This window comes from Microbacterium cucumeris, assembly GCF_058349845.2.
The window spans coordinates 304,408-416,287 of the sequence record NZ_JBYRIZ020000004.1; the positions used below are offsets into that span (position 1 = coordinate 304,408).

104 protein-coding genes and 1 pseudogene (2 of these 105 running past the window's edge) are annotated in these 111,880 nt (G+C 70.2%); 59 read left to right on the forward strand and 46 right to left on the reverse strand.

What is annotated here, in order from left to right:
• Together AC3RXZ_RS13065 and AC3RXZ_RS13070 are read right to left on the reverse strand one after the other, a co-directional pair.
• Positions 1–47 carry the 5' portion of an alpha-galactosidase gene (locus AC3RXZ_RS13065; protein ID WP_491494289.1) on the reverse strand. The gene continues 2,095 nt to the left of window position 1, outside the view, so only the first 47 of its 2,142 coding nucleotides appear in the window; the start codon lies at positions 45–47; the stop codon falls past the left edge of the window.
• Positions 44–1,114: a LacI family DNA-binding transcriptional regulator gene (locus AC3RXZ_RS13070; RefSeq protein ID WP_491494290.1), complete on the reverse strand. Its 1,071-nt coding sequence runs from the start codon at positions 1,112–1,114 to the stop codon at positions 44–46. The genes AC3RXZ_RS13065 and AC3RXZ_RS13070 overlap by 4 nt, the downstream gene beginning before the upstream one ends.
• Before the next feature lie 219 nt (positions 1,115–1,333).
• Between AC3RXZ_RS13070 and AC3RXZ_RS13075 the strand changes: the two genes are divergently transcribed.
• The 6 genes from AC3RXZ_RS13075 to AC3RXZ_RS13100 are packed head-to-tail and all read left to right on the forward strand — an operon-like array spanning position 1,334 to position 9,506.
• Positions 1,334–2,656 carry an ABC transporter substrate-binding protein gene (locus AC3RXZ_RS13075; protein WP_491494291.1) on the forward strand — a complete coding sequence of 441 codons (1,323 nt, stop codon included), beginning with the start codon at positions 1,334–1,336 and terminating at the stop codon, positions 2,654–2,656.
• Positions 2,657–2,676: 20 nt separating this feature from the next.
• Positions 2,677–3,669 (forward strand): carbohydrate ABC transporter permease, encoded by a 993-nt coding sequence (locus AC3RXZ_RS13080; RefSeq protein WP_243229521.1) that lies wholly within the window; start codon positions 2,677–2,679, stop codon positions 3,667–3,669.
• Positions 3,666–4,571 (forward strand): carbohydrate ABC transporter permease, encoded by a 906-nt coding sequence (locus tag AC3RXZ_RS13085; RefSeq protein ID WP_491494292.1) that lies wholly within the window; start codon positions 3,666–3,668, stop codon positions 4,569–4,571. Before AC3RXZ_RS13080 ends, AC3RXZ_RS13085 begins: the two co-directional genes overlap by 4 nt.
• Entirely contained in the window at positions 4,568–7,027 is a 2,460-nt protein-coding gene (locus AC3RXZ_RS13090) for a glycoside hydrolase family 2 protein (RefSeq protein ID WP_491494293.1), read from the forward strand. Before AC3RXZ_RS13085 ends, AC3RXZ_RS13090 begins: the two co-directional genes overlap by 4 nt.
• Before the next feature lie 13 nt (positions 7,028–7,040).
• The gene (locus tag AC3RXZ_RS13095; RefSeq protein ID WP_491494294.1) at positions 7,041–8,009 is read left to right on the forward strand and encodes a glycoside hydrolase family 113; all 969 of its coding nucleotides are present in this window, start codon (positions 7,041–7,043) and stop codon (positions 8,007–8,009) included.
• A gap of 15 nt (positions 8,010–8,024) precedes the next feature.
• Positions 8,025–9,506, forward strand: a complete 1,482-nt coding sequence (locus AC3RXZ_RS13100; protein WP_491494295.1) for a hypothetical protein — start codon at positions 8,025–8,027, stop codon at positions 9,504–9,506.
• A gap of 13 nt (positions 9,507–9,519) precedes the next feature.
• Here the strand turns inward: AC3RXZ_RS13100 and AC3RXZ_RS13105 are convergent, their stop codons facing one another.
• Positions 9,520–10,185, reverse strand: a complete 666-nt coding sequence (locus AC3RXZ_RS13105; RefSeq protein WP_491494296.1) for a type 1 glutamine amidotransferase domain-containing protein — start codon at positions 10,183–10,185, stop codon at positions 9,520–9,522.
• Positions 10,186–10,277: 92 nt separating this feature from the next.
• Between AC3RXZ_RS13105 and AC3RXZ_RS13110 the strand changes: the two are divergent.
• Positions 10,278–10,475 (forward strand): annotated as a pseudogene (locus AC3RXZ_RS13110) (helix-turn-helix domain-containing protein); the annotation flags it as partial.
• A 30-nt stretch (positions 10,476–10,505) separates the two neighbouring features.
• Complete coding sequence (locus AC3RXZ_RS13115) at positions 10,506–11,189, forward strand: substrate-binding domain-containing protein (RefSeq protein WP_491494366.1); 684 nt, start codon at positions 10,506–10,508, stop codon at positions 11,187–11,189.
• 34 nt (positions 11,190–11,223) lie between these two features.
• On the opposite strand, the gene AC3RXZ_RS13120 is transcribed toward AC3RXZ_RS13115, so the two are convergent.
• A complete protein-coding gene (locus tag AC3RXZ_RS13120; RefSeq protein ID WP_243229525.1) occupies positions 11,224–11,790 on the reverse strand; it encodes an antibiotic biosynthesis monooxygenase in 567 nt (188 codons plus the stop codon).
• A 375-nt stretch (positions 11,791–12,165) separates the two neighbouring features.
• Here AC3RXZ_RS13120 and AC3RXZ_RS13125 point away from each other — a divergent pair, with 375 nt between their 5' ends.
• Together AC3RXZ_RS13125 and AC3RXZ_RS13130 are read left to right on the forward strand one after the other, a co-directional pair.
• Positions 12,166–12,612, forward strand: coding sequence for a hypothetical protein (locus AC3RXZ_RS13125; RefSeq protein ID WP_491494297.1), 447 nt, complete (start codon positions 12,166–12,168; stop codon positions 12,610–12,612).
• A 106-nt stretch (positions 12,613–12,718) separates the two neighbouring features.
• Positions 12,719–13,972 carry an HNH endonuclease signature motif containing protein gene (locus AC3RXZ_RS13130; RefSeq protein ID WP_491494298.1) on the forward strand — a complete coding sequence of 418 codons (1,254 nt, stop codon included), beginning with the start codon at positions 12,719–12,721 and terminating at the stop codon, positions 13,970–13,972.
• Between the two features lie 76 nt (positions 13,973–14,048).
• Here AC3RXZ_RS13130 and AC3RXZ_RS13135 read toward each other — a convergent pair whose 3' ends face one another.
• Together AC3RXZ_RS13135 and AC3RXZ_RS13140 are read right to left on the reverse strand one after the other, a co-directional pair.
• The gene (locus AC3RXZ_RS13135) at positions 14,049–15,626 is read right to left on the reverse strand and encodes an enoyl-CoA hydratase-related protein (protein ID WP_491494299.1); all 1,578 of its coding nucleotides are present in this window, start codon (positions 15,624–15,626) and stop codon (positions 14,049–14,051) included.
• A gap of 7 nt (positions 15,627–15,633) precedes the next feature.
• Entirely contained in the window at positions 15,634–16,842 is a 1,209-nt protein-coding gene (locus AC3RXZ_RS13140; RefSeq protein ID WP_491494300.1) for an acetyl-CoA C-acetyltransferase, read from the reverse strand.
• 128 nt (positions 16,843–16,970) lie between these two features.
• Between AC3RXZ_RS13140 and AC3RXZ_RS13145 the strand changes: the two genes are divergently transcribed.
• The 4 genes from AC3RXZ_RS13145 to AC3RXZ_RS13160 are packed head-to-tail and all read left to right on the forward strand — an operon-like array spanning position 16,971 to position 21,373.
• Positions 16,971–18,473, forward strand: coding sequence for a CoA-acylating methylmalonate-semialdehyde dehydrogenase (locus AC3RXZ_RS13145; protein ID WP_491494301.1), 1,503 nt, complete (start codon positions 16,971–16,973; stop codon positions 18,471–18,473).
• A 56-nt stretch (positions 18,474–18,529) separates the two neighbouring features.
• Positions 18,530–19,684, forward strand: coding sequence for an acyl-CoA dehydrogenase family protein (locus AC3RXZ_RS13150; protein WP_491494302.1), 1,155 nt, complete (start codon positions 18,530–18,532; stop codon positions 19,682–19,684).
• Complete coding sequence (gene mmsB / locus AC3RXZ_RS13155; protein WP_491494303.1) at positions 19,681–20,562, forward strand: 3-hydroxyisobutyrate dehydrogenase; 882 nt, start codon at positions 19,681–19,683, stop codon at positions 20,560–20,562. Before AC3RXZ_RS13150 ends, mmsB begins: the two co-directional genes overlap by 4 nt.
• 34 nt (positions 20,563–20,596) lie before the next feature.
• A complete protein-coding gene (locus AC3RXZ_RS13160) occupies positions 20,597–21,373 on the forward strand; it encodes an enoyl-CoA hydratase-related protein (protein WP_243229533.1) in 777 nt (258 codons plus the stop codon).
• Between the two features lie 41 nt (positions 21,374–21,414).
• Here AC3RXZ_RS13160 and AC3RXZ_RS13165 read toward each other — a convergent pair whose 3' ends face one another.
• Genes AC3RXZ_RS13165 through AC3RXZ_RS13175 form a run of 3 tightly spaced genes read right to left on the reverse strand, consistent with a single transcriptional unit; the run spans position 21,415 to position 22,863 of the window.
• A complete protein-coding gene (locus AC3RXZ_RS13165; protein ID WP_243229534.1) occupies positions 21,415–21,858 on the reverse strand; it encodes a DUF1905 domain-containing protein in 444 nt (147 codons plus the stop codon).
• Entirely contained in the window at positions 21,855–22,325 is a 471-nt protein-coding gene (locus tag AC3RXZ_RS13170) for an SRPBCC family protein (protein ID WP_243229535.1), read from the reverse strand. Before AC3RXZ_RS13170 ends, AC3RXZ_RS13165 begins: the two co-directional genes overlap by 4 nt.
• Before the next feature lies 1 nt (position 22,326).
• Positions 22,327–22,863, reverse strand: a complete 537-nt coding sequence (locus AC3RXZ_RS13175) for a MarR family winged helix-turn-helix transcriptional regulator (protein ID WP_243229536.1) — start codon at positions 22,861–22,863, stop codon at positions 22,327–22,329.
• Positions 22,864–22,999: 136 nt separating this feature from the next.
• On the opposite strand from AC3RXZ_RS13175, the gene AC3RXZ_RS13180 reads away from it, so the two are divergent.
• Genes AC3RXZ_RS13180 through AC3RXZ_RS13190 form a run of 3 tightly spaced genes read left to right on the forward strand, consistent with a single transcriptional unit; the run spans position 23,000 to position 26,533 of the window.
• Positions 23,000–23,776, forward strand: coding sequence for an electron transfer flavoprotein subunit beta/FixA family protein (locus AC3RXZ_RS13180; RefSeq protein WP_243229537.1), 777 nt, complete (start codon positions 23,000–23,002; stop codon positions 23,774–23,776).
• Positions 23,777–23,778: 2 nt separating this feature from the next.
• Entirely contained in the window at positions 23,779–24,750 is a 972-nt protein-coding gene (locus AC3RXZ_RS13185) for an electron transfer flavoprotein subunit alpha/FixB family protein (RefSeq protein ID WP_243229538.1), read from the forward strand.
• 4 nt (positions 24,751–24,754) lie between these two features.
• Positions 24,755–26,533: a cytochrome b/b6 domain-containing protein gene (locus tag AC3RXZ_RS13190; protein WP_498265589.1), complete on the forward strand. Its 1,779-nt coding sequence runs from the start codon at positions 24,755–24,757 to the stop codon at positions 26,531–26,533.
• A 117-nt stretch (positions 26,534–26,650) separates the two neighbouring features.
• Here AC3RXZ_RS13190 and AC3RXZ_RS13195 read toward each other — a convergent pair whose 3' ends face one another.
• Positions 26,651–27,157 (reverse strand): GNAT family N-acetyltransferase, encoded by a 507-nt coding sequence (locus tag AC3RXZ_RS13195; protein WP_243229540.1) that lies wholly within the window; start codon positions 27,155–27,157, stop codon positions 26,651–26,653.
• Positions 27,158–27,299: 142 nt separating this feature from the next.
• Here AC3RXZ_RS13195 and AC3RXZ_RS13200 point away from each other — a divergent pair, with 142 nt between their 5' ends.
• Positions 27,300–27,860, forward strand: coding sequence for a thioesterase family protein (locus AC3RXZ_RS13200; RefSeq protein ID WP_491494305.1), 561 nt, complete (start codon positions 27,300–27,302; stop codon positions 27,858–27,860).
• A 33-nt stretch (positions 27,861–27,893) separates the two neighbouring features.
• Positions 27,894–29,345, forward strand: a complete 1,452-nt coding sequence (locus AC3RXZ_RS13205) for a hypothetical protein (RefSeq protein WP_491494306.1) — start codon at positions 27,894–27,896, stop codon at positions 29,343–29,345.
• A gap of 337 nt (positions 29,346–29,682) precedes the next feature.
• Here AC3RXZ_RS13205 and AC3RXZ_RS13210 read toward each other — a convergent pair whose 3' ends face one another.
• Entirely contained in the window at positions 29,683–30,231 is a 549-nt protein-coding gene (locus AC3RXZ_RS13210; RefSeq protein ID WP_491494307.1) for a hypothetical protein, read from the reverse strand.
• Positions 30,228–30,920, reverse strand: coding sequence for a hypothetical protein (locus tag AC3RXZ_RS13215; protein ID WP_243229544.1), 693 nt, complete (start codon positions 30,918–30,920; stop codon positions 30,228–30,230). Before AC3RXZ_RS13215 ends, AC3RXZ_RS13210 begins: the two co-directional genes overlap by 4 nt.
• Positions 30,921–31,026: 106 nt before the next feature.
• On the opposite strand from AC3RXZ_RS13215, the gene AC3RXZ_RS13220 reads away from it, so the two are divergent.
• From AC3RXZ_RS13220 to rocD, 7 genes are all read left to right on the forward strand, one after another.
• The gene (locus AC3RXZ_RS13220; RefSeq protein ID WP_243229545.1) at positions 31,027–31,455 is read left to right on the forward strand and encodes a DUF4190 domain-containing protein; all 429 of its coding nucleotides are present in this window, start codon (positions 31,027–31,029) and stop codon (positions 31,453–31,455) included.
• A 98-nt stretch (positions 31,456–31,553) separates the two neighbouring features.
• Complete coding sequence (locus AC3RXZ_RS13225; RefSeq protein ID WP_491494308.1) at positions 31,554–35,201, forward strand: proline dehydrogenase family protein; 3,648 nt, start codon at positions 31,554–31,556, stop codon at positions 35,199–35,201.
• Positions 35,202–35,285: 84 nt separating this feature from the next.
• Positions 35,286–35,732: a hypothetical protein gene (locus tag AC3RXZ_RS13230; RefSeq protein ID WP_491494309.1), complete on the forward strand. Its 447-nt coding sequence runs from the start codon at positions 35,286–35,288 to the stop codon at positions 35,730–35,732.
• Positions 35,732–35,947: a helix-turn-helix transcriptional regulator gene (locus AC3RXZ_RS13235; RefSeq protein ID WP_243229548.1), complete on the forward strand. Its 216-nt coding sequence runs from the start codon at positions 35,732–35,734 to the stop codon at positions 35,945–35,947. Before AC3RXZ_RS13230 ends, AC3RXZ_RS13235 begins: the two co-directional genes overlap by 1 nt.
• Before the next feature lies 1 nt (position 35,948).
• Positions 35,949–36,947: an NAD(P)-dependent alcohol dehydrogenase gene (locus AC3RXZ_RS13240; protein ID WP_491494310.1), complete on the forward strand. Its 999-nt coding sequence runs from the start codon at positions 35,949–35,951 to the stop codon at positions 36,945–36,947.
• Between the two features lie 166 nt (positions 36,948–37,113).
• Entirely contained in the window at positions 37,114–37,995 is an 882-nt protein-coding gene (ddaH, locus tag AC3RXZ_RS13245) for a dimethylargininase (RefSeq protein ID WP_491494311.1), read from the forward strand.
• The gene (gene rocD, locus AC3RXZ_RS13250; RefSeq protein WP_243229551.1) at positions 37,992–39,194 is read left to right on the forward strand and encodes an ornithine--oxo-acid transaminase; all 1,203 of its coding nucleotides are present in this window, start codon (positions 37,992–37,994) and stop codon (positions 39,192–39,194) included. The genes ddaH and rocD overlap by 4 nt, the downstream gene beginning before the upstream one ends.
• A 25-nt stretch (positions 39,195–39,219) precedes the next feature.
• On the opposite strand, the gene AC3RXZ_RS13255 is transcribed toward rocD, so the two are convergent.
• The 5 genes from AC3RXZ_RS13255 to AC3RXZ_RS13275 form a co-directional block, all read right to left on the reverse strand.
• Positions 39,220–40,551, reverse strand: coding sequence for an MFS transporter (locus tag AC3RXZ_RS13255; protein ID WP_243229552.1), 1,332 nt, complete (start codon positions 40,549–40,551; stop codon positions 39,220–39,222).
• A 171-nt stretch (positions 40,552–40,722) separates the two neighbouring features.
• Entirely contained in the window at positions 40,723–40,899 is a 177-nt protein-coding gene (locus tag AC3RXZ_RS13260; RefSeq protein ID WP_243229553.1) for a hypothetical protein, read from the reverse strand.
• A 59-nt stretch (positions 40,900–40,958) separates the two neighbouring features.
• Positions 40,959–42,857: a BCCT family transporter gene (locus tag AC3RXZ_RS13265; RefSeq protein WP_491494312.1), complete on the reverse strand. Its 1,899-nt coding sequence runs from the start codon at positions 42,855–42,857 to the stop codon at positions 40,959–40,961.
• 59 nt (positions 42,858–42,916) lie between these two features.
• Positions 42,917–44,251 carry an MFS transporter gene (locus tag AC3RXZ_RS13270; protein WP_491494367.1) on the reverse strand — a complete coding sequence of 445 codons (1,335 nt, stop codon included), beginning with the start codon at positions 44,249–44,251 and terminating at the stop codon, positions 42,917–42,919.
• A 62-nt stretch (positions 44,252–44,313) separates the two neighbouring features.
• A complete protein-coding gene (locus tag AC3RXZ_RS13275; RefSeq protein WP_243229555.1) occupies positions 44,314–44,754 on the reverse strand; it encodes a MarR family winged helix-turn-helix transcriptional regulator in 441 nt (146 codons plus the stop codon).
• Positions 44,755–44,836: 82 nt separating this feature from the next.
• Between AC3RXZ_RS13275 and AC3RXZ_RS13280 the strand changes: the two genes are divergently transcribed.
• Genes AC3RXZ_RS13280 through AC3RXZ_RS13295 form a run of 4 tightly spaced genes read left to right on the forward strand, consistent with a single transcriptional unit; the run spans position 44,837 to position 49,534 of the window.
• Positions 44,837–46,360, forward strand: a complete 1,524-nt coding sequence (locus AC3RXZ_RS13280; protein ID WP_491494313.1) for a glycoside hydrolase family 43 protein — start codon at positions 44,837–44,839, stop codon at positions 46,358–46,360.
• 2 nt (positions 46,361–46,362) lie between these two features.
• Positions 46,363–47,379, forward strand: a complete 1,017-nt coding sequence (locus AC3RXZ_RS13285) for a LacI family DNA-binding transcriptional regulator (protein ID WP_491494314.1) — start codon at positions 46,363–46,365, stop codon at positions 47,377–47,379.
• Complete coding sequence (locus AC3RXZ_RS13290) at positions 47,376–48,191, forward strand: DUF6807 domain-containing protein (RefSeq protein ID WP_243229558.1); 816 nt, start codon at positions 47,376–47,378, stop codon at positions 48,189–48,191. Before AC3RXZ_RS13285 ends, AC3RXZ_RS13290 begins: the two co-directional genes overlap by 4 nt.
• A complete protein-coding gene (locus tag AC3RXZ_RS13295; protein ID WP_491494315.1) occupies positions 48,188–49,534 on the forward strand; it encodes a serine hydrolase domain-containing protein in 1,347 nt (448 codons plus the stop codon). Before AC3RXZ_RS13290 ends, AC3RXZ_RS13295 begins: the two co-directional genes overlap by 4 nt.
• 35 nt (positions 49,535–49,569) lie before the next feature.
• Here the strand turns inward: AC3RXZ_RS13295 and AC3RXZ_RS13300 are convergent, their stop codons facing one another.
• Positions 49,570–50,439 (reverse strand): sigma-70 family RNA polymerase sigma factor, encoded by an 870-nt coding sequence (locus tag AC3RXZ_RS13300; protein WP_491494316.1) that lies wholly within the window; start codon positions 50,437–50,439, stop codon positions 49,570–49,572.
• 73 nt (positions 50,440–50,512) lie between these two features.
• On the opposite strand from AC3RXZ_RS13300, the gene AC3RXZ_RS13305 reads away from it, so the two are divergent.
• Entirely contained in the window at positions 50,513–51,019 is a 507-nt protein-coding gene (locus AC3RXZ_RS13305) for a carboxymuconolactone decarboxylase family protein (protein ID WP_491494317.1), read from the forward strand.
• A 71-nt stretch (positions 51,020–51,090) separates the two neighbouring features.
• Here AC3RXZ_RS13305 and AC3RXZ_RS13310 read toward each other — a convergent pair whose 3' ends face one another.
• From AC3RXZ_RS13310 to AC3RXZ_RS13340, 7 genes are read right to left on the reverse strand one after another with little or no spacing between them, the layout of a single operon-like run.
• Positions 51,091–52,557, reverse strand: a complete 1,467-nt coding sequence (locus tag AC3RXZ_RS13310; protein WP_491494318.1) for a deoxyguanosinetriphosphate triphosphohydrolase family protein — start codon at positions 52,555–52,557, stop codon at positions 51,091–51,093.
• 28 nt (positions 52,558–52,585) lie between these two features.
• Entirely contained in the window at positions 52,586–53,524 is a 939-nt protein-coding gene (locus AC3RXZ_RS13315; protein ID WP_243229561.1) for a carbohydrate ABC transporter permease, read from the reverse strand.
• Positions 53,521–53,997 (reverse strand): hypothetical protein, encoded by a 477-nt coding sequence (locus AC3RXZ_RS13320; protein ID WP_243229562.1) that lies wholly within the window; start codon positions 53,995–53,997, stop codon positions 53,521–53,523. The genes AC3RXZ_RS13315 and AC3RXZ_RS13320 overlap by 4 nt, the downstream gene beginning before the upstream one ends.
• Complete coding sequence (locus AC3RXZ_RS13325) at positions 53,994–55,286, reverse strand: glycoside hydrolase family 28 protein (protein WP_491494319.1); 1,293 nt, start codon at positions 55,284–55,286, stop codon at positions 53,994–53,996. Before AC3RXZ_RS13325 ends, AC3RXZ_RS13320 begins: the two co-directional genes overlap by 4 nt.
• Position 55,287: 1 nt before the next feature.
• Entirely contained in the window at positions 55,288–56,802 is a 1,515-nt protein-coding gene (locus tag AC3RXZ_RS13330) for an extracellular solute-binding protein (RefSeq protein WP_243229564.1), read from the reverse strand.
• Positions 56,799–57,488, reverse strand: coding sequence for a YesL family protein (locus tag AC3RXZ_RS13335; protein WP_491494320.1), 690 nt, complete (start codon positions 57,486–57,488; stop codon positions 56,799–56,801). The genes AC3RXZ_RS13330 and AC3RXZ_RS13335 overlap by 4 nt, the downstream gene beginning before the upstream one ends.
• On the reverse strand, positions 57,488–58,471 hold the full coding sequence (locus tag AC3RXZ_RS13340; RefSeq protein ID WP_283818205.1) for an ABC transporter permease: 984 nt from the start codon (positions 58,469–58,471) through the stop codon (positions 57,488–57,490). The genes AC3RXZ_RS13335 and AC3RXZ_RS13340 overlap by 1 nt, the downstream gene beginning before the upstream one ends.
• Positions 58,472–58,696: 225 nt before the next feature.
• Between AC3RXZ_RS13340 and AC3RXZ_RS13345 the strand changes: the two genes are divergently transcribed.
• The 4 genes from AC3RXZ_RS13345 to AC3RXZ_RS13360 all read left to right on the forward strand — a co-directional run bounded on the left by AC3RXZ_RS13345 (position 58,697) and on the right by AC3RXZ_RS13360 (position 62,460).
• Positions 58,697–59,437: a copper homeostasis protein CutC gene (locus AC3RXZ_RS13345; RefSeq protein WP_243229566.1), complete on the forward strand. Its 741-nt coding sequence runs from the start codon at positions 58,697–58,699 to the stop codon at positions 59,435–59,437.
• A 53-nt stretch (positions 59,438–59,490) separates the two neighbouring features.
• Positions 59,491–60,369 (forward strand): alpha/beta fold hydrolase, encoded by an 879-nt coding sequence (locus AC3RXZ_RS13350; protein ID WP_243229567.1) that lies wholly within the window; start codon positions 59,491–59,493, stop codon positions 60,367–60,369.
• A gap of 103 nt (positions 60,370–60,472) precedes the next feature.
• A complete protein-coding gene (gene lplAB / locus AC3RXZ_RS13355) occupies positions 60,473–61,522 on the forward strand; it encodes a lipoate-protein ligase LplAB (protein WP_243229568.1) in 1,050 nt (349 codons plus the stop codon).
• Positions 61,501–62,460, forward strand: a complete 960-nt coding sequence (locus tag AC3RXZ_RS13360) for a DNA-methyltransferase (protein WP_243229569.1) — start codon at positions 61,501–61,503, stop codon at positions 62,458–62,460. The genes lplAB and AC3RXZ_RS13360 overlap by 22 nt, the downstream gene beginning before the upstream one ends.
• Here AC3RXZ_RS13360 and aztA read toward each other — a convergent pair.
• Positions 62,443–63,114 carry a zinc ABC transporter ATP-binding protein AztA gene (gene aztA / locus AC3RXZ_RS13365; RefSeq protein WP_243229570.1) on the reverse strand — a complete coding sequence of 224 codons (672 nt, stop codon included), beginning with the start codon at positions 63,112–63,114 and terminating at the stop codon, positions 62,443–62,445. The genes AC3RXZ_RS13360 and aztA overlap by 18 nt on opposite strands.
• A gap of 55 nt (positions 63,115–63,169) precedes the next feature.
• On the opposite strand from aztA, the gene aztB reads away from it, so the two are divergent.
• Genes aztB through aztD form a run of 4 tightly spaced genes read left to right on the forward strand, consistent with a single transcriptional unit; the run spans position 63,170 to position 67,349 of the window.
• The gene (gene aztB / locus AC3RXZ_RS13370) at positions 63,170–64,024 is read left to right on the forward strand and encodes a zinc ABC transporter permease AztB (protein WP_491494321.1); all 855 of its coding nucleotides are present in this window, start codon (positions 63,170–63,172) and stop codon (positions 64,022–64,024) included.
• Entirely contained in the window at positions 64,021–65,220 is a 1,200-nt protein-coding gene (locus tag AC3RXZ_RS13375; protein ID WP_243229572.1) for a hypothetical protein, read from the forward strand. Before aztB ends, AC3RXZ_RS13375 begins: the two co-directional genes overlap by 4 nt.
• Positions 65,217–66,125, forward strand: coding sequence for a metal ABC transporter substrate-binding protein (locus AC3RXZ_RS13380; RefSeq protein ID WP_243229573.1), 909 nt, complete (start codon positions 65,217–65,219; stop codon positions 66,123–66,125). Before AC3RXZ_RS13375 ends, AC3RXZ_RS13380 begins: the two co-directional genes overlap by 4 nt.
• Before the next feature lie 33 nt (positions 66,126–66,158).
• Positions 66,159–67,349: a zinc metallochaperone AztD gene (gene aztD / locus AC3RXZ_RS13385; RefSeq protein WP_243229574.1), complete on the forward strand. Its 1,191-nt coding sequence runs from the start codon at positions 66,159–66,161 to the stop codon at positions 67,347–67,349.
• Positions 67,350–67,375: 26 nt separating this feature from the next.
• On the opposite strand, the gene AC3RXZ_RS13390 is transcribed toward aztD, so the two are convergent.
• Together AC3RXZ_RS13390 and AC3RXZ_RS13395 are read right to left on the reverse strand one after the other, a co-directional pair.
• Complete coding sequence (locus AC3RXZ_RS13390) at positions 67,376–68,848, reverse strand: carboxylesterase/lipase family protein (protein WP_491494322.1); 1,473 nt, start codon at positions 68,846–68,848, stop codon at positions 67,376–67,378.
• Positions 68,845–69,432, reverse strand: a complete 588-nt coding sequence (locus AC3RXZ_RS13395; protein ID WP_491494323.1) for a TetR/AcrR family transcriptional regulator — start codon at positions 69,430–69,432, stop codon at positions 68,845–68,847. The genes AC3RXZ_RS13390 and AC3RXZ_RS13395 overlap by 4 nt, the downstream gene beginning before the upstream one ends.
• 125 nt (positions 69,433–69,557) lie before the next feature.
• Between AC3RXZ_RS13395 and AC3RXZ_RS13400 the strand changes: the two genes are divergently transcribed.
• The 4 genes from AC3RXZ_RS13400 (at position 69,558) to AC3RXZ_RS13415 (ending at position 75,404) form a co-directional block, all read left to right on the forward strand.
• A complete protein-coding gene (locus AC3RXZ_RS13400; RefSeq protein WP_491494324.1) occupies positions 69,558–71,798 on the forward strand; it encodes a glycoside hydrolase family 3 C-terminal domain-containing protein in 2,241 nt (746 codons plus the stop codon).
• Positions 71,799–71,981: 183 nt separating this feature from the next.
• Positions 71,982–73,130 carry an ROK family transcriptional regulator gene (locus tag AC3RXZ_RS13405; RefSeq protein WP_491494325.1) on the forward strand — a complete coding sequence of 383 codons (1,149 nt, stop codon included), beginning with the start codon at positions 71,982–71,984 and terminating at the stop codon, positions 73,128–73,130.
• Positions 73,127–74,056, forward strand: a complete 930-nt coding sequence (locus AC3RXZ_RS13410; RefSeq protein WP_491494326.1) for a polysaccharide deacetylase family protein — start codon at positions 73,127–73,129, stop codon at positions 74,054–74,056. Before AC3RXZ_RS13405 ends, AC3RXZ_RS13410 begins: the two co-directional genes overlap by 4 nt.
• Before the next feature lie 13 nt (positions 74,057–74,069).
• Positions 74,070–75,404, forward strand: a complete 1,335-nt coding sequence (locus AC3RXZ_RS13415; protein WP_491494327.1) for an MFS transporter — start codon at positions 74,070–74,072, stop codon at positions 75,402–75,404.
• A 160-nt stretch (positions 75,405–75,564) separates the two neighbouring features.
• Here the strand turns inward: AC3RXZ_RS13415 and galE are convergent, their stop codons facing one another.
• The 3 genes from galE to galT all read right to left on the reverse strand — a co-directional run bounded on the left by galE (position 75,565) and on the right by galT (position 79,083).
• Positions 75,565–76,539 (reverse strand): UDP-glucose 4-epimerase GalE, encoded by a 975-nt coding sequence (gene galE, locus AC3RXZ_RS13420; protein WP_243229581.1) that lies wholly within the window; start codon positions 76,537–76,539, stop codon positions 75,565–75,567.
• Between the two features lie 79 nt (positions 76,540–76,618).
• Positions 76,619–77,800: a galactokinase gene (gene galK / locus AC3RXZ_RS13425; RefSeq protein ID WP_491494328.1), complete on the reverse strand. Its 1,182-nt coding sequence runs from the start codon at positions 77,798–77,800 to the stop codon at positions 76,619–76,621.
• A 107-nt stretch (positions 77,801–77,907) separates the two neighbouring features.
• Positions 77,908–79,083 carry a galactose-1-phosphate uridylyltransferase gene (gene galT, locus AC3RXZ_RS13430; RefSeq protein ID WP_491494368.1) on the reverse strand — a complete coding sequence of 392 codons (1,176 nt, stop codon included), beginning with the start codon at positions 79,081–79,083 and terminating at the stop codon, positions 77,908–77,910.
• A gap of 72 nt (positions 79,084–79,155) precedes the next feature.
• Here galT and AC3RXZ_RS13435 point away from each other — a divergent pair, with 72 nt between their 5' ends.
• On the forward strand, positions 79,156–80,139 hold the full coding sequence (locus AC3RXZ_RS13435; protein WP_491494329.1) for a LacI family DNA-binding transcriptional regulator: 984 nt from the start codon (positions 79,156–79,158) through the stop codon (positions 80,137–80,139).
• Between the two features lie 60 nt (positions 80,140–80,199).
• Here the strand turns inward: AC3RXZ_RS13435 and AC3RXZ_RS13440 are convergent, their stop codons facing one another.
• The 6 genes from AC3RXZ_RS13440 to AC3RXZ_RS13465 form a co-directional block, all read right to left on the reverse strand.
• Positions 80,200–82,275 (reverse strand): beta-galactosidase, encoded by a 2,076-nt coding sequence (locus AC3RXZ_RS13440; protein ID WP_491494330.1) that lies wholly within the window; start codon positions 82,273–82,275, stop codon positions 80,200–80,202.
• A gap of 34 nt (positions 82,276–82,309) precedes the next feature.
• Positions 82,310–82,963 carry a DUF624 domain-containing protein gene (locus tag AC3RXZ_RS13445; protein ID WP_491494331.1) on the reverse strand — a complete coding sequence of 218 codons (654 nt, stop codon included), beginning with the start codon at positions 82,961–82,963 and terminating at the stop codon, positions 82,310–82,312.
• 1 nt (position 82,964) lies between these two features.
• Positions 82,965–83,903 (reverse strand): carbohydrate ABC transporter permease, encoded by a 939-nt coding sequence (locus AC3RXZ_RS13450; protein WP_243229586.1) that lies wholly within the window; start codon positions 83,901–83,903, stop codon positions 82,965–82,967.
• Complete coding sequence (locus AC3RXZ_RS13455) at positions 83,900–84,895, reverse strand: carbohydrate ABC transporter permease (RefSeq protein WP_243229587.1); 996 nt, start codon at positions 84,893–84,895, stop codon at positions 83,900–83,902. The genes AC3RXZ_RS13450 and AC3RXZ_RS13455 overlap by 4 nt, the downstream gene beginning before the upstream one ends.
• 71 nt (positions 84,896–84,966) lie before the next feature.
• On the reverse strand, positions 84,967–86,259 hold the full coding sequence (locus tag AC3RXZ_RS13460) for an ABC transporter substrate-binding protein (RefSeq protein ID WP_243229588.1): 1,293 nt from the start codon (positions 86,257–86,259) through the stop codon (positions 84,967–84,969).
• Positions 86,260–86,422: 163 nt separating this feature from the next.
• The gene (locus tag AC3RXZ_RS13465; RefSeq protein WP_243229589.1) at positions 86,423–87,424 is read right to left on the reverse strand and encodes a LacI family DNA-binding transcriptional regulator; all 1,002 of its coding nucleotides are present in this window, start codon (positions 87,422–87,424) and stop codon (positions 86,423–86,425) included.
• Between the two features lie 82 nt (positions 87,425–87,506).
• Between AC3RXZ_RS13465 and AC3RXZ_RS13470 the strand changes: the two genes are divergently transcribed.
• Entirely contained in the window at positions 87,507–89,027 is a 1,521-nt protein-coding gene (locus tag AC3RXZ_RS13470; RefSeq protein WP_243229590.1) for an alpha-N-arabinofuranosidase, read from the forward strand.
• 58 nt (positions 89,028–89,085) lie between these two features.
• Here the strand turns inward: AC3RXZ_RS13470 and AC3RXZ_RS13475 are convergent, their stop codons facing one another.
• Entirely contained in the window at positions 89,086–90,090 is a 1,005-nt protein-coding gene (locus tag AC3RXZ_RS13475; RefSeq protein ID WP_491494332.1) for a LacI family DNA-binding transcriptional regulator, read from the reverse strand.
• A 179-nt stretch (positions 90,091–90,269) separates the two neighbouring features.
• Between AC3RXZ_RS13475 and AC3RXZ_RS13480 the strand changes: the two genes are divergently transcribed.
• The 8 genes from AC3RXZ_RS13480 (at position 90,270) to AC3RXZ_RS13515 (ending at position 98,052) form a co-directional block, all read left to right on the forward strand.
• Positions 90,270–90,689, forward strand: a complete 420-nt coding sequence (locus tag AC3RXZ_RS13480; protein ID WP_243229592.1) for a DUF4383 domain-containing protein — start codon at positions 90,270–90,272, stop codon at positions 90,687–90,689.
• Between the two features lie 11 nt (positions 90,690–90,700).
• Positions 90,701–91,270 carry a hypothetical protein gene (locus AC3RXZ_RS13485; protein WP_243229593.1) on the forward strand — a complete coding sequence of 190 codons (570 nt, stop codon included), beginning with the start codon at positions 90,701–90,703 and terminating at the stop codon, positions 91,268–91,270.
• Positions 91,271–91,424: 154 nt separating this feature from the next.
• Positions 91,425–92,585, forward strand: a complete 1,161-nt coding sequence (locus tag AC3RXZ_RS13490; protein ID WP_491494333.1) for a Gfo/Idh/MocA family protein — start codon at positions 91,425–91,427, stop codon at positions 92,583–92,585.
• Entirely contained in the window at positions 92,585–93,745 is a 1,161-nt protein-coding gene (locus tag AC3RXZ_RS13495) for a dihydrodipicolinate synthase family protein (protein ID WP_491494334.1), read from the forward strand. The genes AC3RXZ_RS13490 and AC3RXZ_RS13495 overlap by 1 nt, the downstream gene beginning before the upstream one ends.
• A 76-nt stretch (positions 93,746–93,821) precedes the next feature.
• Complete coding sequence (locus AC3RXZ_RS13500) at positions 93,822–94,673, forward strand: sugar phosphate isomerase/epimerase family protein (protein ID WP_491494335.1); 852 nt, start codon at positions 93,822–93,824, stop codon at positions 94,671–94,673.
• 89 nt (positions 94,674–94,762) lie between these two features.
• Positions 94,763–95,518, forward strand: a complete 756-nt coding sequence (locus AC3RXZ_RS13505) for a sugar phosphate isomerase/epimerase family protein (RefSeq protein ID WP_491494336.1) — start codon at positions 94,763–94,765, stop codon at positions 95,516–95,518.
• Between the two features lie 132 nt (positions 95,519–95,650).
• The gene (locus tag AC3RXZ_RS13510) at positions 95,651–96,682 is read left to right on the forward strand and encodes a LacI family DNA-binding transcriptional regulator (RefSeq protein WP_491494337.1); all 1,032 of its coding nucleotides are present in this window, start codon (positions 95,651–95,653) and stop codon (positions 96,680–96,682) included.
• A gap of 278 nt (positions 96,683–96,960) precedes the next feature.
• On the forward strand, positions 96,961–98,052 hold the full coding sequence (locus AC3RXZ_RS13515) for a glycerate kinase (RefSeq protein ID WP_491494369.1): 1,092 nt from the start codon (positions 96,961–96,963) through the stop codon (positions 98,050–98,052).
• Positions 98,053–98,371: 319 nt separating this feature from the next.
• On the opposite strand, the gene pgm is transcribed toward AC3RXZ_RS13515, so the two are convergent.
• A complete protein-coding gene (pgm, locus tag AC3RXZ_RS13520; RefSeq protein WP_491494338.1) occupies positions 98,372–100,015 on the reverse strand; it encodes a phosphoglucomutase (alpha-D-glucose-1,6-bisphosphate-dependent) in 1,644 nt (547 codons plus the stop codon).
• A gap of 62 nt (positions 100,016–100,077) precedes the next feature.
• On the opposite strand from pgm, the gene pheA reads away from it, so the two are divergent.
• Positions 100,078–101,028 (forward strand): prephenate dehydratase, encoded by a 951-nt coding sequence (gene pheA, locus AC3RXZ_RS13525; protein WP_491494339.1) that lies wholly within the window; start codon positions 100,078–100,080, stop codon positions 101,026–101,028.
• A gap of 72 nt (positions 101,029–101,100) precedes the next feature.
• Here pheA and AC3RXZ_RS13530 read toward each other — a convergent pair whose 3' ends face one another.
• The 4 genes from AC3RXZ_RS13530 to AC3RXZ_RS13545 form a co-directional block, all read right to left on the reverse strand.
• Complete coding sequence (locus AC3RXZ_RS13530) at positions 101,101–101,310, reverse strand: methyltransferase (protein ID WP_243229601.1); 210 nt, start codon at positions 101,308–101,310, stop codon at positions 101,101–101,103.
• A 91-nt stretch (positions 101,311–101,401) separates the two neighbouring features.
• Positions 101,402–102,448 carry an LLM class flavin-dependent oxidoreductase gene (locus tag AC3RXZ_RS13535; protein ID WP_491494340.1) on the reverse strand — a complete coding sequence of 349 codons (1,047 nt, stop codon included), beginning with the start codon at positions 102,446–102,448 and terminating at the stop codon, positions 101,402–101,404.
• 41 nt (positions 102,449–102,489) lie between these two features.
• Positions 102,490–103,122 carry a phosphoribosyltransferase gene (locus tag AC3RXZ_RS13540; protein ID WP_491494341.1) on the reverse strand — a complete coding sequence of 211 codons (633 nt, stop codon included), beginning with the start codon at positions 103,120–103,122 and terminating at the stop codon, positions 102,490–102,492.
• 42 nt (positions 103,123–103,164) lie between these two features.
• On the reverse strand, positions 103,165–103,455 hold the full coding sequence (locus AC3RXZ_RS13545) for a MerR family transcriptional regulator (protein ID WP_243229604.1): 291 nt from the start codon (positions 103,453–103,455) through the stop codon (positions 103,165–103,167).
• Between the two features lie 121 nt (positions 103,456–103,576).
• Between AC3RXZ_RS13545 and AC3RXZ_RS13550 the strand changes: the two genes are divergently transcribed.
• The 3 genes from AC3RXZ_RS13550 (at position 103,577) to AC3RXZ_RS13560 (ending at position 106,173) form a co-directional block, all read left to right on the forward strand.
• Positions 103,577–103,999: an Hsp20/alpha crystallin family protein gene (locus AC3RXZ_RS13550; RefSeq protein WP_243229605.1), complete on the forward strand. Its 423-nt coding sequence runs from the start codon at positions 103,577–103,579 to the stop codon at positions 103,997–103,999.
• Between the two features lie 130 nt (positions 104,000–104,129).
• Positions 104,130–104,354, forward strand: a complete 225-nt coding sequence (locus AC3RXZ_RS13555) for a DUF2795 domain-containing protein (RefSeq protein WP_491494342.1) — start codon at positions 104,130–104,132, stop codon at positions 104,352–104,354.
• Between the two features lie 49 nt (positions 104,355–104,403).
• Positions 104,404–106,173: a cation:proton antiporter gene (locus AC3RXZ_RS13560; RefSeq protein ID WP_491494343.1), complete on the forward strand. Its 1,770-nt coding sequence runs from the start codon at positions 104,404–104,406 to the stop codon at positions 106,171–106,173.
• A gap of 606 nt (positions 106,174–106,779) precedes the next feature.
• Here AC3RXZ_RS13560 and AC3RXZ_RS13565 read toward each other — a convergent pair.
• The 3 genes from AC3RXZ_RS13565 to AC3RXZ_RS13575 all read right to left on the reverse strand — a co-directional run bounded on the left by AC3RXZ_RS13565 (position 106,780) and on the right by AC3RXZ_RS13575 (position 109,040).
• The gene (locus AC3RXZ_RS13565; protein WP_243229608.1) at positions 106,780–108,204 is read right to left on the reverse strand and encodes a dicarboxylate/amino acid:cation symporter; all 1,425 of its coding nucleotides are present in this window, start codon (positions 108,202–108,204) and stop codon (positions 106,780–106,782) included.
• A gap of 128 nt (positions 108,205–108,332) precedes the next feature.
• Complete coding sequence (locus AC3RXZ_RS13570) at positions 108,333–108,695, reverse strand: hypothetical protein (RefSeq protein ID WP_243229609.1); 363 nt, start codon at positions 108,693–108,695, stop codon at positions 108,333–108,335.
• Between the two features lie 72 nt (positions 108,696–108,767).
• Positions 108,768–109,040, reverse strand: a complete 273-nt coding sequence (locus AC3RXZ_RS13575) for a helix-turn-helix domain-containing protein (RefSeq protein ID WP_491494344.1) — start codon at positions 109,038–109,040, stop codon at positions 108,768–108,770.
• A gap of 238 nt (positions 109,041–109,278) precedes the next feature.
• Between AC3RXZ_RS13575 and AC3RXZ_RS13580 the strand changes: the two genes are divergently transcribed.
• Both AC3RXZ_RS13580 and AC3RXZ_RS13585 read left to right on the forward strand, forming a co-directional pair.
• Complete coding sequence (locus AC3RXZ_RS13580) at positions 109,279–109,926, forward strand: DNA methyltransferase family protein (RefSeq protein WP_491494345.1); 648 nt, start codon at positions 109,279–109,281, stop codon at positions 109,924–109,926.
• Positions 109,919–111,880 carry the 5' portion of a DEAD/DEAH box helicase gene (locus AC3RXZ_RS13585; RefSeq protein ID WP_491494346.1) on the forward strand. 1,350 nt of this gene lie beyond the right edge of the window, so 1,962 of the gene's 3,312 nt are visible here — the first part of the coding sequence; its start codon is at positions 109,919–109,921; its stop codon lies beyond the right edge, outside the window. Before AC3RXZ_RS13580 ends, AC3RXZ_RS13585 begins: the two co-directional genes overlap by 8 nt.

The following is a 111,880-nucleotide window of genomic DNA, read 5'->3' on the forward strand; positions in this document are numbered from 1 at the left end:
ACGAGGACGCCGACGCCGTCGCGCTCGAGCAGGAACAGTGCCGTCATGTCGCTCTCCTCTCGCGGGGGCGACGTTCGCCCGTGCCGCGCTCGACGATCCAGGTGGGAAGGACCACGCGGCGCGGCGGTCCCGTGGGGTCGCTCATTCGCTCGATGGCGAGCCGCCCGGCCTGCCGCCCCATCTCGATCGGGTCGTAGGTGATCACGGAGACGCCGATCACGTCGGCGGTGTCGAAGTCGTCGAAGCCGATGAGGGCGGTGGACTCGTCTCCGCGGGCGCGCAGTGCGCGCAGCGCGCCGATCGTCATCCGGTTGTTCCCGGTGATGATCGCGGTCGGCGCATCGGCGGAATCCAGCAGCCCGCCCACGGCGGCCTCGGGGGTCTCGTCGCGGTCGTCGCTCAGGCGGCACCACGCGGACGGGTCCGCGATGCCCGCCTCGGCCATCGCGGCGCGGAACCCGGCGATCCGATCCGCCTGGGTCGACACGCCGGCAGGGTTGCAGACGTATCCGATGCGGCGGTGTCCTCGCGCGAGCAGTCGCGTGGTCGCCTCGTGCACGATCCGATGGTTCTCCAGCACGACCGCATCGGCCAGGACGTTGACGGCATCGCGGTCGATCGAGATCACGGGTGTGCCGAGCTGTCGCTCTCCCTCCAGGTACGCCTGGTCCTCGGCGACGGGGATGATCAACAGGGCGCCGACCCGCTGTCCGAGCACGGCGTCGACCACGCGGGCCTCGCCCTCCGCGCTGTCGTCCGTGGTGGCCAGCAGAAGGTGATGACCGTGCGGGGCGATCTCGGCCTCGATTCCCGAGGCGAGCTTGTAGTAGAACGGGTTGCCGAACTCGCCCATCACGAATCCGATCGTGTGCGTGCCCCCGCCGCGGCGCAGCCCCTGGGCGAGCGTGTTCGGACGGAATCGGAGGCGTGTGGCGGCGGCCTGCACCCGCTGCGCCGTGACGGCGCCGACCAGATCCGGCTGATTGAACACGCGCGACACGGTCTTCGCGCTGACCCCGGCCAGGCGCGCGACATCGTCCAGGGTGGCTCGAGGCTGCACGGTCGTCATCGGAAGGGCTCTCGTCAGGGGCAGATCGCGGTCCATCGTAGCCATGAATCGCGTTCTGACAACGACGGACATCGGTCCGGGACGCGGGAGCGCTCCCAGCCGATCGCGGTCAATTCCCTGTTCAAAAGTGATATCTGCCTTGCTCATCGAGCATCCCGACTCGATCAAATTGGACTAAAGCGCTTTACATACGACGCGCGCTGTCCTACGCTGACATCCGCACCGACGGCGCACGTCGGCGGCCAGACATCAAGGGAGATTCACATGGCATCACGCAAGGCAATGACCGGCCTTGTCGCAGTCGCTGCGACCACGGCGCTCCTGCTCACCTCGTGCTCGAGCGGCGGAGGAGGCTCGGACGCGGACAACGCGATCGACGGCGAGGTCAAGGGCGACATCAAGGTCGTCACCTGGCGCACCGACCTCGTCGAGGACGGCACGCTCGAGGCGTACGCGGAGGAGTTCACCGAGAAGTACCCGGACGTGACCGTCACGTTCGAGGGCATCACGGACTACGCCGGCGAGATGCTCACCCGCATGAGCACCGACAACTACGGCGACGTCATCGGCATCCCGGCGATCCAGCCCGACCAGTACGAGCAGTTCCTCGAGCCGCTCGGCGAGACGGCGGACTTCGAGGACACGTACCGGTTCCTCCCGGCCGCGAGCTACGAGGGCACGCAGTACGGCATCGCGTTCGGCGGGAACGCCAACGGCGTCGTCTACAACAAGAAGGTCTTCGAGGAGGCCGGTGTCACCGACCTGCCCACCAGCGAGAGCGAGTGGCTGGACGCCCTGCAGAGGGTGAAGGACAACACCGACGCCATCCCGATGTACACGAACTACAAGGACGGCTGGCCGCTCACGCAGAGCTTCGGCAACCTCGGTGCCGTCACGAACGATCCGGATGCACCCATCACGCTCGCCGAGGACCCGGCGCCGTGGACGGAGGGCACCGACATGTACGCGATCGACAGCCTTCTCTACGAGACGGTCGCGGCGGGACTCACGGAGGATGACCCGCTCACCACGAACTGGGAGCAGTCCAAGGTCGACCTGGGCACGGGCAAGATCGCGACGATGCCGCTGGGATCCTGGGCCATCTCGCAGATCGAACAGGCTGCCGAGGACAACGGCGCCTCCGCCGACGACATCGGCTTCATGGCCTTCCCCGCGAACGTCGACGGCACGCAGCTGGCCGTGATCGGCGGCGACTACAACCTCGCGGTCAGCAGGCACTCCGAGTCGAAGGCCGCGGCCTGGGCGTGGATCCAGTGGGTCGTCGCCGAATCCGGGTACACCGAGACGCAGGGGATGGTCTCGCCGCTCAAGGACGCTCCCCTTCCGGAGTCGCTCTCCGACTTCGAGGCGGCCGGCGTCGAACTCATGGAGATCAACGCGGCGCCCGCCGGCAAGGAGGGACTGCTGAACGAGGTCTCCAGCGACTCGCAGATCGACCTGTACGGACCGATCTACCGTCAGAAGCTCATCGACGTCGCGCGCGGCGCCGCCGACGGCGACAAGGACAGCTACTTCGCCGAACTGAACGAGCGCTGGGGCGCCTCGGTCGAGAAGCTGGCGGGCTGAGGGCGGAGGGCGGCGCAGACATGGCCATCGCGACACCAGGTGCGGCACCGGCGGATGCCCCGGCCGCCCTCTCGGCGCCCGCTCGGGCGCGTCGAATCGGCGGGTTCCCCCGCCGGTCCGGCGCGCCCCGGGGCGGCACGGCGGGCAAGGGCCCGCTGCAGAAGCTCACCCCGTGGTTCTTCCTCGCCGCGGCGCTGGGACTGCTGCTGCTGTTCACCTACTGGCCCGCGCTGAACCTCTTCTACTTCAGCGTCACGGACTGGGACGGCATCGATCTCGAGAAGAACTTCGTCGGACTCGAGAACTACGTCGAGGTGTTCACCGACCCCCGGGTGTTCTCGGTGTTCGGCGTCAGCCTGTACTACTTCTTCGCGTCCTTCGCCCAGATGGCCATCGCGCTGTACTTCGCGACTCTGCTGAGCTTCTCCACACGCTTCTCGAACCTCTTCCGCGGCATCCTGTTCTTCCCGTACCTCATCAACGGCGTCGCGATCGGGTTCGTCTTCCTGTACCTGTTCCAGCCCGGCGGGACGCTCGACACGGTGCTCGGATGGTTCGGCGTGGTCGATCCGCCGCAGTGGCTGGGTGACCCCGACATCGTGAACTGGTCCCTGGCAGGCACGTCGGTGTGGCGCTACACGGGGATGAACTTCGTCCTGTTCCTCGGGGCGATCCAGTCGATCCCGCACGAGCTGTACGAGGCCGCCGATCTGGACGGTGCCAACCGCTGGCAGCAGTTCTGGGCGATCATCTTCCCGGGCATCCGTCGTGTGATCGGACTGAGCTTCATCCTGGCGATCTCGGGCAGCCTCAGCGTCTTCGAGATCCCGTTCATCATGACCGGGGGCGCGAACGGGTCCGCGACCTTCGTGATCCAGACGCTGCAGACCGCCTTCACCTTCCGCAACGTCGGCCTCGCCTCGGCGATGGCGGTCGTGCTCCTGCTCATCGTGCTGGTCGTGACCTGGATCCAGCGCCGAGTGTTCCCCGACGAGAAGGTGGATCTGACATGACCGGCGCCACCGGACCCCTGCGCACGATGCCGTTGCGCACCACCCCTCCTCGCCCGACCCGCGGGCGCTCGCTCGGCGAGCGGCTGCGCGGGGTGAGCGCGACGACCGCGAAGTACCTCAGCCTCGTGATCGCGGCGGTCGTCACGCTGCTCCCGCTGTCGGTCCTCCTGTTCGCGAGCCTCAAGACCGCGCAGGAGTACGCGCAGACCGGCCCCTTCGATCCGCCCGCGAACTGGCTCAACGTCGAGAACTTCGTCACGGCCTTCACGAGCGGGCGCATGCTCGAGGGATTCGTCAACACCGCGATCGTGCTCGTCGTGTCGCTGGCGGGAACGATCTTCATCGGCACGATGGCCGCGTACGCCCTGGACCGGTTCCACTTCCGCGGGAAGAAGCTGGTGTTCGGCCTGTTCCTCGTCGCCACGCTGATCCCGAGCGTCACGAGCCAGGTCGCGACGTTCCAGCTCATCAACGGCCTCGGACTCTACGACACCAAGGCTGCGCTGATCCTGCTGTTCATGGGCACCGACATCATCGCGATCTACCTGTTCATCCAGTTCATGCAGTCGATCCCGGTGTCCCTGGACGAGGCTGCGATGATCGATGGAGCAAATCGATGGACGATCTACTGGAGGATCGTCCTGCCGCTGCTGAAACCCGCCATCGCCACCGTCGTCATCATCAAGGGGATCGCCGTCTACAACGAGTTCTACACGCCCTTCCTCTATCTCCCGTCCGAGGGCCTGATCTCCACCTCGCTGTTCCGGTTCAAGGGACCGTTCGGCGCTCAGTGGGAGGTCATCGCCGCCGGCACCGTCCTCGTCATCATCCCCACCCTCATCGCGTTCCTGCTGCTTCAGCGCTGGATCTACAAGGGCCTCACCTCAGGAGCCGTCAAGTGACCCTCACCCCCGTCCGCACCGACCTGCACACCGGCTGGACCGTCCGCGCCGCCCACGGCCCCGCGCCGGAGCACATCGAGGGTCGCGTGATCCCGGCGGCCGTGCCGGGCTGCGTGCACACCGACCTGCTCGGCGCGTCGCTGATCCCCGACCCGTACCTCGACGACAACGAGGCGCTCCTGTCCTGGGTCGGGTTGGTCGACTGGACCTATGAGACGACGTTCGAATGGGCCGATGACGGCCACGCCCGTCACGACCTGGTGTTCGACGGGCTCGACACCGTCGCCACGGTCCGGCTGAACGGGCACGTCGTCCTCAGCACCGCCAATCAGCACCGCTCGTACCGCGCGGACGTGCGCGAAGCGCTGGTCGAGGGGACGAACCGTCTCGAGGTCGCCTTCCGCTCACCGGTGCGGTACGCGAACGCGCAAAGCCAGCAGCTCGCGCCGCGCCCGCGCGCCTATCCGACACCGTACGAGGCGATCCGCAAGTCGGCGTGCAGCTTCGGCTGGGACTGGGGGATCTCGACGGCCACGAGCGGCATCTGGCGTCCGGTCCGGCTGGAGTCCTGGTCGGTCGCCCGCATCGCCGAGGTGCGGCTTGCCGCGCTTCCTGCCGAGACCGGGGGGAGGCTCACAGCCCGCGTCCTCGTCGAACGAGCGGATGCCGCCGAAACCGCACCCCTGACCGTCGACGTCGAGGTCGCCGGACGCACCTCGAACGCGACGGTCGCCGGAGGAGCCGCCGATCTCGAGGTGGCGGTCCCGGATGCCGAACTGTGGTGGCCGATCGGCTACGGCGAGCAGCCGCTGTACCCGGCATCCTTCACCCTGTCGGATGACGAGGGCGTGCGAGACGAGACGCAGCGCCGCGTCGGCTTCCGCTCGGTGCGCTGGGACATGGAGCCGGATGCCGAGGGCACCCCGTTCACCCTGATCGTGAACGACCAGCCGGTGTACGTGAAGGGCGTCAACTGGATTCCCGACGACGCGCTGTTCGTGCGGGTGGACCGGGCTCGCTACGAGCGGCGCCTGCGACAGGCCGCGGCGGCGAACCTCAATCTGGTGCGCGTCTGGGGCGGCGGCATGTACGAGTCGGAGGACTTCTTCGAGCTGTGCGACGAGCTCGGCCTGCTCAGCTGGCAGGACTTCCTCTTCGCGTGCGCTGCCTATCCCGAGGAGGAGCCGATCCGCAGCGAGGTCGAGGCCGAGGCCAGAGAGCAGATCGTGCGGCTGTCGGCGCATCCGTCCCTCGTGCTGTTGACCGGCAACAACGAGAACCTCATGGGCTACGCCGACTGGGGCTGGCAGCAGGAGCTGGACGGGCGCACCTGGGGGGCGTTCTACTACTTCGAGCTGTTCCCCGAGCTCGTCGCCGAGCTCGCCCCGCACGTGCCCTACACGCCGGGGAGCCCGTTCAGCCCCGGTGGCCAGCACCCGAGCGCGGACGAGCACGGCAGCGTGCACCTGTGGGAGCAGTGGAACCGTCGCGACTGGACGACGTATCGCGACCACCGGCCGCGCTTCGTGGCCGAGTTCGGCTGGCAGGGACCGCCGGCGTGGTCGACCATGACCCGGGCGATCTCGGATGAGCCGCTGACCCCGGAGTCGCCAGGCATGATCGTGCACCAGAAGGCGGCGGAGGGCAACGTCAAGCTCACGCGCGGATTGCTTCTGCACTTCCGTGTGCCGACCGACACCGACACCTGGCACTGGGCGATGCAGCTGAACCAGGCGAACGCTGTGCGCTTCGCCCTCGACCACTTCCGCTCGCTCGCTCCGCACAACACGGGTGCGGTGGTGTGGCAGCTGAACGACTGCTGGCCGGTGACGAGCTGGGCCGCGATCGACGGCGACGAACGTCCGAAGCCGCTGTGGCACGCGCTCAAGCACGCCTTCGCACCGCGGGTGGTCACGATCCAGCCGCGCGAGGACGGCCTGACGGCCGTGCTCGGCAACGACACCGCCGAGGACTGGTCCGGCGAGATCGTCGTTCGCCGGCTTCGGTTCGACGGCACGGTGCTGGCCGAGCAGACGGAGTCGTTCTCGGCATCCGCTCGGGGCGGCGCCGCGATCGTGATCGCCTCCGACGTCGCTTCCGCGCAGGATGGCGCGAGCGAGCTGATCGTGGCGAGCACGACGGATGCCCGCGGGTTCTGGTTCTTCGCCGAGCCGCGGGACTCGCAGCTGTCCGCCGCGGATCTCGCCGTCGAGACCGTCGCGGTCGACGGCGGAACCGAGGTGCGCGTGACGGCGAGGAACCTGGTGCGCGATCTGGCGCTGCAGCCCGACAAGGTGGACCCGGATGCCTCCACGGAGGACGGTCTGATCACGCTGCTGCCGGGGGAGACCGCGACGCTGCTCGTGCGTCACGCTCAGCCGATCGACTCCGCTTCTCTCGCCTCGTCTCGCGTGCTGCGCACCGCGAACGAACTGGTCGCGGGGGTCGTGCGTTGAGCGAGGGAACGACGTGAGCGAGTCGAAACACACCGGCCGCGTGCTCGAGGGATACGTCGCCGGGATGACGTGGGGCTGGACGGGCGTGCGCGGCACCTGGGCGACGGCCGCGGCATCCCGATCCATGGCGGCGATGGTCGATCACGGCGTGAACTGGACCGCCCTCGCGTACGCCGTGGAGCAGGCCACCGCGCAGTCGACCGAGATGCCGTGGGACCAGGCGCCGACCGTGACCGACGACCAGATCGTGTGGGCGATCCGCGAGGCCAAGTCGCACGGACTGAAGGTGTGCCTGAAGCCCGTCGTGAACGTGTCCGACGGCACGTGGCGGGCGCACATCGGCTTCTTCGACTGGGATGTGCCCGGAGAGCCGAGCTGGACCGATTGGTTCGCGGCCTACACGGAGTTCATCCTGCATGCGGCCCGGATCGCCGAGGCCGAGGGATGCGAGATGCTCTGCGTCGGCTGCGAGATGGTGCGCGCGGACTCGCGCGAGACCGAGTGGCGGAAACTCATCGCCGCCGTGCGCCAGGTCTACGGCGGGATCGTCACGTACAACTGCGACAAGTACCAGGAGGACCACGTCACGTGGTGGGATGCCGTGGACGTGATCACCTCGAGCGGTTACTACCCGATCGACCGCTGGGATGCCGAGCTCGACCGCATCGAGAAGGTGGTGGAGGCATCCGGAACGCCGTTCTTCTTCATGGAGGCGGGGTGCCCGTCGCGGACGGGCTCGCCGGACCGTCCGAACGACTGGAGCCTGCCAGGGGAGCCGTCGGGCGCGGAGCAGCTGCGCTACTACCGGGCGATGTTCGCGGCGTGCGACGCGCGTCCGTGGATGCGCGGGTTCATGCTGTGGGACTGGCCGCCGACGCTGTACGCGGCGGAGGACGCGGACGCGAACGACGACTACTGTCCGTACGGCAAGCCGGCGGGGGACTTCCTCCGGGAGGCGTACTCATCGAGGGCGGGCCACTAGCCCTACGATGAACTCGTGACAGAGACTCCGGAGAACCCGCAGCCCACCCCGCCGGCAGAGACCGGTCCCCAGACGCCTGAAGCGCCGGGGACCGGAGACCACGGATTCGATGCCGTGACCTCGTCGGCTGCGGCGCAGCCGTCCGCGGGGGAAGCTTCGGGTCCCGGTACCTCAGATCCTGAGGCGGATGCTCCGGCCGTGGAAGTCCCGGCGACGGCGGCTCCTGGCGCGGCGGCGTCCGACGCGACGCCGTACGGCGCAGAAGCGCCCGCTCAGACGTATCCGGACTCTGCGCCGGTCTATCCGGGCTCCGCGCAGCCCGACCCTTCGGCCACGCAGTATCCCGGAGCCCAGCCGTACCCGGGTTCCGCGCAGCCGGACCCCTCGGCCGCATATCCGGCCGGATATCCCGGCGCGGCGCCGTACGCGACCGCCGGCTACGATCCGAACGCCCCGGCGTACGACCCGAACGCCACGGCTGGTGTCCCGCCGTACGCCGGCTATCCCGCCGCGCCCACCCCGAAGAAGGGGCTGTCCAAGGGGGCGCTGTTCGGCATCATCGGGGGCGCGGCCGCCGTGATCCTCCTCATCGCCGCGGCGATCATCGTCCCCGCTCTGCTGCGGGGCCCGGCGGTCACGGCATCCGACATCGTCGAGGACTACCTGACCGCGCTGGCGGACGGAGACGCCGAAGCCGCGCTCGAGCACATCGACACCTACGGCGACGACAGCCTGCTGACGGATGAGGTCCTGCAGGCCTCTCTCGCCCTCGGCGCGATAGACGACATCGAGGTCGAGGAGCAGACGGAAGGCGACTCGTACGAGTCCACCGTGCCGGTGACCTTCACGATCGGCGGAGAGACGATCTCGCGGGAATTCCAGGTCTACAACTACGGCGATGACGACTGGCAGATCGTGGACGGGCTGATCGCGCTGTCCGGGTTCTACGGTTTCGAAGGGCTCGGTCTGACCGTCAACGGCGCCGAGGCGCCCGGGAGCGCGTATGTCTTCCCCGGCACCTACGAGCTGGCGCTCGGCGTCGAGGAGTTCGCGATCGAGGGCGACACGACGACCTTCGTCGTGGCCAGCGACGCGGATGCCGAGCCGCTGTGGGATCTGCGTCCGACCCTCACAGAGGAGGGCACCGCGACGTTCCGGTCGCTCGTACGCGCCTCGGTCGAGGAATGCGTCGCGATGAAGACGCTCGCCACCCCGTGCGGCATGGATCTCACCGACATCGACCTGACGGGGTACACCCCGGTGGAGGGGACGGTCACGCGCACGATCACGGCGGAGGGCCAGTCGACGCTGGACAGCATGACGGCCGAGGTGTCCTCCGGAGCCGTGGTGACGAGCTACGACACCATCGACGTCGAGATGACGCTTCAGGGTGAGCAGGGCGGAACGCGCGCCGACTTCGAGGTGTGGTTCGGCGGCTACCTCGACTCCCCCAAGGTCGACTTCGCGGCCGAGACGCCGACGGTCGTCTGGGAGTGATTCGGCGCTGCTGTCACGCGAGGGCGTTCAGCAGCGCGCGAGCCACGGATGCCGATGACTGCGGGTTCTGTCCGGTGATGACCGTGCGGTCGACGACGACGTGGTCAGCCCACGGACCGGCGCTCTCGACCGACGCACCTTGGGCGCGCAAGGAGGACTCCAGCAGGAAGGGCGCGCGCTCTGCCAGGCCGCCGAGGCGCTCCTCCTCGTCGGTGAATCCGGTGATTCGCCGGCCGGCGACCACGGGCCTCCCGTCGGCGGTGCGGGCGGGCAACAGCGCGGCGAGCCCGTGGCACACCGCGGCCAGCGGGCGACCCGCGTCGACGGTGGAGGCGATCAGCGCCGCGGACGACGCATCGACAGCGAGGTCCTGCATCGGGCCGTGGCCGCCGGGGTAGTAGACAGCGGCGAAAGCGTCGGGGTCGACGTCCGCGAGCGTGAGTGGTGACGCGAGTCCGGCGATGCCGGTGAGGTATTCCGCATCGTCCTCCCCGAGGCTGGCGGGGTCGGCGACCGGCACGACGCCGCCCGGCGTGGCGAAGACGACTTCGTGTCCCGCAGCGGTGAGGAGCCGGTGCGGTGTGAGCAGTTCCTCCGCCCAATAGCCGGTGGGATGGTCGGTGCCGTCCTTGAGGGTCCAGGTGCGGGCGCCGGTCACGACGAAGAGGATGGCGGACATGGGTCTCCTTGGGTGGGGTCGGCGGATGCCGTGGACTTGTGCTACAGGGAGCAACCGGATGACATCGGGCACGATTCCGATAGATTGCCGATATGGGCGATCAGATTTCCGATGGTCTGAGCGACATTCTCCTGTGGCGCAGCTTCCTCGCCGTGCATCGTGCCGGCTCGATCTCGGCAGCCGCGCGGACATTGAGTGTCGCACAACCGACCGTGACGGCACACCTGCAGGCGTTGGAGCGCATCGAGGGCGAACCGCTCTTCGTCCGAACCTCTCGTGGCACGATGCCGACTGCGCGCGCGGATCGGTTGGCTGCGCGCGTGGCGGAGCCCTTCGATCGACTCGCCGCCCTGCTCGGCGGTCCCGAGCCGGGGCCGGTCAGCAGGAGCATCCGGATCGGCGCAGCGGCCGAGTTCACTGAGAAGGTCGTGATGCCCGCTCTGGCGCGCGCCATCGACGAGGGACTGGAGGTGAACGTCACGACCGGTCTTGCCGATGACCTGCTCTCCGCGGTTCGGGTGGGCAGTCTGGACGTCGTGGTCTCCTCCGTGCGGCCGCGTGGTCGCGGACTCGCAGTTGCCGGACTTGTCGACGAGGAGTTCGTCCTGGTAGCGGCCTCGAGCTCGGCAGTCGCGCCCGATGACGTCGTCGAGCGCGGCCCGACTGCACTCGACGGGCTCCCGTTGCTGGCGTACGCGCAGGACGTTCCGATCCTGCGGCGTTACTGGCGCCATGTCTTCGGCGTGCGGCTCGAACGCGAGCCGGCGCTCGTCGTGCCCGACCTCCGCGCGCTCGCCGCTGCCGCCGCGGCAGGCGCGGGGGTGACGGTTCTCCCGACCTACCTCATCCGGGACGAACTCGAGAACGGGCGGCTGCGGATCCTGGTCGAGACCGATGACCCGCCCATCAACACGCTCTTCCTCGTCCGGCGGCCCGGGGCGCCGGCGGAGGCGGCCCGCATCGCCGAGGACGCTCTGCGTCGCGCCGTCCGGGACTGGGCGTGATTCGACGTGCGACCAGGATGCCGCAGCATCCACCTCATCGTGAGAGCCAGCCGCGCAGCATCCGGGTCACCCACGGCAGGACCCAATAGGTCATGACCGGGGTGAGCACCAGGGTCGTCACGAGCACGCGCAGCCAGATCGGCTGCTCGCCCCATCCGGGGATGGGTGCGGACACGTAGGTGAAGAGCAGGTTCACCGGGAAGAAGCCCAGCCAGATCGTGACGGCCTGCTTCCAGCGCACCGGAGCCTCGGGGAGCGCGTCGGCGGGCACCGGCACCGCTCCCGTCGCCGGCTCGTCGAACCACCCCTCGATGCCGGTGCGGCGCTTCGAGCGCTCGCTGCGGATCAGGCCCTCGCCCAGGGACAGCCACTGCGTGCGCTCGGAGGAGCTCTCCCAGGCGTCGAGGGTCTCCGCGTTCGTGAACCGGTAGAGCATGTACCAGACGTGCGACGTCTCCCCGGCGCGGATCCAGCCGGACCCGAGGAATCCCGGATGCCGGTTCGCCAGATTCACGCCGGCCTGCACCCAGGCGGTCACCTCGGGGATGCGTTCGGGGTCGACCTCGCGGCGGATGGAGACGGTGACGGGTTCGCTGGACATGGGTGGCCCTCGGGTTCTCGGATGCTTGTGGCGCATACGAGTGTAGGCGGTCGCCGGTCTCCTTCCGGGCGTACCGGGGGAAGAAGGAGACCCCCGCCGACCCGATTCGGCGGGGGTCTCTCGCGGTGTGACAACCGCGAGCGGGAGCAATGATCGGCTCACCGCGGCGCGGAAAGTCTCTGACTACCCATTCCGGTCTGATCCTCCGCGCATCTGCAGTTGTAATCGCTCCAGGTGACCGGAAGGTGAACACGGGCGGAACTCCGGACCGGTTCTCCGCACCAGTTGTCCTGCAGGCGCCGGAACGCGGCTGTGCTCTCCACAGGGCGCGGAATCCTGCGGAGGCGCCGTGCGCGGATCCTTCACGATCGGGGCATGACGGAAGCCGACACGAACCTCAGAGACCGCGTCCTCGATCGGGCCGATGACCTGCGCGATGTGCTGCATGTCCTGCTCGGGCAGGCGAACCGACGCCAGCTGTGGCTGGTGTTCATGGAGGAGAGCGGGCGCATCGGCGACCCGATCATGCCCATGGCCGACTACCCCGCCGACCCGCATGAGGAGACCGAGGCGGACGACCTCGGCGTCGTCGATCAGGGGCATCTGCTGATGCATCGGATCGGGATGCTGCGCGAGGCGACGGGGAACGCATCCGTCGTCCTGGTGTGGGAACGCGTCGCGCCCAACGTCCTGGACGGCCAGGATCGCGCGTGGGCGTCGGCGATGGCGGACGAGGCGGCGGCGCTCGGCGTGCCGCTGCGTGCTCAGTTCCTGCTGCACAACCGCGGTCTTCGCCAGCTCCACCCGGACGACTACGCGTGAACGGCCGGCCCTGGGGCGTAGCGGAACGCGGCACTTGCCCGAGAAATATACGAATCAGTACCCGGAAGGGCTTGTCCAATATCGAAGAGATATCCTAAACTGAAGTATGGCGTTCATCACGGAGACTCGAGCCGACCGCGAGGTCGCACTGCTCGAGGCGTTCGAAGCCGTGAACGCGCAGATCGCGGCTCTCGAGGCCGAACGCGCCCGCCTTCTCGCCGAGCGGTTCGATCTGCTGCTGGAGGATGATCCGTTCGATTCGCCGCATCACGACATCGCGGTGCGTTCGACGGCGGCGGAGTTCGCCGCCGTGGCGCGTCTCTCGCCGGGCGTCGTGGATGCCGCGATGCACCGTGCGCACACGCTCAGGCATCGGTTCCCGCTGGTGTGGGAGGCGCTGCGCGACGGGGCGATCACCTCTCGACATGCGGACGCGATCATCACGGGTGCGTCGGCTCTGTCGACGTCGCCGGTGCCGGAGCTGAGCGAGTATCAGGGGCACGCCCTGGAGATCGCCGTGTCCGAGAGTCCGGGGCGCACGCTGGCGATGGTGAAGGCGGTGGCCGCATCCCTCGCGCCGACCACGGTCGCCGAGCGGCACCGGGCGGCGCTGGAGCACAGGTCGGTACGGGCGTACCCCATCGACGACGGCCTCGGGCAGCTCTCGGTCTCGGGACCGGAGTACCTGATCCAGGCCGCGCTCGACCGTGCGACCGAGATCGCGAAGCAGATCATGGCGCAGCGCCCGGTGATCGGCCCTCAGGAGAAGGACGCGGACACGCGCTCTCTGGACCAGATCCGGGCCGACGTGGCGCTCGAGCTCCTCCTCGGCGGTCGTCTCGAGACGGTGGCCGGAACTCCCGCCGAGGCGGTCCGTGGGAGCATCCAGGTCACGATCGCCGCGACCACGCTCACCGGTGAGGACGACCGGATGGCGGAGCTCGACGGATTCGGGCCGATGCTTCCCGAGCAGGCGCGGGATCTCGCGGCGCACGCCTCGGCATGGTCTCGGCTGTTCCTCGATCCCGGCGGCATGGTCACGCGCACCGACGCGTACTCCCCGTCCGAGTCGATGAAGCGGCATCTGCGGGCGCGAGATCAGCGCTGCCGATTCCCGGGGTGTCGGAGGATCGCCCGCCGGTGCCAGATCGATCACAATCACGATCATGCGAAGGGCGGGTCCACCGAGATCTGCAATCTCTCCTGCTTCTGCATCAATCATCATGCGCTGAAGCATCCCGATCTGCTCGACCGTCATCGCTGGTCCGCGACTCAGCTTCCCGGAGGGGTGATCGCGTGGACGAGCCCCGTCGGCCATACCTACATCGACGAGCCGCCGCCACGCGTCATGTTCGTGTGAGCGGTCGGCGCCACGACGGGTGTTCGGGAGCACCCGGTCCGCCTGCCGGAGACTGCGCCCGGTGCGTGCGCGTGCTTCAGGGGGCCGTGTGCCTACGCGTGATCGCCCGCGTCCTCGACGAGCCGAAGGAGCGACGGTGGGGGGCGAACCGACGCCCGTGCCGATCCGCCAGCGCCTGAGCACGCGCGGCGAAACCCGCCACGCCTCCGTCGTACTGCGCCATGTACTGCAGCGCGCCGCCCGTCCACGCCGGGAAGCCGGCCTCCAGAGAGGCGATGTTCGCCTCGGCCACGGAGGCGAAGACGCCCTCGTCCAGGCGGTCGAGCGCTTCCAGGGCATCCGCGAACAGCATCCGCTCCTGGAGCTCGACCAGCGCGGGTGCCGCACGGCCCGACCTGAAGCGCTCGCGCAGGTCCGGGTGGATCCGCACGGGTTCGCCGGCCTCGTCGTACTCGTAGAAGCCGTGCGGCGCTTCGTCTCCCCGGCGCGGCGTCTCGTCGCGCAACCAGGCCAGGACCTCCTTCGCGACGCCCGCGAGCCGGTCGGCCCGCACCGCGGCACCAGGGGACTCTCCCGCGAGTGCGCCCTCGTCCACCCGCCGCAGCGCTCCGACGCGGTACCCCGCCTGACGTGCCGCCTGCTCCACGGACGCGGGCTCGACTCCCTCGCCGACCGCGGCGACCGCCTCGAGCAGCCCCGCCCGCGCGGCGGGGGCAGGCCCCCTCCGGCCACCCTCGGTCTTGAGCGCCTGCCGGTCGAAGAACGCGCTGATCATGTTCTTCGCGACCCGTGTGTGGGTGAGGTGGATGAAGTACCGGGTCTCGACCCGCGATGCCGCCTCGAAGTCGAGGTACGCGCCCTCGACGGCGGCCGCCAGCGCCGCCCGCGGAGCCGGCAGCGGCGCGCCGCCGACCTCTGCGCGCAACTGCGCCGTCATCGCCGGCAGCATGCTCGCCACCGAACCCTCCTTCGGCCCGCCGCCGGGAATCCGGAAGCCCTTCTCGTCCCACGGCTTCACCGGCTCCGGGTTCACCGCGATCCACGCGCGCGCCGTCGCCGTCAGGTCCGCAGACGGCACCAGCTCATCGACGATGCCGGCGTCCACCGCGCCCGCGCCGTCGAACAGGGTCGCCGGCAGGATCACCTGATCCAGCGCCTTCTGCAGACCGAGCATCCGCACCGTGCGCACCGTGCCCCCGCCACCGGGCAGCAGCCCCAGGGACACCTCGGGAAGGCCGAACCGTGCCCGCGGGGCATCCGACGCCGCGATGCGCCGGTGCGCGGCCAGCGCCACCTCGAGGCCTCCGCCGAGCGCCGAACCGGTGAGCGTCGCGACCACCGGGCGCCCCAGCAGCTCCAGCCGGCGCAGCAGCGACTTCACGTGCTCCACGCGCGCCGTCTCCTCGGCCGACCGGGACGGATCCGCCTGCCGAAGCTGCACCAGATCTCCGCCGGCGAACCAGCTGTCCTTCCCGGACGCGAGGATGACCCCCGTGATCCCGTCGCGCTCGGCCTCCAAGCGCTCGATCGTCGCCCCGAAAGCCGCCACGAAGTGCGCGTTCATGGTGTTGACTGCGGCGTCCGGGTCGTCCATGGTCACGGTGACGACGCCCTCGGCATCCTGATCCCACCGGTACCCGGCGTCTGCGCTCATCCTGCCCTCACACTCGCTCGATCACGGTCGCGATCCCCATGCCGGAGCCGACGCACAACGTCGCGAGCCCGCGCCGCAGGTCCCGGCGCTCGAGCTCGTCCAGCAGCGTTCCCAGGATCATCGCGCCGGTCGCCCCCAGCGGATGGCCCATCGCGATCGCCCCGCCGTTGACGTTGACCTTCTCGTCCGGGATGCCGAGATCGCGCTGCCACTTCATGACGACGGCCGCGAAGGCCTCGTTCAGCTCGAACAGGTCGATGTCCTCCACGCCCAGGCCGGCCCGCTTCAGAGCCTTCCGCGTCGCCGGCGCCGGGCCGGTGAGCATGATGGTCGGCTCGGAGCCGACCACCGCCGTCGACACGATCCGAGCCCGCGGCGTGAGCCGGGCGGTGGCGGGAGCCTCTGCGGAGCCCACGAGAACCAGCGAGGCGCCGTCGACGATGCCGGAGGAGTTCCCCGGACCGTGCACGTGATCGATGCGCTCGACCCCGTGGTACTTCTGCAGGGCGACGGCGTCGAAGCCGAACCGCTCGCCGATGCCCGCGAAGCTGGCCGGGAGCCGGCCGAGCGACTCCACGGTCGAACCGGGGCGCCGATGCTCGTCCGTGTCGAGCACGACGACGCCGTTGATGTCCCGCACCGGGACGATCGAGCGCGCGAACCGCCCTTCGCGCCAGGCGGTCTCGGCGCGCTCCTGCGACCGCGCGGCATAGGCGTCGACGTCCGAGCGGCCGAACCCCTCGAGGGTCGCGATGAGGTCGGCCCCGATGCCCTGCGGCACGAAGTGATGGTCGTAGGCCGTGGTCGGATCCTGTGCGTGCGCGCCGCCGTCCGAGCCGAGGGGCACCCGCGACATCGACTCGACCCCGCCGGCGAGCACCAGGTCCTCGAACCCGGAGGCCACCTTCTGGGCGGCGAGATTCACAGCCTCCAGTCCCGACGCGCAGAACCGGTTCACCTGCACACCGGGCACGGACTCCGGCAGGCCCGCGACGAGCGCCGCCGTGCGCGCGATGTCCCCGCCCTGCTCGCCCACGGGGGAGACGACGCCGAGCACGACATCGTCGATGTCCGCGGCATCCAGTCCTGGGTTGCGCTCCCGGATCGCGTCGATCAGGCCCGTCACCAGATCGACCGGCTTGATCTCGTGCAGCGCGCCGCTCCTGTTGCGGCCGCGCGGTGTGCGCACCGCATCGAAGATGTACGCGTCCGTCATGTCTGCTCCAACCCTCTACAGCATTATGCGCCCTGCCCGGCCGGCAGATAGTTGGATGCCCTAGTAATTCGATGATGGGCAAACTAAGCTGAGCTTGTGCCAATGACGGCGCGAAGGGACTTTGCACAATGACTCGCACCATCCCCCATTTCGTAGGCGGATCGCTCCTCACTCCAGACGCCGGACGCTTCGCGGACGTCTTCGACCCCAGCACCGGCTCTGTCCAGGCGCGCGTGCCGCTCGCGAGCCCCGACGAGGTCGGACGCGTCGTCGCGAACGCCGAGGCCGCGCAGCCCGCCTGGGCCGCGACCAGCCCTCAGAAGCGCGCGCGGGTGCTGCTGCGCTTCATCGATCTCGTGCATCGGGACATGGACGACCTCGCCCGCCTGCTCTCCTGCGAGCACGGCAAGACGTTCGACGACGCGAAAGGCGACATCCAACGCGGGCTCGACGTGATCGAGTTCGCCGCGGGCGCGCCCCACCTGCTCAAGGGGGAGTATTCGACCGACGCCGGCAGCGGCATCGACGTGTACTCCATGCGCCAGCCGCTCGGCGTCGTCGCCGGCATCACCCCGTTCAACTTCCCGGCCATGATCCCGCTGTGGAAGGCGGGGCCAGCGCTCGCCGCCGGCAACGCGTTCGTCCTCAAGCCGAGCGAGCGCGACCCGTCGGTCCCGGTGCGACTGGCGGAGCTCTTCCTCGAGGCCGGGCTCCCGGCGGGTGTCCTCAACGTCGTCCACGGCGACAAAGAGGCCGTGGACGCCCTGCTCGAGGACGATCGCGTGAAGGCCATCGGCTTCGTGGGGTCGACGCCGATCGCGGAGTACATCTACGCCACCGCGGCCGCACACGGCAAGCGCGCGCAGTGCTTCGGCGGGGCGAAGAATCACCTCGTGGTCCTGCCGGACGCCGATCTCGACCAGGTCGCCGACGCCCTCATCGGTTCGGGCTACGGCTCGGCGGGCGAACGCTGCATGGCGATCTCGGTGGCCGTGCCGGTCGGCGACGAGACGGCGGACGCGCTGGCCGCCAAGCTCGCCGAGCGCGTCTCCCACCTGCGCGTCGGCCCGTCCCTCGCCGACGGCATCGACTACGGTCCGCTCGTCACCCGCGCAGCGGTCGAGCGGGTCGAAGGATACATCCAGCAGGGGGTGGATGCCGGAGCCACCCTCCTGGCCGACGGTCGAGGTCTCGTGGTCGACGGACACGAGGACGGGTTCTACCTCGGCCCGACCCTGTTCGACCACGTCACCACGGACATGTCCATCTACCGCGAGGAGATCTTCGGGCCGGTGCTCGTGATCGCCAGGGCACGCGACTACGAGGAGGCGCTCGCGATGGCCTCCGACCACGAGTTCGGCAACGGCGTCGGGATCTTCACACGCGACGGCGACGCCGCCCGCGACTTCGCGGCCCGCGTGAACGTCGGGATGGTCGGCGTCAACGTCCCGATCCCCGTTCCCCTGGGCTACTACACCTTCGGCGGGTGGAAGCGCAGCGGCTTCGGCGACCTGAACCAGCACGGACCCGACGCCTTCCGCTTCTACACGAAGACCAAGACCGTGACGAGCAGGTGGCCCGCCGCCGGCATCCGCGAAGGAGCCAGCTTCGTCATGCCGACCACGCGCTGATCCCCTCTTCATTCGTCGAGCGAGCGCAGCGAGTCGAAACGCAGCAAGGAGAACACATGAGCCTCATCACCACGACGACGTCCGAGGAACGCGCCGCGATCCTGCAGGCGGTCCGCGAGTTCGCCGAGACCGAGCTCGCCCCGCACGCGCTGGAGCGCGACGAGAAGCACCTGTTCCCGCGCGAGAGCCTGGAACGCGCCGGCGACCTGGGCCTCGGCGGCATCTACGCCGGCGAGGAGTACGGCGGCACCGGCTTGTCCCGCGCTGACACCGTCGCGATCTTCGAGGAGCTCGCCAAGGGCGATCCGGCGGTCGCGTCGTACATCTCGATCCACAACATGGTCGTCGGAATGATCGACCGCTACGGCGACGACGCCCAGCGTGCGCGGTGGCTGCCCGTTCTGACCGGGATGTCCGGGTTCGGCGGATACTGCCTGACCGAGCCGGGTGCCGGATCGGATGCCGCGGCCATCGCCACGAGCGCGATCCGCGACGGCGACGACTACGTCCTCACCGGCGTCAAGCAGTTCATCTCCGGCGCGGGCGAGGCCGCCGTGTACGTCGTGATGGCGCGCACGGGCGAGCCGGGAGCGCGCGGCATCACCGCGTTCCTCGTCCCGGGGGACGCCGACGGCGTGAGTTTCGGCGCCCCGGAGAAGAAGATGGGCTGGCACGCGCAGCCCACCCGCCAGGTGATCCTGGACGAGGTGCGCGTGCCCGCCTCCGACCGGCTCGGCGACGAGGGCGGCGGCTTCAAGATCGCGATGTCGGCGCTCGACGGAGGCCGCCTCAACATCGCCGCGTGCTCGCTGGGCGGAGCGCAGTGGGCTCTGGATCGCGCCGTCCGATACGTGCACGAGCGCTTCACATTCGGCGATCCCCTCGCCGAGAAGCAGAGCATCGTGTTCCAGGTGGCCGACATGCGGGCGCAGCTGCATGCGGCCCGGCTCATGGTGCAGGACGCCGCCGAAGCCGTCGACGAGGGCGCCGCGGACGCGTCCGTGCGCTGCGCGATGGCGAAGCGGTTCGCGACCGACGCCGGCTTCGACGTCGCCAATCGCGCGCTCCAGCTGCACGGCGGCTACGGCTATCTGCAGGACTACGGCATCGAGAAGGTGGTGCGCGATCTGCGCGTGCATCAGATCCTGGAAGGGACGAACGAGATCATGCAGCTCATCGTGGGACGCGAGACGTTGAAGGCCGCATCATGAAGATCGCATTCCTCGGGCTCGGTCATATGGGATTGCCGATGGCCCGCAATCTCCTGGCCGCCGGACACGAGGTCCGCGGCTACGACGTGGTGCCGCAGGCGCGTGAGGCCGCAGCAGCGGCCGGAGTCCCGATCGCCGACACGGGGACGGATGCCGCGGCATCCGCGGATATCGTCATCACCATGTTCCCGGCCGGAGCGCACGTCCTGGAGGCCTACCGGACCGGGCTCCTGGACGCCGCATCCCCCGGAACCCTGTTCATCGAGTCGTCGACGATCGCGGTGGCGGACGCCCAGGAGGCGCATGCGCTCGCCGCCGCAGCGGGTCACCGTCAGGTCGACGCACCGGTGTCCGGAGGCGTCGTGGGAGCTGAGAACGCCACGCTGGCGTTCATGGTGGGCGGCTCGGACGAGGATTTCGCCGCGGCCCTGCCCATCCTGGAGCGGATGGGCAGGCGCATCGTGCACTGCGGCGGCCCCGGCCTCGGCCAGGCCGCCAAGGTGTGCAACAACATGATCCTCGGGGTGTCGCAGATCGTCGTCGGCGAGGCGTTCGTGCTCGGCGAGCGCCTGGGACTCACGCACGAGGCGCTGTACGAGGTCGCCTCGAACGCCTCCGGCCAGTGCTGGGCGCTCACGACCAACTGCCCCGTGCCCGGCCCTGTGCCCACCAGTCCCGCCAACCGGGACTATCAGCCGGGCTTCGCGGGAGCGCTCATGGCGAAGGATCTCGGCCTCGCGCTCGAGGCGATCGAGCAGACCGGGACCGACGCGCGCCTGGGGCGGCTGGCGCAGCAGATCTACGCCGCGTTCGCCGCCGGGGACGGGGCGACGCGCGACTTCTCCGGGATCATCACCGACATCCGGGACGCGTCCTGAGGCGGGCATACTGGAGCCGACGGAGAGGACCGGCATGAGCGAGTACGAGACGATCCGGATCGAGCAGCGCGGACGCGTGGGCTGGATCACCCTGAACCGCCCGCAGGCACTGAACGCGCTGAACGCGCGGATGTCGGAAGAGGTGACCGCCGCAGCGGTCGCCTTCGACGCCGACGACGGCGTCGGCGCGATCGTCGTCACCGGGTCCGAGAAGGCCTTCGCCGCGGGAGCCGACATCAAGGAGATGGAGGCGATGTCGGCGCAGGAGATGCTCGACACCGACCACTTCGGCGCCTGGAACGACTTCGCCGCCGTGCGCACCCCGGTCATCGCGGCCGTCAGCGGGTTCGCCCTGGGCGGCGGATGCGAGCTGGCGATGATGTGCGACATCATCCTCGCCGCGGACACCGCGAAGTTCGGGCAGCCCGAGATCAACCTCGGGGTGATCCCCGGCATGGGCGGCACGCAGCGCCTCATCCGCGCGGTCGGCTACTACAAGGCGGCAGAGCTCGTGCTGTCCGGGCGGATCATCGGCGCCGAGGAAGCGGAGCGGGTCGGTCTCGTCTCGCGGGTGGTGCCCGCATCCGACCTCCTCTCCGAGGCCTCGGCGCTCGCCGAGACGATCGCGTCGAAGTCGCTGCCGAGCGTGTACGCGGCGAAGGCGGCGCTGGACGCCGCGATGGAGACGACGCTCGCCGATGGCCTCGCGCACGAGAAGCGGGCCTTCGCGGCCCTGTTCGACACGGCGGATCAGAAAGAGGGGATGGCGGCCTTCCGCGAGAAGAGGTCGCCGCGGTTCGAGAACCGATGACGTCCTCGCCGACCGGCAGGAGCGCGGCGTCGGCGTCCCCCTCAGCCGCGCAGACCGGCGAGCGCCTTCTCGAGGCGGCGGGCGCGGGTGTCCTCGGCCTTCGCCTCGGCGATCTGCCGGGCGATCTCCTTGCGCTTGGACGGCGCCAGCGCGTCGAAGGCCTCCTTGGCCGCGGCATCCGCATCCAGCGCCTCGGCGAGCGCGGGCGGGATCTCGATCGGACGCTCCTCGGTGTCGACGCGGATCGTGACGTCGATCTCCTGCCCGATGTCCAGCCCCAACTCGGCGCGGGCGGCCTTGCTGAACCCGATCATGTTCGCCCCGCCCATGCGCGCGAGGCGGAGTCGGATGCTGCGATCGCCGATCGAGACGACGACGGGGAAGGACTTGCCGGCGCCGAACGAGGCGACCTGCTCGTCGGTGAGAAGGATGGCCGCCGCCGGGCCCTGGGCTTCGAGGATCGTGTGCAGGCGCAGTTCGCTCATGCGGCCAGCGTACGCCCGCGTCCCTCGATCTCGTCGGCGAGGATCCGATTGCGTTCCGCGATCAGCCGTCGCAGATACGCGCGCAGCAACAGCCGGTCGACGAGGCGCCCGATCGGCCCGAACGGCGAACGGAACGTGATCGTGTCCCGCATCAGCGTTCCGCGGGGGTGCGCCGAGAACTCGTGCTCGTGCAGGAAGGCGGTGAAAGGCCCCGCGATCTGCCGGTCGCAGAACCGGTGCGGCGGATCGATGTCGAACACGATCGAGCGCAGGCGGAACGGGATGCCGAAATGCCGCGCGCGCCATGTGACCGTGGACCCTTCGGCGAAGGCGCCGCCGGCGGGCCGCTCGAGCATCGACTCGCCGTACCGCTGCATCGAGCGCACATGCAGTCCCGGATCGAGCGATGCCGTGAACACCTGGGAGGGTTCGGCGGCGATCAGCGTCTCGAGCACGAACCGTGCCATGTCAGAGCGGGTCCGGCTGGGGGCGGGGGTCGCTAAAGTCCCCGGCGTCCTTGCGCAGGCGCGCGACGATCGCGACGAGATCCGAGGCATCCTCCGGACTGATGCCCGGGTTCGTGAACACCTCGGTGTTCAGCGCGGCGGTGGCGCGCTCGACGAGTTCGCGGCCCGCCGGGGTGAGCGCGAGCATGGCCGCGCGTCCGTCGTGCGGGTGCGGCTCGCGGACGATCAGTCCGTCGCGCACCAGGCGGTCCGAGGTGCTCGTGACGGTCGTGGCGTGCACCTGCAGTCGGGACACCACGCTCGACAGCGGCAGGCGCCCGGCGCGGCTGAAGGCGAGCAGACGCAGCATCTCATATCGGGCGAAGGACAGCTCGAAGGGCTTGAGCGCCGCGTCGACTCTGGCGAGGAGGAGCTGCTGGGCGCGCATCACGGAGATGACGACGGTCATGCCGTCCGCGGCATCCGTCCACCCGTGTGCGAGCCACTGCCGCTTCGCCTCGGCGAGCGGATCGATGGGCAGCGGACGGGATCGGGTCACGGATTCCACGGTACCCGGCCCTGCCGCCGTGTCGTGGCGGCGCGCTACGCTCGGAAGCGCAGCGCCCGGAGTACCTCCCCGTGGGGTGGTACTCAGTCCCACCGGACTAGAATCGGAGTGTCGTGAGGAGCAATCGATGAAGATCTTCGTCCTGGTCAAAGAGGTGCCGGACACCTATGGCGATCGGAAGCTGAACCTGGAGACGGGCCTGGCCGATCGCGCGGCCGGTGACGTCGTCCTGGATGAGATCACCGAGCGCGCGCTCGAGGTCGCCCTCTCCTATGCCGACGGCAACGAGGGGACCGAGGTGGTGGCGCTGTCGATGGCGCCGGAGTCCTCCACCGCCTCCGTGCGGCGGGCGCTCGCGATCGGCGCCCACTCCGCCGTGCATGTCGTCGACGAGGAGCTCTCCGGCGCGGACCTCGGATTGACCGCCGAAGTGCTCGCGGCGGCGATCCGTCGAGCCGAGCCCGATCTCGTGATCACGGGCAACCTCTCCACCGACGGCTCGGGCGGCATGATCCCGGCGATGCTCGCCGAACACCTCGGCTTCGCGCAGGCCACTGCTCTCAGCGCGGTCGAGATCACGGCGGACGGCATCACCGGCACGCGGACGACGGATGCCGGGTCGCAGTCCGTCTCGGCCGCCCTGCCGGCGGTCATCTCGATCACCGAGGCGCTGCCGGACGCACGGTTCCCCAACTTCAAGGGCATCATGGCGGCCAAGAAGAAGCCGCTCGAGGTGCTCGCGCTCGCGGACCTCGGCGTCTCGGCCGACCCCGGTGCCGCACCGCGGACGATCATGACGTCGGTCGCCGAGAAGCCGCCGCGTGCAGCGGGCATCAAGATCACCGATGAGGGCGACGCCGGCACCCGGCTGGTCGAGTTCCTCGTGCAGAACAGGCTGGTGTGAGCATGGGCTACCCCGAGAACCCGATCCTCGTCCTCGTCGACGTGACGCCCGCGGGCGACGCCGCCCCCAGCACGTCGGCCCTCCTCGGCGCGGCGTCGACGATCGGCAGCCCGATCGCGCTGGTGCCGGGAGGCGCGCAGAGCGCCGTGGATGCCGCGGCCGCAGCCGGAGCCGCCGTGGTGCTCACCGCCGCGGTGGACGACACGCAGCTGATCGTCCCGCTCGTGGACGCTCTGCACACCGCCTATGCGCGCGTGCAGCCGGATGCCGTGCTCGTGTCGAACTCGATCGTGGGACGCGACGTCGCCGGGCGGCTGGCCGTGCGGACGCGAGGCGCCCTGTCGGTCGACGCGATCGGGGTCTCGCGCGACGACCAGGGCGTCGTGGCGCATCACTCGGTCTACGGCGGCGCCTATCTCGTCGACTCCGCCCCGACCTACGGCGCCCCGATCGTCACCGTCCGGCAGGGCGCGGTCGAGGCGCGCGGAGAAGCAGTCGCCTCCCCGGCCGTCGAGGAGCTGGAGGTGGTCGGATCCGGCGCCGCCGCGGCGACCGCCGGCCCCGTCGAGGCCATCGAGCAGGAGTCGTCGCGGCCCGAACTGCGAGGGGCGGCGCGCGTCGTCTCGGGTGGTCGGGGGCTCGGCTCCAAGGAGCAGTTCGCGCTGGTCGAGCAGCTGGCCGACGCCCTGGGTGCAGCCGTCGGCGCTTCGCGCGCCGCGGTGGACGCCGGCTACATCCCGTACGCGCATCAGGTCGGCCAGACCGGCGTCTCGGTCTCGCCGCAGCTGTACGTGGCGCTGGGCATCTCCGGCGCGATCCAGCACCGCGCGGGCATGCAGACGGCCAAGACCATCGTGGCGATCAACAAGGACGGCGAGGCGCCGATCTTCGACATCGCGGACTTCGGCATCGTCGGCGACGTGTTCACGGTCGTCCCGCAGGTCATCCAGGCGCTCGAAGCGCGGGGGAAGTAGCAGGATGTTGCGCCGCGGACTGCCTCGCGTGCCCGGCGGCGAGCCGTGGCCTCCGGCGGACGTGCTGACCGACGAGCGCGTCTCGGGTCCGGAGACGGTCGGAGGCGACGCGCTCAGTGAAGCGGTCGCGGCGTCGGATGAGGCGGCGGTGCCGGCCGGTGATCCGGGGGCGCTGGTGGGCGGAGTCGCTTCTGGCCCGCAGGGCGGCGAGTCCGGTGCGGGACCTGAGCCCGCGGGTCCTCTCCGCCGCGGGCTGCCGCGTGTGCCGGGCGGGGAGCCGTGGCCGCCCGCCGAGGTCGTTGCTGCCGGGAGTGCTTTCGCGGGGACCGCAACCACTCCGCCCGCTGGCGTGACCGCTGCCGGCGCGGCCGCCGCAGCGACCGCCGCCCGAGCGACCTCGGCGTCTTCGCCGAGCACCCTGCCGTCCTCCGACGCGGGTCGGTCCGGCCCGAGCGGTGACACGTCAGACGCCGTCGCTGTGGCCGCGGCGGAACCGGCATCCGGTGCGCCGGGCCCCGGCGCGGCGGGAGCCCTCCGTCGCGGGCTGCCGCGTGTGCCTGGCGGGGAACCGTGGCCGCCCGCGGGAGTGATCGCCGCTCCTGCGGAGCCTGCCGCACAGGCCGGACCGCCCCCCACGCGGGAGCAGTCGGCGGCCTCAGCGGCGGGATCGTCCGCGCCTTCTTCGCCCGGAGCATCCGAAGCGTCCACGACCACCCTGCCGTTCTCGCCGCAGCGCATCGCGGCCTCGACGACGACGGGGACCCCCTCCGGCGTACCGCTCGACACACCGCTGCCCTTCCCGCTCACGGTCCACCATGGCGCCGCGCCGCGCCACCCGGCCCCCGCGCCGGAGCCCCAGCGCCTCGGACCGTTCACCAGGGCGCAGTGGGCGGGCGTCGTGATCGTCGGCGGCGCGGGGCTGCTGTTCGCCGCGGGGATGGCGGTGTTCTTCGTGCGGTGGCTCCTGTCGCTCGACGGCATGGCGGACTTCGTCGCCACCTATCCCGGCGAGTATCACCTTCCCGAAGGAGCGCCGGTGGGCTTTCCCGCCTGGCTCGGCTGGCAGCACTTCTTCAACGTGTTCCTCATGGTGCTGATCATCCGCTCGGGCCTGCGCATCCGGGGGGAGAAGCGCCCGACGGCGTTCTGGACGCCGCGGAACGACCCGAAGGGCAAGACGAGTCTGACGATCTGGTTCCACCAGGCTCTCGACGTCCTCTGGCTGCTCAACGGCGTCGTGTTCGTCGTGCTGCTGTTCGTCACGGGCCAATGGATGCGGGTGGTGCCCACGAGCTGGGAGGTCTTCCCGAACGCGGTGTCCGCGGCGCTGCAGTACGTCTCGCTGGACTGGCCGACCGAGAACGGGTGGGCCAACTACAACAGCCTGCAGCAGCTGGCGTATTTCGCGACGATCTTCCTCGCGGCCCCGCTCGCCGCCGTGACAGGGTTCCGCATGAGCGGCATGTGGCCGAAGAAGGCGGAGCGCCTCAGCAAGGCGTACCCGATCGAATGGGCGCGCGCCGTGCACTTCCCCGTCATGCTCTACTTCGTCGCGTTCATCTTCGTCCACGTCGCGCTCGTCCTCTCGACCGGTGCGCTGCGCAACCTCAACCACATGTATGCGGCGCAGGGGTCGACGGATCCGACGGCGTACGCCGACAACTGGACGGGATTCTGGATGTTCGTGGCGTCGCTCGTCGTCATCGCCGCGGCGTGGATCGCCGCCCGTCCGCTCGTCATCGCCCCGATCGCGCGCCTGTTCGGCACCGTCTCGGGACGCTGACCCGTCGCCCGGGCCCCATTCGAGCGATGAGACCCCGTCCGAGTGACGAAACCCCGTCCTGGCGACGCTGCCAGGACGGGGTTTCGTCAGCCATGAGAGGTCTCACGGGTGGTGGGATCAGCGAACGAAGCGGACCTCGGTGAGCGTCTCGCCGAGGAACGGCTCGGTGTGCGTCGCGCCGTCCAGGTGGAACCCGTTGCGCGTGTAGAAGCGGTGAGCGCGCGGGTTGTCCTCGGCGACCCACAGGTACAGCGGCTCGTCCTTCTCGACCGCGGCGTCGAACAGCTTCTGTCCGAGACCCGTGGAGTGCCAGGCATCCAGAAGGTAGATGAAGTACAGCTCGCGGTTCGCGGGAGCATCCTTGTCGCGGGCGGGGCCGGAGCCGACGAAGCCGACGATCTGGCCGTCCACGAGCGCGGCGCTCATCTTGAACTCGGGGCCCTGGACGGCCCAGTGGGTCCACAGCTCGGCGAGCCGCCGAGGCGAGACCTTCTCGAGTGCTGCCTTGCTGATCAGGTGGTCGTAGGTCTCGTGCCAGCACTGCGCGTGCACGCGTCCCAGAGCCTCCGCATCCACATCACGGACCGGACGGACGATGACATCTGGCTGGGCTTCGGCGCTCATGCCCGTGACTCTACGCGCGGCTCGGGAGAACCGGAAATCTACCGCGTGTAGAAGCCGAGGGTGCCGGAGCACGAGCTCAGGGATTGTGAGACGGCCACAACGGAATACCCGTTCGGTGCGCGGCTCGCTACTCTCGCACCTTGTGAACGTGATCTGGCGGACCCTGCTCGTGATGTGGAACGCGCGACGGCGCGTGCGACGCGAGGGGCGGATCGCGCCCACCGAGATCGGCCGCATCCGCCTGACGACCCTCCCCACCGACATCGACGTCCTCCGCCACATGAACAACGGGCGCTACCTGTCGCTGTTCGATCTCGGCCGCTGGGATCTGCTGATCCGCACCGGCATGAGCGATGTGATGAAGCGCAACGGCTGGTACGCCGTCGTCTCGGCCGAGACGGTGACCTTCCGCAGGTCGCTGGAGCTCTGGCAGCGATTCGACGTCGAGTCGCGGCTGCTGGGCCACGACGACAAGGCGATCTACATGGAGCACCGCGCGGTCGTGGGCGGCGAGATCTACGCGCGCGTCATCGTGCGCGCCCGGATGCTCAAGCGCACCGGGGGCACCCTCACGCACCAGGAGCTGTTCGCGGCCGTCGGACGTCCGGAGGGGCTACCCGACGTCGAGCCGTGGATGCACGAGTGGGCCACGGCGTCCGCCCTGCCGCCGACGCGTGCCGAGGCGCCGAGCGTCTGGTCGTAGTGCCCGGCGCGGGGCTGGCGCTAACGTAGCCTCGTGCTGACCCTCCTCGCCTCGACCGGCCGTGTCCTCGCCGGGCATTGGCCGGCCCTCGTGGCGTGGTTCCTGGCAGGTCATCTGGTGCACTTCGGAGCGATCCAGCTCGCGGGGTACGTCGGAGCGTGGACGAGCGTCGGCGGCATCCTGCTTCTCCCGCTCGCGATCCTCGCCCGGCTGATCAGCTTCGTCGCCATGTTCCTCGTGATCCGGGACGGGTTGCGCGAGCTGCAGAAGATCGCCCCGGTGCCGCCGTCCGCCGAGGAACGCCGGCGGACGTTCCTGAACACGCTGCTGGCCAGCATCCTGCCGTTCTTCGCGATCTACGCCGCCTGGGGGATGCTGCAGGACGACGTCATCGCCTACGACGCCCGCGCACTCGCCGTGCGCTCGGGCCTGCGGTTCCAGTCCATCCTGGACGGCTCCGAGGTCCCCACCGGTGCCGTCGGCAGCAACCTGACCCTGGACGTCGTCACCGGCATCCTGATCGTCATCGCCTTCGCAGGACGCTGGGCCTGGAAGAAATGGCCGAAGAAGCTTCCGGCGCCGTTCTCCGTCCTCGCGGTGTACCTCGAGGCCGTCTGGGTCTGCCTCTCGATCATGGTGATCAAGGACGCCCTCGAATCCCTGCAGCACTGGGTCGACACCCGCGTCGGGATCCAGTGGGCGATCCAGGCGCGGGAATGGCTGGCGGACCAGGTCGCGCCGCTCGCCTGGGTGTGGGACGGCGTCGAATGGTTCATCGGACAGCTTGCAGGGCTCACTGTCGAACCGCTCGCGTGGCTCGCGATCGCGGGCGTCATCTACGGGCAGGCCATCGCGGCCGAGAAGCCGGCGCTCGACGTCGCCCTGTACCGTCGAGCGCGCAGCCACCTCGACCGGGTTCCCGGCATCCTGCGGCGGATGCTGGGACAGCTCGGAGCCGAGTTCACGTCGCGCTTCACGCCCATCATCGACGCGATCGTTCTGATGTGGCGCGCGGGTCCCCTGCTCATCGGCACGTTCGTGCTGCTCTACACGATCGTGCTCGCCGGGGAGACGACCTTGGACCTCGTGATCTCGCGGCTGCTCGGCCCGCACGATCTCGCGTCGTTCTGGCGCGTGCTGAGCGAGGGGATCCTGCTCGTGATCGCCGTCGTCGTCGAGCCGATCCGCATCGGCGTCGTGGCCGGAGCGTACGACGCCTCGCTGGGCGCGCTGCGCCGTCAGCGGCACGTCGAAGCAGCGGCGAAACCGGCCGGAGGTCAGGGGTCGATCGAGAACCTCAGGTACGTCGGAAGCTCCGACGCCGGGGTCACCTCGATCCAGAACGGCCCCTCGGCGTCCGCGGGCACGATGAACGGGACGATGATCTCGTACGGGGCCACCGGCAGCGGCTCGCCGTCCTCGTCCTCCTCGGGCGTGACGCAGATCGTGGGCTCTTCGGACGAGTACTCGACGCCGAGCTCATAGCGCATCTCCTCCCACTGGCGCCCCGTGCTCTGCTCGACGAGCTGCGGCGCGGAGCACCCGGGAGCCTCGGCCTGCGGGTCCACGGGAATGGCGACGGCGATCACCCTGGCGTCCCGCGGAGCGACGAGGCCCTCCGTGCCGGTGAGATCCTTGGCGCGCACGGGTCCCCAGGTGGCGCCGGCGAACTCGACGGACTCGTCGGCGTCGGCGTCGATCGGGAAACTGGCCTCGTAGAGGAACACGTTCGACCAGGCCGGCCAGACGACTGCCGCCGCGGTGACGGGCGCGAGCACGGCGACGGCCACCACGGCGAGGCGGTTGCGCCGCCACCACCCGGTCACGGGTTCGTCCAATCGGTCGCGACGATCTCGGCGTCGGAGACGCGCTCCAGCTCGTCGAGGTCGATGCGGAGCTCCGCCACCGAGTCGGCACGCGTGTCGTCATCGAGGGAGAGACGCAGGACGCCGGTGCCCGTCAGCACGTCCCCGGGAAGCTCGAAGGCGAGCATGCCGGTGCGTGAGACGCCCGTGACGACCTGTTCCCGGAACATCGACGGCATCCGCTCGCTCGCCCGGAAGGAGCGGTCGCCGATCGTCAGCTCGGCGCCGCCCAGAAGGCTGCCGGTCTGCTCGAGGGTGGAGCGGGCGTCAACGTCGACGAGCAGCCAGGTGCCGTCCGCACTCCATCCGTTCGGCGCGTTCACGCCGTCCGAGATGCGGACCTGCTGCACGGTCAGCGCGAACTCGCGCCCCATAGCCTCCTCTCCGATGGCGGCGGGAACGACGAACGGCTCGACCGAGGCCGAGTCGTCGGGCGTGGCGAAGGCTACCAGCCAGGCGGCGGCCAGGAGCGCCGCCGTGAGGAGCCACGGGAGAGCGCGCTTCACTCGGTCACCCCCGCTCCGACATCCTCAATGGACAGCGTCGCGTACGCGCCGACCTCGACGTCCTCCCAGTAGTCCCCGTGGATGAAGAACTCGCCGGAGTACTCGGTCGCCGTGTGGAGGGCGACGCGCAGCTCGTCTCCACCCGCATAGGCATCGGCGGGGACGGCCCAGGTCAGCACGAGCGGAGCGGGTACGCCCGGCTGCAACCAGGGATTGAGGGTCGTGTCGTCGTAGCGTGCGATCGCGCCCGCGACGTCCGGGGCGTCGTCGACCCGGATCTCGGCCACGCTGCCCGTCGCCGTCGCCGGGCGCGCGGTGTCGTCGATGTTGGTCACGTCCACGAGCAGGACCAGCAGGCGCTCGCCCTCCGCCGGCGTGACCCCGGTGTCGCTCAGCTCGTCGATCAGAACGGCGCGCTGCGGCGTCATCTCCAGGCCGGCGCCCGTGAAGGTCTCACCGGCGGACAGCTCGGGCAGGGGCGGCTCCGGAACCGTACCGAGGCCGCCGAAGGCCGCCGTCGCACCGAGGATCAGCGCGGTCGCGATGCCGCCGATCCACTTCGTCGAGACGCGGTCGGCGACGGCGGTGACCCACTTCTTCGACGTCGGCGTCCGCGGCGCGGGCGACGGGCCGGATGCCGGCGCCACCGCCCCCTCCACGGCGCTCTGCACCGCCCCCGTCTCTGCCACGGGATCAGCATAGGGTTCGCCGCACATGCTGGAGAAGCGCCGGGCCCGCCGATTACGCTCGGATCAGCGGTCCCGCCGATGCCGACCGCGGACCGGAGGAGCAGACATGTCCGATGACGGTGTGAACCGCGAACCCTACGACCGGGCCCGCAGCCCGTACCCCGACCCCGCCGTGCCGATCCCGAACCCCGAAGGAGCGGTCCCCGGAGACCAGCCCACGGCCAACGAGGCGCCGTACCTCGGATACGGCGGGTCCTCCGCGTTCGCGGGAACATCCTCGGCGCCGCCCGCCGGAATCGGCGGCCTCGCGATCGTGACGCTCGTGGTCGGGATCATCGCCTTCCTCACCGGATGGATCCCGATCGTGGGCATCGTCATCGGTCTGGTCGGCATCGTGCTGGGCATCGTCGCGCTGCGGGGCAAGCCGGGACGCGTGCTCTCGATCGTCGGCCTCGTGCTCTCGGGACTCGGATTCCTCACCAGCGTGGTCGTCACCCTCGGGATCGTCGCCCTCATCCCGGCGTTCACCGCGTAGGGGCCGAGTTCCTGTTCCGCGGCGGAGGGCGGCCTCCGCCTGCCGGACGTCCGACGTGCCTCAGCGCGGGAGGACGGGGCCGCTCCTAGGCTGAGGCCATGCCCGCTGCTCCCGATTCGCTCTCCGATCCGATCGCCGAGCGCGCGATCGCCCTGGTGCGCCGCTGGGTCGCCGAGGCGGGGATCGTCGAGCCCGATCCGTCTGCCCGGCGACGGGACGAGGTGCTCCGAGACGAGCGCGGACTCTCGTTCACGCTCGCTCTGCTGGACGGCGTGCTGCGCCCCGAGAGCCTGAGTGCTGCCGCGGCACAACTGCGACGGATCGCTCCGGATGCCCCCGACGTGCTGCCGCGTTTCCTCCGCGGTGCCGTGCGCGTCGGTGGGGGGATCGCGCCCGCGCTACCCGCCGCCACTGTGCCGCTGGTCCGCCGGGCGCTGCGTGATCTGGTCGGCCCTCTCGTGCTCGACGCGCGAGCGGCGAGGCTCGGCGCCGCGATCGGACGGATCCGCGAGACCGGTGCGACGCTGGACCTCTCGCTGCTCGGTGGGGCCGTGCTCGGCGAGGCCGAGGCGGCCCGGAGACTCGACGGCATCCACGAGCTCATCCGCCGCCCCGACGTGGACCGCGTGACCGTCACGGTCGCCTCGATCCTGCCGCATGCGGATCTGTGGTCCTTCGATGAGGTGGTGGATGCCGCGGCGGAGCGCCTGCTCCCGCTCGCCGTCACCGCCCTCGCTCAGGGCGTGGTCATCACCCTGGACGTGGCCGAGTACGAGCACCTCGATCTCACGATCGCGGTGCTCACGCGCATCCTCGAGGATCCGCGTCTGGTCGCCCTCGAAGCGGGAATCGCCCTGCCGGCCCGTTTCCCGGACGCGCTGCCGGCGCTGCGCGAGCTGACGGCGTGGGCACGCGATCGCGTCGAGCACGGCGGTGCGCGCGTCACGGTGCGCCTGGTGAAGGGCGCGAACGGCCGGACCGAGCGGGCGGATGCAGTGGTGCACGGCTGGCCGCGGGCCGCCTACGACACCGAGCTCGACACGGATGCCAATCTCCTGCGGATGCTGGACGAGGCGCTGACCCCCGAGAACACCTCGGCGGTGCGGATCGGCCTCGGCGGACACGACCTGTTCGTCATCGCGTACGCATGGCTCCTCGCGACCGATCGGGGTCTTACCCCAACCACGGACGGGCGCGCAGACGTCGAGTTCGTGCTGTCGCCGGGCGTCGCCGAGGGGTGCCGCGCCGCCGTCTCGAAGGACGTCGGACCGGTGCGCCGGTCCGTCCCCGTCGTGCACCCCGACGAGCTCGATGTCGCGGTCGGCGAGCTCGCGCGTGTCGTGGAGGAGAGCGCAGCGGCCTCGCTGTCGGGGGCCGCTTCCGTCGCCGTGGACGAGAGCCGGTTCGTGCGCGCGCAGGGCCGATTCCTCGACGCGCTCGACCGGTCGGCGCAGCCGACGCTCCGCTCCGGGCCGCTGCGGACCCAGGACCGACGCGCCCCCGTGCACGAATCCGCGCGCACGCCTCCGGCCGCGCCGAAGGTCGAGACGGATCTCACCGACATCGTGCTCGGGATCTCGCGCGGTTCAGAGGGCGATCCGTTCCTGGAGACCGCCGTGTACTCGCGGCACGAGGCGGAACCGGATGCCGGCGGGGCGCCGGGCTTCGCGAACGCCCCGGACACCGATCTGTCTCTCGCGGCGAATCGGGAGTGGGCCCGCGGCATCCGAGCCAGCGTCGCGGGCTCCACGCTGGGCGTCACCGCGATCGAGGCGGCGCTCGCCTCGGACGAGGCTGCGATCGACGCGGTCGTCGCGCGGGTCCGCCGCTCCGGCGAGGACTGGGGAGGGCGTCCCGCGGCTGAACGGGCCGATGCGCTCCTGCGAGCCGCCGTGGCGACGGAATCGCGTCGCGCGGACCTCATCGAGATCGCTGCGCACGAGATCGGCACCGTCCTCTCCGAGGGGGACCGGGAGGTCAGTCGGATCGTCGACCTCGCGCGCTACTACGCCGCCACCGCACGGGAGCTCGACGCCGTGCCCGGAGCGCGGTTCGTCCCGTCCCGGGTGACCGTCGTCACGCCGCCGGCCGACTCCGCGCTCGCGACCCCTGCCGCAGGCGTCCTCGCCGCGCTCGCCGCCGGTTCCGGAGTCATCCTGAAGCCTGCGCCGGGTGCCCGGCGCAGCGCGGCGGTCCTCGCCGAGATCCTGTGGCAGTCCGGCATCCCGCGCGATGTGCTCGCGCTCGTCGACGTGTCGGAGGGCCCGCTCGGGCGATCGCTCATCGCCCACCCCGACGTCGACCGGGTGATGCTGACCGGCTCGTGGGACACGGCGGTGGAGTTCCGGTCCTGGCGCACGGACCTGCCGTTGCATGCCGAGACGCGCGGCCCGAACACGATGGTGGTGATGCCGTCGGCCGACCTGGATCAGGCCGTCGCGGATCTCGTCCGCAGCGCGTTCGCGCACGCCGGGCAGAACCGCTCGGCGGCGTCCTCGGCGATCCTCGTCGGTTCGGTGGGCCGCTCGCGGCGCTTCGCGCGTCAGCTCGCCGACGCCACCCGCTCTCTTCGGGTCGGGTGGCCGGCTCAGCCCCGGGTCGATGTGGGGCCTCTCGCCGAGCGGCCCGGCGGCGCGCTCGCCCGCGCGCTGAACGACCTCGCCCCCGATGAGCGCTGGCTCGTCCGCCCCGAGCCCCTGGCCGGCGATGTCAGCGGACGACTCTGGAGCCCCGGCATCCGCGTCGGCGTCCTCCCAGGATCCCCGGCGCACCTCGAAGAGGCCGCGGGGCCGGTGCTCAGCATCCTGCACGCGCCCACCCTCGCCCGTGCGATCGAGCTGCAGAACGCCGTGGCCTCCGGGCTCGCAGCCGGACTGCACACGCGTGATCCGGAGGACCTCGAGACGTGGCTGGACGGAGTCGAGGCGGGAAACCTCTTCGTCAACCGCGACATCACGGGTGCGGTGGTGCAGCGCCAGCCTCTGGGCGGCTGGAAGCGCTCCACGGCGGGCCCGGGCGCCAAAGCGGGAGGACCCCATCATCTGATCGGCCTCGGGACCTGGCGGGCGAGCAGTGGAGGTCCGGCCTCGAGCACGCTGCACCTGCGCGGACTCGACGCGAGGATCACGGACCTCATCGAGGCGGCGCAGCCGTCGCTGGACTTCGAGCGGTTCGAGTGGCTGCGCCGTGCCGCGCTGTCGGATGCCATCGCGTGGGATCGCGAGTTCGGGCAGGTGCGCGACGTGTCCCGTCTCGGCGTGGAGCGCAACCTGCTGCGCTACCGGCCGGTGGGGGTCTCGATCCGGGCCACGTCGGATGCAGGCTGGCACGAGCTGCTGCGCGTGATCGTGGCGGCCATCCGCAGCGGGGCGGAGTTCCTCGTCTCGACGCCGGTCGGGCTGCCGGCGGACGTGCGGCGCACCCTGACGGATCTCGGCGCCGCCGTCGCCGTGGAGTCGGATGCCGAATGGGTGCAGCGGATGGCGGGGGGCGGAGCCCGCGAAGGCGATCCCGATGCGCCGCCCCGCCCGTCACGGGTGCGGCTGGTCGGCTCACGGGACGCCGTCGCCGAGGTGCACGGCCTGCTCTCCGAAGCCACGGCCGGCGACCCCGGCCTCGCGATCCACGACGGAGAGGTCACGGCGGCGGGCCGGATCGAACTGCTGCCGTTCCTCCACGAGCAGGCGATCTCGATCACCGCGCATCGGTTCGGACGACAGGACGACTGGAGCGCCGCCGTCATCTGACCGATGCCGTCCGCGACCGCGATGTAAAGAATACTTGACATTGCGGCCGGTGCAGGCGTACCGTCCATGTAAAGAATCTTTTACATGGAGGTCATCATGGTCTACGAGGAGCGCAACACCTGGTCGACCCTGATCGTCAGCGTCGTCGTGATGATCGGGTACGTGATCGTCGTGCTGCAGGCCGCGAGCGGAGGACCGCTGACCGGAGTCGACTGGTTCCCGCTGATGCTGTGGGCGATCGGCATCAGCATCGGTGCCACGATCGTGCTCAGCATCCTGTGGGGGATGATCGCAGGAGCGAAGGATCCGGACGATGTCGGCAGGAGCGATGTGCGCGATCGCGACATCAACCGGATGGGCGCCAGGGTCGAGCAGGCCTTCCTCGTCCTCGCCGGCCTCGGCGTCATCGCGCTGTGCGCCGTCGGCGCCGACGTGTTCTGGATCGCGAACACCATGTTCCTGGGCTTCGCCGTCTCGACCGTCATCGGGAGCATCGCCCGCGTGATCGCCTATCGCCGGGGGCTCGTGTGATGGTCAAGCCCACCCTGGTCACCAACACGATCCGCGCGAACCGCGAGCAGGCGGGGCTCACGCAGGCCGAACTCGCCAGGCGGGTCGGCGTGACGCGACAGACGCTCATCGCCATCGAGCAGGAGAAGTACTCGCCGACGCTCGAACTCGCCTTCCAGATCGCCCGCGCCTTCGGCGTCGGGATCGACGACCTGTTCCAGTACCCGGAGGACTGAGATGACCGAGACGATGACGGCGTGGCGACGCGAGTCCTACGGCCCCGCCGCCGGAACCCTGCCGGACGAGGTGCCGATCCCGGTGCCCGGCCGGGGCGAGGTCGTGCTGCGGGTGCGCGCCACGGCGCTCAACGCGGGAGACGTGCACGTCCTGCACGGGGACCCGCTGCTGGTCCGGCCGATCTTCGGGTTCCGCCGGCCGAAGCAGCCGGTGCGCGGCATGGACGTCGCCGGCACGGTGACCGCTGTCGGGCCGGAGGTCGTCAGCGCCGAGGTCGGCGAGGATGTGGTCGGAGAGCTGGCCGGCGGAGGCGGGCTCGCCGCGTTCGCGGTCGTCGCGGCGTCGCGGCTGGTCCCCAGGCCCCCGCACGTCCCGCCCGCGCTCGCCGCCACCCTCCCGATCGCCGGAGGCACGGCCTGGCAGGCGCTCGACCTCGCGGAGGTCGGCCTGCGCGAGGGCGCGGTGCCGCGCGTGCTGATCATCGGCGCCTCAGGAGGAGTCGGCACGTTCGCCGTGCAGCTCGCGGCGCTGCGCGGCGCGGAGGTGTGGGCCTCCGCCGGGGCACGCAGCGCCGCGCTGCTGGAGAGGCTCGGCGCGACCCGCACCCTGGACCATCGGGAGACCCCGCTCGCGGGGCTCCCCGCCGGACGCTTCGACGCCGTGCTCGACATCGCCGGCGGCACGACGCTGCGACAGCTCCGACGGCTCGCCGCTCCCGGGGGCGTCGTGGTCCTCATCGGCGGCGAGGGCGGGGCGGTGCTCGGGCCCATCCCGCGGATCCTGGCGGCAGCCGTCCTGTCGATGGGTTCGCACTGCCGCATCCGCTCTCTCGCGGCGACCGCCCGGCCCGAGGTGCTCCACAAGCTCCTGGAGCTCGTCGACGACGGACTCCTCGCCCCGGTCATCGAGCGCGAGTACGCCTTCGCGGAGGCCGCCCAGGCCCTCGCCCATGTCGAGGCCGGGCACGCCGTCGGGAAGGTCGTGGTGCGCGGCGCGTGAGCGCGGAGCACGCCGCGCGGCCGCGATCTGGCGCGTTCTCAGCGGCGGATGACACAATGTCATCTGGCGTGCCCGTGTCGCATCTTCCCCGCCTCAGCAAGAGCTCCGGGTCGAAGGCCCGCCGGGCCCCTGGACAGCGTCCGCCGCATCTCTTCCGAGGAGCACCATGTCGACGCCCGAGACCGTAGCCACCACCACGGCCCCGACCCGCACGGCCCACCGCCGTCATTACCTGATGTGCCGCCCCGAGCACTTCACGGTCAGCTACACGATCAACCCGTGGATGGAACCGGCGAAGCCGACCGACACGGCCAAGGCCGTCGCGCAATGGCAGAAGCTGCACGACCTGTATCTGGAGCTCGGGCATGAGGTCGAACTCATCGAGCCGCTGGCCGGCTACCCCGACATGGTCTACACGGCCAACGGCGGCTTCCTCATCGACGGCCGCGCCTACGTGCCGCGGTTCCGTTTCACCGAGCGAGCCGGCGAGGCCCCGGCCTTCGCGGAGTGGTTCCGCGCTCACGGGTACGACACGGTCGTCCCCGAAGAGGTCAATGAGGGCGAGGGCGACTTCCTGCTCGTCGGCGACGTGATCCTGGCCGGGACCGGCTTCCGTTCCACGGGCGACAGCCACCGCGAGGTCGGAGAGGTGTTCGGCCGCGAGGTCGTCTCGCTCACCCTGGTTGACCCGCGCTTCTACCACCTCGACACGGCGATCGCCGTGCTCGATCCCGTCCAGGGAGTGGAGAACGGCGGTCCGGAGCGCGCGAACATCGCCTACCTGCCGCACGCGTTCGACGAGGCTTCGCAGCGCGAGCTCGCCGAGCGCTTCCCCGACGCGATCCGCGTGTCGGATGCCGACGGCGCCGTGTTCGGGCTCAACTCGGCCAGTGACGGCTACAACGTCATCATCTCGCCGCGTGCGACCGGTTTCGAGAAGCAGCTGCGCGAACGCGGCTACAACCCGATCATGATCGACCTGTCCGAGCTGCTGCTCGGCGGAGGCGGCATCAAGTGCTGCACGCTCGAACTGCGGGACGCGAAATGACCGCTGCACAGACGCCCATCGCCGGCCTCGAGCCGCACGTCGCCGAGAACTACCACCCCCTGCCGGTCACGATCGCTCGGGGCGAGGGTGCGTGGGTGACCGATGTCGAGGGCCGTCGCTACCTGGACCTCCTCGCCGCGTACTCCGCGGTGAACTTCGGTCACCGCCATCCCGCGCTCGTCGCGGCGGCGACCGAGCAGCTGGGTCGGATAACGCTCACCAGCCGCGCGTTCATGAACGACCGCCTCGAGCCGTTCGCCGAGGCACTCGCCCGCCTGTGCGGCAAGGAGCTCGTGCTGCCGATGAACACCGGCGCCGAAGCCGTGGAGACCGGGATCAAGGTGGCCCGCGCCTGGGGGTACCGCGTCAAGGGCATCCCTGCGGACTCCGCGCGGATCGTCGTGGCGGCCGGCAACTTCCACGGGCGCACGACGACGATCGTCAGCTTCAGCGACGACGAGTCCGCGCGCGGCGGCTTCGGCCCGTTCATGACCGGCTTCGACGTCGTACCGTTCGGGGATGCGGATGCCGTGGCCGCCGCGATCACCGACGAGACCGCCGCCGTGCTCGTCGAGCCGATCCAGGGCGAGGCGGGGGTCGTGATCCCTCCGGAGGGATACCTGCGCCGCATCCGGGAGATCTGCACCGAGCGCAACGTGCTGTTCATCGCCGACGAGATCCAGGCGGGTCTCGGGCGCGTCGGGGAGACGTTCGCGTGCGATCGCGAGGGCGTCGTCCCCGACCTCTACCTGCTGGGCAAGGCTCTCGGAGGCGGCATCCTGCCGGTGTCGGCCGTCGTCGGCGACCGGGACGTGCTGGGGGTGATCCGACCAGGAGAGCACGGCTCGACGTTCGGGGGCAACCCGCTGGCCGCCGCGGTGGGACTGCGCGTCGTGGAGATGCTCGAGACGGGCGAGGTGCAGGAACGCGCCCGCGCACTCGGCGCCCACCTGGCCACCGGACTGGAGAAGCTCGTCGGCCACGGCGTCGTCGGCGTGCGCGTCGCGGGGCTCTGGGCGGGCGTCGACATCGATCCTGCGAAGGGCACGGGACGTGAGATCGCCGAGAGGCTCCTGGAGCGCGGAGTGCTCGTCAAGGACACGCACGGCCAGACGATCCGCATCGCCCCGCCGCTCGTGATCCGCGCCACGGAGCTCGACTGGGCCCTCGAGCAGCTGCGGCTGGTCCTGGAGGGGTGACCTTCTCAGGCGGGCGCCCGGCGGGTCAGTTCCGTGACATGTCGTCGGCCGCCCGCTCGAGGGTCTCAGGCAGGAAGCGGATGCCGAGCACGCCGATGAGGCTGAGCACCAGGAGGTAGGCTGCGACGAGCCAGGGCGTGCCGCCTGTCGCCGCCACGAGCGCCGTGGCGACGAGCGGGGCGGTGCCGCCGACCAGCGCCGCCGGGATCTCCCGCGAGATGGCGATGCCGCTCCAGCGCATCCGCGTCGGGAACAGCTCGGCGAGCATCGCCGCGCTGACCCCGATCGTGCCGCCCTGGATGACGGCCAGGCCGAGCACGAGCGAGACGCCGACGAGGAATGAGCTCTCGGTGTCGAAGAGCAGGAACATCGGGAAGGCGAAGAGCACGCCGAAGACTGCAGCCGCCATCAGCACGGGCTTGCGGCCGATCCGGTCGGCGAGCCTGCCGCACAGGAGCGTGGCCGGGATGGTCAGCAGCTCCGCGATCACGAGCCCGATGAGCGCGTGGGTGGGATCGACCGACAGGGTTCCCGTCGTGTACTGCAGGGAGTAGGTCTGCACCACGTACACCCACGGCAGGGCGAACACGAAAAGGGCCATGCCTGGCAGGAGGATCCGCCAGTGCGTGCGGACGGCCTCGACGAGCGGAGCGGAGGTGACCTCGCCCTGACGCTCCACGGCCTCGAACGCCGCCGTCTCCTTGACCCGCAGGCGGAAGTAGAGGGCGAACGCGACGATCACGATGCTCGCGATGAAGGGAAGCCGCCACCCCCAGCTCTGGAACTGCTCGGTCGGGAGCAGGCTGACGAGCGTGAAGGTGCACGTCGCGAGGGCCATGCCCACGTAGACGGCGGAACCGGGGAATCCGGCGATGAACGCGCGGTTGCGCGTGGGGGCGGACTCGCTGGCCATCGTCATGGCTCCGGCGAACTCGGCGCCGGCGCCCGCACCCTGGAACAGGCGCAGCACGATGAGCAGGATCGGCGCCCAGATGCCGATGGTCTCGGCGGTCGGCAGCAGCCCGATGACGGTCGTCGCCACCCCCATCATGAGCAGTGTGGTCAGCAGGGTGGCCTTGCGGCCGATGCGGTCGCCGAAGTGGGCGAACACGAGTCCGCCGATGGGGCGCGCTCCGAAGCCCACCGCGAAGCTCGCGAAGGCGCCGAGGGTGCCGGCGAGCGTGCCCGCGCCGGGGAAGAAGAGCGGCGCGAAGATGAGGGCGGAGGCGAGACCGTACAGCGTGAAGTCGTACCACTCGATGATGGTCCCCACGGAGCTGCCCACGACGGCGCGGCGCCGCTGCTCCTTCGAGTCCAGTCCTGATCGGTCGATGTCGGCGGTCACGGCGTCGGCCATGTCACTCCTTCGTGAGGGGGCGGTCCCGTCCAGGCTAGGAACCGTGACCGTTCCCGCGTATGTGCTCACCGCACATGGTCCTCAGGAGGGAATGCGCCTTCATCACAGGGGTGGCCGGTCAGCCCGCCGCGCGAAGCTGCGGACTGATCGGCCACGGGATGGGGCGACGCGCTAGGCCGGGTTGTCGTCCGGGTCGAGCGAGCGGAGGGTGTCCTCCTCCGCCGGATTGTCGGCCGACAGCTGCTCTTCAGTCGTCTCGTCGCCGCCGAGAGGAGCGCCTTCCTCGTCGACGTCGGGGCCCTCCGCGGGCTCCTCGGGATGCGGTGTCCGTCCGGTGTTCTCGTCCATGCTGCGAGGCTACGGACGACGCAGGCCGTGGCCTAAGGGCATTGACAACCGGCGGTGCCTCACTGCACGGGCGGGGACTGGTTCTCGCCGTGCTCGGGGATGTCGTGATCGTCGTAGGACGACAGTTCGTCCTCGGACACCAGCTCGTCCACGTCGAGGACCGCGGGCCCGGCATCCGCGCGGCTCTCGGCGCTGAGCAGCTCCGGAGGGATGCGGATCGGGACGGTCGGCGCCACCGGCATCCCGAGTCGGCGCTGCAGGTGCCGCAGCCACCGGGGCTGGGCCCCGAGGATGCCCTTCTCGTCGCGCGATTCGACCTCGAGACCGTAGTAGTCCCCGATCTTGTCGATGAGCTGGGCCCGCTCGGCTCTGGCGTAGGCGCGGCGCTCGCGGATGAACGCGACCGTGGTCGACCAGCAGATCAGGAGCATGACGACGCTGAACGGCAGAGCGATCGTGATCGCGGCGGTCTGGAGCGCGGTGAGACCGCCCGCGAGCAGCAGGGCGATCGCGAGGATCGCCGTCACGGCGACGAAGAACGTGCGGATCCAGCGCTTCGGGTTCTGCTGGCCTCCGGTCGCGATCATGCCCATCACCAGGGCGCCGGAGTCCGCGGAGGTCACGAAGAAGATCGAGATCAGCAGGATGGCGCCGATGCTGACGATCGTGGTGCCCGGAACATGCTGCAGCAGTTCGAACAGGGCGCCCTCCACATCCACCGAACCGTCCGCGTTCGTGAGCGTTCCGGACGACTGGAGCTCCAGGGCCAGGGCGGAGCCGCCCATGACGGCGAACCACAGGATGCCGAGCAGGGTGGGTACGAGGATGACGCCGGCGACGAACTCGCGCACGGTGCGCCCCTTCGAGATGCGCGCGATGAAGATGCCGACGAACGGCGCCCACGAGATCCACCAGCCCCAGTAGAACGACGTCCACTGCGCCTGCCACTGCTCGCCGGCCTCGCCCTGGAATGCGCTGACGTTGAAGGAGAGCCCGACGAAGTTCTGGATGTAGTACCCGATCGACTGCACGAAGTCGCGCAGGAGGAACTCGGTCGGGCCCATCACGAGCAGGTAGAGCACGAGGAGCCCCGCCATGACGAGGTTCGCGTTCGACAGCCACTTCATGCCCTTGGTGACGCCGGAGAGCACGGATGCGAGGACGAAGACCGAGATGACGAGGATGATGATGACCTGGGTCGGCTCGTCGGGCCGGCCGATGCCGGCGCTGGAGAGCCCGGCGCTGATCTGGATGACGCCGAGACCCAGTGACGTGGCGACGCCGAACAGCGTGCCCACCAGCGCGATCACGTCGATCGCGTGCCCCCAGCCGCCCTCCACGCGCTTGCCCAGCAGTGGTTCGAGCGTCCACCGGATGGAGATGGGGCGCCGGCGCCGGTGGATCGCGTACGCGAGCGCGAGACCGATCACCACATAGATCGACCAGGCGTGCACACCCCAGTGCAGATAGGTCTGCCCGAGCGCCGCCTGGGCGAGCTGCTCGGGCGTGCCGGTCACGCCGGGCCGCGGATTCGTGAAGTGGCTGAGGGGCTCTGAGACTCCGTAGAACACCAGGCCGATGCCCATGCCGGCCGCGAACAGCAGCGAGAACCAGCTCATCAGCGAGAACTCCGGCTCGTCGTCATCGCGCCCGAGCTTGATGTCTCCGAACCGGCTGAACCCGAGGAACAGGCTGAACGCCACGAAGATCGCGGCGATCAGGACGTAGTACCAGTTGAAGGCGTTGACGATCGTGCTCTGGACGGCCCCGAACATCGCCTCGGCGAGATCCGGCGCGATCAGCGTGAAGGTCACGAAGACGAGGATGATGCCCGCGGCGGGCCAGAAGACCCAGCGCTGGACCGGCGGAAGCGATCGCCGATGCTCCGTCGTGCCCGTGTCGGTCTGCGGGACGGATGCCGAGGCATCCGCGGTGTGCGCGTTCTCCGGTCCGCTCATCCTTCCACGGTAGCGAGATCGCGGTGCCGGCGGGGGAGGACCTCCGGCCCGGTGCCGGGTCAGCGATCCCGGTCGCGGCGCTCCGTGCGGATCGGCGTCGTCGCCGCGACCTCGTCGCTGAACTCCTCCGGCTCGACCCGGATCACCGAGAGCGGACGTGTCTCGTCGAGCGTCAGGAGGAACCGGGCGTCCTCACGGCGGTGCAGGCGTCCGGAGATCAGCATCCACCCCACGCCGATCATCATCGCCGTGATCCCGGCGAAGCCGCCGACCGCGATCGCCGCCCGCGGGCCGAAGGCGTCCGTGATCCAGCCGGCGATGGGCGCGCCGATCGGGGTGGAGCCCATGATGACCGCCATGTACAGGGCGAGCACGCGGCCGCGCAGAGCGGGGTCCGTGGTGGTCTGGACGTAGCCGTTCGCCGTCGTCATCATCGTGACGATCGTGAAGCCGACGAACATCAGGGTCGCAGCGTACGTCCAGTACGTCGGCATGGCGGCGGAGATGAGGGAGACGACGCCGAAACCGCCGGCGGCGATGACGAACACCCGGATGCGCGCCCGATCGCGCCGCGCCGCCAGCAGCGCTCCCGCCAGCGACCCGATCGCCAGCACCGAGCTGAGCAGGCCGTACCCGTCGGCCTCGCGCCCGAACTCCAGCGCCATCGTCGAGGCGAAGATCGGGAAGTTCATGCCGAACGCCCCGATGAGGAACACCATCACGAACGTCACAGCCAGGTCGCTGCGCCGCCACGCGTAGCGGAAGCCCTCGGCGATGCCCCCGCCACCTGCGCGGTTCTTCACCCGGGGGATGAGCTCCCCCGGACGCATCAGCAGCAGCGCGACCAGCATGGCGAGGAAGGTCACGGCGTTCGCGACGAACACCCAGCCCGTGCCGACCGCCACGATGAGGAGACCGCCGACCGCGGGGCCGAGCAGCCGGGCCATGTTGAAGGAGGCGGAGTTGAGCGCGACGGCGTTGGAGGCGTCGTCGATGGACACCATGTCGGAGACGAAGGCCTGACGCGCCGGGGCGTCGAACGCGTTCGTCATGCCGAACGCGAGGGCGAAGCAGAACATCAGCGGCAGGGTCATGACGCCGGTGAGCAGAAGCGCCGCCACGCCGAGCGCGAGCAGCATCAGCGTGATCTGGGTCACGAGCAGAATCCTGCGCCGGTCGAAGCGGTCGGCCACCCACCCCGTCAGGCTCACCAGCACCAGGGGAGGGCCGAACTGCAGAGCCATCGTCACGCCCATGGCGGTCGCGTCGTTGTCCGTCAGCTCGGTCAGCACCACCCAGTCCTGCGCCGTGGCCTGCATCCATCCGCCGACGTTGGACACGAGCGCGCCGAGGAACCAGATGCGGTAGTTGAAGCTCGAGAACGAGCGGAACATGGCCGAGCCGCCGCGCCCGGAGGCTCGGCGCGACGCGCCGGCGGGGTGAGCGGGCGTGGGGCTCATCGCTCGGCCACCTTCCGCATCAGGGCACTGGCTTCGCGGAGGATCTGCAGCTCTTCCTCGGAGAAGTCGAGCTGCGCGAGTGCGTCGGCCAGCGCGGCGTCGCGCTTGCGCACGGTCGCGGTGACGACGGCGGTCCCAGCATCCGTGATCTCCACCTGCACCCGCCGTCGGTCGTCCTCGTCCTGCACGCGGGTCACATAGCCGTCCTCGACGAGAGCCGCCACGGTGTTGGACATGGTCGGTGCGGTGACCCGCTCGCGCTGCGCGAGCTCGCCGATCAGCAGTCGGCCGTTCGTGTGGAGACAGGCGAGCACGGCGAAGTGGGCGTCGCTGACGGTGTCGTCCACGCGCTCGCGGCGGAGACGTCGGGCCAGGCGGAACGTGGCGAGGCGGAGGTCGGTGGCGGTGGTGTGCAGGGGATCCTCAGCGGCAGACATTACTTAGGTAGTCTAACTAAATTTCCGCCCGCATGCGAGTGCCGCTTGGACAGGAACCGGTTTCTCGGCTAGCGTGAACGGGATGAAACTCGTCGACGACGCGAGCCAGTATCGCAATCCGATCATCGATGCCGATGTGCCGGATCCTGACGCCATCCGCGTCGGTGATCGCTTCTACCTCGTGGCATCGAGCTTCCACCGCGCCCCGGGGCTGCCGATCTTCGTCTCCGACGACCTGGTGAACTGGACCCGCATCGGATACGCGCTGGAGCGCAACGAGCCGGCCACCTGGTTCGCGCTGCCGCGGCATGGCGGCGGCGTGTGGGCTCCGTCGATCCGGCACCACGACGGACTCTTCCACGTCATCTATCCCGACCCGGATCAGGGGATCTTCGTGGTCAGCGCCGAGGATCCCGCAGGGCCGTGGTCGCCTCCGCGGCTGCTGCTGCCGGGTCTGGGCATCATCGACCCGTGCCCGCTGTGGGACGACGACGGCCGCACCTACCTGGTGCACGGATGGGCCCGTTCGCGGTCAGGGCGCAAGAACGTCCTCACTGTGGTGCCGGTCGATGCCGGGCTCACCACGACGACGGGACCGGCCGTCGACGTGATCGACGGGAACCGGCTGGACGGGTTCACCACGCTGGAAGGTCCGAAGTTCTACACGCGCGACGGCGAGTACTGGATCTTCGCGCCCGCCGGCGGCGTCGCGACCGGATGGCAGACCGTGTTCCGCGCGCAGCATCCCCTCGGGCCCTACGAGCACCGCATCGTGCTCGCGCAGGGGGACACCGCGGTCAACGGCCCGCACCAGGGCGCCTGGGTCGACGACGGTGCCGGCGGAGACTGGTTCCTGCACTTCCAGGACCGCGGAGTGTACGGCCGGGTCCTGCACCTGCAGCCGATGGCGTGGGGCGAGGACGGCTGGCCGGTCATGGGCGAAGCCGTCGCCGGGGGTCCGGCCCAGCCGGTGCTGCGGCATCCCGCTCCCTTCGGTGCGCGGCAGGGCTCTCGGACGCTCGTGCGACCGGACGACTTCGCCGGCGGCGTGCCCGGTCCTCAGTGGCAGTGGGAGGCGGATCCGGATCCGGAGGCCGTGGTCTCCGCCGCAGGCCCCGGCCTGCTGCTGCGCGGCGGCCCGGACGGCGACAACGTGCGCACACTGTCGCGCGTGCTGTCCCAGCCGTTGCCGGGCTGGGCATGCACGGCCGAGGTGGATGTGGAGCTCGTCGACTCCGAGCCGGGCGCGCGCGCAGGCATGGCCGTGCTCGGGCTCGCCTACGTGTGGGCGGGACTGCGGCGGACCGAGGACGCCGTGGAGGCCGTCGTGGCGGTGCGCGATGAGGACGACCTGCGCGAGCGCGTGATCCTGCGGACGCCGCTCGCATCGGCCGGGGCGCGCGTCGTGCTGGACGTCGACGCGGACGCCCGCGTGCGCGTCGGGCTGGTCCTCGACGACACGAGGATCGACGTCGACCCGCAGTTCCGCGCGGTCGAAGGGCATTGGGTGGGCGCCGCACTCTCGCTGTTCGCAGCGGGCGGGCACGGAGCGGGCGAGACGATCGCTCGCTTCCGCGCCTTCGGCATCGTGAACGGGGATGAATGACGATGGCAGGACGACGCGCACGGACGGCGCCCACCCGCGAGACGACGATCAACGACATCGCGCAGGCGGCCGGGGTCTCGAAGGCGACCGTGTCGCGCGTGCTCAACGGCATCCCGACGGTGAACGCCGAGATCGCGCAGCGGGTGCGCCAGGTCATCGATGAGCTCGGCTACACGCCGAGCCAGACCGCGCGGTCGCTGTCGCTCGGCGTCAGCCGGACGGTGGGCGTGCTGGTGCCCGATCTCGGCAACCCGATGTTCCATCAGGTGCTGCACGGCTTCAACCGGGCGGCGGCCCGAGACGGCTATCACGTGGTCGTGACGGACTCGTTCGAGGACGCCGACAGGGAGCCCGATCTCGCTCGCGACCTGCGCGATCGTACGGATGCCGTCGCGCTCTTCTCTCCGCGCATGACCCGACCGGATCTGCTCGAGCTCCTGCCCCGTATCGGGCCCGTGGCGGTGTTCAACCGGACCACCGGCAAGAACGCGGGCTCCGTGCTCATCGACTATCACGAAGGGGTGATCGCCCTCGCCCGGCATCTGATCGGCCTGGGGCACCGGAGGATCGCCTTCCTCGCCGGACCCGCGTACGCCAGGGCGAACTGGGAGCGCGAGCGCGGCCTGACCGAGATCCGGGAGTCCGAGGCCGACGTCGAGATCATCGACGTGCCCTGCGGCCACTCGTTCGAGGACGGTTACGACGCATGGCCCGCGGTCAGCGAGACCGGAGCGACCGCGGTGATCGCGTACAACGACGTGGTCGCGCTGGGGCTGCTCGGGCGGCTGTCGGAGGAAGGAGTGCGCGTACCGGAGGACCTGTCCGTCGCCGGGTTCGACGACATCCCGTTCGCGCGGTACTCGTCTCCGTCCTTGACGACCATGACGTCGCGGCTGGGTGAGATCGGCGAGAAGATCTGGACCGTGCTGCGCGCCGAGATGACGGCGGATCCGGAGCGCGAGCCGATCATGTTCTCGCCCGAGCTCGCGCCGCGGGGCAGCACGAAGGGCCGCGCATGAGCATCGAACTGCTGCGCAGCGGATCCGCCGTCGTCGAGTACCACGACGGCAGCGGCGTCGACCCGCTGCTGTCTCCGCGTCCGTACCTGCTGGCGACCACGCCCTCCGGAGTGCCGGTCTCCGACCGGGAGCCCGAGGATCATCGTCACCACCTCGGGCTCAGTGCGGCGTTCCCGGACGTCGACGGCACGACGTTCTGGGGCGGTCGCACCTATGTGCGCGACCGCGGCCCCACGCTGCTCGCGAATCACGGCACGCAGCGCGTGCAGTCGCGGAGCATGCAGGACGGCACGGTCACCGAGCACCTGGCGTGGCTGGACGCGCACGGCGAGGTGCTGCTGGAGGAGGAGCGCACGATCTCGGCGCGCGCGGCGGATGGCGTGTGGGAGATCGCCTGGACCTCCGAGCTGCGGGCGGCAGACCGCATCATCACGTTCGGCAGCCCGCAGACGAACGGCCGCGAAGGCGCGTTCTACGGGGGACTGTTCTGGCGTGCGCCGTTCCCCTCAGCGCGCGTGCGGACCGCCGACGGCGACGGCGTCGCGCACGCGCACGGATCGCGCTCGTCATGGATCGCGCTCGACGCCGGCGACGCGGCCCTGGTCGCCGTCAGTACGAACGGGATGCCGTGGTTCGTGCGCGCCGAGGGATACGTGGGCTTCGGTCCGGCGATCGCCGTCGACGGCCGACGCCGGATCGAGCAGGGGGAATCCCTGCGCCTCGATCTGACCGTCTCGGTCTCCGATCGCGCACCGGCGGATCCCGCCGACGTCGCCGAGACGCTGCTGGCCGGCATGCGGAACCCCGTGTGAGCGACCCGCTGCGGACACTGCTCGGCGAGGCGGACGCCGCCGGCATCACGCTGCACTCGCTTGAGATCTCGATCGCGGGGCGCACGGTGGTGAGATCCGGCATCGCGCCGTTCGGACCCGACGCACCCCATCGGATGTACTCCGTCTCGAAGACCTTCACCGGCCTCGCCGTGCTCCTGCTGGCCGAGGAGGGCAGGCTGAGCCTGTCGGATCCGATTGCGACGCATTTCCCGGAGCACGTCCCCGTGCACGAGTGGCTGGCGCAGACCCGCATCGACGACATGCTCGCGATGGTCGGTCCGCACAGCAGGACCACCTACGTCGAGGCCTCCGACTCCTGGCTGCCCTCGTACTTCCGAGTGCCGCCGACGCATCGGCCCGGGGCCCTGTTCACCTACGACACCAGCGCCTCCTACGTCCTCGCCGCTCTCGTCGAGCGGCTTTCGGGGGCGCCCCTGATGGAATACCTGCGCCCCCGGCTGCTCACCCCGCTCGGAGCCGGCTCGGACGCGCGCTTCCTCACCGGCCCCGAGGGCATCAGCCATGGTGGCTCCGGACTGATCATGGCGCCGGCCGACCTGCTGCCGATCGCTGAGACGATCAACGGCGGCGGAGTCCGCTCCGGCAGGCGCATCCTGCCGGAGCGCGTCGTCGCGCGTCTGATCGAGCGTCGCAGCGACCCGGCGACCCAGACGTGGGGTGCGGCGCTGCGCGCCGGCTACGGCCGCCAGGTGTGGCTGCCCGGTGGAGGAACCTGGATGATGTTCGGGCTCGGCGGGCAGATCGTCTACGGCGATCCCGACCGCGCGCTCGCCGCCGTCGTCACCGCGGACACCACGCCGCTCGTCGGCGGTGACCAGCGCCTCGCGGACATGTTCCTGCGGGCGCTCGCCGGGCTGGAGCCGGATGCCGTGACCGCAGCGGAGCTCGCCGCACCCGCGCCGGCGCACGTCGCCGAGAACGCACGGACCGTGCAGACCGACGCGGCGCTGCTCACAGGAGAGCACGCGCCGGCCGCGCTGCGTCTCGAGCTGGACGCCGCGGGCGGCCGAGTGCGGTGGGATGCCGAGCACGACGTGTCCTTCTCCACCCTGAAGGCGACGTTCGTCCGATCCGCGCTCGGCGACACCGTCGTCACCGCCGGATGGAGTGCTGCCGGAGTCCTCGACGTGCGTCTCAGCGCCGCGGGCGACGACATCGCGTCGGTGCGCCTGCGGCTGGTGGCCGCCGATGACGGCGTTCTCACCGCGATGTCGCAGGGATTCGGACCGGCGATCGATCCGTCCTGGACGTGGCGCGGCAGTTACCGGATCGACAGCGCCGCGGACGTCTGGATCGCGTGAAGGCTCTGGGAGGCGGACGGTCCCGCCCGCACCTCTCAGCCGGGCAGCGCGATGTGCGCGAGCCTGCGCGGTCCGGCATAGGCGTCGATCGAAACGACTCGGTCGTCGAGCACCGAGAACGCCATGAGCGACACCGGACGACCGTCGACCGTGACCACCACGCCGGCACGGCCGTCGACGAGCACGGGTACGAGCACGGCATTCGGTATCGCGAACATCAGCGCGTTGCCCGCCACAGCGGCCGCGCCCCGGACGACCGTCGTCGCCGACGCGCCGGAGTCGGCGCGCAGTGTCACGTCGGGATCGAGCACGGCGACCAGCCGATCGAAGTCTCCCGCACGCGCGGCCGCGAAGAACGCGTCGACCACGCGGCGCAGCAGATGCGGGTCGGCACCCGCACCCGGGCGCTCGGCGCGCAGGCGCCGCCGGGCACGGCTCGCCAGCTGCCTCGCGGCGTCCGGCGTCCGGCCGAGGATCTCGGCGACCTGCTCGAAGGGCACATCGAACGAATCATGCAGCACGACCGCGACGCGCTCGGCTGGTCCGAGGCGGTCGATCACCAGGTCGAGCGCGCTGCGGACGGCATCCGTCAGCTCCGCGGCCCCGTGCGGACTGCTGACGGCGGCGAGGACCTCTGGCTCCGGCAGCCCGTCGTCGTACTCCGTCAGCTCCCGCTCGCGTGACGCTCTCGAGCGCAACTCCGTCAGACACAGCCGCGAAGTGATCGTGGTGAGCCATCCCGCGAAGTTCTCGATGCCGTCGTCACCAGTGCGAGCCACCCGCAGCCAGGTGTCCTGCACGGCATCCTCGGCATCCGCGCGGGAGCCGAGGATCCGCTCGGCGATGCGGGTCAGCCGGGGGCGCTGCTGCTCGAAGCGCTCCGCAAGATCCCGTTGGTCGGACATGTCACATTCCTCTCAGCCCCGGAGTCACCTTAGTGAATGCCGATGATGCGGCACCGAACCGACAGGAGAGATCATGACCGACAGCAGCCTTCAGACCGCCCCCGCCGACCACGATGCGATCGTCGCGCACAAGGCACGGATGCCGCACCCGGCGTTCCTGCTGGACGGCGGGCTGGATGCGCTGACCGGGCTCAACAAGGCAGCCAGAGCTGCCGGCATCGCGGAACCGCTGCTGCACCTCGTGTGCCTGCGTGCCAGCCAGATCAATGGCTGCAGCTGGTGCGCGGTGGACCACGCACGGGAGATGGTCGAGGACGGTGCGAGCCCCGAACGCGTGGCCGCGGTCGCCGCGTGGCGGGATGCGCCGTACTTCACCGCTCGCGAACGCGTGGCCCTGGAGTTCACCGAGGCGATCACCCGCTTGGCCGATCACCACGACCCTGTCTCGGACGGGCTGTGGGCCGAGATGACTCGGGTGTTCGACCACCGTCAGATCGCAGCTCTGCTGTTCGAGATCGGCGCGATCAACGTGTGGAACCGGATCAATGTGGCGATCCGTCAGCCCGCCGGTCAGCGTTGAGGCCGGTCCGAGGGCGAGGCGCGCTGACCAGGGCTGAGAGCCGGCCGGATCCGGGCTGTCTCGGGGCGGGACTACAGGCCCTGTCCCGCGTCCCACAGGCGCTCGGTCTGGCCGGCCAGCAGCGCGTCGAGCGAGCCGGCCTGGGCGTCGGTGAGCGAAGCGACGTAGTCGATGATGCCGCGGCCACGGGCCAGCCGGTCGCGGTCGCCAGCGGACCCCGGCCCGCCGAGCCGCCGGTGGTCGTCTCGGGCGAGCTCGACCAGGTCGATCAGGCGGCGCGGTGCGCGCCGTGCGTCGGCGGGATCGTCGAGCCAGGCCGTGAACCCTTCGACCAGCCGTTCCAGCACGGTGGCCTGGCCGCGCTGGTACACCGCGAGGTCGGGACGCTCCAGGATGAACCGCTCGTGCAGGAACTTCAGCACCGCGACCTCGTGCCAGGCGCGACGGTCGAGGCTGACGTGTCCGGAGCGGACGTCTGGATGCCGGTGCACCTCGACGGAGGACTGCAGCCGCGCGATCCACTCCGTCGTGAACCGGGCGAGGGCGCGATCGGTGGCGAGGGACCCGTCGAAAGGCTCGGAGAGCAGGCCGTCGATGACCTCGGCCTTGACCCGGGCGACCGCCTCGCCGAATGCGTCGGGGTCGGCGATCCAGGCGTCCTTCTCCTCCAGGCGCCTCCAGAGCAGCTCCAGGGAGTGCCCCGGCGTGCGGGCATCCGCGCGCAGCGCGTCGGCGTCGACCGTGCGCAGACGGGCGAGGTCGCGGTGCCAGCCGTGGAACTCCGCGGACAGCGTCACCGCGTTCAGGAGCCCGGCGCGATAGAAGTCGTCGAGGTCGTGCAGCGAGTAGGCGATGTCGTCGGAGATGTCCATGATCGAGCATTCGACGGTCTGCTGCCCGCGTTCGATCAGGGGGTAGGCGGCGAGTGCGAGGCGGGCGTCCTGCTCGTCGATCGCATAGAAGCTGAACTTGCTCGCGCCGCCGCGGCGGGACCCGCCCTCTCCGCGCCGCCACGGATACTTCAGGACCGCGGCCCGCACGGCGGCGGTGAGGTTGAGGCCGACGCCTGGCCGGTCGTGCTCGTCGAGACGGGAGATGATGCGGAACGTCTGCGCGTTGCCCTCGAAGCCCTCGGTCAGCCCGAAGCGACTGCGCGCCAGGCGATCCAGGGTCTGCTCGCCGAGATGGCCGAACGGGGGATGGCCGAGATCATGGGCAGCCGCGGCGGCCTGCACGACGACGGGGTGCGCGCCGCCGAGTTCGGCGGCGACCCGCCCCGTCTCGTCGTCTCGGGCGGACAGATGCGTCGCGATCGCTCTGGCGACCGCGGCGACCTTGATCGAGTGCGTGAGCCGGTTGTGCACGGCGAGCCCCGCGCCCGTCTGCGAGATCACCTGGGTGACGGCGGAGAGTCGCGAGTAGTAGGGCGAGAACCGGATGCGCTCGACGTCGACGCGGAAGTGCGGATGCCCCTCTGTCTGCTGGAAGTCGTCGAGTGTCTCGGGCGCGCGTCGCTCCTGGCGCGGGTCATCCGTCATCCGCCCAGTGTGGCACGCCGGCGGGTTCTCAGCCCTTGACCGAGCCGACCAGCGCACCCTTGACGAAGTAGCGCTGCACGAACGGGTACACGACGAGCATCGGCAGCGTCGCGACGAAGATGACCGCCATGCGCACGGACTGCGCGGGCGGCACGATGTCGACCGCGGCCTCGCTGGCGTTCAATCCGCTCGCCACGATGACGATCTGGCGCAGCAGCACCTGGATCGGCCACAGCTCTGAGCTGTTGATGTACAGGATCGCGCTCTGGTAGGTGTTCCAGTAGTACACGGCGTAGAACAGGCCGATCGTCGCGATCGACGCCAGAGACAGCGGCAGCACGATGCGCCAGAAGACACCCAGCTCCGAGCAGCCGTCGATGCGGGCCGCCTCCTCCAGACTCTCCGGGATGCCCTGGAAGAAGCTGCGCATGATGACGAAGTTGAACGCGTTGATCGCGACCGGGATGATCAGCGACCACAGGGAATCGATCATCCCCAGGCTCTTGACGACGATGAACGTCGGGATCATGCCGCCGGCGAACAGCATCGTGAACAGCACCAGGAAGTTGATGACGCGGCGTCCCTTGAGGTGCTTCTTCGACAGTGCGTAGGCCATGAACGCTGTCAGCACCAGGCTGATGAACGTTCCGCCGATCGTCACGATCGCCGAGACACCGAGAGCGCGGAAGATCGTCGGGGTGGAGAGGATGTAGCGGTAGGCATCCAGGCTGAACGTCTCGGGCCACAGGATGAACGGACGCGTGGCCAGTTCTCCCGGCGTGGCGAGGGAGCTCGCGAGGACATTCACGAACGGCAGGACGCACACCAGAGCGAAGCCGATGAGGACGGCCCCGTTGATGATTCCGAACACCCGGCGCCCCGGGGTGATCCGGCTGCGGTTTCGGGCCTGGCGGCGGATCTGGATCGGGATCGTCGCGCTGTCGACAGGAGGTGCCGTGTGGGTCATTTCGAGCTCCCGGGGATGGGCGTGCGCACCGCGAACAGCGCTGCGGAGAGGAAGAACAAGAACGCGACGGGGTAGAGCACCAATTGGGTGCCGAACAGGCAGGCCAGGCCCGCACCGAAGAACCACCAGCCCGTCGAGCGGCGCCGGGGGCGATAGGCGGCGAAGAACCAGCCGATCGCGCACAGCAGCGCGATGAGGATGAGCGAGAACCCGAACCACCCCGCGAGGGTGTTGAGGGCGACGTGGGCGTCGGCATCCGCCACCTCGAGGCCGGCGGCTCGCAGCGCGGGCAGCACCGATTCCTGCAGCGCCTGATCGTCGGCGCGCGAGATCACGAACGCGAAGCCGCCCTGCAGGACAGCCGCAGCGGCGAATCCGACGGCGGCGACGATCAGCTCGAGGCGACGGCGGAACGGCGCGGCGGACGGAGAGGGGGTGGCGGAGGCATCCGGAGTGCTCGTCATGGCAGTCATACCAGCGCACCTCCGCGGCTCTCGAGGCTCGCCGTGCCGTCGGTGACCAGAACCGGGCCGTCGACTCCGGTCATGCGCAGCCCGACCATGCGCAGTCCTGTCGTGAACCGCGCGTGCACGCCCGCCGAGGCCATCGCCGGGACGCCATCGGCCATGGCGGGGACGGCGGGTGCGGGATCCGTCGCGAACGAGACCGAGAAGTCCTCGAGGGTCACGTCGTCGAGGGGTGCCTCGGGGAGCCCTGACAGCCACGCGGCGCAGGAGGTGACGTTCGTCGCCGTGATGTGAGCGAGATGGATGCCGCGGATGCGCGGCGTGCCCTCGTCGACGGGCTGCGGCGTGCGATCGGACACGATCGGGAGCCTGCCCTCGGGGCCGCAGAAGTAGAAGGGGTTGATGACGAGCGGGCACATCACCGCATCCATGACGATGTTCGACACGCGGACATCCGAGACGGTGCCGCCGCGGCCGCGCCGCGTCTTGATCCGGATGCCGCGATCGGTGCCCTGGAACACGCAGTTCGAGATCACGACGCCGCGCACGCCGCCGGACATCTCGCTGCCGATCACGACGCCGCCGTGGCCGTGGATCATGGTGCAGTTCGTGATCGCGATGTTCTCGCACGGCACGCGGTCGAGTGAGCGCTCGCTGCCGGCCTTGATCGCGATGCAGTCGTCGCCGACGTCGATGTGGCAGTCGCTGATGCGGACGTTCCGCGAGGATTCCGGGTCGATCCCGTCGGTGTTGGGGGAGTCCGGCGGGTTGATGATGCGGATCCCGGTGATGCGCACGTCGTCGCAGAGCAGCGGATGGACCGTCCAGGCCGGGGAATCGCGCAGGGTGACGCCGGAGATCTCCACGCGCTCGCTCTGGTGGATGCCGATGAGCGTGGGGCGCGGATACGCCAGAGTCCCGTCGCGGTGGGCATCCCACCAGCGCCGGCCGCTCCCGTCGATCACGCCGCGGCCGGTGATGGCCACGTCGACGGCGTCCCGCGCGTAGATGCACGGCGAGTGGATCGTGGTGGACGCGCCCTCCCAGCGGGCGGCCACGGGCGGGTAGAGGGCGGGGTCGGGGACGAAGCGCAGCACCGCCCCCGCCTCGAGGTGCAGCTCCACGCGGGAGCGCAGGCGCAGAGCGCCGGTCTCGTGCACGCCGGGCGCGATCGTCACGCGCCCGCCGCCCGAATCCGCGGCCCGGTCGATCTCGGCCTGCAGTGCACGGGTGGTCCGTTGCACGCTGCTCGCGCCGGGTCGAGCGATCTCGCTCTGCACCTGCGTCCCGCTCATGTCACTTCGTCTCCGCGTACGAGGCGCTGAGCTCCTCGATGATGGTGGACAGACCCTTGCCGTCGAGATCGGCGATCGCCGCCTCGTATCCGGCCATGTCGAGCTGGCCCACCATGTACTTGTTGTACGCGTCGTTCGCGGCCTGCTGGATCGTCGACCAGCTCTGGTCGAAAGCGTCGGACGAGAGCGGGAGCGACGGGTCGATGACGGCGAACTCCGCGTTCTCGGCGATCTTCTCGTTGCCCTCGTCGACATACGGCGTCGAGCTCTTGAAGGTCGTCACGATGTCGGACGGACGCGAGGAGTTGTACGGCTGCACCTCCTGCTCCCACTTCGGCTGGTCGGCGATGGTCACGACGCCGTCGGCGTCCACCGTGTAGTGCTCGTCCTCGATGCCGTTCGTCATGAGGGCGAACGCCTCCTCGTCGAGCAGCTTGTCGATGAAGGCGAGGATGCCTCTCAGCTCGGCTTCGTCCTTCACCTGCGTCGTGGACATCGCCAGCCAGCCGCCGAAGCCGCCGTTCGTGTCCGACAGGATGCGTCGCGGCACGTCCTCGAAGGTGATGTCGTTGATGAGTGCCCACGCCATGGGCGTGTTCGGGTCGGCGCTGAGCGCGAGGTTCATGTAGTTCTTCGCCTCGAACAGGCCGGTCACGACGATGCCGCCCTTGCCCTGCGCGATCGCGTCGATCTGGTTCTGCTTCTGCATCGTCACGAACTCGCCGTTGACCGCGCCCTGCTCGTACAGGCCCCGGTACCACTCCATGGCCTGCTTGAACTCGTCGGTCTGGAAGGTCGGGACGACCTCGTCGTCGTCCGTGACGACGAAGTTGTTCCCGGCGCCGAAATAGCCGGCGAGGCTCTTGAAGCCGAGCTTGAAGCTCTCCAGCCGGTCGATGAACCCGGTGGTGTCGTCCTGGCCGTTGCCGTCCGGGTCCTGCGTCGCGAACGCGACGGCGACCTCGCCGAGCTCCTCGATCGTGTGGGGCGTCTCGAGGCCGAGGTTGTCGAGCCAGTCCTGGCGGACCAGCACGCCGTATCGCGCCACGGGCTTCTGGAACGGGACACCGTAGAGCTTGCCGTCGACGCGTGCCGAGGCGATCGTGTTCTCATCGATCCGGGAGAGGTTCTCGAACTCGTCCAGGTACGGCTCGACGTCCCAGAACTGACCCGACTTCAGGGCCTGGCGCACCGAGGTGTTCGAGATGTTCGTGAGGGAGGTGATGTCGGCGAGCGAGTCCGAGGCGAGGGCGGCGTTGATCTTCTCGTCCTTGGAGGCATCCGGCACCCACTGGAAGTCGAGCTCCGTGCCGGTGTACTCCTCGAGCGCCGTCTGGATCGGGCCGTCCGCTTCCGGCGTGGTCGGCGTGTGCAGCATCGCCATCCACGTGATCTTCTCGGGGATCTCGGCGGATCCGCCGTCGGACGCGTCGCTGGATGCGCCGCATCCGGTCAGCGCGAGTGCGACGACGGCAGCGGAAGCGACGGCGATTCCGAGCCTGGGGTGATTCCTCATTGTGATCTTCCTCTCGCAAGGTGGGCGGGAGCGCGCGTGGTTTCGTGTGCTCCGGGGGGTGAGGTCAGGAGGGCCTCGGCTGCGGCGTCCGCGACGATCCGGCCGAAGACGATGCGCGTCACGAAGCCCACGGCCGCCGCCGGGATGGCGACGCCGAACAGGACGAGCAGCGGCAGCGCGTAGGTCGCCAGCAGCCAGGTGCAGGCGACGACGGCCGCCGTCGCGACGATCGTCCAGTGCAGCGAGCCGACGCCGATCATGAGTGCCGTGCCGAGCTGGCGGCCGATGCCGCGCACGTCGGTCGCGGCCATCACCGGGAAGACGTAGGCGGCGACGATGCCGACGGCGATGAGCGCCATCACGTTGGCGAACTGCAGGAACCAGTCCGACGCCAGGAAGATGTTGGTGATGACGATGGCTGCGGCGGCGCCGAGGATCCAGCCCATCGCCGCCGAACGCCAGTACTGCGTGCGCAGATGGCCCACGAAGGCATGGGTCACGGGCGGGGTCTCCCCGAAGCGGAACCAGCGGTCGATGTAGGCCGCGACCGCGTAGGACGCCGGGCCGATTCCGAAGACGACCAGGCCGGCGACCGTCGCGGCGATCCAGAGCAGGTTGAGGTAGGCGAGGCGGTACATCCCGCGCAGGAACAGGTTGATCCGCATGAAGCCCTCGAACGAGAACATCAGTACACGCCCTCCTCGCCGAGCTTCTTGGCGAGCTTGTTCGCCGCGATGACCAGGAGCAGGCCGACCAGGCCCTTGAACAGCCCCACGGCGGTGGCATAGCTGAGCTGACCGTTCTGGATGCCGGCCGTGTACACGTAGGTGTCGAAGATCTCGCCGACCTCGCGGTTCAGCGAGTTCAACAGCAGGAACATGTGCTCGAAGCCGAGCTCGAGGAAGTCGCCGATCGACAGGATGAACATCACGACGATAGTCGGGCGGATCGCGGGAAGCGTGATGTGCCAGGTCTGAAGCCACCGCCCCGCGCCGTCGATCTCGGCGGCTTCGTACAGCTGGATGTCGACCGCGGTCATCGCGGCGAGGTAGATGATCGTGCCCCATCCGGCGGTCTTCCAGATCTCCTGGACGGTGTACAGCGGGCGCAGCCAGTTCGGGTCCGTGAGGAACGGGATCGGGTCGAGACCCCAGGAGGCGAGCAGGGTGTTGATGCTGCCGCCGTCGGTGGTGAGCATCACGTAGAACAGCGAGACGACGATGACCCACGACATGAAATGGGGCAGGTAGATGACGGTCTGCACGCTGCGCTGGAACAGTCGGGTCCGCACCTCGTTCAGCATCAGCGCCAGGATGATCGGCACCGGGAACGAGAAGATCAGCAGCAGCATCGAGATGACCACTGTGTTGGTCAGCAGCATCAGGAAGGTGTCTTCGGTGAAGAACCGGATGAAGTGCTCGAAACCGACCCAGGGACTTCCGGTGATGCCGCGGAACGGCGAGTAGTCCTGGAAGGCGATGACCAGGCCGCCCATCGGGACGTACTTGAAGATGATGAAGTACGCGATGCCGGGCAGGGCCATGAGGTACAGCGCCTTGTGGCGCCAGATCTGCTGCCACCACGGGCGGGGGCGGTGCGTGATCGGGGGTGCGTCCTGCGCCTCTGGGACGTCCGGCTGGGCGGCCTTGGGTGCGTCCAGCACGGTCATGCCTGCGTCCGCATCGCGAGATCGGTCACCATCGGGCCTCTTCCTGCGCTCGTCATCGAGTTCGGGTGCGATCACGTCAGAAAACGCTTCTTCGGTAACCGGTTTCCCGAGAGTAGCACGTGATCGGATCGGCAACAACCGCCGGTTGTGGAACCGTGATCGAAGCGCTTCTCCGACCCTAGGGGGTGCGATCGCGAGCCGTGGTCCGGCGCGGAGGACGACAGAATGGATGCCGTGACCATCGCACTCGAGCTCGCCGTCCAGGATCCGGCCGGAGTCCGCATCGCCCGGGAGGTCGGCGCCGCGCGCGTCGAGCTCACCCAGGGCCTCGCCCTCGGCGGCCTCACGCCCTCGCCCGCGACTCTCGAGCTCGCGCTCGAAGCCGCGGGTGCCGACGGCCCCGAGGTTCACGTTCTCGTGCGGCCGCGCGCCGGGGGATTCCGCTACGACGCGGACGAGGTCGCGGTGATCGAGCGCGATGTGCGCTTCGCGATCGCGGCGGGGGCGGCCGGCGTCGTCGTCGGATGCCTGGACGCGTCCGGCGCACTCGATCGGGACGCCATGGCCCGCCTGGCGGACGCCGCGAACGGGGCTCCGGTGACGCTGCACCGCGCGATCGACGTGACGGCGGACCCGATCGAGACGCTCCGGGCGGCGCGGGAGCTGGGCCTCGCGCGCGTGCTCACCTCGGGCGGCGCCTCCGCCGCGATCGACGGACTCGAAACCCTGCGCCGTCTCGTCGAGGAGGCCCAGGGCCGCATCGAGGTGATGGCCGGCAGCGGGGTGGATGCGGCATCCGTCCCCGCGATCGCCGCGACAGGGGTCGACGCGGTGCACTTCTCCGCCAAGCGCACCGTCGCCGAGGACGGCGGCGTGCGGATGGGCTCCGCCTCGGACGGCGTGGGCGGGCACGAGGTCACCGACCGCGACGCCGCGTTCGCGGTGCGGGCCGCGCTGGGACTCTGACGCCCGGCGACACGAGGGGGACACGACCGCACGGCATCCGTAGACTCTCTGCCATGGCCGCCCCCCGCAATGCCGCGTCCCGCACCGCCGAGTTCATCGATGCGCACGGCATCACGATCGTCTACGACGTGCATCCCGCGCAGGGGAAGCCGCGGGGAGTCGTTCAGCTGCTGCACGGCGTCGGCGAGCACGCCGGCCGCTACGGGGAGCTCATCGCGGCGCTGACGCGCACCGGGTTCCACGTGTACGCCGACGACCATCGCGGGCACGGGCGCACCGGCATGCGTCAGCATGGGGATGCCGCGAAGCTCGGGCGCCTGGGCAAGGGCGGGCTCCACGCCGCGCGGGACGCGATCTGGCAGCTCACCGGCATCATCCGCGACGAGAACCCGGATCTGCCGCTCGTGCTGTTCGGGCACTCGTGGGGGTCGTTCCTCGCGCAGATGCTCCTCAACGACCATCCCGACGCGTGGGACGCCGTCGTGCTCTCCGGCTCGGCGCTGCGCACGCCGCTCATGCTCAACGCCGCACCGCTGAACGCGCGATGGGAGGGCGCGGACGCCACCGGGTTCGAGTGGCTCAGCCGGGATCCCGCCGTGTGGAAGGCGTTCGACGAGGACCCGCTCACGACGAGCGTTCCGCTGCTGAAGCTGTTCGGTCCGATCGAGGCGCTCAAGCTCTACGGGCGGCCGCGGAAGGACCTCGGCCGGGACATCCCTCTGCTGCTCCTGGTCGGCCGCGACGACCCGGTGGGCGGCCCTCGCAGCGTGCACCGGCTCGCGGACGAGTACCGCACGCGTTCCGGCCTCACGGATGTGACGACCCTGGTCTATCCGGATGCCCGGCACGAGATCTTCAACGACCTTCAGCAGGGTGAGGTGCGCGCCGACCTGCTCGCGTGGCTCGACCGGCACATCCCCGCGCGCGACTGAACCGAGCATCCCGCCCCCGCCGGGCGGTGCCCCGCGTCCCCTCCCGTGGCTGGGCGCGCGGGCAAGCAGGACCGGGCGGGGCCGCCGGGCGTAGGCTGGGACGGTGCATGGTGAGTACAAGGTTCCGGGCGGCAAGCTCGTCGTCGTCGATCTCGAGGTCAAGGACGGCAGGATCGCCGATTTCCGGCTCGCCGGCGACTTCTTCCTCGAGCCGGACACCGCTCTCGACGACATCGATCGCGCCGTCAACGGCCTGATGGCCGAATCGGATGCCTCCGCCATCGCCGCCGCGGTCCGCAGCGCGCTCCCGGACGGCGCGCAGCTGCTCGGCTTCAGCCCGGAGGCGGTCGGCACGGCCGTCCGCCGCGCGCTCGTCACCGCTCCCGGATGGCGGGACTTCGACTGGGAGATCGTGCACGAGAAGGCCGTCTCCCCGCGAATGAACCTCGCGCTGGACGAGGTCCTCACCTCCCGCGTCGGCGAGGGGCGCCGCCGGCCCACGCTGCGCATCTGGGAGTGGGACGAATCCGCGGTCGTGATCGGATCGTTCCAGTCGTACCGCAACGAGGTCGATCCCGAAGGGGCGGCGCGGCACGGTTTCGACGTCGTCCGACGCATCTCCGGCGGCGGCGCGATGCTCATGGCCGCGGGGCAGATCGTCACGTACTCGCTGTACGTCCCGGCATCCCTCGTGCAGGGTCTCACGTTCGCCGATTCCTACGCGTTCCTCGACGACTGGGTGCTGCAGGCGCTGCGCTCGCTCGGCATCGACGCGACCTATCAGCCGCTCAACGACATCGCCTCGCCCACCGGCAAGATCGGCGGGGCCGCTCAGAAGCGCCTCGCCAACGGCGGCGTGCTGCATCACGCGACGCTGTCCTACGACATCGACGGCCAGACGATGACCGAGGTGCTGCGCATCGGTCGCGAGAAGCTCAGCGACAAGGGCACGACCTCGGCCGCCAAGCGCGTCGACCCGCTGCGCAGCCAGACCGGTCTCGCCCGGGCCGAGATCATCGAGCGCTTCAAGGACACCTTCCGCTCGCTCACGCAGGCCGAGGACGGCGCCATCGCCCCGGATGAGTACGCCGACGCGGAAGCCCTCGTGGAGTCGAAGTTCGCCACCGAGGCATGGCTGCACCGGGTCCCGTGATCCCCGCGCCCCCCTCCGAGAACCGTTCCGCGTCTCCCGGGTCCGTCCGGATCGTCCACGGGGACAGCCTCGACATCGCACGGACGCTGCCGACGGCATCCTTCGCGCTGGTGTACCTCGACCCGCCGTTCAACACCGGTCGCGCACAGGAGCGCCAGGTCGTCACGGCCCGGCGGTTCACCGAGCAGCCGGAGCTGGACGTCGAGGTCGACGCGGAGGACGAGCCGTCGCCGAAGGAGGTCCGGCACGGCTTCCATGGGCATGCGTACGAGCGCGTCCGCGGCATCCTCCGCGCGTACGACGATCGCTTCGACGACTACGGCGCGTTCCTCATGCCGCGACTCGAGGAGGCCTGGCGGCTGCTCGCCGATGACGGCACGCTGTACCTGCACCTGGACTACCGGGAGGCGCACTACGCGAAGGTCATGCTGGATGCCGTGTTCGGCCGCGACTCGTTCCTCAACGAGCTGATCTGGGCGTACGACTACGGCGGCAAGTCGCGCCGGCGCTGGCCGACCAAGCACGACACGATCCTCGTGTACGTGAAGACCCCGGGTGCGCATTACTTCGACTCGGATGCCGTGGACCGCGAGCCGTACATGGCGCCGGGCCTGGTCACGCCCGAGAAGGCGGCGCGCGGGAAGCTCCCGACCGACGTGTGGTGGCACACGATCGTCCCGACCACCGGGAGAGAGAAGACCGGCTATCCGACGCAGAAGCCCGAGGGGATCCTCCGGCGGATCGTCCAGGCGTCCAGCCGCCCGGGAGATCGCGTGCTCGATCTCTTCGCGGGCAGCGGCACGACGGGGGCGGTCGCCTCGGCGCTGGGACGCGATGCCGTCCTCGTCGACGACAACCCCGAGGCGATCCGCGTGATGCAGGCGCGGATGCCGCATGCCGAACTCGCCTCGAACGGACCGTCACGCCCCGGCACGTGACACCACCACGCGGCCGTCCTCGAGCTCGACCCGCTGGTCGATGCGGCGGAACTCACCGGGGTCGTGGGTGACGGCGACCACGGCCGCGCCAGTCGCGGTGAGCTGATCGACCGCGTCCGCGATGATCGCCCGTGACCGAGCGTCCAGCGCGGCCATCGGCTCGTCCAGCAGCACGAGATCGGCTCGCTGTACGAGCGCCTGGGCCAGCAGCGCGCGCTGCCGTTGTCCGCCGGACAGGGTGCCGATCGGTCGTCGGGTCAGGTCCGTGAGTCCGACACCGGCGATGGCCTCTGCCACGAGGGCGCGGTCGGTCTTCCGGGCCGGACGCCACGCGCCCAGGCGCGCCCAGGTGCCCATGGCGACGATGTCCGCGACCGTCAGCGGCAGATGCGGCGGAAGGGGCGTCGACTGCGGGACGAGGGCCACACGGGCGCCGCGGCGCACTTCGACGGAGCCGTGCCGGGGGACGAGCAGACCCGCGGCGACCGACAGCAGGGTGGACTTGCCCGAGCCGTTCGGCCCGGACACCACGACGAGCCGTCCGGCGTGCGCGTCCAGGTCGACGCCGCGCAGGGCGCGATGCCCGTCGTGATCGACGGCGACGTCGCGCAGCGACAGCACCCGGGTGGTCGGAAGCAGAGCAGAGGAGGACACGCCCATCAGTATTGCAAATGAAAATCATTCTCAATAACTGCTACAGTCGCTCCCTGTGACCCTCTTCGACCCCTTCGCCGCCGAGTTCGTGCAGCGCGCCCTTCTCGCGGGTGCTCTCGTCGCCGTGGTCTGCGGCGTCGTCGGCACCTGGGTGGTCCTGCGCGGCATGGCCTTCCTCGGCGAGGCGATGGCGCACGGCATGCTTCCGGGCATCGCCGTCGCGACGCTCGCGGGCGTCCCCGGCATCCTCGGCGCGGCCGTCAGCGCGGCCGCCATGTCGTTCGGCATCGGCGCGCTGCAGCGACGCGGGCGGCTCTCCGCCGACACGAGCATCGGCCTGCTGTTCGTCGCCAGCCTGGCGCTCGGGGTCATCATCATCTCGGCTTCGCGCAGCTTCGCCACGGACGCCACGGCGATCCTGTTCGGCGACATCCTCGCGGCGTCCGCCGAGGACGTGGCGCTGCTGACGGGCGTGGTCGTCCTCACGATCGTCGTCGCCGCGCTCGGACACCGCTCGTTCGTCGCGCTCACGGTCGACCCGCGCCAGGCGCAGCTGCTCGGGCTGCGCCCGAGGCTCGCGCACGTGCTGCTCGTCGGCCTCATCACTCTCGCCGTCGTCGCCGCCTACCAGGCGGTCGGATCCCTGCTCGTGGTCGGCATGCTCCTCGGCCCCGCCGTCGCCGCGGGGCCGTGGACCACGCGCATTCCCACCACCATGGCGCTCGCCGCGGCGATCGGGATCGCCGCGGTCGCCGCCGGGCTGCTCATCTCCTGGCACGCCGGCACGGCGGCCGGAGCGACGATCGCGTTCGTCGCGATCCTCGCGGCCGCAGCGTCCGCCCTCCTGCACCGGTTCGTCCGGTTCGTCGCCGCGCGGCAGGACCGCGCCCTCTCCGAAAGGACCCCATGAGATTCCGTGTCGCCGCAGCATCCGGCATCCTCCTCCTCTCTCTCGCCGGGTGCGCCGCGCCCGCCGCGCCGAGCACGACGGAGCCCACGAGCGAGGGCGACGGGCACGGGCACATCGAGGGGGCGCAGGAGCTCGCCGAGCCCGCACTGCACCTCACCACGGTCGACGAGAAGGGGTCCGTGCATCATCTCGACCTCCTCGACGAGGAGGACTCCGTGCTCGCCGACATCGATCCGGTCGAGGAGGTGGTGTCCGACGGGAGATACCTGTTCGGCATCCGGGACGGCTCGGTCACCGTCATCGACAGCGGGGTGTGGACGTGGAGCCACATCGACCACTTCCACTACTACGAGGCTCCGGCCCGCGTCATCGGAGACGTCTCCGGCAACGGCACGCCCGCCGTCGTCACGGGCGAGGTCGGCGTCGGCGTGCGCTTCGACGACGAGGCCGTCCTCCTCGACACCGCGGCACTCGCCGACGGGCGGATCGAGGAGACGTTCCGCATCGCCGCCGAGGGCGACGGCGTCGTGGTGCCGCTGACCTCCGGGGCCGTGCTCACGGACGCGGGCGCCGGGGCCGAGCAGCCGGGTACCGTCCGCGTGGTCGGGAACGACGGCACGGCGAGCGAAGAGCTGCCCTGCGCGAGCGCGAGCGGGACCATCACCACGGTCGTCGGCGTCGTCATCGGCTGCGCCGACGGAGCGCTGCTGTTCGCCGGCGGCGCCCCGGAGGCGCACGAGCGGATCCCGTATCCGCAGGCGACGGCTCCCGCCGCCACGTCGTTCGCCGCCCGGGAGGGGCGACCGAGCGTGGCGGCCCTCGCCGGAGAGACCGGAGTGTGGATCCTCGACACGCGGGAGCGCGCCTGGACCCTGGTCGACGTCGGCGAGCCGCTCGTGCACGTCGCCGCCGTCGACGACGCCGAGGGACGCGTCCTTGCGCTCACGGCCGACGGAGCGGTGATCGTCCTGGCCGGCGGCGCGGTCGTCTCGCGCACCGAGCCGCTCGTCTCGGCATCCCTGGCGGATGACGAGGTCGCACCGCACGTGCGGTTCGTCGTCGACCAGAACCGCGCCTATCTGAACGGGCCGCTCGAGCAGACGATGTGGGAGATCGACCCGGCGGACGGCGCGCGCCTCTCGCGCGTCTTCGAGACGGCGTCGACGCCGCTGCACCTCGCGGGGACCGGACGATGAGCCGCCCGCTCCGCGCCGCTGCGGGAGTCCTCGCGATCGCCCTCGCCGGAGGGCTCGCCGGCTGCGCCGTCTCGGGGGAGGACCGGCCGAGCGTCTACGTCACCACGAACATCCTCGGCGACGTCGTCTCCGAGATCGCCGGAGAGCAGCTCGAGGTCGTCACGCTGATGGCACCCGGCGCAGACCCGCACTCGTTCGAGCTGTCCGCCCAGCAGGCCGCGGGGCTGCGTGACGCGGATCTCGTCGTGGCCAACGGGCTCGGTCTCGAGGAGGGCCTCGCGCAGCACGTCGAGGCCGCGGCCGACGAGGGCGTCGAGGTCTTCTCCGCCGGAGACCACGTCGAGGTGCTCGAGTACGCCGAGGGCGCCGGTCCGGATCCCCATTTCTGGACCGACCCGGCGCAGATGCTCCTCGTCGTCGACGCTCTCGAACCCGCGCTCGTCGAGCTCGCCGGCTCAGCCGGACCTGACGTCCGCGCCGCAGCGGACGCCTACCGTGCCGAGATCGCGGCACTGGACGACGAGATGGCCGCAGCGCTCGGCGCGATCCCCGCCGAGCACCGCGCGCTCGTGACGAACCACCACGTGTTCGGCTACCTCGCCAGGAGCTACGACGTGACGCTGCTCGGCGCGGCGATCCCGGGCGGCACGACCCTGGCCGCTCCGAGCGCCGCCGACCTGCAGGAGCTCGTGGACGCGATCGACGCGGCCGGAGTCCGCACGATCTTCGCCGAGTCGTCCTCCCCGGACCGCCTCGTGCAGGTCCTCGCCGACGAGGCCGACCGCGACGTGGCCGTCGTCGAGTTGATCACGGAGTCGCTGGCGCCCCCGGGGGAACCCGGCGACACCTACCTGGACATGATGCGCGTCAACACCGCGCGCATCACCGAGGGCCTGAGCCCCTGAACGCCCGGACGGGCAAACGAGAGGAAAGAAAGAATGACACAGCCGAATCGAACGGTGCGCCTCGCAGCCGGAGTGGTCGGTGCGGCGCTCCTGCTGACGGGGTGCGCGACCCAGTCCGCGGCCGAGCCGGGCGACGCCGCGACGTCGGACACGGATGCCGCGGCCGGCGGACCGCGTCTCGCGATCGCATACGAGGGCGGCGTCCTCGTCGTCGACGGGGAGTCGCTCGAGGTGATCGAAGACCTGCCCTCGGAGGACTTCGTCCGCCTCAACGCCGCCGGTGACGGCAGGCACGCGTTCGTCACCACCTCGGAGGGCTTCCAGCTTCTCGACGCGCGCGAGCCGGAGCTGACCGACCTCGTCGTCGAGGCCGCAGCGGCGGGTCACGTGGTCCGTCACGGGGGCAAGACGGTGCTGTACGACGACGCGACCAGCGACACGACGATCTTCGACACCGCGGCGCTCGCCGAGGTGGACGCAGAGCTGCCCGAGGCCGAGGTGATCCCCGGCGTGGAGGCCCATCACGGCGTCTCGGTCGTACTGGAGGACGGCACATTCGTGACAACCGTCGGAGACGCGAGCGGACGCACCGGCATCCGAGCCGTCGACGCGGACGGGCACGAGGTCGCCGTGAGCGCCGAGTGCCCCGGCGTGCACGGCGAGGGCACGGCCGAGGGAGAGGCCGTCGTGTTCGGCTGCGAGAACGGCGTGCTCGTGTTCGATGACGGCGTCATCACGAAGCTCACTTCGCCGGACGAGTACGGCCGCATCGGCAACGCCTACGTCTCCGAGGACAGCCCGCTGGTCGTCATGGACTACAAGGACGATCCGGATGCCGAGGGCTACCTCCTGACCGACATCGCGCTCGTGGACACCGAGGCGAAGACGCTGGAGAAGGTCTCCCTTCCCGACGGCGTCAGCTACACGTTCCGCGGGGTCACCCGCACGGAGGACGGCGACGCCGTGCTGATCGGGTCCGACGGGCGCCTGCACGTGATCGACCCCGCGACCGGCGAGATCACGGCGTCGCACGACGCGATCGAGGCGTGGGAAGGCCCAACCGAGTGGCAGCAGCCGCACCCGGCGATCGCGACGACCGGCGACGTCGTGTACGTCACCGACTCGGCGAACAGCACGATCGTGGCTCTCGATCCGCACACCGGCGAGCAGATCGCGACGGCCGAGCTGCCCCAGGTGCCGAACGAGATGGTCGTCGTCGGCTGACACCCTCGCTCTCGACGAGCCGAGGATCAGACCAGGGCGAGGGCGGAGTCGTAGGCCGTCGTCGTGACGGTCGGCCCGTCGCCGCCGAACTCCCGAGACGTCCCCGGATCGGTCCGCCACGCGGGCCATCCGGGGGCGCCGGAGGAGAGGAACGAGACCGCCGCGCCGTGCATCTCGTCGGCGAGCGACTGCGGCGGGCGCGGCCCGGCCAGCGCATCGACCCGCACACGGTCCAGCCCGTCGAACCAGAACGGGACGTCGAGGCAGTGGCACGACCAGCCCTTGGTCGGTGAGACCCAGCGGAACGCGTACGCCCAGGTCTCGGCATCCGCGCCGCTGCGCGCCTCCGCGACACGCGCGACCAGACTGCGGAACACGTGGTCGGTGACGAAGCGGCCGACCATCGCCGCCGGTCCCTTGGCGCGCTGCGCGCGGTTCGCCGTGAGATACGCGCGTCGCACCCGACGGTCGCGCAGACCCGCGCGCAGCAGGACGCCGGCCGGCACGAAGCGCACCGCCCACGGTGCCTGGTCCGCGATCATGGTGAACTCGTCGTCCGTCGCGCCGATCAGGAGGGGCTTGTCCGCTCCGACGCCCGCCCTCAGGGCGTCCACGGCCGGTCGCGTGACGAGCTCGCCGTCGATCATCGGTCCCCACGGCAGACCGTCCTCGATGAGTCCGGTCAGCAGGCCGAGTCCCTTCCGCGCGGGCAGCGCCTGGGACTGGACCTTGAGGACGCGGCCCTCGGACACGGATCGGAAACCGGCGACGTCCGCCTCGACGCCGAGGATCCCGGCCAGTCGCTCGCCCCGCTCTCTGGCGCTGTCCGCGGGCACATCCGCGAGAGCCGGAGAGATGGCCATCGCCGCGTGGAACAGATGCTGGGCCGCCGGCATGCTCAGCAGAGTCAGCACGGCGCCGCCGCCCGCCGACTGGCCGCCGATCGTCACGCGGCCGGGGTCGCCGCCGAAGGCCGCGATGTTCTGCTGCACCCATTCGAGGCCGGCGATCCAGTCCCGCACGCCGCGGTTGTGGGGTGCCCCCTCGATGTACCCGAAGCCGTCGAAGCCCAGCCGGTACGAGATCGACACGGTCACGACGCCGTCGCGGTTGAAGCGGCTGCCGTCGTACCAGGGACTCGCCGGTGACCCCTCGGTGTAGCCGCCGCCGTGGATCCAGACCAGAACCGGCAGCGTCTCGTCGCCGCCGGGCGACGGCGTGAACACGTTGACGTTGAGCGTCGCCTCGCCGGGGATCGGCGGTTCGGGTATGAGCGTCTCGCCGGGATCGCGCCGCAGCGCCGTGGCCCCGTACTCGAGTGCGTCGCGCACCTCGGTCCACGGCTCGGGAGGCACCGGGGCCGCGAACCGGCGGTCGCCGACGGGTGCCTGGGCGAACGGGATGCCGAGGAAGGCGGCGGAGGCCTCGGGGGTGCCGGCGTCCCGCCAGAATCCGCGGACGGGACCGGACGCGGTGTGCACCACGGGTGCTTCGGTCACGCTGCTGCTCCTTCCCCCGGGCGCAGCGCGTCCAGGAACTTCTCGATGTGGGCGGCCATGTCGATGCCGGGGTCGAGCAACCAGAGCGACTGCAGCCCGTCCGAGAGCGCCTGCACGCTGGTCGCGACCCAGGCCGGATCCAGGTCGGCGCGGATCTTGCCGTCCTCCTGTGCGCGCACCACCGCGGCGCGGAACTGCTCCTGCAGCGCTTCGGTGCGCTCCCGGAAGAACGCGTGCGCCGGATGCTCGGGGTCGACCGCCTCGACCGCGAGCTGCGCGTACAGCTGCACGAGTCCGGGCACGGTGGCGTTGTGGCGGATCACGGTCAGCAGCATGTCGATGTCCGCATCCTCGCTGCCGTAGGTCTGCTGGTCGTGCTCGTCGCGCTTGCGGAGGATCGCGGTGAACAGCTCCTCCTTGCTGTCGAAGTAGTGCAGGAGCCCTGCGGCGCTGAGCCCCACGGCCTCCGCGAGCTCGCGGACGGAGGCCCGGCGGTATCCGTGCGCTGCGACGACGTCGAGCGCGGTCGTGAGGATCTCCTCGCGCTTGGCGATCCCCTTGGCATAGGCCCCGCGTCGCGTCATGCTCACAGCGTATCCGTGACGGCGCGTCCGGGGAAGTGAAAACCGAACGATGCTTGCTTTTTGCGCGAAGGTGGACGTATTCTGACCGTGCGATCCACGGCGGATGCGGCGAAAGGCGAACTCAGATGACCGATGCTCAGGACCTCACCCTCGAGGAGAAGGCCGCGCTCACCAGCGGCGCCGACTTCTGGACCACCACCGCGATCGATCGGGCGGGCGTCCCGTCGATCATGCTCACCGACGGCCCGCACGGCCTGCGCAAGCAGCGCGGCGCGAGCGACAATCTCGGCCTCAACGACAGCGTGCCGGCGACGTGCTTCCCGCCCGCCGTCGCTCTCGGCTCGTCATTCGACCCCGAGCTCGCGGAGCGCGTGGGCGTGGCGCTCGGCGTGGAGTCCGCGATCGAGGACGTCGCGGTGATCCTCGGTCCCGGCATCAACATCAAGCGCTCGCCGCTGTGCGGCCGCAACTTCGAGTACGTGTCCGAGGACCCGATCGTCGCGGGCCGGATCGGAGCGGGTCTCGTCCGCGGCATTCAGTCCCAGGGGGTCGGTTCGTCGCTCAAGCACTTCGCGGCGAACAACCAGGAGGACGACCGCATGCGCTCCTCCAGCGACATCGACCCGCGGCCGCTGCACGAGATCTACCTGCGCGGCTTCGAGTACGTCGTCAAGGAGGCTCAGCCCTGGACCGTGATGTGCTCCTACAACCGCATCAACGGCGTCTACGCCTCCGAGGACCCGTGGCTTCTCGGCGACGTGCTGCGCGAGGACTGGGGCTTCCAGGGTCTTGTGGTCTCCGACTGGGGTGCCGTGAACGACCGCGTGGCGGGGCTCGAAGCCGGACTCGACCTCGAGATGCCCTCCAGCGGAGGCGTCACGGACGCCCAGATCGTCGCCGCCGTGAAGGACGGCTCGCTCGATGAGGCCGTGCTCGACACCGCCGCCGGTCGCGTGCTCGACCTCGTCGCGAAGTCCCAGGCGCGCCCGGCCGCAGCCGGACCCCTGGACGTCGACGCCCATCACGCCCTCGCTCGCGAGGTCGCGGGCCGGTCGATCGTGCTGCTGCAGAACGCGCCGGTGGACGGCGCTCCCGTGCTCCCGCTCGCGGCCGATGCGTCGGTCGCGGTGATCGGCGAGTTCGCCCGGACGCCGCGCTATCAGGGCGGCGGCTCGTCGCACATCAGCCCGACGCGTCTCGACACGGCTCTGGACGCCTTCGGCGACCGCGTCTCGTTCGCTCCCGGCTTCACGTTCGACGGATCGGGGGACGCCGAGGCGCTGAAGGCCGAGGCCGTCGCCCTCGCGGGCCGCAGCGATGTGGCCGTGCTCTTCCTCGGTCTGCCGGAGGCCGAGGAATCCGAAGGGTTCGATCGCACCCACATCGACCTGCCGGCGGTTCAGCTCGAGCTCGTGGATGCCGTGCTCGCCGTGAACCCGAAGGTGGCCGTCGTGCTGTCCAACGGGTCGGTCGTCGCCCTCCCGTTCGCCGACCGTGTGCCCGCGATCGTCGAGGCGTGGCTGCTCGGCCAGGCGGGCGGATCCGCGACGGTCGACGTGCTCACCGGCGCCGTGAACCCGTCCGCGCGGCTCACGGAGACCATTCCGCACCGCCTCGAGGACACCCCGGCGTTCGGGAACTTCCCCGGCTCGTTCGGCCATGTCCGCTACGGCGAGGGCGTCTTCGTCGGGTACCGGTGGTACGACGCGCGGCGCATGGACGTCGCCTTCCCGTTCGGGCACGGCCTGTCGTACACATCCTTCGCCTACGGGGCGCCGAGCGCGACGGTCGTGGACGGCGGGGACATCGCCGTGACCGTCGCGGTGACGAACACCGGCTCGGTGGACGGCCGCGAGGTCGTGCAGGTGTACGTCGCGCCCGAGGTGTCCGCGGTCGAACGCGCTCCGCGCGAACTGAAGGCCTTCGCGTCCGTCGCGCTCGCCGCGGGGGAGACGAAGGACGTCGCGATCGTGGTGCGTCGCGAGGACCTCGCGTACTGGGACATCCGCGTCGACCGGTTCGTCGTCGAGGGAGGTGCCTATCGCGTCGAGGTCGGCGCCTCCAGCCGCGACCTGCGAGGATCGACCTCCGTGCACGTCGCCGGGGACGAGGTCCGCATCCCGCTCACCGCGAACTCGTCGATCGGAGAGCTGCTGGCGCATCCGGTGGTCGGTCCGATCGTGCGCGAGCAGCTGGCCGGTGGCCAGGCCGCCGCGGACGGCGCGATGGATGCCGGGATCATGAGCGACGAGGCGATGGCGAAGATGATGGCGTCCTTCCCGATCGGGCGCCTCGCCGGTTTCCCCGGCATGGGGGTGACGCGGGAGCAGGTCGCTCAGCTCATCGCCCTCGGCAACCAGCCGTAGTCGCGCGGCGGCCGGTCCCGCCCCGCCCGCCTTCTGCTACACCTTTCGGCGGATGCCACAGAAAACTTCTGTGGCATTCGCCGATTCGTGGCGCAGAACCCGCCGGCGGGAAGTGTGACACAATGTGGCGAGAACTCTGACACTTTGTGTCATACTGATCCCGACGAAGCGCGAGGAAGCGACGTGACACGACCTCCAGCCGGCCCGCAGACCCTGCTGCGGAGCCTGAACGCGCGAGCGATCCTGGAGGCGCTGGCACGTCGCGGCCCCCTGACCCGCGCGGAGTTGACGGGCGAGACCGGGTTGTCGCGGACGGCCGTCACGCAGGTCCTGAGGATGCTGGAGACCGGGGAAGCTGTGGCATCCGCTGGGGTGGACCGCGCGACGCACGGACCGGCGGCGACCCGGGTCTCCCTCCATCCGTCGCTCGGATGCGCGGCCGCCGTCCACATCGATCACCATGCGGCGAGCGTCGCGATCATCGATGCGACCGGCCGCGTCCTCGCAGAGCGCACCGGCCCGTTTCCCGCCATGGGAGACCTGTCCGACCGCGTCGACGCCGTGACCGCCTTGATCGGCACCGCGCTGACACCGGCGGGGGGACCGTTGCGCGTCGCCGTCGTCGGGGTCCCCGGCATCGTCACCCGCTCGGGCGAGATCCGCGACGACCAGGGCCCGGACGGCGGCGCGTTCCGGTCGGCGCTCACGACGCGGCTGGGCTGCGACGTGCGCATGGAGAACGACGTCAATCTCGCGGCCCTCGCCGAGCTCGCCGGCACCGTCGCCACGGACCTGGAGAGCTTCGCGCTGCTCATGATCGACGACGGCCTGGGCGCCGGGATCGTCATCGACGGGAGCCTGCAGCGCGGGTCGGGAGGCATCGCCGGCGAGGTCATGTACCTGCCCCACCCGGACCTTCCCGTCGGGGCCCCGGTGCTCAACGAGGTGGTCGTCGCCGACCTCGCGCTGACGAACGGCCGAGACCCGGAGGCGCCGCTGCGGGTGCACCTGGACGCGGCTCTGGAGGGCGACGCGGCCGCGATCGAGATGATGGCGGAGCTGGCGCGCAGACTCGTGCTCGTCGCAGGCGGCATCACGCTCGTCGTCGATCCCGCCGCCTACATCCTCGCGGGTGACGCAGCGCATCCCGCGTTCGTCGACGCGGTGCGCCAGGCGGCCGACGACGTCGCGCACCTGCTCCCGCTCGCCTTCCGCGTGTCGTCCTTCGGCCGCGAGGCGACGCTGGTCGGAGCGGTGAGCGAGGCCACCGCCGTTCTGCGCGAGACCGTCTTCTCCGCCGTCCTCACCCGAACCGACAGGACCCCGCGATGACGTCTCCCTCGGATCTGACCGCCCGCCTCGGACTCGACCCCGAGGCGCGGGCCGTCATCATCAACGCCGACGACTTCGGGATGTGCCACGCCGCCAACACCGCCATCACCGGCCTGCTCGAGCGCGGACAGCTGGACTCGACCACGGTCATGGTGCCGTGCGCCTGGGCACCCGAAGCGCTCGCGTTCGCCGCCGCGCGCACCGACCTGGACATCGGCGTGCACCTCGTCCTGACGAGCGAGTGGAGCGACTACCGCTGGCGTCCGCTGACCGGTTCCGCGACCTCGCTGACGGACGCGGCGGGATACTTCCCGGTCGAGGTGCGCGCGGTCGAGGAGCACGCGGACGCCGCGGACGTCTCCGCCGAGATCGCCGCGCAGCTGCAGGCGGCGCTGGATGCCGGGGCCGACGTCACGCACCTCGACAACCACATGGGATCCGTCTACGGCCTGGAGACCGGGCGGGACTTCCTCGGCGAGGTGTTCGCCCTCGCGGCGGCGCACGGGCTGCCGTTCCGGTTGCCGCGCATCGTGGACGGACCCGAACTCGACCCGGCGCTCCAGCCGGTGCTCGACCGCGCCGCAGCCGCCGCCGACGCGGCGGGAATCGTCATCCCTGATCGGCTGTGGACGCATCCCTTCGCCCTCGCGGGGGAGGGCACGGACGCCGAGGAGACCTACGAGCAGGTGCGGGACGGATTCCTCGCGCTGCTGAGGGCGGTGCCGGCCGGCGTCACCGAGATCTATCTGCACCCCATGGTCGACGACGACGAGCTGCGCGCGGCGGTCGACTTCAGCGCGGCCAAACGCGGATACGAGCTGCGACTGCTCACGGACCCGCTCGTGGCCGCTACGATCGCCGACGAGGGTCTCGTGCGGATCGGCTGGCGGGCCCTGCGCGATCTGCAGCGCGGCGGGAGCCGCTGAGGCGAGGAGAGCCATGAGCCTGGTCACCCGCATCCGAGACCGACGCCTCGGCGATGCGCCCAGCCGGGCGCAGACGATCGCGTTCGGGGCATCCGGCTTCCCGACGCAGCTCATGGCGCAGACCTTCTCGGCCTTCGTCGTGTACTTCTACGTGGCGCACCTCGGCGTGCCGGCCGAGTGGGTCGCCGCGGCCATGATCGCGCACGGCATCCTCAACGCCCTGCTCAACCCCGTGGTGGGCGCCCTGTCCGACCGGATCCGCACGCCGTGGGGACGGCGGGTCCCGTGGATCGGGCTGGGCATCGTGCCGCTGGTCGTGGCGTTCGCCCTGGTCTGGATGCCGCCTGCGCTGCCCGCCGGCGGACTGATCGTGTGGTTCCTCGTCGTGGTCGCCGTGTACGACATCGCCTTCGTCGTGGTGGTGCTGAACATCTCGGCGCTGTTCCCCGAGATCTTCCGCACCACGGCCGAGCGGGCGCGCGGCAACGTCCCGCGGCAGATCTTCGCGATCGTCGGGATGGTGCTGGGGACGGCCGGGGCACCGCTGCTCTACGACAGCATCGGCTGGCCGGGGATGGCGATCGCGCTGGGGGCGGTGTGCCTGGTCATGCTCGTGTGGTCCTTCGCCGGCGGCATGATCGAGCGCCGAGGGGAGGTCCCGGATGCCGAGGCCGCCATGAGCTGGAGCGACCAGCTGCGCTACACGTTCGGCAACCGCGCGTTCGTCCCGTACGTGCTGGGATCGCTGTTCGTGCAGACCTCGATCGCCGTGATCCTCGCGGCGATCCCGTTCTACGTGCGCTACTCGCTCGGCGCGGCCGAGGGCGACGGGAGCATCCTGCTCGGGGCCATCTTCGCGACCGCCATCCCCGCCATCGTGCTGTGGAGCGTGGTCGTGCGGCGCACGACGCCGAGGACCGCCCTGCTGTGGGCGGTGGCCGTGTTCGGGATCACGGTGCTGGCGTACCTGCTGCCCACGAGCGTTCTCGGCGCGGCGCTGGTCGGCGTCGCCGTCGGGATCGGCGTGGGCGGGCTGCTGCAACTGCTCGAGGTCGTGCTGTCCCAGATCATCGACGAGGATGCCGCGCGCACCGGGCACCGTCGCGAGGGCGTGTACTTCGGCGTGAACGGATTCGTCGTGCGGGGCTCGGTCGTGCTGCAGGCGATCGTGGCGGCGTGGGTGCTGAACGCGGCCGGATTCGACTCCGCGCTGGGCGACGCCCAGCCGGATGCCGTGGACGGCGGAATCCGCATCATGCTCGCCGTCGTGCCGCTGGCATTCACGGCGCTCGGCTGGCTGTGCTTCTGGCTGTACCCCATCCGCACGCGGGACTACGCCCCCGCGTGATCCCGCGTGCGCGCTCCGTCGTCGCGCGCGTCCCTTCGCCGCCCGCGTCCCGTCGCCACCCGCCGCCCGCGAGACTTGGTTTGCGGGGCGAGACTTGGCGCCGTAGACCAAGTCTCACCTCGGAAACAAAGTCTCGCGGCCCGAAGCAGCGCGCGAGGGATCAGGCGCTGCGGCGGGCCTCCCAGCCGGTGCGGACCATCTCGTCGACCGTGTAGCGCATCTTCCAGTCCAGGTCGCGGGCCGCGAGGTCGCCGGCCGCCACGATCCGGTCGGGGTCGCCGGGGCGGCGCGGACCGATCTCGGGCGTGAAGTCGATGCCGGTGACGCGGGCCACGGCATCCATGATCTGCTTCACGCTCAGCCCCTCGCCGGAGCCGAGGTTGTAGGCGGGCTCGATCGGCTCGCCCGCGACGAGGCGCTTCGCGGCGGCGACGTGCGCCGCGGCGATGTCGCCGACGTGCACGTAGTCGCGGACGTTCGTGCCGTCCGGAGTGTCGTAGTCGTCGCCGTTGATCCGCGGGGTCTTCCCGGCCAGCAGCGCCTCGAAGACGATCGGGAAGAGGTTGTGCGGGCTGACGTCGTACACCGCGGGATCGGCCGAGCCGACGACGTTGAAGTAGCGCAGCGAGGTGTGCCGCAGAGGCGCGTCGGACGAGGCCGTCGCGGTCGCCTGATCGCGCAGCAGCCACTCGCCGATGAGCTTCGACTCCCCGTAGGGGCTGGCCGGAGCCTTCGCGGTGTCTTCGGTGACGAGGGCCACGTCCGGCGTGCCGAAGACCGCGGCGGACGACGAGAAGACGATGTTCGTCACGCCGGCGGCCGCCATCGCCTCGAGGATGATCCGGGTGCCCTCGACGTTCTGCGCGTAGGTGTGCAGCGGGCGCTCGACCGAGACGCCGGCGTACTTGAACCCCGCGACGTGGATCACGCCGTCGGCGTCGTGATCGCGCAGCGCCTTCTCGACGAGGTCGCGGTCGAGGATCGAACCCCGTACGAACGGGACGCCCTCGGGCGCGAAGGACGCGACGCCGCTGGAGAGGTCATCGAGGATGACCGGCTGGAGCCCGGCATCCGCGAGAGCGCGGACGACGTGCGATCCGATGTAGCCGGCGCCGCCGGTGACGATCCAGGACATGCTGTTCCTCTCCTGCCGCTGCCGCGGCTCGCTTCCTATTCTTCCAGCCCGGATGCTTCTTCCAGCCCGGAACCCGCGATCACGCGTCGCGGCGGGCGCCGGCGGACGGCGTCACAGTGAACAGCGCGGGCGCGGCGTGGCCGGCCGCGGCGAAGGCCGCTTCCACGGCGGCGGACACGGCGGCCTCGGCATCCGCCTCGATCAGAGCGATCGCGGCGCCGCCGAAGCCTCCGCCGGTCATGCGCGCACCGAGCGCTCCCGCCGCGAGCGCCGCCTCCACCGCGGTGTCGAGCTCGGGGACCGAGATCTCGAAGTCGTCGCGCATCGACGCGTGCGAGGCGACGAGCAGGTCGCCGATCGCGCGCGGCCCCTCGGAGCGCAGCACGGCGACCGTGTCGAGGACGCGCTGGTTCTCGGTGACGACGTGGCGCACGCGACGGAACGTGACATCGTCCATCAGCTCCTGCGCCCTGGTCAGGTCGTCGACCGAGACGTCGCGCAGCGACGGCACGCCCATGATCGCCGCGCCGCGCTCGCACGCGGCGCGGCGCTCGCCGTAGCCGCCGGTGGAATGGGCGTGCTTGACGCGCGTGTCCATCACCAGGATCGCGAGCCCCGCCTCCGCGACGGCGAGCGGGACCTGCTGGGCCTCGAGCGTGCGGCAGTCCAGGAAGATCGCGGTGTCGACTCCGCCGATCATCGACGCCATCTGGTCCATGATGCCGGTCGGGGCGCCGACGGCCTCGTTCTCGGCTCTGCGCCCGATCCGGGCGAGGGCCGTGCGGTCCAGGTCCGCGTTCCAGAGGTCGTTCAGGGCGGAGGCGGCGGCCCCCTCGATCGCCGCGGAGGACGACAGCCCCGCGCCGACGGGCACGTCGGAGGCGATGGCGATGTCGACGCCGGACCCCGTGGCCCCGGCATCCTGCAGCGCCCACGCGACGCCGAGCGGATAGGCCGCCCACTCGGGCACCGCGGGCTGCGCGCCGGCCGGCGTGGGGAACAGTCGGTCGAGCTCGTCCAGGGCGACCTCGACCGGCTCCTCGGCGAACGTCGAGGCGACGCTCACGCGGCCCAGGCCGTCGGTGCGCAGGCCGACGGCCGCGACGGTGCGATGCGGGATCGCGAACGGCAGCACGAAGCCCTCGTTGTAGTCGGTGTGCTCGCCGATGAGGTTCACGCGGCCGGGGGCCGACCAGATGCCGTCGGGCTCGCGGCCGGCGAGGGAGGCGAACAGCTCGCGGGCGGTGGTCTCAGTGGTCATGGTGTCCTCTTGTGGGGCGTCGTTGCGGGAGTTCTCGGGCGGACGGCGGATGCCGGCAGCTGCGGCGCGACCGGATGCCGTGACGGGCGGTTCCGGTCGCCAGCGGTTCAGGCGGCGGGGTCGGCGACCGACGCGACCGCGTCGCGCAGGCGCGCGGCGGAGGTCTCCGGCGGGATCTCTGCGGTCCAGGCCCACATCGCGGACTCGCTACCGGCCAGGAACTTCAGCTTGTCGGCGCCGCGGCGGGGGCTCGTGAGCTGCAGGTGCAGGCGCACGGTGTCGCGCCCGACGTTCACGGGGGCCTGATGCCAGGCCGCGATGTAGGGCGTCGGGGTCTCGTAGAGGGCGTCGACGCCGCGCAGCAGCCGCAGGTACAGCGGAGCCAGCTCGTCGCGTTCGGCATCCGTCGTGGCGGCGAAGTCGGGGACGTGCCGATGCGGCATGAGGTGGACCTCGAGGGGCCAGCGGGCGGCGAACGGCACGAAGGCCGTCCAGTGCTCGCCCTGCAGCACGACGCGGTCGGAGTCTCGTTCGGAGTCGAGGATGTGCTGGAACAGCTCGGGGGCGGTGCGGTCGATGCTGTCGAGCACGCGCGTGGTGCGCGGGGTCACGTACGGGTAGGCGTAGATCTGGCCGTGGGGATGCGGCAGGGTCACGCCGATCGCCTCGCCGCGGTTCTCGAACGGGAAGACCTGCTCGATGCCGGGGAGCGCGGACAGCGCCGCGGTGCGGTCCGCCCACGCCTCGATGACGGTGCGGGCACGGGTGACGGTCTGGGTGCCGAACGAGCCGGAGTGCTCCGGGCTGAAGCACACGACCTCGCAACGCCCGACCGAGGTGCGCGTGCGCTCGAGGCCGAGGGTTGCGAGGTCGTCGAGTCCGCGCGGGGGGTTGGATGCCGTCGGTACGCCGCCGAAGCCGTCGGGCAGGGCGGGCCCGAAGGCGGGGGAGCGGTTCTCGAACACCGCGACGTCGTAGCGGGACGGGATCTCGGACGGGTTCGTCGGGGTCTGCGGGGCGAGCGGGTCGGCGTCCGCCGAGGGCATCATGACGCGGTTCTGCCGGTTCGCGGCGACCGTGATCCAGTCGCCGGTCAGGACGTCCAGACGCATCGTCGCGGTGTCCGGGCGCGGATCGAGTGCGCGCGCGTCGACGGCGCGGTCAGGGCCGAGAGTGGTGCCGGGGTCGTCGAAGTAGATGAGCTCGCGCCCATCGGCGAGGGCTGTCGCGTGCTTCACGACTCCGGCGCCGAGCTCGGTCCGGGTCGATGCGGATTCCTGCATGTTCACGTAAACACGGTAGCCCGCCGGCGGTGGTAACGTCAACATGCAGGAGTTCGGAACGAGGAGGGCGCGATGACACCGGGCGGACGCGCATCGAGCGGGCGCGTGTCGATGGCGCAGGTCGCCGCACGCGCCGGCGTCTCGGGGCAGACCGTCTCGCGCGTCGTCAACGACAGCCCGCGCGTGGATCCGGCGACCCGGTCCCGCGTCGAGCGGGCGATGGCCGAACTCGGATATCGCCCGCATCCGGCCGCTCGCGCGCTGCGCACCGGACGATCGCAGACCATCGGCCTCGTCGTCACGACGCTCGCCACGGTCGGAAACTCCCGGATGCTCCAGGCCACCGCCGAAGCGGCGGAGGAGCGCGGCTACGCGCTCACGGTCGTCACGGCCGCGGGCGAGGCGGGCGTGAGCCGGGCGTTCCAGCGTCTGCACGATCAGGGCGTGGACGGCGCGATCGTGTTGAACGAGGCATCCGCGCAGGTTCCGGCCTCCGAGCGACCCACAGACCTTCGCCTGGTCGTCGTCGACGCCCCGGACGGCTCGGGACTGCGTGCCGTCCACAGCGACCACGCGGGAGGGGCACGGCTGGCGACGGCACGGCTGCTCGAGTGTCACGACACCGTGCACCATCTCGCAGGGCCCGCCGATTCGTTCGCCGCGGCCGAGCGCGAGCGCGGTTGGCGCGAGACGCTGATCGCGGCCGGGATCGACCCGCCGGCCGTCGTCCGCGGTGACTGGTCGGCGGATTCAGGTCATGCGGCGGCCGGAGCTCTTGACGAGGCATCCGCCGTGTTCTGCGCGAACGACCAGATGGCGCTCGGCTTGCTGCGCGCCCTGGCGGACGCCGGCAGACGGGTGCCGAAGGACGTCGCGGTGATCGGCTTCGACGACGTTCCGGATGCCGCGAACTACCGTCCCCCGCTCACGACCATCCGCCAGGACTTCGCCGCCCTCGCGCAGCGCGCGGTCGGCGCGCTCGTGGCGGACATCGAGGGCGGCGCGGCCGATTCCGGCGTCATCCCCACGCGGCTCGTCGAGCGCGCGAGCGCGTAACCCGGCCGCGCCCGGTCGTCCGACGCCTACCGTGCCGAGCACGCTTTCGCCGGAGTGCGATCAGGCGATCGCGGAGCCCGACAGCGCCGACGGGCGTGCGGACGGCGCATCCGCAGGCGCGAGGATGAAGGCCACGCCCTGGGGGTCCAGCGACACCCGCTCCACGGCATCGCCGGTCTCGGCATCCGTGCCGGTGATGGCGATCTCGACGGGGTGCTCGCCGTGGTTGATGAGAGTGACGAGCTCGCCGCGACGGGCGACCTCGGCCCCGGGTGGGAGCTCGTCCACCAGGGGGCGGACTCCCGCCGACTCCACGACGGTGCCGACGAGCGCGTCGAGCGCCGCCGGATCGGGATGCGTCGCGACGTACCACGCCTCACCTCTGCCGAACGCGTGCCGCGTGATCGCGGGCGAACCCGTCTGCAGACCGTTCTCGAACACCGCGACGACCGTCGCACCCGCCGGATGCACCGTCTCCGCGACCAGGCGCCCGACGCTGCTGCTCCCGTCGAACGAGAAGGAGACCGAACCTCGTGCCGCAGCGTCCCGGGAGGCCTGGACGTCGTCTGCGCTCAGCGCCCCGACGCCGCTGCCGCCGCTCGATTCCCCGGCGAGCGCGCCGAAGTCCTCGTACCGCAGACCGAGCACGTCGCCGAGCCGGGTGAGGAACCCGCCCGTGCGGAACTGATCGTGCTCGTCGACGATGTCGGTGAAGGGACCGGTGATGAGTGTTCCGCCGTCCTCGACGAATCGGGCGAGCGCGGCCGCGCCCTCGTCGCGGAGCAGGTACAGCACCGGGGCGACGACGAGGTCGTATCCGGATGCCGCCTCCTCGGGTCCGATCACGTCGACCTGGATGCCGCGGGCGTGGAACGCGCCGTACCACTCGAGCGTCAGCGCCAGGTAGTCGATCTCGGTCGGATGATCGCGCTCCTCGACCGCCCACCAGTTCTCCCAGTCGAACACCAGCGCGACCTGCGCGTCGCGTCCCGGTGCGGGAAGGTCGCCGAGCGCCGCGAGCCGGGCTCCCAGGTCCGTGACCGCCCTCCACGTTCGGGTGTCGGTGCCCGCATGCGGCAGCATCGCGGAATGGAACTTCTCGCTTCCGGCGCGGGACTGGCGCCACTGGAAGAACATGATGCCGTCGGCGCCGCGGGCGATCGACTGCGCGGTCTCCGCCATCAGCGCGCCCGGGGTCTTCCCGGGGTTGGCGGGACGCCAGTTCACGGCATCCGTCGCCTGCTCCCAGAGCATCCACGGCACCCCCGGCTTCAGCGAGCGGATCAGGTCGCGCTGGAAGGCCGCGTCGCGGATGCGGTTCGGGTTCGACGGGTCGGGGTAGCAGTCGTCGGCGATGACGTCCATGAACGGCGCCCAGCCGCGGTAGTCCGCCGGTTTGAAAGGGCCCATGAAGTTCGTCGTGATCGGCTGGGTCGCGCCGGCCTCGATGAGGATCTCGCGCTCGGCGAGGTAGCACTCCAGCAGCATGTCGCTCGTGAACCGGCGCCAGTCCAGCATCGAGGACGGGTTATGGCTGTACGGGGCCAGACGCGGAGGGAAGATCTCGTGGAAGGCGCCGTACGCCTGCGACCAGAAGCTCGTGCCCCACGCCTCGTTGAGCGCGTCGACGGTGCGGTAGCGCTTCGCCAGCCACACGCGGTACGCGTCGCGCGCGGCATCCGAGAAGTCCATCCACAGATGGCAGCCGAACTCGTTGCCGACGTGCCACATGACCACGGCGGGATGCTGAGCGTAGCGTTGCGCCAGACGCCGGACCAGCTCGCCGGCCAGGCGCCGGTAGGTGGGCGAAGACGGCGCGAAGTGCTGTCGGCTGCCCGGCCAGTAGGACGCACCGGTCTCATCGACCGGGAGCGTCTCGGGGTACGTCGCGCTCACCCACGGAGGCGGGGACGCCGTCGCGGTCGCGAGGTTCACCCGGATGCCGCCGGCGTGCAGCTTGTCGATCACGGTGTCGAGCCAGTCGAAGTCCCACACGTGCTCGGCCGGCTGGATGCGCGACCACGCGAAGATGCCGAGGCTCACGATGTTCACTCCGGCCTCCTGCATGAGGCGGACGTCCTCGTCCCACACCTCCTCCGGCCACTGGTCGGGGTTGTAGTCGGCTCCGTACAGCACGTCGAGCAGCTCCAGTTCTTGCTTGGATGAGGGTTCAGGCGCGGCGGCGGGGACGCGCCGGGACGGCGACGGCGGCGAAGGCCGCGCAGCCGAGTCCGGCGAGGACCAGCGGGATGAGCATCCAGGTGACGACGCCGACGAGCACGGCGGCGACCGCGAGATAGATCGCGCCGACCGGATCGGATGCCGCATTCCGGAACGCGGCCCCGACGGCAGCACGCCAGCCGGACTCGGGAGTCCACGCGCTCGCCGTCAGGAGCACGAGTGCCGCGCCGGCGACGAGTCCGGCCCACCCGATGAGGGCGATCGCCTCTCCTCCGGGCAGGGCGCCGGTCGCCGCGACCCGGATGTCGACGACCAGCACGACGGCCAGGACGACGGCGGCGGCGCCGACCACGAGTCCTCCGGGAAGCAGAGCCGTGCGCCAGTCGTGCCAGAACGTGCGCGCGTGGGACTCCTCGGCGTTCACGTAGCGGCGCAGGTGCCGGATGCCGGCGGCCAGCGCGGCCGGGAGCGTCACGACGGGGAGACCGGCCACGGTGATCAGCAGTCCGGTCCACAGCACCTCGCCGAACAGGGCGAAGGCGCCCTTTGCTCCCGGGAAGCGCGCCGGAGGGCGGTCCTCGAGCGTGGGGCCGCTGCCGGAGGCGTCCGCACGCCGAGCGGCGCGGAGCTGCGTGCGATCCATGTCAGCCCTTCAGTCCCTGGGTGGCGACGCCGTCGACGAGGAAGCGCTGGAAGACCAGGAAGAACAGCAGCACCGGGACCAGCGCGATGAAGCTCGCGGTGACGGTGGCACCGTAGTCGGCGCCGCCGGAGGAGGCGTCGTTGTAGAGGCGCAGCGCGATGGGGAGGGGGTAGTTCTCGGGACTGGTCAGGTAGAGCAGCGGACCGAGGAAGTCGTTCCACGCCCAGATGAACGCGAAGATCGAGCAGGTGATGAGCGCGGGCTTGATGAGCGGCAGGATGATCGCCCAGAAGATGCGGATGTGACCTGCGCCGTCGATCCGCGCGGCCTCGTCCATGTCGCGCGGCATCTGGCGCATGAACTGGACGAGCAGGAAGACGAAGAACGCCTCGGTGGCGAGGAACTTCGGCAGCAGCAGCGGCCAGAACGTGTCGACGAGGTCGAGCTCGTTGAAGATGATGTACTGCGGGATGATCACGACGTGGAACGGCAGCAGCAGGGTGCCGATCATCGCGGCGAACAGGATGCCGAGGCCCTTGAACTGGATGCGGGCGAACGCGTAGGCCGCGAGGGCGCTGGAGAGCACGGTTCCGACCACCGCGCCGGCGGCGAGGATGAACGAGTTCAGGAAGAACCGCCACATCGGCACTCCGGCGATGCCCTCCATGACCTTGGCGTAGTTCTCCAAGGTCGGGGAGTCCGGCAGCAGGCCGATGCTGGAGCCGAACTCGCTGTTGGGCTTGAACGTCGAGAACAGCAGCCAGACCAGGGGGTAGAGCACGACCGCGGTCAGCGCGATCAGGGCGACGAGCCAGATGATCGTCTGCCAGGTCCTGCGCTTGATCGGTCGCCTGGCCGGGGCCGCGGGAGTGGTCTGCTGCTGCGCGAAGATCGGGGTCGTCGCGGACGGCGATGTCGGGGTCGTGTTCGAGACGCTCATCGGTTGTCTCCGGCGTAGTGGACCCAGCTGCGCTGGGTGCGGAACAGGATGAAGGCGATGACGGCGACGACCGCCAGCAGCACCCAGGCGATGGCCGCGGCATATCCCATCTGGCCATCGGAGAATCCGCGCTTGTACAGGTACAGGGTGATGAAGTTCGTCATCCCGGCGGGGCCGCCGGTGCCGTTGGAGATGATGTAGGCGGACGCGAACACCTGGAAGGCTCCGATCAGCCCCAGCAGCAGGTTGAAGAAGATGACCGGGGAGAGCATGGGCATGGTCACCGCGCGGAAACGGTGCCAGGCGCCCGCGCCGTCCATCTCGGCGGCTTCGTACAGTTCCTTGGGGATCTGCTTGAGGCCCGCGAGGAAGATCACCATGGTGGATCCGAACTGCCACACCGCCAGCAGGATCATCATCGGCAGGACGAGCTCAGGGATGCCGATCCATCCGCCGATGTCGATGCCGAAGAGGTTGAGCGAGTTGTCGACGGGGCCGTCGGTGGCGAACATCGCACGCCACACGATGGCCACCGAGACGGAGCCGCCGATCAGCGACGGGGCGTAGAACGCCGACCGGAAGAACCCGGCGCCCTTGTCGCGATAGTTCAGCAGAATCGCGACTCCGAGCGCTGCCGCCAGGGTGATGGGCGTGCCCACGAGCACGTAGACGAGGGTGATCTGCGCGGACTGGATGAAGCTCGGGTCGTTCGTGAACATCCGGACGTAGTTGTCCAGCCCGATCCACTTCGGCGGCGAGAAGATGTTGTAGCTGGTGAACGACAGGTACAGCGAATAGATCATCGGGATGAGCGTGAGGCCGAAGAAGCCGATCAGCCACGGGACGAGGAATCCGTAGCCCGCCAGGGTCTCGCGCCGCTCGCGACGCCGCTGGCCGGGCCGGTCCAGATGCTCCGGACGGCGTCTGCGGAAAAGGGGACGGCGTGAGGGCTTCTCGCCCGTCACGATGACTCTGGTCGCAGTGGTGCTCACGGGACTCTCCGATGCAGGTGTTTCAGGATGAGGAGAGGGTCCGGGCGCCCAGGGCGCCCGGACCGCTCGGCTCACTGGTTAAGGACGACGTCCATCTCGGAGAAGAACTGCGACACCGCGTCCTCCACCGTGATGGTCCCGAAGTTGAGCTCGGTGCCCAGCAGACGGAACTTCTCCTCGAGCGTGCCGAAGCCGACGATCGGCACGGGCGGGGCGTCTCCGAGGCGGTCGGCGATCGAGGCCTCGTAGTCGGCGATCTGCTGGCTCAGCGGATCGAGGTCCGCCGCTTCGAGCGCCGTCTCGGATGCCGGGATCCCGCGGTTCGTGCCGAAGATCTCACCCGACTGCGGCGAGTTGATGAGGAAGTCGACCAGCGTGGCGGCGGCCTCGGGATGCTCGGTGTTCGCCGCGATGGCGTGCAGCATCGAGGGCTTCAGGTACAGGTCCTTGGCGCCCTCCTCGGTGACCGGAGGGGCGACGAGCCCGAGCTCGGTGTATCCCTCGCCGAGGTTGCCGAGGTAGCCGGATCCGAAGTTGTCCCATGTCAGCTCGCTCGCGGCGATCGCGGTGTCGAACGGGCTGAGCGGCAGGATCTCCTCGACGCGCTGCTGCGGCACGCCGATGCCGTCGCGGATCCGCTGGCCGGACTCCCAGAACTCCGTCAGACGCTCTTCGTCGAAGCCGGGCTCGCCGTCTTCGCTGAAGAGGTAGGAGCCCTCGGCGCGCAGCTGCAGCTCGAAGTTCTGGATGCGTCCGGTGTAGTCGCTCCCGCCCCAGAAGGACCCGCCCGAGGCCTCGGTGACGTCCGCCATCCAGTCGGTGTAGTCCTCCCAGCTGCCGCCGGCGAACTCTTCGACGCCGGCCTGCTCGATCAGCACCGGGTTCGTGTACATGCCCCAGGCGTTCGTCGACGTCGGGATCGCGAACGTGGTGTCGTCGACGACGCCGATGTCGAGGATGTTCTGCGCCAGAGGTTCGGTCTGGATGACCGAGCCCAGGTAGGGCTCGAGGTCCAGCAGCAGGCCGTTCTGCGCGTACTGGCGCAGGTAGGAGTAGTCGAACTGCATCACGTCGGGAAGGTTCTTGCCCGCCGCTTCGGTCTGGCGCTTCTCCCAGAACGCCGGGAAGTCCAGGAACGAGGAGTTCACCGTGATGTTCGGGTACTCCTCGTTGAATGCGGCGATGACCTCGTTGTAGAGCTCGGCGCGCACGTCGTTGCCCCAGAACGCGAGGTCGAGCGTGACCTTCTCGTCGGGGTCGTATGTCGCTCCGGCCTCGGGCTCGCCGCCGGAGCAGCCGGCCAGGACGACGGCCGCGCTGACGGCCAGCGCGCCGGCGGCCAGCGATCGCTTCTTGTTGAACATCGTTGTCCTCTCTGTGAACGCCGGTGTTCGGACCACGGAACGACGGCGTCTCGGGTGGGGGATCATGCACGCGCCCCTTGGTGCAGGAAAGCGCTTACCGCAACGGTAACTCAGATAAAAACGTTTCGCAAGCAGCAGTGCGTCGGGAGAGGTGCGGCCCCGATCAGGCCGTCGACGCCCGCGCGCGCAGTTCGAACGGCGTCACGAACTCGCGCGCGTCCGCCGGGGCCGTGCCGCGGATCCGTTCCAGGAGGAAGGTCACCGCCGTGCGGGCGGTGACCTCGTGCGCGGGAGAGACGGAACTCAGTCTCGGGGTGAGGAACTCGCTCTCCGGCAGGTCGTCGAACCCGATGACGCGGATGTCCTCGGGCACGCGGATGCCGGCATCCGCGAGGCCGCGCAGTGCACCGATCGCGACGCCGTCCGTCGGGCAGAACACGCCGTCGACGGGCAGGCCGGAGGACGCGATGCGCCGGGCGGCGCGCAGGCCCTCCTGCATCGTGAAGTCCTCGATGTCGAAGAACAGCCGGGGATCCGGCTCGATCCCGGCATCCCGCAGGGCCTGCTGGTAGCCCTCGAGCCGCAGGTCGCGCACGGAGTCGGAGAGCGCGAAGCGGATGTCGATGATGGCGATGCGGCGCGACCCCTGCGCCACCAGGTGTGCTGTCGCGGCCCGCGAGCCGTCGATGTTGGGCATCGCGATGTGGTCCAGGGGGCTGTCGAAGATCCCCTCGCCGAGCAGGACGACCGGGTAGTCGACGCGCAGCAGGTGCTTGTCCTGCGGGCCGAGTCCGACGGTCGAGAGCAGCAGCCCGTCGTGCATGCGGTTCTGAGACAGGGTCATCGCCTCGAGCTCGCGTTCGCGCTGCGCATCCGTGTGCTCGATCTCGACGCGGTACCCCTCCTCGCCGGCGACCGTCGCGACGAGGGCGGCGAGCCGCGCGAAGTAGTGGTCGCCGATGTTCGGCACGGCCAGGCCGATCGTGCCGGTGCGGCCCGTGCGCAGGTTGCGGGCCGCGGCGTTGACCCGGTAGTCGAGCTCCTCGACCGCGGCCAGCACCTTCTGCCGCGTGGATTCCCGGACGTGCGGATGCCCGTTTAGGACGTTCGAGACGGTCATGGGGGACACCCCGGCCGCCTTCGCCACGTCCTGGATCGTCGCCATCAGCCCATCCTTCCGCGTCCCTTGCCCGGATCGGAATTGTATCGCTACAATTCCGGACGACCCCCATCTGGAGAAGGACATCATGCCCAGCACCCGCGTCGTCATCGACCTCGATCTGCCCGGCTCGACCATCAGCCGCCACCTCTACGGCCACTTCGCCGAGCATCTCGGCCGGTGCATCTACGGCGGCTTCTTCGTCGGGGAGGACTCGGACATCCCGAACGAGGGCGGCATCCGTCTCGACGTCGTCGAGGCGCTGCGCGAGCTGAGCATCCCGAACCTGCGCTGGCCCGGGGGCTGCTTCGCGGACGACTACCACTGGCGCGACGGCATCGGCCCGCGGGACGAGCGGCCCCGGATGGTCAATTCGCACTGGGGCGACGTCGTCGAGGACAACTCGTTCGGCACGCACGAGTTCATGCAGCTGTGCGAGCTGCTCGGCGCGGATGCGTACGTGAACGGCAACGTCGGCTCGGGCACCGTGCGCGAGATGAGCGAGTGGATCGAGTACCTCACGCGCGGCGACGACTCGCCGATGGCGGCCCTGCGCCGCAGCAACGGCCGGGACGAGCCGTGGAAGGTCCCGTTCTTCGGCATCGGCAACGAGGCCTGGGGCTGCGGCGGCAACATGCGCGCCGAGGCCTACGCGGACCTCGCGCGCCAGTACGCGACCTACGTGCGCGACCACGGGGACAACACCGTCTACCGGATCGCGGCCGGCGCGAACGTCGACGACTACGACTGGACCGACACGCTCATGAAGGCGCTCGGATGCCTCGGCTGCGACGGCCAGGGATCCTCGCCGTACCAGGCGGTGTCGCTGCATTACTACACGATGAGCGGCTCGTGGGAGGCCAAGGGATCCGCGACCGTGTTCGACGAGGACGAGTGGTACCTCGCGCTGTCCCGCGCCTACCGCATCGAGGAGCTTCTCACTCGGCACAGCACGGTCATGGACCGCCACGACCCCCGCAAGCGCGTCGGTCTCGTCCTGGACGAGTGGGGCACCTGGTGGGATGTCGAGCCGGGGACGAACCCCGGGTTCCTGTACCAGCAGAACACGCTCCGGGACGCCCTGGTCGCGAGTGTCCACTTCGACGCGTTCCACCGCCACGCCGACCGTCTCGTGATGGCCAACATCGCGCAGACCGTCAACGTGCTGCAGGCGATGCTGCTCACGGACCCCGACACCGGGGCCCTCGTGAAGACCCCGACCTTCCACGTCTTCGCGATGAACACCGGCCACCACGACGCGCGGGCGCTGGCGGCGCACGTCGTCGACGGCGAGACCAGGGAGAGCGACGGGCGCGATCTTCCCCTGCTGTCGGCCTCGGCATCCACCAAGGACGGCACGGCGCTCGTCTCGCTGTCGAACCTGGACGCCGACCGCCCGCGCACGGTCGTCCTCGACCTGCGCGGAGCGGCGGTCACCGGGTTCAGCGGCCGCGTCCTCACCGCGGACTCGGTGTCGGCGCACAACACTCCGGAGAACCCGGATGCCGTGACGCCGGTGGTTCTCGACGCCATCCGTCGTCACGAGCGGGGGCTCGAGATCGATCTGCCTGCGCACGCGTACGCGACGGTGTCACTGGAACTGGCGTGACCGAGCCGCTCGAGGCGTTCCGTTCGCGTGCTCCACTCGGTCGGAGGGGGCTCTCGGGCTACGAGGTCGATGCGCGGACCACGAGCTCGGGCTGATAGACGACGTTCGCGAGGTCGGGGGCCTCGGTGCCGGCGATGCGGGAGATGAGCAGTTCGGCCGCGGCGCGGCCCATCTCGCGAGCCGGCTGGCGCACCGAGGTCAGCGGGACAGTCGCGATGGCGGCGAACTCGATGTCGTCGTAGCCGACGACCGCGATGTCCTGCGGAACGCGGATGCCGCGGGCGGCGAGCCCGTGCACCAGCCCCATCGCGAGGTGATCGTTCGAGGAGACGACGCCGTCCGGGCGGTCGTCGGGCCGCCGATCGGCGAGCTCGTCGGCGAACGCCAGCCCGCGCCCGGTCGTGGCGCTCGTGGTCCAGATCGGCTCCAGCGAGATTCCCGGGTGCGCGTCGACGGCGAGCTGAGCGCCGGCCAGGCGCTCGCGCACCTGCCGAACCTCCTGCCGTGCGCCGACGAAGGCGAGTCGCCGGCATCCGATGTCGATGAGATGCTCGGCGGCCAGCCGTCCGCCGGCGACATCGTCGAGCGAGACGGACGGCAGCACGGCGTCGTCGTCCACCGCATCGACCAGCACGACCGGCATCCGGCGATCGCGCACGCGCTGCTGCCAGGGCTCGATCGGACCGAAGGGACTGACCAACACGCCCTCGACCTGGACCCGGTCGAACAGCTCGAGGTACTCCAGCTCCTTGGCGATGTCATCGTTGGCGTTGCCGACGAGAATGCGCAGCCCCGCATCCGACGCGACCTCCTCGGCGCCGGCGACCAGGTCCGCGAAGAAGGGGTTCGTGATGTTGATCACGGTCATGCCGAGCAGCGCGCTGCGTCCGACCCGCAGCTGCTGCGCCGCCTGGAGCGGGACATAGCCGAGACGATCACTGGCCTCGCGCACGCGCTGCGCGAGCTCCTCGCTGACCCGACCGGGACGGTTCAGCGCGTTCGACACCGTGCTGATCGACACGCCCGCGAGCTCGGCGACATCCCGGATGCCCACCCGCTTCATCTCGCCCTCCCTCGTCGGCCGGTCTCCCTGGTCATGGTAGGCGCTTTCCGCATCGGGTCGGCGCACGCGGCGGCTGAGGATCTCCGTCGCCGCGGCGAGGATCGGGCAATCCGATCGGCGCCGGCCTCCGAAGCTCCTGTAGATGCGGCACCGGCCGCACAGGAACAAGGAGGTCCATCATGAGCTCTTCCCCGAACCGCCTCGTCGCCACGGTCTTCGGCGCGGTCTACATCCTCGTCGGCCTGCTCGGCTTCGCCGTCACCGGGGGTGTGGGGTTCCTCGCGACGGAGGGAGGCCTGCTTCTCGGCATCTTCATGGTCAACCCGCTGCACAACGTGGCCCACCTGCTGATCGGCGCCGCGCTTCTCGTCGCGGGGCTGATGTCCGCGCGCGCGGCGAAAGCGGTGAACATCGTCGTCGGGGCCGCGTATCTTCTGCTCGGCATCGTCGGGTTCTTCCTCGTCGGCACCGCGTTGAACATCCTCGCGTTGAACACGTTCGATCACTTCCTCCACCTCGCGAGCGCGATCGTGCTGCTGGGCGTCGGCATCGCGACCGACCGTTCCGCTGACAGGCTCGCGTCGGGGCGGACGGCCTGACGGGCGCGGCGATGTCGACCCGTCCGCTGGTGACCGCCACCGCCGCGCCCCGGCAGGGCGTGGCGGTGGCATCTTGGCCCTCGATCGCGGCGTGGGGCGGTGGACTCATCCTGCTCGCACTCGGTGCGGGGGCCTCGACTGCGGCGGAGATCGCGCCGCCGGTCCGGGGTGTGGCCATGGCATTGGTGGGCGCCGGAGCCGCCTTCATCGGCTGGGGGACGGCTGCGCTGGTCGTCGGCCGGATCGTCGCTCCGCGAGTCGGCCTCGGCGCCGCGGCGGCCGCCGCCGCCCTGGCGATCCTCGCCTTCGTCCTCGACCCGGTGCGGATGGGCATCCTCGCGGTCGCGCCGGCGATCGCTCTGCTCGCCGTGGTCGGCATCGCGTGCGGGCGTGAGCGTCGCGCACCGCGAGGACGGTCGAGCAAGGGCGCCGCTCCGGGGCGGGTGCGCATGGCGGAGCTGGCGATCGCCGCTGTGCTGGCGGCGGCGATCGTGACGCCCGCACTCGCCGCCGTCGAGGCGGGGAATCTCGCTCCCGCGGGCGGGGATGTGGTGATCCCGGACACCGGGCACCATCACTGATCCGGAGTCGGGCTCTCCGCGAGGTCGTTCGCGTCCTACGGCGGTCGGTCCGAGACCGACCTGCTTGCGTCAGGATCCACTGCCGTGGCACACTAACGGAAAGCGTTTACCTCGGCATCCCGATCCGGATGCCGTCTCCTACGAACGGAATCCAATGTCACAGGCGACGACCCGCGAGATCGGGATCATCATGAACGGCGTCTCCGGACGCATGGGCTACCGGCAGCACCTGGTGCGTTCGATCCTCGCGATCCGCGATCAGGGTGGAATCGAGCTCTCCGACGGCACGCGGGTCACGGTCAAGCCGATCCTCGTCGGCCGCAGCGAGCAGAAGCTCGCCGAACTCGCCGCCAAGCACGGCATCGAGGACTACACCACCGACCTCGACGCGGCCCTCGCCGACGAGAAGTGGGAGATCTACGCCGACTTCCTCGTGACGAAGGCCCGGGCATCCGCGATCCGCAAGGCGATCGCCGCAGGCAAGGCGATCTACACCGAGAAGCCGACCGCGGAGTCGCTCGAGGAGGCCGTCGAGTTGGCTCGACTCGCCCAGGCGGCCGGGGTCAAGACCGGTGTCGTGCATGACAAGCTCTACCTCCCCGGACTCCAGAAGCTCAAGCGCCTGATCGACTCCGGCTTCTTCGGTCGCATCCTGTCGGTCCGCGGCGAGTTCGGCTACTGGGTGTTCGAGGGCGACTGGCAGCCCGCCCAGCGCCCGAGCTGGAACTACCGCACCGAGGACGGCGGCGGCATCATCACCGACATGTTCCCGCACTGGAACTACGTGCTGGAGAACCTCTTCGGCGAGGTGAAGAGCGTCTACGCGCAGGCAGCGGTGCACATCGCCGACCGCTGGGACGAGAAGGGCGAGCACTACACCGCCACCGCCGAGGATGCCGCCTACGGCATCTTCGAGCTCGACGGCGGCATCATCGCCGAGATCAACTCCTCCTGGACCGTCCGGGTGAACCGCGACGAGCTCGTCGAGTTCCAGGTGGACGGCACGCACGGGTCGGCCGTGGTCGGCCTGTTCGGTGCGAAGATCCAGCCGCGCAACGCCACTCCGAAGCCGGTCTGGAACCCCGACATCGAAGACACCCACGACTACGACGCCGACTGGCAGAAGGTGCCGACGAACGACGTGTTCCTCAACGGCTTCCGTCAGCAGTGGGAGGAGTATCTGGAGTCCTACGCGCTCGGCACGGACTACCCGTTCGACCTTCTCGCCGGTGCCCGCGGCGTCCAGTTCGCCGAAGCGGGCCTGGCATCCAGCGCCGAGGGCCGCAAGGTCGCGATCGAGAAGCTGTCGCTCTGATGTCGACGCTCCGTCTTCTCTCGGCATCCGGAGCGCTGTCGGATGCCGAGCTCAACGACTCCGGGGCGTACACGCGTCCGTCCTCGTCGCTTCAGAGCCGTGTCGCGTACGCCGCCGCGCACGTCGTGCCGAAGGTGCATGCCGACAACACTCCCGGCCAGCCCGCCGACATCGACTGGGACTCCACGCTGGCGTTCCGCCGCAACGTGTACTCCTGGGGTCTGGGCGTCGCCGACGCGATGGACACGGCCCAGCGCAATATGGGACTGGATGCCGCGGCCACGCGCGAGCTCATCTCCCGCAGCGCCGAGGTCGCCCGCGAGGAGGGCGGCTCGGTCGTGGTCGGCGTCAACACCGACCACGTCGACGAGACGCGCATCTCGCTCGATCAGGTGATCGACGCGTACGTCTCGCAGCTCGAGTTCACCGAGGAACAGGGTGCCGGACCGGTGCTGATGGCGTCACGTCATCTCGCTCGGGTCGCCGAGTCCGCCGACGACTACCGCCGGGTCTACCGGGCGGTGCTGTCGCGCGCGACGACCCCGGTCGTGCTCCACTGGCTCGGCACCGCGTTCGACCCCGAGCTCGAGGGCTACTTCGGGGCGTCCGACTGGCAGACCGCGTCGGGCGTGCTGCTCGACATCATCGCCGAGAACCCCGGCAAGCTCGCGGGCGTAAAGATGAGCCTGCTGAACGCCGAGAGCGAGATCTCGGTGCGCTCGCGGTTGCCCGAGGGCGTGCGCATGTTCACCGGGGACGACTTCAACTACGTCGGGCTCATCGGGGACTCCGCGGAGGGCCACTCCGACGCGCTGCTGGGCGCGTTCGCCGCGATCACCCCGGTCGCCTCCGCCGCGATCCAGGCTCTGGATGCCGGAGACGCCGCGGCCTACGAGCGCATCCTCGGACCGACCGAGGAGCTCAGCCGTCAGGTGTTCGCCGCCCCGACGTTCTACTACAAGACCGGCGTCGCCTTCCTGTCCTGGCTCAACGGCCACCAGCCGGCTTTCCAGATGGTGGGAGGGCTGCACTCGGCGCGGAGCCTGCCGCACCTCTCGCGGATCGTGGAGCTCGCCAACGCGTCGCTCGCTCTGGAGCAGCCGGAGCTCGCGCGCAAGCGCTGGCACGGGATGCTGCGCCTGAACGGGGTGGACGCATGACCGTTCGGCCCGACGCTCATCAGGCGCGACAGGTGACCCCGCCCCGCCGCCAGAACTGCACGAACGGAGCCGGACTGTGAGTCGCCTCTCCATCAACCAGGCCACGATCAAGTACGCGAACCTGGCCGATGCGCTGAGTGCCACGGTCGCCGGCGGAGTCGAGGCGATCGGTCTTTGGCGCGAGCCGGTGAACGAGGTCGGCCTCGCGACGGCCGCCGAGATGCTGACCGACTCCGGGCTGCGCTTCACGACGCACTGCCGTGGCGGCTTCTTCACACTGCCCGACGGCGCGGCCCGCGTCGCGGCGTTGGACGACAACCGACGTGCGATCGAGGAGACCGCGACACTGGCCGCCGCCGGCGCCGAGGGGTCGACCGCGATCCTCGTGCTCGTCGCCGGCGGGCTGCCGGAGGGCTCGCGGGACCTCGCCGGTGCCCGCGAGCGCGTGCGCGATGCGATCGGCGAGCTCGTGCCGGATGCCGCAACCGCCGGGGTGACCCTCGCGATCGAGCCGCTGCATCCGATGTACGTCTCGGACCGCTGCGTCGTCTCGACGCTCGGCCAGGCGCTGGACATCGCCGCGGACTTCGACGCGTCGGTGGTCGGCGCGACCGTGGACACGTTCCACATCTTCTGGGACCCGCAGGTGCTCGAGCAGATCGCGCGCGCGGGGCGCGAGGGGCGCATCGCCACCTATCAGGTGTGCGACTGGAAGACGCCGCTCGCCGCCGACGTGCTGCTCAGCCGGCACTATCCGGGGGACGGCGTGATCGACTTCGCGACCCTGACGCGCGCGGTGGTCGAGGCCGGATACACCGGCGACATCGAGGTGGAGTTGTTCAACGAGGACATCTGGGCGACCGACTACGCCGAGGTCGTGCGCCGCACGGCGGCGTCCTTCGACGCCGTGGTGGCCCCGCACCTCTGACCGGTTCGCGCCGCTCCGCCTGCGCCACGGAACCGCGTTCGGTGCCGGCGGAGTGGCACGGACGCGCGAGAAGGAAGGATGCTGGAGGCATGACGATCAGGATCGGACTCTGCTCGGTGACGTTCCGCCGCCTGGACGCCGCGGCGATCGTGACGGCGGCCGCGGAGGCGGGGCTCGAGTCGATCGAGTGGGGCGGCGACGTGCACGTCCCTGCCGGTGATGCCGCCACGGCCGGACGCGTCGCCGCGCTGACCGCGGACGCCGGGCTCGTCGTCGCCTCCTACGGGTCGTATTTCCGGGCTGCCGAGGGCGACGACATCGCACCGGTGCTCGACAGCGCCGAGGCCCTCGGCGCGACCCGCATCCGGGTGTGGGCGGGGTCAGCGGGGTCGGCCGACGCCTCCGCGCCGGAGCGCGCGCGGACGATCGATCGGCTACGGGATGCGGTGGAGGCGGCATCCGGGCGCGGGCTGGAGCTCGGGCTGGAGTTCCATGGCGGGACGCTCGCCGACACAGCCACTGAGACGCGGCGCGTGCTCGACGAGGTCGGCCATCCGGCCCTGCGCACCTACTGGCAGCCGACCGTCGGCGCCTCGGACGCCGTCGCGGTGGACGAGTACCGGGCGCTGGCCGACCGCGTCAGCGCCGTGCACGTGTTCTCCTGGTGGCCGCGGGGCGAACGGCTGCCGCTGGCCGAGCGCGCGGGGTTGTGGCGGGAGTTCTTCGCCGCGGCATCCCGCTCCTCCAGCCGGCCGAGTGACGCGCTGCTCGAGTTCGTGCCCGGCGACGACCCGGCCGTGCTCGCGCGCGAGGCCGCCACGCTGAGGTCGTGGCGCGATGCGTGAGCCGGGTGTTCCTGACTCCTCGCGGGCGGGCGCTCGCGCGGGACGGTGGGCGCTGAACGCGGCGAACCGGGCCGTTGCGGATGTCCGGTCGTGCGGAGTCGTGGAAACGTCCCGGACAGTAGGCTCGGGAGCATGACCCCCGCTCAGGACACCCCGGCGGCGCGGCCCGGGCGCGGCGCGACCCCGACGCTGCACGATGTCGCGCGCGAGGCCGGCGTCTCGCTCGCGACGGCATCCCGGGCCCTGAACGGCTCGGTGCGCAACGTCAAGGACGAGAACCGCGAGCGCGTGCGTCAGGCGGCCGAGAAGCTCGGCTACACGACGAACATCCTCGCGCAGGCCACCGTGCGCGGCACCTCGTCCGTGATCGCGCTGCTCGTCGCGGACATCGCCGACCCGTACTTCGGACTCATCGCCTCGGGAGTCGCGCGCGGGGCCGACGAGCAGGGCCTCATCGTGACGATCGCCGTCACCGAGCGCGACCCCGAGCGCGAGCTGCGTCTCGTCAGGGCCCTCCGCGGGCAGCGACCGCAGGGGCTGATCCTCGCGGCGTCCCGCGGCGATGAGGACACCGCGATGCATGACGAGGTCGAAGCGTTCGCGCGGCTCGGCGGACGCGTGGTGTCCTTCGGCGGCAGCGTCGCCGGTGAGCGGGTCGTGCAGATCGACAACGTCGCCGGCGCCCGGATGCTGGGCGAGGAGATGGCCGCCCGTGGCTACCGCTCCGCCGTCGTGCTGGCCGCGGCCGAGGGCATCCGCACCTCGGACGACCGCATCGCCGGCTTCCAGGCCGGCTTCGCCGCCGGCGGGGGGACGGCCGACCGCGTGTACCGCGCCGGCTTCGCGCGGGAGTCGGGTGCGACCGCGATGGCGGCAGCGCTGGCCGACGGGATCGAACCGGGGACGCTGGTCTTCGGCATGAGCGACGTCGTCGCGATCGGTGCGATGGCGGCGGTCCGGGATGCCGGGCGCGAAGTCGGCTCCGACATCGCCGTGTGCGGCTTCGACGACGTGCCGGTGAGCCTCGACGTGTCGCCCCCGCTGACGACGGTGCGCGTACCACTGAGCGAAGTCGGCTACCAGGCGTTCCGCGCGACGGTCGACGAGGACTGGACGCAGACCCCCATCGAGCTCGAGGTCGTCGTCCGCGAGAGCACGCCGTGAGCGGCGCCGATTCCGGTCGGGTTCCGGCCGGCTCCGGCCCGGATGCCGCAGCGCACGAGACCCGATCCGTGGAGTCGGTGTCGCAGGCGGAGGTGCCGGGGTCCGCGGCTGTCGGTTCCGGTCGCGATCCAGGCCGTTTCAATGCAGCGGCTATTGGGTCCGGTCGCGATTCAGGCCGCTTCGCGGCGGCGGAAGCGGCAACTACTGCGACCGGAACGGACGTCATCGCCTCGGAAACGGCGGAAAGTGCGACCCGAAGCGCTCGCGGGCCCCGCCGCATCGTCATCGCCCCGGACAGCTTCAAGGGGTCGATCTCGGCTGCCGACGCGGCGCGGGCGCTCGCCGAGGGCTGGAGCGAGGTCGAGCACGGTGCGGAGTTCGTGCTGCGCCCGATGGCCGACGGCGGCGAGGGCACCGTCGCGGCCTTCGAGGCGGCTGTCGACGGTGCGCAGCGTCATTCCCTGTTCGTCGACGGACCAGCCGGCGTGCCGATCGAGAGCAGCTGGCTGTGGCTTCCGCCGACGCCGGACGCGCCGCGCGGGACGGGGGTGGTCGATCTGGCTTCGACCTCCGGGATCGAGCTGCTCGACGAGCTGCGCCCGTGGGATGCCGACACCACCGGCTTCGGCCAGGCGATCGCGGCGGCGCTGGATGCCGGGGTCTCGAGGCTCGTCCTCGGGATCGGGTCGAGCGCGTCGACCGACGGCGGGATCGGCCTGCTCACGGCGCTGGGCGCGCGCTTCCTCGACACAGACGGCTCGCCGGTCGCATCCGGGGCCGCCGGACTGTGCGCCGTGGCCGCCGTGGACCGCGTGGGGTTGTGGGGAGCACCGGAGGCCCGCGTGCTCACGGATGTCACGAACCCGCTGACCGGCGAGCGCGGAGCGGCGGCGATCTTCGGGCCGCAGAAGGGTCTGACCGATCCCGAGGACATCCGGACGGTGGATGCCGCGCTCGCACGTCTCGCGAACCTGCTCGGGCTGGATCCGCAGATTCCGGGTACGGGCGCGGCCGGCGGGGCCGGAGCGGCGCTCGTGGCCTTGGGGGCGACCCTGACGCCCGGAGCCGGAGCCGTGGCCGAGTTGATCGGCCTGGCGGAGGCGATCGCCGATGCCGATGTCGTGATCACGGGCGAGGGATCGTTCGACGGCCAGTCGGGGGACGGCAAGGTCCCCTCGTTCGTCGCGCAGCTCGCGGCGGATGCCGGTGTGCCGGTGATGCTCGTCGCCGGCCGCATCACGCCCGATGCCGACACGGGTGCTTTCGCGGCATCCGCATCGCTCACGGACCTCGCAGGGTCCGCCGAGGCGGCTCAGGCCGAGGCCGAGCGCTGGCTGCGCGCCGCCGGCGCCGCCCTCGCCATTCGCTGAGCGCACCCGTCTCGCCCCTCGAGGGCGCTCGCCCTCCTCATTCGGTGCGCGAGCGCCCCCTTCTCGTTCGTTGAGCGAGCGGAGCGAGTCGAAACGCGGTGACCGTTCCTCAGTAACTCGCCCGTTTCGACTCCTCGCTTCGCTCGTCGCTCAACGAGCGGAGGGGGAACGCCCCGAACGGGACTGGAGACGCCCGACTCGTCGCCGCCTTCTCGTTCGTTGAGCGAGCGGAGCGAGTCGAAACGGGGTGACCGTCCCCAGTAACTCGCGCGTTTCGACTCCTCGCTCCACGAGCGGGTAAGGCCGAGCGCATGGCGCGTCAGCCGCGGAGCGCCTCGCTCACCACGGCTCGTGCCTCCTCCTGCACCTGCGCGAGGTGCTCGGGGCCCCGCAGGCTCTCGGCGTACAGCTTGTAGACGTCCTCGGTGCCGGAGGGGCGAGCCGCGAACCATGCGTGCTCGGTCTGCACCTTGAGACCGCCGATCGCGGCACCGTTCCCCGGCGCATGGGAGAGCTTCGCGGTGATCGGCTCTCCGGCCAAGGTCCCGGCGGTCACGGCATCCGGAGTCAGCCGGCCCAGCGTCGCCTTCTCGTCGGGCGTCGCCGGAGCGTCCACGCGCCGATAAGCGGACGCGCCGAACGCCTCCTCCAGCTCGCGATAGCGCTCCGACGGCGTCTTCCCGGTCACGGCGATCATCTCGGCCGCGAGCAGGCAGAGCAGGATGCCGTCCTTGTCGGTCGACCAGACCGAGCCGTCCTCGCGCAGGAACGAAGCGCCGGCGGACTCCTCGCCCCCGAACGCGACCGTCCCGTCGAGCAGCCCCGGCACGAACCACTTGAACCCGACCGGCACCTCGAGCAGGCGCCGGCCGAGGGATTCCGCCACCCGGTCGATGATCATGGACGACACGAGCGTCTTGCCGATCGCGGCATCCCGGGGCCACTGCGACCGGTGCGAGAACAGGTAGTCGATCGCGACGGCGAGATAGTGGTTCGGGTTCATCAGCCCCGCGTCCGGAGTCACGATGCCGTGGCGGTCGGCATCCGCGTCGTTGCCCGTGAGCACGTCGAAGTCGCCGCGGCGCGCCACCAGTGAGGCCATCGCCGAGGGCGAGGACGGATCCATCCGGATCTTCTCGTCCCAGTCCAGCGTCATGAACCGCCACGTCGGGTCGACCTCGGGGTTCACGACCGTGAGGTCGAGGTCGTAGACCTCCTTGATGAGCGCCCAGTAGTCCACTGACGCACCGCCGAGCGGGTCGGCGCCGATGCGCACGCCGGCGCGCTTGATGGCCTCGACGTCGATGATCGACTCGAGGTCGCGGACGTACGCGTCGCGGAAGTCGTAGCTGGGCAGCGCATCCCAGTCGATGTCGGCGAAGCTCTCCTTCTTCACGCCCTCCAGCCCCGCTTCGAGCAGGGCGTTCGCTCGGTCGGCGATCCAGCCGGTGGCGTCGGTGTCGGCGGGGCCGCCGTGCGGAGGGTTGTACTTGAAGCCGCCGTCGCGGGGAGGGTTGTGCGACGGGGTGACGACGATGCCGTCCGCCTGACCGGTGACTTCCGAGTTCGTGCGGCGGTTGTGGGTGAGGATCGCGTGACTCAGGGCGGGCGTCGGCACCCAGGAGTCGCGGGCGTCCACGCGGAGGTCGACGCCGTTCGCCACGAGCACCTCGATCGCCGTGCGCTCGGCGGGAAGGGACAGGGCGTGGGTGTCGCGGCCGAGGAACAGCGGGCCTGTGATGCCCTGCGCCGTGCGGTAGTCGACGATGGCCTGCGTGGTGGCGAGGATGTGGTTCTCGTTGAAGCTGCCGGACAGGGCGGAGCCGCGGTGGCCGCTCGTCCCGAAGGCGACCCGCTGCGTCGGATCGGAGGGATCCGGGTGGCGGTCGTAGTACGCGGCGATCAGCGCGTCGACGTCGATGAGGTCACTTTCCTCCGCGGGGAGGCCGGCTCGGCTCGTCATAGGACCAGTCTGCCCCCAACCGTGCGGCCGTGCACGTTCGTGTCGGTGACGGGAGGGCTAAGGTGAAACGCGTGACTGAACGGCGCACCTACAGCTATCTCGGACCAGCCGGCACCTTCACCGAGGCGGCGCTCGATCAGGTGGCCGAGGCGCGAGGTCAGGACTGGCGGGCCGTGCACAACGTCGGCGAGGCGCTCGCCGACGTGCTCGAGGGGCGCAGCCACGCCGCCATGATCGCGATCGAGAACTCGATCGAGGGCGGCGTCTCCACGACGCAGGACGCGCTTGCTACCCTCCCAGGACTCCGCATCATCGGGGAGTACCTGGTCCGGGTGAACTTCGTGCTGGTGGCTCCGCCGGGGACCAAGCTCGAGGACGTCAGCGTGATCGCCGCGCATCCGGTCGCGTACGCCCAGTGCCACGGCTGGCTCGGCGAGAATCTGCCGAAGCACTCGCACGTGCCGGCCGCCAGCAACGTCGCGTCCGCGATCGGGGTGCTGGACGGCTCGAGCCCTGCGCAGGCGGCGATCGCCGCACCGGGCATCGTGCAGCACTACGACGTCGAAGTGCTCGCTGAGGGCATCGGCGACAACCAGCAGGCCGTGACGCGGTTCGTGCTCGTGACCCGGACGACCCTGCCGCCCTCGCCCACGGGGGCGGACAAGACCTCGCTCATCGTCGAGCTGCCGCACGACCACCCCGGCTCGCTGCTCGAGATGCTCGAGCAGTTCTCGACGCGCGGCATCAACCTGTCGCTGATCGAGTCGCGTCCGATCGGCGATGAGCTGGGCCGCTATCGCTTCGTGATCGACGCCGACGGGCACGTGCAGGATGAGCGCATGGCGGACGCTCTGCTCGGCATCCGCCGGTTCAGTCCGCGCGTGGTGTTCCTCGGCTCCTATCCGCGTGCGGATCGCCAGATCGTCCAGTACCCGGACCGCTACTCCGACGACGTGTTCGTCGAGGCGCGCGACTGGCTGCGCGGACTGCTGTCCGGCGAGCCCGAGACATAAGTCCTGCCGAGCGTCCCGCCGGGCCGAGAGGCTTCGGCGCGAGGATGGCGCGAGCGCCCCGGAGATCGCGCGTCAGTGCTCCTGGAACCGCGGCCAGGCGCTTCCCGGCGGCATGTGCGAGTGCAGCGCCCCCTTGGCGGACTCCAGGCTGGGATACGTCCCCGTCGCGGCATCCGCTCCGGCCATGACGACGACGTAGCCGTCGTCCTCGTGACGGATGCTTCCGCATACGCCGTTCGTCCCGTAGGCGACCCAGAGGGCACGAGTCTTCGTGGTGCTCATGCGAACTCCCTTCCGATGATCCCGACCGTACGCCTCCCGGGCGCGTGGCACCAGACCGCATCGGCTCAGGGGCGGGGGATCAGCGGGCGCGTCATAGCGCGGCGGCGACGAGCTCCAGCGTCAGAGCGCGGCCGGCCGCGGCATCCATCGGCTCGGAGGCATAAGCGCCCGCCACAGGGGAGAGCATGACCTCGTCGACACCGTGGGTCGCGGCGAACGCGCGCACCTCGGCGGCCACGGACTCGCCCGTGCCGACGAACCAGCGCTCACGGGCGGCACTGACGACCTGATCGGTCGCGGGATCGGATGCCGCGGAGGCGGCCTCGTCGACCGTCTCGAGCGCGTTCAGCGGCTTGTTCAGGCGCAGACGCGCCATCATCCGGAGCTGGGGGAGGGCGCGGGCTTCCGCCTCCTCCTGGGTGGGAGCGGCGACGGCGTTCACCGTGAGGAACGTCTTCGGCTCGGGGTGCGCCTCACTCGGCCGGTAGCCGGAGCGGTACAGGTCGAGGGCGCGTTCGAGACCCTGGCCCGAGAAGTGGTTCGCGAAGACATATGGCAGGCCCTGCGCGGCGGCCAGCTGCGCGGAGTAGTCGCTCGATCCGAGCAGCCACACCTCGGGTACGCCCGTCGCCGCCGGCGTCGAGCGCACGGTGTACTCGCCGCCGGACGTGAACTGCACCTGCGCGCCCTCGCCCGACAGCAGCAGCGTGATGTCCTGCACGTGTCTCGGGAACTGCTCGACGTCGCTCGTCGTGCCGGATCCGCGCAGAAGCTGTGTGATGACGGGGTCGCTGCCCGGGGCGCGGCCGAGCCCGAGGTCGATCCGACCCGGCGCGATGGCCTCGAGAGCGGCGAACTGCTCGGCGACGATGAGAGGTGCGTGATTGGGGAGCATGACGCCGCCCGAGCCGAGACGCATGCGCGACGTGCGGGTGGCCGCGGCCGCGATGAGCACCGGCGGAGTCGTCGACGCCACGGCCGGCATGTTGTGGTGCTCGGCGAACCAGTAGCGGCGGTAGCCGAGACGATCCGCGGTGGCCGCCAGCGAGAGGGAGGCCGCGATCGCCTCCGCACTGGTCTGCCCGGTGCGGACGGGGACGAGGTCGAGGACGGAGAGGGCGGGTGCTGCGGAAGTCATCCCCGGATGCAACCGAGGCATGGCGGAAGTCATTCCCGGCGTCAGCCGGGGAACTCCTCGAGGAGGCGGACGACCTCGCCATCGGACACCTGGGCGAAATCGACGTAGTGCATGCCGACCGCCATGAAGGCCTCTGGTGTGATCAGGCAGACGACCTCGTCGGCCTCGGGGACGTGCGCGACGGCGTCCTGCGGGGCGACCGGGACCGCGAGGACGACGCGCCGGGCGCCCCGCGCGCGGGCGATCGCGCATCCGGCCCGTGCCGTCGCGCCCGTCGCCAGGCCGTCGTCGACGACGATGACGGTCCGGCCGTCCAGCTCCGGTGCCGGGCGACCTCGCCGCAGGAGGTCGATGCGGCGCTCGACCTCGGCCTCTTCGCGTCGGACGGCGGCGTGCACGGCGGACTCGGTGACGCCCGCCATGGCGATGACGTCCTCGTTCCGGACCATTGCACCGTCCTCACCGACCGCTCCCATCGCGACCTCCTCGTGTCCGGGCACCCCGAGCTTGCGCACCACGAGGACGTCCAGGTCGGCATCCAGAGCGCGGGCCACCTCGGCGGCCACCGGGACGCCGCCGCGCGGAAGCCCGAGCACGACCGGGCGCTCCTCTTGGTGGTCGCGGAGTTTCGCGGCGAGCCGGCGGCCGGCGTCGTGACGATCAGCGAATCGCATGGGTTCTCCTCTCCTCCGGCTTACGCCGGGAGAGGCCGCCGGTCAACCCTCTGCGGTGTCGGCGCGGAGCTCGTCGCGCAGGCTGGCGTTCTCGTCCTCCAGCTCGAGCACCCGGCGGATTCCGGCGAGATTGACACCGGCGTCACGCAGGTCGGTGACGCGCCGCAGACGAGCCATGTCGTCGTCGCTGTACCGGCGAGTGCCTCCATCGCTGCGGGACGGCGTGAGCAGTCCCTTCGCCTCGAACTGCCGCAGCGTCGCCTGAGGGACGCCGGCGAGCTCGGCGGCGACGGCGATGCCGTACAGCGGTGTGCGGGAGTCCCTGTTCGTCATGCTGAAAATTTCCTTATCAGAACTTGCAGATCATCTCGAATCGATCTATAACAAAGTTACAGCACGGGTTGCAGATTATCTGCAGCGCGGCTGAGTCATCGAAGACGAAAGGAGAACGCTCATGGCAATGACAATCGATCCCTTCAGTCAGCTCGACCGGTTCGCAGCGGCCGTGCTCGACTCCGCGAGGTCACCGCGCGTGATGCCGGTCGACCTCTTCCGCGACGGCGACCGCTACGTCCTTTGCGCGGACCTGCCCGGAGTCGATCCCGGTTCGATCGACGTGGATGTCGACGGCGGCCAGCTGTCGATCCGCGCGCAGCGCACCGGAGACACCCGTGACGGTGTCCGCTGGATCGCGCGCGAGCGCACGGCCGGGACCTACCTCCGCCAGTTCACGCTCGGGGACGGTGTCGATCTGGATCAGATCAGCGCCTCGTACGAGAGCGGTGTGCTGTCGGTCATCATCCCTGTCAGCGAACGCGCGAAGCCGCGCAAGATCGCGGTGGAGTCCCTCGACCAGCGCCGCGCCGTCACGGCGTGATCCGGGGGACGTGAGCACGTCCGTCCCCTCGCCGATGAGGGATGCCGGGGTGTCCATGGCGGTGCACCCGGCATCCCTCCGGGATCAGATCTCCCAGATCAGACCTCCCAGATCAGAAAGGAGAGCCATCATGGCCGTTTCCCCCGCACTCGATGCCTTCCTCGCGAACATGGAGTACCCCGCGACGAAGGATGATCTCCTGCGGGAGGCTGCACGCGATGGGCTCAGCCCCAGCGATCGCGCGGTGCTGGACACGCTGCCGGATCAGAGCTTCAGCGCTCGCTGGCACATCCGCTATCGCCTCGCGCACCCCCGCACGGGTGCACCGGTGGCGGGCGCACTCGTCGCCGGCTGAACCGGACGGATGCCGCGGGCGACGGCGATCCGGACGATAACCTGACCGCATGGATGCCGAGCTGTTCTACGTCCTCGTCGGCGCGATCTCCGTGGCGGCCTTCGCCCGATGGCGGGGGTGGCCGGCACCACTGCTCGTGACGGTCGTGGCGCTCGCGGCATCCTTCCTGCCGTTCGTGCCGGAGCTGGAGATCGACGGGCACGTGCTGCTGAACCTCGTGCTGCCGCCGCTGCTGTACTCGGCGGCGCTGGACGTCTCTTTCGTGGGGTTCAAGCGGAGCCTCCCGCAGATCCGTCGGCTCGGCATCTGGCTGGTGCTCATCACCGCGCTCGCGGTGGGACTCGTGGCGTGGCTGATCTTCCCGTCGCTCACGCTTCCCGGCGCGCTGCTGCTCGGGGCGATCGTGGCGCCGCCGGACGCCGTGTCCGCGGCCGCGATCGGCCGGAAGCTCGGCCTGCCGCGCCGGGTCATGACGGTGCTGTCGGGCGAGAGCCTGATCAACGACGCCACGTCGCTGACGCTGTATCGCGTGTTCGCGGCGATCGTCGCGGGTGCGACGCTCACGGTGTGGGATGGGGTCTGGCAGTTCATCGTCGCCGTGGTCGTCGGCGTCGTGATCGGCCTCGTCTTCGGCATCCTGCTGCACCAGCTGCGCATCCGGCTGGACGACCCGGTCGTGATCGGGACGTTCGGACTGCTCGTGCCCTTCGGCGCGTACGCGATCGCGGAGCACCTGGGCGGCTCGGGCGTGCTGGCCGTCGTCGCGATGGGACTGTACGTCGGTTACAACGCCCCGCGCACGGATTACACGACCCGGCAGCAGGAGGCGCCGCTGTGGCTGTCCGCTGACTTCCTGCTGGAGAGTTTCGTGTTCGCCTATATCGGACTGCAGCTGCCGCGGGTCCTCAGCGATCTCGAGCGCGAGTCGGTGGGGGAGATCCTCGTGCTGTCCGGCGTGGTGCTCCTCGTCGTGCTCGTGGTGCGGCCCGCATACATCTATCCGGCGCACGCGTGGGCGATGTGGATGCAGCGGATGCGGTTGCGCCGGTGGGAGAGGGCGGTCGCGTCCGGGGAATGGGAGCGCCGCGAACGGATGGAGCAGGAGCGTCGGGAGCGTTTCGCGGCGAAGCATCCGGAGCGGGCGGCGGCCGGCAGGCAGAGGCGGCGCCCGACGACCGAGGAGATGCGCGCCCGCTTCACCGAGCCGGCGCTGGACCGGAAGGACAATGCGGTCATCTCGTGGGCAGGCATGCGCGGCGTGGTGACGCTGGCGACCGCGCTCGCCGCGGCGGATCTCGCGGAGCTGGATGCCGAGGCGTCGCACGCGATCGTCGTGGTGGCGTTCGTCGTGACGGTCGGGACGCTGCTTCTGCAGGGGCTGACGCTGCCGGTGCTGATCAGGCGGCTCGGAGTCGCGTCCGATGCGGACCGGGTGGAGGATGCCGAGGCGCTCGCCGCCGTGCGTGCGCGGACGAAGCAGGCCGGGACCGAGTTCATCGCGCACAAGCGGGCGGTGTGGGAGCAGAAGTACGGGGCGTCGGATCTCGCGATCTTCGATGCTTTCGCGCAGCGCATGACGAAGATCGAGAAGGACACCGATCAGGCGCAGGAGACCGAGGAGGCGGTGAGCCGCCCGTCGTACGAGGACCTGGTCGCGCTGTCAAAGGGGTGGCTGCACGTGCGGCGCGAGATCCTGCTGGAGGAGCGGGATGCCGGCACGCTGGACGAGGAGCTCATGCGCGAGCTGATCACCGCGATGGATGCCGAGGAGCTGGCGCTGGACACGCGCGGCGCCACCCGGCCGCAGTCCCGCGCGTAGTCGCCCTCGATTGACGAGCCCCCGTCGTATTCGCGTGGATACGACGGGGTCTCGTTGCCATGACGGGGTCAGTCCGGCGTCCTCTCCTTCCCCGTTCGTTGAGCTTCCCCCCCCCGTTCGTTGAGCGAGCGGAGCGAGTCGAAACGCGGTTCCCTGCGGGTCTCGTCGGTGACCGCGTTTCGACTCGGTCGGCTGCGCCGTCCTCGCTCGACGAGCGGCGGGTGGGTGCCGTCGTCCCCTTTCTCCGTTCGTTGAGCGAGCGGAGCGAGGGACGCCGTCTTCCCCTTTCCCCCGTTCGTTGAGCGAGCGGAGCGAGTCGAAACGCGGTTCCCTGCGGGTCTCGACGGTGACCGCGTTTCGACTCGGTCGGCTGCGCCGTCCTCGCTCAACGAGCGGCGGGTGGGTGCCGTCGTCCCCTTTCTCCGTTCGTTGAGCGAGCGGAGCGAGGGACGCCGTCTTCCCCTTTCCCCCGTTCGTTGAGCGAGCGGAGCGAGTCGAAACGCGGTTCCCTGCGGGTCTCGTCGGTGACCGCGTTTCGACTCGGTCGGCTGCGCCGTCCTCGCTCGACGAGCGGAGGGTTCGACGAGCGAGGGACGGGCGAAGGCGTCAGCGGGTGCCGGCCGGCTCCGCCGCAGCATCCTGCTCGGGAGCATCCGCCTCGTCGCCCGAGTCGTCCGCGAACGGAAGGCCCTCGCGCGGCGCGTTGTAGAGGTCCTCGTCGAGGATGCCCTCGCGCTTGGCGACGATCGTCGGGACCAGGGCCTGGCCCGCGACGTTGACCGCGGTGCGGCCCATGTCGAGGATCGGGTCGATCGCGAGGAGAAGTCCAACGCCCTCGAGCGGCAGGCCGAGCGTCGACAGCGTCAGGGTGAGCATGACGACGGCGCCGGTCGTGCCGGCGGTCGCGGCCGAGCCGAACACCGACACGATGACGATGAGCAGGTACTGGACGAAGTCCAGCTGGATGCCGAAGAACTGCGCGACGAAGATCGCGGCGATCGCCGGATAGATCGCGGCGCAGCCGTCCATCTTCGTCGTCGCGCCGAGAGGCACTGCAAACGACGCGTAGGAGGAGGGCACGCCGAGGTTGCGCTCGGTGACGCGCTCGGTCAGGGGCAGGGTGCCGATGGAGGAGCGGCTGACGAACGCCAGCTGCACCGCGGGCCAGACGCCCGAGAAGTACTGCTTGATCGACAGCTTGTGCGACTTGATCAGCACCGGGTACACGACGAACAGCACGATCGCGAGTCCGAGGTAGATGGCGCCGGCGAACCATCCGAGTCCGATGAGCTTGTCCCACCCGTACTCGATGACGGCGGCGCCGATGAGGCCGAAGGTGCCGATCGGGGCGATGCGGATGATCCACCACAGCACGCGCTGGATCACCTTGAGCAGCGACTCGGTGAAGACGAGGAAGGGCTCGGCCTTCTTGCCGGCCTTGAGGGCCGCGATGCCGACGACGACGGCGACGACGATGATCTGCAGGATGTTGAAGCTGATGCCCGTCGTGGCGTCGCCGGTCTCGAGGTCGACGGACGTGCTCGCGCCGAGGCCGAGGAAGTTCTGCGGGATGAGCCCCAGCAGGAAGTTCCACCACGTGCCGACCGTGTACGGGTCGCCGGGTTCGAGTCCCTCACCGGCGCGGGAGCCCGGCTGGATGACGAGTCCGAGGACGATCGCGATGGTCACGGCGATGAAGGCGGTGATGCAGAACCAGAGGATGGTCTGGCCGGCGAGACGCGCGGCGTTCTGGACGCGGCGCAGGTTCGAGATGCTCGCCACGATCGCGGTGAAGATGAGGGGGACCACGGCGGCGCGCAGCAGCGTCACGTACGAGCTGCCGATCGTGTCGAGCGTGGCGGCGAGGGCGTTGGCGCTGCCGTCCTCGTTCGGACCGATCTGGCGGCCGATGAGTCCGGCGACGATGCCGAGGACGAGGGCCGCGATGATCTGGAAGCCGAACGATGTCAGCAGCTTCCGGATGGGGCTGCGGGTGTCTGGCGCCTTCTGGGCGCGGGCAGTGGTGCTCATGAGACTCCAATACGGGGCGCGCCGATGCGCGCCGATGGGAGTCAACGCTAGGACTGTCAGCCCATTCCCAGGGTGGATATGACGAACGGTGACGGATGCCGCGGCATCCGTCACCGTTCGAAAGAGTTCTACTCCGCCGGAGCGGCGCAGGTCTGGACAGCCTCGGTCATCGTGGTCTGGACGAGGTTGAAGGCGTCTTGGGAGGTCTGCTCATCCTTGCCCTCGGCGAGGTTGGCGAGGTCCTGGTCGGAGATCTCGGAGTCGAGGAGCTCGCCGGAGATGCAGTCGACCTGGTCGGGAGTGAGCTGGGCGTCCTCACCGTCACCGACGGTCAGACCCTGGTCCTCCAGGATCGTCGTGATCCCCTCGCTCAGTTCTTCGGTGGAGGGACGTTCCGCGGCCGGAGCTCCGCACGCGGCGAGGGAGAACGCCAGTGCCGCGATCGGCACGGCGGAGAGAAGGCGGGTGCGCAGTTTCCGGTCGGTGTTCATGGAACCACGGTAGCGCGTTCTCAGCTGATCGATAGGGGGACGTGCATGGGGAGAGGTGCCCAGGGCGGGAGGTCAGGCGGTGCGGCGCGAGGGGGTGGCGCCCCTGCCGAACATGTCGACCGTCACGCCGTCGAGGAGGTCGCCGGGCGTCGTCCGGAGGGCGTCCGCGATCTTGAGGAGAGTCAGGATGCTGAGCATCGACCGGCCCGATTCGTAGCTGCGGATGTTCGACGAGTCGATCTCGCTGAGCACCGCGAGCTGGTCCTGAGTGAGCCCGCGCCGTTTGCGTTCGGCCGCGATCCGGGCGCCGATGTGGGCTGCTGCGGGCGAGGGCGTAAGGGGCACCCATCAAGCGTGGTCGGCGCCGGTAGCGAGTGCCAGGGTGGGCGTCCCCGGGTACTTGTACACTCTCGCTTGTGGGTAGGGAACGAGTGGCCGTCGAGCGGCTGGTCAAGCCGCGGCGGCGGAGCGTGGCCGATGCCACCACCGCCGGGTACTTTCGCCCGGTAGCGGAAACGCGGAGATCCTCTCGTTCGCATATGCGCGCACACGCGTTCTCGCCGTCGGCCGAGGACCGGAAGGCATGACCAACCCCGAGAACGGCCGTCAGATCGTGAAGTCGCGACACCGCGTCAAGGCATATGGCGAGGTGTTCACGCCACGCTCGATGGTCGATCAGATGCTCGATCTCGTCAGCGATGAGCTCGAGTCCGGTGCCGATTTCGTCGACAAGACTTTCCTGGAACCGGCTGCCGGGGATGGCAACTTCCTCATCGCCATCCTGCAGCGCAAGCTCGCCGTGATCGAGAGCCGTTTCACCCGCTCGGTCTGGCCGCGCGAGACCCTCTTCGCGCTCGCGTCGATCTACGCGATCGAGCTGCTCGAGGACAACCACAGGGATGCGCAGAGCGCGCTCATCAATGAGTTCGTGCGCTTTCACGACTCGCATGGCATCTCCTGCGGCCCCCGCACAGATCTCCACCGAGCAGCGGTGTTCCTGATCGACACGAACATCCGCCGCGGCAACACGTTGACCGGTCGAAACCCGGAAGGTGAGGACATCGAGTTCTCGTGGTGGACACGCCAAGCGAGCGACCCATCGGTGGTCCTGCGGGAGCCGTTCACCTTCAACTCGCTGCGAAGCGCCGATGCCTTCGACTTCAACGAGTACGAGTCGTTCGAGCTGTGCCCGATCCGCCAAGTTCATAGGAAGACGACTGTTCATGCCTAGTCCGACGATCAGCACCTTCCGCGAGATCACACCGCAGATCTACTCGTGGAGCACGCCGGATGTTCCCAAGTACGCCGGGTGGGAGAAGATCGGCTACACGGAGCAGGAAGGCGGTGCTGAGGCACGCGTCGCTCAGCAGGCGTCGCAGCTCTCGATCACCAAGAAGATCGAATGGGTGTTCAACGCCGCCTACATGACGCCCGGGGGCGGTTGGTTCACGGACCACGACTTCCATGCCTATCTCAGGCAGCAGGGCATCGAACGCGACGGTGTTCCGGCGTCGCCGGAACGGCCGAAGCGCACGGAATGGCACCGCTTCGACGGAGCACCGAAGTCGTCGCGGCAGTACCTGCTCGATTTCGTTTCCGGCTCGTTCGCGATCGAGATGCAGAGCGACGCGAAGGAGGACTACGCGCTGCGGCCTGAGCAGAAGGCAGCCGGCGATCAGGCGCTGGTGGCCTTCCGCGATGGCAAGGCGGATGTGCTGTGGAACGCCAAGCCGCGGTTCGGCAAGACGCTCACCACCTACGACCTCATGCGCAGGCTCGAGGCTCGTCGCGTGCTCATCGTGACGAACCGTCCGGCGATCGCGAACTCGTGGCTCGACGACTTCGACCGCTTCATCGGGCATCAGACGACGTATCGATTCGTCTCCGAATCACCGTCGTTGAACGGGCGCCCCACGATGACGAGACAGCAGTGGTCGTCGTATGCCTCGCACACCAGCGACGAGGATCCGCGCATCGTCGAGTTCCTCTCGCTGCAGGACCTCAAGGGCTCGGTCTATTTCGGTGGCAGTCACGAGAAGCTCAAGCACATCGCGCAGTTCGACTGGGACCTGCTCGTCATCGACGAGGCTCATGAGGGCGTCGACACGACGAAGACCGACGTCGCCTTCGAGCAGATCAGGCGCAAGTGGACACTCCACCTGTCGGGCACGCCGTTCAAGGCTCTCGCCGCCGGCAAGTTCGGTCAGGACCAGATCTTCAACTGGACCTACGAGGACGAGCAGGCCGCACGCGCCGGATGGGTTGATCCCGAACAGGAGAACCCCTACGAGTCACTGCCCACGCTCAACCTGCTCACATACCAGGTCTCGCGGATGATCAGTGATCGTCTGGCCGAGGGCGTCGCGATCGCCGAGGACGAGGCGAACATCGACTACGCCTTCGACCTCGGAGAGTTCTTCCGCACGAAGGACAACGGATTCTTCGAGCACGAAGCCGATGTCCAGGCATTCCTCGACCGGCTGTCCGTGAACGAGAAGTACCCGTTCTCGACGCCGGAACTGCGCGACGAGATCCGACACTCCTTCTGGTTGCTCGATCGGGTCGCATCGGCGAAGGCCCTGCAGCGCCTGCTGAACAAGCATCCGGTCTTCAAGGACTACACAGTCGTCCTCGCGGCCGGCGACGGACGTGGCGCAGATGACGACAGTGATTTCGTGCAGTCGAAGGCGTCGCTCGACAAGGTGCGCGAAGCCATCGCCGCTGCCGAGAAGACCGGCGGCAGGACGATCACGCTCTCGGTCGGCCAGCTCACCACGGGTGTCACTGTGCCCGAGTGGACGGCGGTCGTCATGCTGTCGAACGTCACCTCGCCGGCGCTGTACATGCAGGCGGCCTTCCGTGCGCAGAACCCCTGCACGTTCGAGCGCGGCGGACGGGTCTTCCAGAAGAGGAACGCGTACGTGTTCGACTTCGCACCCGAGCGTACGCTCACGATCTTCGACGAGTTCGCGAACAATCTCCGCCCGAATCCGTCGGGTGACGAAGGCGTGCGCCGCGAGAACATCCGGACACTCCTGAACTTCTTCCCCGTGATCGGCGAGGACGCCGAGGGGCGCATGGTCGAGCTCGACGCCGCGCAGGTGCTCACCTTCCCGAAGGTGTTCAAGGCACGCGAGGTCGTGCGGCGCGGCTTCCTGTCGAATCTGCTCTTCGCCAATGTCGCG

Coding starts and splice junctions, on each gene's coding strand:
- AC3RXZ_RS13070 (WP_491494290.1), bottom strand. CDS start 1,114: ATGGCTACGATGGACCGCGATCTGCCCCTGACGAGAGCCCTTCCGATG.
- AC3RXZ_RS13075 (WP_491494291.1), top strand. CDS start 1,334: ATGGCATCACGCAAGGCAATGACCGGCCTTGTCGCAGTCGCTGCGACC.
- AC3RXZ_RS13080 (WP_243229521.1), top strand. CDS start 2,677: ATGGCCATCGCGACACCAGGTGCGGCACCGGCGGATGCCCCGGCCGCC.
- AC3RXZ_RS13085 (WP_491494292.1), top strand. CDS start 3,666: ATGACCGGCGCCACCGGACCCCTGCGCACGATGCCGTTGCGCACCACC.
- AC3RXZ_RS13105 (WP_491494296.1), bottom strand. CDS start 10,185: ATGTCCGCCATCCTCTTCGTCGTGACCGGCGCCCGCACCTGGACCCTC.
- AC3RXZ_RS13120 (WP_243229525.1), bottom strand. CDS start 11,790: ATGTCCAGCGAACCCGTCACCGTCTCCATCCGCCGCGAGGTCGACCCC.
- AC3RXZ_RS13125 (WP_491494297.1), top strand. CDS start 12,166: ATGACGGAAGCCGACACGAACCTCAGAGACCGCGTCCTCGATCGGGCC.
- AC3RXZ_RS13130 (WP_491494298.1), top strand. CDS start 12,719: ATGGCGTTCATCACGGAGACTCGAGCCGACCGCGAGGTCGCACTGCTC.
- AC3RXZ_RS13135 (WP_491494299.1), bottom strand. CDS start 15,626: ATGAGCGCAGACGCCGGGTACCGGTGGGATCAGGATGCCGAGGGCGTC.
- AC3RXZ_RS13140 (WP_491494300.1), bottom strand. CDS start 16,842: ATGACGGACGCGTACATCTTCGATGCGGTGCGCACACCGCGCGGCCGC.
- AC3RXZ_RS13145 (WP_491494301.1), top strand. CDS start 16,971: ATGACTCGCACCATCCCCCATTTCGTAGGCGGATCGCTCCTCACTCCA.
- AC3RXZ_RS13150 (WP_491494302.1), top strand. CDS start 18,530: ATGAGCCTCATCACCACGACGACGTCCGAGGAACGCGCCGCGATCCTG.
- mmsB (WP_491494303.1), top strand. CDS start 19,681: ATGAAGATCGCATTCCTCGGGCTCGGTCATATGGGATTGCCGATGGCC.
- AC3RXZ_RS13160 (WP_243229533.1), top strand. CDS start 20,597: ATGAGCGAGTACGAGACGATCCGGATCGAGCAGCGCGGACGCGTGGGC.
- AC3RXZ_RS13165 (WP_243229534.1), bottom strand. CDS start 21,858: ATGAGCGAACTGCGCCTGCACACGATCCTCGAAGCCCAGGGCCCGGCG.
- AC3RXZ_RS13170 (WP_243229535.1), bottom strand. CDS start 22,325: ATGGCACGGTTCGTGCTCGAGACGCTGATCGCCGCCGAACCCTCCCAG.
- AC3RXZ_RS13180 (WP_243229537.1), top strand. CDS start 23,000: ATGAAGATCTTCGTCCTGGTCAAAGAGGTGCCGGACACCTATGGCGAT.
- AC3RXZ_RS13185 (WP_243229538.1), top strand. CDS start 23,779: ATGGGCTACCCCGAGAACCCGATCCTCGTCCTCGTCGACGTGACGCCC.
- AC3RXZ_RS13190 (WP_498265589.1), top strand. CDS start 24,755: ATGTTGCGCCGCGGACTGCCTCGCGTGCCCGGCGGCGAGCCGTGGCCT.
- AC3RXZ_RS13195 (WP_243229540.1), bottom strand. CDS start 27,157: ATGAGCGCCGAAGCCCAGCCAGATGTCATCGTCCGTCCGGTCCGTGAT.
- AC3RXZ_RS13220 (WP_243229545.1), top strand. CDS start 31,027: ATGTCCGATGACGGTGTGAACCGCGAACCCTACGACCGGGCCCGCAGC.
- AC3RXZ_RS13225 (WP_491494308.1), top strand. CDS start 31,554: ATGCCCGCTGCTCCCGATTCGCTCTCCGATCCGATCGCCGAGCGCGCG.
- AC3RXZ_RS13230 (WP_491494309.1), top strand. CDS start 35,286: ATGGAGGTCATCATGGTCTACGAGGAGCGCAACACCTGGTCGACCCTG.
- AC3RXZ_RS13235 (WP_243229548.1), top strand. CDS start 35,732: ATGGTCAAGCCCACCCTGGTCACCAACACGATCCGCGCGAACCGCGAG.
- AC3RXZ_RS13240 (WP_491494310.1), top strand. CDS start 35,949: ATGACCGAGACGATGACGGCGTGGCGACGCGAGTCCTACGGCCCCGCC.
- ddaH (WP_491494311.1), top strand. CDS start 37,114: ATGTCGACGCCCGAGACCGTAGCCACCACCACGGCCCCGACCCGCACG.
- rocD (WP_243229551.1), top strand. CDS start 37,992: ATGACCGCTGCACAGACGCCCATCGCCGGCCTCGAGCCGCACGTCGCC.
- AC3RXZ_RS13255 (WP_243229552.1), bottom strand. CDS start 40,551: ATGGCCGACGCCGTGACCGCCGACATCGACCGATCAGGACTGGACTCG.
- AC3RXZ_RS13260 (WP_243229553.1), bottom strand. CDS start 40,899: ATGGACGAGAACACCGGACGGACACCGCATCCCGAGGAGCCCGCGGAG.
- AC3RXZ_RS13265 (WP_491494312.1), bottom strand. CDS start 42,857: ATGAGCGGACCGGAGAACGCGCACACCGCGGATGCCTCGGCATCCGTC.
- AC3RXZ_RS13270 (WP_491494367.1), bottom strand. CDS start 44,251: ATGTTCCGCTCGTTCTCGAGCTTCAACTACCGCATCTGGTTCCTCGGC.
- AC3RXZ_RS13275 (WP_243229555.1), bottom strand. CDS start 44,754: ATGTCTGCCGCTGAGGATCCCCTGCACACCACCGCCACCGACCTCCGC.
- AC3RXZ_RS13280 (WP_491494313.1), top strand. CDS start 44,837: ATGAAACTCGTCGACGACGCGAGCCAGTATCGCAATCCGATCATCGAT.
- AC3RXZ_RS13285 (WP_491494314.1), top strand. CDS start 46,363: ATGGCAGGACGACGCGCACGGACGGCGCCCACCCGCGAGACGACGATC.
- AC3RXZ_RS13290 (WP_243229558.1), top strand. CDS start 47,376: ATGAGCATCGAACTGCTGCGCAGCGGATCCGCCGTCGTCGAGTACCAC.
- AC3RXZ_RS13300 (WP_491494316.1), bottom strand. CDS start 50,439: ATGTCCGACCAACGGGATCTTGCGGAGCGCTTCGAGCAGCAGCGCCCC.
- AC3RXZ_RS13305 (WP_491494317.1), top strand. CDS start 50,513: ATGACCGACAGCAGCCTTCAGACCGCCCCCGCCGACCACGATGCGATC.
- AC3RXZ_RS13310 (WP_491494318.1), bottom strand. CDS start 52,557: ATGACGGATGACCCGCGCCAGGAGCGACGCGCGCCCGAGACACTCGAC.
- AC3RXZ_RS13315 (WP_243229561.1), bottom strand. CDS start 53,524: ATGACCCACACGGCACCTCCTGTCGACAGCGCGACGATCCCGATCCAG.
- AC3RXZ_RS13320 (WP_243229562.1), bottom strand. CDS start 53,997: ATGACTGCCATGACGAGCACTCCGGATGCCTCCGCCACCCCCTCTCCG.
- AC3RXZ_RS13325 (WP_491494319.1), bottom strand. CDS start 55,286: ATGAGCGGGACGCAGGTGCAGAGCGAGATCGCTCGACCCGGCGCGAGC.
- AC3RXZ_RS13330 (WP_243229564.1), bottom strand. CDS start 56,802: ATGAGGAATCACCCCAGGCTCGGAATCGCCGTCGCTTCCGCTGCCGTC.
- AC3RXZ_RS13335 (WP_491494320.1), bottom strand. CDS start 57,488: ATGTTCTCGTTCGAGGGCTTCATGCGGATCAACCTGTTCCTGCGCGGG.
- AC3RXZ_RS13340 (WP_283818205.1), bottom strand. CDS start 58,471: ATGACCGTGCTGGACGCACCCAAGGCCGCCCAGCCGGACGTCCCAGAG.
- AC3RXZ_RS13345 (WP_243229566.1), top strand. CDS start 58,697: ATGGATGCCGTGACCATCGCACTCGAGCTCGCCGTCCAGGATCCGGCC.
- AC3RXZ_RS13350 (WP_243229567.1), top strand. CDS start 59,491: ATGGCCGCCCCCCGCAATGCCGCGTCCCGCACCGCCGAGTTCATCGAT.
- AC3RXZ_RS13360 (WP_243229569.1), top strand. CDS start 61,501: ATGGCTGCACCGGGTCCCGTGATCCCCGCGCCCCCCTCCGAGAACCGT.
- AC3RXZ_RS13375 (WP_243229572.1), top strand. CDS start 64,021: ATGAGATTCCGTGTCGCCGCAGCATCCGGCATCCTCCTCCTCTCTCTC.
- AC3RXZ_RS13380 (WP_243229573.1), top strand. CDS start 65,217: ATGAGCCGCCCGCTCCGCGCCGCTGCGGGAGTCCTCGCGATCGCCCTC.
- aztD (WP_243229574.1), top strand. CDS start 66,159: ATGACACAGCCGAATCGAACGGTGCGCCTCGCAGCCGGAGTGGTCGGT.
- AC3RXZ_RS13395 (WP_491494323.1), bottom strand. CDS start 69,432: ATGACGCGACGCGGGGCCTATGCCAAGGGGATCGCCAAGCGCGAGGAG.
- AC3RXZ_RS13400 (WP_491494324.1), top strand. CDS start 69,558: ATGACCGATGCTCAGGACCTCACCCTCGAGGAGAAGGCCGCGCTCACC.
- AC3RXZ_RS13410 (WP_491494326.1), top strand. CDS start 73,127: ATGACGTCTCCCTCGGATCTGACCGCCCGCCTCGGACTCGACCCCGAG.
- AC3RXZ_RS13415 (WP_491494327.1), top strand. CDS start 74,070: ATGAGCCTGGTCACCCGCATCCGAGACCGACGCCTCGGCGATGCGCCC.
- galE (WP_243229581.1), bottom strand. CDS start 76,539: ATGTCCTGGATCGTCACCGGCGGCGCCGGCTACATCGGATCGCACGTC.
- galK (WP_491494328.1), bottom strand. CDS start 77,800: ATGACCACTGAGACCACCGCCCGCGAGCTGTTCGCCTCCCTCGCCGGC.
- galT (WP_491494368.1), bottom strand. CDS start 79,083: ATGCAGGAATCCGCATCGACCCGGACCGAGCTCGGCGCCGGAGTCGTG.
- AC3RXZ_RS13435 (WP_491494329.1), top strand. CDS start 79,156: ATGACACCGGGCGGACGCGCATCGAGCGGGCGCGTGTCGATGGCGCAG.
- AC3RXZ_RS13445 (WP_491494331.1), bottom strand. CDS start 82,963: ATGGATCGCACGCAGCTCCGCGCCGCTCGGCGTGCGGACGCCTCCGGC.
- AC3RXZ_RS13450 (WP_243229586.1), bottom strand. CDS start 83,903: ATGAGCGTCTCGAACACGACCCCGACATCGCCGTCCGCGACGACCCCG.
- AC3RXZ_RS13460 (WP_243229588.1), bottom strand. CDS start 86,259: ATGTTCAACAAGAAGCGATCGCTGGCCGCCGGCGCGCTGGCCGTCAGC.
- AC3RXZ_RS13465 (WP_243229589.1), bottom strand. CDS start 87,424: ATGGCGACGATCCAGGACGTGGCGAAGGCGGCCGGGGTGTCCCCCATG.
- AC3RXZ_RS13470 (WP_243229590.1), top strand. CDS start 87,507: ATGCCCAGCACCCGCGTCGTCATCGACCTCGATCTGCCCGGCTCGACC.
- AC3RXZ_RS13475 (WP_491494332.1), bottom strand. CDS start 90,090: ATGAAGCGGGTGGGCATCCGGGATGTCGCCGAGCTCGCGGGCGTGTCG.
- AC3RXZ_RS13480 (WP_243229592.1), top strand. CDS start 90,270: ATGAGCTCTTCCCCGAACCGCCTCGTCGCCACGGTCTTCGGCGCGGTC.
- AC3RXZ_RS13485 (WP_243229593.1), top strand. CDS start 90,701: ATGTCGACCCGTCCGCTGGTGACCGCCACCGCCGCGCCCCGGCAGGGC.
- AC3RXZ_RS13490 (WP_491494333.1), top strand. CDS start 91,425: ATGTCACAGGCGACGACCCGCGAGATCGGGATCATCATGAACGGCGTC.
- AC3RXZ_RS13495 (WP_491494334.1), top strand. CDS start 92,585: ATGTCGACGCTCCGTCTTCTCTCGGCATCCGGAGCGCTGTCGGATGCC.
- AC3RXZ_RS13505 (WP_491494336.1), top strand. CDS start 94,763: ATGACGATCAGGATCGGACTCTGCTCGGTGACGTTCCGCCGCCTGGAC.
- AC3RXZ_RS13510 (WP_491494337.1), top strand. CDS start 95,651: ATGACCCCCGCTCAGGACACCCCGGCGGCGCGGCCCGGGCGCGGCGCG.
- pgm (WP_491494338.1), bottom strand. CDS start 100,015: ATGACGAGCCGAGCCGGCCTCCCCGCGGAGGAAAGTGACCTCATCGAC.
- AC3RXZ_RS13530 (WP_243229601.1), bottom strand. CDS start 101,310: ATGAGCACCACGAAGACTCGTGCCCTCTGGGTCGCCTACGGGACGAAC.
- AC3RXZ_RS13535 (WP_491494340.1), bottom strand. CDS start 102,448: ATGACTTCCGCAGCACCCGCCCTCTCCGTCCTCGACCTCGTCCCCGTC.
- AC3RXZ_RS13540 (WP_491494341.1), bottom strand. CDS start 103,122: ATGCGATTCGCTGATCGTCACGACGCCGGCCGCCGGCTCGCCGCGAAA.
- AC3RXZ_RS13545 (WP_243229604.1), bottom strand. CDS start 103,455: ATGACGAACAGGGACTCCCGCACACCGCTGTACGGCATCGCCGTCGCC.
- AC3RXZ_RS13550 (WP_243229605.1), top strand. CDS start 103,577: ATGGCAATGACAATCGATCCCTTCAGTCAGCTCGACCGGTTCGCAGCG.
- AC3RXZ_RS13555 (WP_491494342.1), top strand. CDS start 104,130: ATGGCCGTTTCCCCCGCACTCGATGCCTTCCTCGCGAACATGGAGTAC.
- AC3RXZ_RS13560 (WP_491494343.1), top strand. CDS start 104,404: ATGGATGCCGAGCTGTTCTACGTCCTCGTCGGCGCGATCTCCGTGGCG.
- AC3RXZ_RS13565 (WP_243229608.1), bottom strand. CDS start 108,204: ATGAGCACCACTGCCCGCGCCCAGAAGGCGCCAGACACCCGCAGCCCC.
- AC3RXZ_RS13570 (WP_243229609.1), bottom strand. CDS start 108,695: ATGAACACCGACCGGAAACTGCGCACCCGCCTTCTCTCCGCCGTGCCG.
- AC3RXZ_RS13580 (WP_491494345.1), top strand. CDS start 109,279: ATGACCAACCCCGAGAACGGCCGTCAGATCGTGAAGTCGCGACACCGC.